Genomic DNA, 113,930 nt, shown 5'->3' with positions numbered 1-113,930 from the left:
GGCGGTTTGCCGGTGCCGGTCATCGCGTTCGCGATCTGCGCGCTGGCGCTGCATCTGTTCCTGTCGCGCACTGTGCTCGGGCGATTCATCTACGCGCACGGCGACAATGCGCAGGCGGCTCGGCTGTCCGGCATGGCGACGCGGCCGTTGACGATGCTCGAATACGCGATCTGCTCGGGGATCGGCTACGTCGGTGGCGTGATCATGGTCGGGTCGACCTCGTTGATGCATCTGCAGGTCGCGGAATCGACGATGATCTTCGACGTCATCCTGGTCGTCGTCCTCGGCGGCGTCAGCCTCGTCGGCGGTCGCGGCAACGTCGTCAGCGTGATCGCCGGGACGGTGCTGATCGGCGTGCTGCTGAACGCGATGACGATCATGAACCTCGATATCCAGACCCAGGACATGATCAAGGGCGGCGTGCTTTTGCTCGCCATCGCGCTCGACAGCTACATCCATCCCCGCGACGAGGAAACCGCCAAGCAGGGCGACTGATCGATCAACGAGTAACGAGCAACACAGATACAGGGAGGAAGACATGTCTGTCATTCGAGGTGTCGGTCTGAAGTGGATGTCCGCCGGTCTCGCGAGCGCGGCGATCGCTGCGATCGCCTTGGGCTCAATTGATACGGCCCGTGCCGCCGATCCGCGCGCCGAGCTGTTTCAGAAATTCCAGACCGCGGTGAAGGGCAAGACCGTCGCGTGGGTGCCGGTCTGGCTCGGTGTGCTCGAGTCGGAATGGACGCGGGTGATGAAAGCGCATTTCGACGATTACGGCATCAAGCTGATCGTTCGCGATCCAAACTTCAAATCGGACGTGCAGCTGCAGGCGGTGAGCTCGCTGATCAACGAAAAGCCCGACATCCTGGTGGTCCAGAACCCGACAACGACGCTGCTGGCGCGCGAATTGAAGCGCGCGATGGACAGCGGCATCAAGGTGATCCAGGTCAACATGGCCTCCAATCAGCTCACCGATGCCTATGTCGGTGCCGACGTTCCCAAGCTCGGCCGGGTGCTGGCGGAGGAGGTGGTCAAGACCTGCGGCGGCGGCAAAGGCTCCGGCAAGGTGGCGATCCTGCAGGGCGAGGCGACAGCTGCCTATTCGCTCGACATGACGAAGGCCGCGACGGAAATCTTCAACGGCGACAAGTCGATCAAGGTCGTCTCCTCGCAACCGACCAATTGGGATGCCAACAAGGCCGCCGACGTCACGACCAACGTGCTGCAACAGAACCCCGACCTCTGCGGCATCTTCAGCGTCTGGGGCCCGCAAACCGCGGGTGCGGCCCAGGTCGTCAAGAATGCCGGCAAGCAAGGGCAAGTGAAGATCTTCGTCGCGAGCGACGGGCAACCGGCCGACTGCGACATGGTGGAGCAGGGGCTCTTCACCAAGAATCTGTCGTATCGCGCCGACACCCAGGGCGAGGCCATCGTCAACGCCGTGCTGACCTTGCTGCAGGACAGCCGGCCCGCCGGAACGACGCAGCTTGCCTACTACACCACCAACTATTGGGTCTCGGGCAAGGACGATCGGCACTACTGCTTCGTGGTGCCGAAAGAATAATCGATTTCGAGAACAGGATTGGTGCGGACGCTCGCATCGAGGCGAGCGTCCGGGATTGACGAGTGAATGGCGATGAACGCGTTGCGACGTCTCTGGTATCGTTACTCGCCGCAGCTTCTGCTCGGTGAACTGCTCGAAAAGCGATGGATGGAGCCGATCGTTCCGTTCACGTTGCTGATCCTGGTCTTTGTCGTCTTCATCCTGACAATCCCGGGCTACACGTCGCTGCCGCAGTTGCAGCAGCTGATGCGCAGCTTCCCGGAGCAGGCCTTTGTCGCGATGGCAATGGCGATCTCGATCCTGTCCGGCGGTATCGACCTGTCGGTCGGTGCCGTGTTCGCGATGGCCGATTTCCTCACGCTGTATTTCCTCCAGGTGCTGGAGTGGCCCCTGCCGCTGACCATCCTCGCCGTGCTCGGCTGGGGGGCGCTGATCGGTGCCATCAACGGCGGGCTGATCGCCTACGCCAAGACGCGGCCGTTCCTGACGACGATGGTGGTTCTGATCGTCACCCGCGCGGCCTACAACAAGATCACCGGCGCGTTCGCGACCGAGCTTGCCGGGGCGTCATCCGATAGCACCGCCTGGGACTTTCTCGGGGCCGGCTTCGTGCTCGGCATTCCCGTCAACATGTTCTGCCTGATCGTGATCGGCGTCATCGCGCATCTTTATCTGACGCGGATTCGCTCCGGCGTACACATCATGGCCGTCGGCTCGAGCCGCAAGGCGGCGCGACACGCCGGCATCAATGTCAAGCGTTCGCTGTTCCTGGCCTACGTGCTGTCGGGATTGCTGGCATCGCTGGCCGGCATTCTTTACGCCGCCCGGCAGAACAGTGCCGGCACCGATACCGGCGTCGGCTGGGAAGTGAACGCGCTTGCCGCCGCCGTGCTCGGCGGCATCAGCCTTAGCGGTGGACGCGGCACCATCAGCCGCGCGCTGATGGGCGCGGCGATCATCTTCCTGTTGATCAACGGGCTGGTGCAGCTTGGTACCCACGGCAGCCTGACGACTGCCGCGATCGGCGCCATCCTGCTGGCGGCCGTCGCCTTCAACGTCAAGTTCGTCAAGAACAAGAGCAAGATCCTGCAAAAGATCTATGTCAGCCCAAGTCTTGTCGAGTTCGGCACGCCGCCGTCGATCGAGCGCGGCAGCGGCACCGCCTTCGCCGAGAACGACCGGCTCAAGAATGCGGAGGCGATTGCGCTCGATCGCATCGAGGGACCCGAGGACATCATCCTCGACCGCAACGATCATCTCTACACCGTCAACCGCAACGGTTCGATTATCCGCTTTCGTGCGCCGGACTACGAGCATCGCGAGGAATTCGCCCGGATCGGGGGCAGGCCACTCGGCATGGCGCTCGATCGCGACGAAAACATCCTGGTCTGCGTCGCCGGCATGGGCGTCTATGGCGTCAAGCCGGACCGCACGGTGTTCAAGGTCACCGACGAGACCAACCGCACCTGGTACCGCTTCAAGGACGACTCGCGGCTGTGGCTGGCCGACGATCTCGACGTCGCGCCTGACGGCAAGATCTATTTCAGCGACGCCACGACGCGATACGACCTGTCCGATTGGGCGCTGGACGGCTTCGAGGGGCGCGGCAATGGCCGGCTGGTCTGTCACGATCCGGCAACGGGAAAGACCGAGACGGTGCTGTCCAATCTCGCGTTCCCGAACGGCATTTGCGTCTCGCATGACGGCCGGGCGGTGCTGTGGGTCAGCACCTGGCTCTGCCGTATCTATCGTTACTGGATCGCCGGAGAGAAAGCCGGCACGCTCGAGTTGCTCGCGGACAACCTGCCGGGCTATCCTGATAACATCAACCGCGCCTCCGACGGCAAGTACTGGCTCGCCCTGGTCGGCCTGCGGTCGCCGGTCTACGACCTTGCGATGGCGGACCCCGCCTTCCGCAAGCGGATGGTGAAGCAGATTCCACCCGACGAATGGCTGTGCCCCGGGATCAATTTCGGCTGCGTGGTGAAGTTCGACGACAACGGCAAGGTGCAGGAGTCGCTGTGGGATCCGGGCGGAGTATCTCATGCGACCATCACGTCGATGCGCGAGCACAAGGGCTATCTCTATATCGGAGGGCTTGAGAACAATCGGATCGGCCGCATTCATCTGTCCGATGCCGACCCGAACTGGACCGGTTGGGATTCGTACTGGGCCAAGGACAGGAGGGCGCGCGCCAAGCCGCAATTGATCGTACCGAGGACGGATCATGTCGTTAGCGCGTGACATCGTCGACCGCATCTTCTTCCCCGATCGCGACGTCCATGCGATCCCCGTGCTCGATGGCGGATTCTCGCCGAACGAACTGCTCGACCGGGCGCGCCAGATCGGGGAGGGGTTCGAAGCGCCGGACGACATGGTGCTCGATGACCGCGGCACGCTATTTGTCTCTTCCGGGACGACCGTGTTCGCCTGCACCGGCAACGGCTTCGACAGCCGCACGCCGTTTGTCGGCTTCGGCACGAATCCCGGCGCGCTGGCGTGGTCGGTGCACACGGGCCTCCTGGTTGGCGTATCCGGCCGCGGCGTCTGTGCGGTAGATGCTTCCGGCAAGGTGACAGGGTGGCTGCTCACCGTCGACGGCGTGCCGCTGCGTTGCCCGACCGCCATTGCGGTCACAGGCGATGGTGCGGTCTTCATCACCGACGGGTCGCGCCACAACACGCCCGAGCAATGGCTCGCTGATTTGATGCAGAAGCGCACGCCGTCGGGGCGGCTGATCGCCTGCGATGCGGCACTGGCCAACGCGAAGGTGATCGCCGATGGCCTCGACTGGCCCTCCGGGGTCGCAGTGGCGCATCGCGAACGCAGCGTGCTGGTGAGCGAGGCTTGGCCGCATCGGTTGAGTGCGTATGATGTTTCGGGAGGCAGCCGCCGGGTGCTGGTGAAGAATTTCGCCGGCTATCCCGCGCGGATCATCCGGGGCGCGAACGATGATTACTGGATCGCGTTCTTCGCGTTGCGGACCCAGCTGACCGAATTCGTGCTGCGCGAACATGCGTTCCGAACCCGGATGATGGCCAACGTGCCGCCGCATCTTTGGGTGGGTCCTTCGCTCGGCGGCACGTTCGACTGCCGTGAGCCGACCCAGATCGGCCGCATCAAGAAGCTCGGTATCCAGAAGCCATGGGCTCCGCCACGTTCCTACGGTCTGGTGGCGCGGCTCGACGCCGACGGCAATGCGATCGAGAGCTTTCACAGCCGCACCTCCGGGAAACTGCACGGCGTGACGTCGGTTTTGGTCGATCGCGGCCGCGTCCTCGTTGCTTCCAAGGGACATGGCAAGATCGCGGAGATAGCGACGGACCCGACTGCCGGGAGATTGACATGATTGGTGCCGAAACCGGATCGCTGCTGCGCATCGTCGCAGGCAGCAAGGTGTATGGCGGCATCCATGCGATCGACAATGTCGATTTTGAGCTGCGCGCCGGCGAGGTTCACGCCGTGCTCGGCGAGAACGGCGCGGGCAAGTCGACGCTGTGCAAGGCGATCGCCGGTGCGATCGAATTGTCCTCCGGCGACTATTTGCTCGGCGGCCGCAAGGTCTCGTTCGCGACACCGGGCGAGGCGCTCAGACATGGCGTCGCGATGGTCTACCAAGAGACCAGCCTCGTCCCTTCGATGACGGTGGCGCAGAATCTCGAACTCGGAATGGAGAAGTTCTTCACGGTTTACCGGAAGATCAACATCGCCGCCCAGCAGTCGCAGCAGGCGCTGAACTTCAATGTGGATCCGCTTGCGCTGGTCGAGACGCTCGGCACCGCGAAGCGGCAGATGGTGGAGATCGCGCGTGCGGTGCGGCACAACGCGCGGGTCATCATCTTTGACGAGCCGACCGCGAGCCTCACGCCAGAAGAGATCCAGCATCTGTTTCACCTGCTGAACAGCCTGCGCGCCAAGGGCGTCGGGATCATCTTCATCTCGCACGCGCTGGAGGAGGCGCTGAAGATCGCCGACCGCATCACCGTGCTGCGCGACGGCAAGCTGATCCACACCGGTCCTGCGGGCGAGCTGGACCGGCCTGCGATCGTGCGGATGATGGTCGGTCGCGACGTCGCGGCCAGCAGATATGGCGCGGTGGAGACCGGCGCCGCGCCCTCTGCTGCCGCGGCCGGTCAACCGCGCGAGAAGCGGCGGGTGCTGTCGGTCGAGAACGTGACGATGGGCAGCGTCGTCAAGAACATGTCGTTCTCGGTCTATGAGGGCGAGGTGGTCGGCATTGCCGGACTGGTCGGATCGGGCCGCACCGAAATTGCCCATATCATCTGCGGCGCGCGGAAGCGGAATTTCCTGCGCGGCGGACTGATCTATCTCCGGGGCAAGCCGATACGCTACCGGGTGCCGCGGCAAGCCGTGCGCGACGGCATCGTCTACATCACCGAGGACCGCAAGCTCGATGGCTTCTTCGAGACCATGACCGTCGACGACAACGTCTATCTCGGCTACCTGGCCTCGCCGAAGCGGCGCCGGCTGCTCTATTCCTTCAAGGAGCGGAAGGCGATCGCCGACCGCTGGATCAAGGCGTTGTCGGTCTCGGCGCTCAAGCGCAGCCTGAAGATCATCGAGTATTCCGGCGGCAACCAGCAGAAGGTGGTGGTGGCAAAATCGCTGGCGCAGGAACCGTCGCTGATCATTTTCGACGAGCCGACCCGCGGCGTCGATGTTGGCGCGATCCCGCAAATCCACGCCTCGATCCGGGCGCTCGCCGCCGAGGGCAAGGCAGTCATCGTGATTTCCTCCTACCTGCCCGAGATTCTCACGGTCTCCGACCGCATCCTGGTGGCACGGGGAGGGCGAATCGTGGAGGAGCTACCGACGGCGCAGGCGACCGAAGAGAAGATCATGTACGCTGCGATCCACTGAATTCGCGGCAGCAGGCAGGGACCCGACGATGCTCTATCCGGAATCCGACGAGGTGAAGGCGCTCAAGCACCGCCTGGAATCGTTCATGGACCGCTGCGTCTATCCGAACGAAGAGCGCTTCTACCGGGAAGCCGAAGAGCTCGGGCCTTGGAAGGTTTATCCTGTGGTCGAGGAGCTCAAGCCGAAGGCGAGGGCCGAGGGGCTCTGGAACCTGTTCCTTCCGGAAAGCGAGCACGGCGCCGGACTGACCAACCTCGAATATGCGCCGCTGTGCGAGGTCATGGGCCGATCGCATTTGGCTCCCGAACTGTTCAACTGCTCGGCGCCGGACACCGGCAACATGGAGGTACTGGCGCGCTACGGCACCGCCGCACAACAGGAGCGTTGGCTGAAGCCGCTGCTCGCCGGCGAAATCCGCTCCTGCTTTGCGATGACCGAGCCCGCGGTGGCGTCCAGCGACGCCACCAACATTGATAGCCGGATCGTGCGCGACGGTGATCATTACGTCATCAATGGCCGCAAGTGGTACACCACCAACGCCACAGATCCGCGCTGCAAGATCTGCATCTTCATGGGCAAGACCGACCCGGACAGTCCGGACCGACACCGCCAGCAGTCGATGATCCTGGTGCCGATGGATACGCCGGGTGTAGAGGTGCTGCGGCCGCTCCCGGTGTTCGGCTTCTACGGCGTGCCCGATCGTGCCTCCGAGGTGGTGTTCCGGGATGTCCGGGTGCCCGCCAGCAACATGCTGCTGGGGGAAGGGCGCGGCTTCGAGATCGCCCAGGGCCGTCTCGGTCCCGGCCGTATCCACCACTGCATGCGGCTGATCGGGCTTGCCGAACGCACGCTCGAGAAAATGTGCCGGCGCACCGCAAGCCGTGTCGCTTTCGGCAAGCCGGTCTCCGAGCAGACCGTGACACAGGAGCGCATCGCGGAGGCCCGCATCATGATCGAGCAGGCGCGGCTGCTGACGTTGAATGCCGCGAACGCCATGGACACGGTTGGCAACAAGGTCGCCAAGAGCGAGATCGCCATGATCAAGGTCGCGGTGCCGAACATGGCCTGTCAGGTGATCGACTGGGCGATCCAGGCGCATGGTGGCGGCGGCACCAGCAACGATTTCGGACTCGCTGCGGCCTACGCCACCGCGCGGCTGCTCCGGCTTGCCGACGGGCCCGACGAAGTCCATCGCAACCAGATCGCGCGGCTTGAGCTGCGCAAATACACCAACTGAGCGCAGTTGAGCCGGGACGCGCCCGTTCTATCGCAGAAGGCGCGCCGCGAAATCGCAACGAATTGGGTGAAACGACCGTGAGCAACACGTGGCTCAAAGACCTGCCACGGCAAGACAAATCAACACCTTAGAAGACAATCACTGCGTTCCGGACGCAGGGTTCGCAGGACTATCCCGACCTCCGCCCATTTCCACAAACAATGTTCGTCTTTGCGTTTCGTTTCTCATATTGCCCACGGATCGGCCGACCGATCCGCTCGCTCAGGCCGCTGCCTCAAACAGCAATTTGAGTGGTTGCAGGTCTCCCCCCGCAGAGGGCTGGGCTCTCACGGCTCATCCAGCGAAAACGACCACCATCACCGATCCCCACGTCGTCAGCAGAATGTTCGAGATCGGATAGGCGGGCGTATAGCCGAGCACCACCACAGAGCTACCCGAGCGCTCCTGAATGGCAGCCATCGCCGCCGTGACCGTCTGCGCGCCAGTCAGTGCGCCGAGCAGGAGGATCGGGTTCATGCGCAAGATGAAATGGCCAAAGCAGAAGCCGACGATCTGGGGCAGCAGGGTTACGATCATGCCGCCGAGAAGCAGGCCGATGCCCGACTCCCGTATGGCGGAAAGGAAGATCGGTCCGGCATGAATCCCGGTAAGGCCGACAAAGGCCGCCAGTCCGAGCGACGTCATCAGGCTGATCGCGCCGTCGGGGATCCGGCCGAAAGTTGGCAGACGGGTGCGGAGATAGCCGACCAGAAGTCCGGCGAGCAAGGTGCCGACGCTGGTGCTCAGCGAGATCGTGACACCGCCAACCGAAAAGCTCAGGAGAACGCCAACAAGGCCGCCGAAAAAAATCGCGAGCCCCAGCACGACGAAATCGATGCTCGTGCTTGGCGCAACGATGACGCCGATGTTCTTCGCCGCATTCTGCACGACAGTTTCGGGACCAACGATACGAAGCAGATCGCCGCGCTGCAGGACGATACCGGCGGCGATGGGAAGTGCCTCTCCACCCCGGCTCAACGCGCGCAAATAGAGGCCGCGTGCCCAGCTCTGTTCCGACGCCTGCTGGAGACTGCTGCCCGCGAGCTTCGGGTTGATCAGGAACACGTCGGCCGAGATCAGAGGGATATCGAGCAGCTCCTGGTCTTCGACCTCCTCGCCGTGCGGTTCGACCAGCTCCACGATGATCTGGCGCGGAGCGGACAGCGCGACGACATCGCCCGCCGCGAGCATCATTCCAGGCTCCGCCTCGAGGATGCGCTCTCCGCGGCGAATGCGGTGGATGAACACGCGCTGCCCGGGCACGCGAGCTTCGGCGGCGGCAACGGTCAGTCCGGCGATCGCCGCGTCGTCATCCAGCCGGTAGGCGCGCAGCTCGAACTTGCGCCAGGCGGACACCAGGCCGGGCCTGGTGCGCGTGATGCCCAGGGTTTGCTCCAGCTTGAGCGCTTCCGTCTTCAGATCGATCTTCAGCAGCGCCGGAACAATGATCGTGCAGAATGTGATCACGCCGGCATAGCCGAAGATGTAGCAGACCGCATCGGCCACCGCGATGTGCGAGACGAACAATGCGCGTTGTGCTTCAGACACGGGCAGCGAATTGACTGCGTCGGTCGCCGTACCCATTGCAGCGCTCTGGCTGAGCGCACCAGACAGGAGTCCGGCCGCGAGGCCGGGGTCAAGTTTCAGCACGCGCCCCACAACGATTGCCGCCGCAAGACCGGTGAGGCTGACGACAATGGCCATCAGCATCGGCTTGAGCCCTTCACGCTTCATCGCCAGCACGAATTGCGGACCGACCGAATAGCCCACCCCGAACAGGAACAGCAGGAACAGGAACGATTTGGTCATGCTGGAGACGGGCACATGCGCGAAATCGCCGACCGCGAGGCCGGCGAAGAGCGAGCCCGTCACCGGGCCAAGGCTGAAAGCGCCGATCCTGAAGCTTCCGATCCAGTAGCCCGCCGCGATCACCAGGAACAGTGCGAGTTCCGGATAACGGACGAGAAACTGCTGCAGCCAGATCAACATCGTCGCTCGCCGCGGCTATGTCATCATCATCACCAGCACCATGCCCCAGATCGTCAGCAGCGTGTTTCCGACCGCGTAGGTGACGGTATAGCCAAGGCCGGGAATCTGGCTCTTCGCGCGATCATTGATCATGCCCAGCGAGGCGGTGGTCGTACGTGCGCCGGAGCAGCATCCGAGCAGGATCGCGTCGTGGAAACGGAACACGTACTTGCCGACGAACATCGCCAGGATCAGCGGCACCGTGGTCACGACGACGCCCCAGAGGAACAGGCTGAAGCCGAGCTTTTGCAATCCGGCGACAAATCCCGGTCCCGAGGAGATGCCGACCACCGCAATGAAGACGTTCAGGCCGACCGAGTTCATGAACCACACGGTGGGTGACGGGATCCGCCCGAACGTCGGGTGCACGGATCGGAGCCAGCCAAAAAACAGACCGGAGATCAGCGCGCCGCCGGAGGTGGACAAAGTGAGCGGCACGCTTCCGATCTTGTAGACGAAGGCGCCGACAAGGGCGCCGATCGCAATGGCTGCGCCGATGAATGCGACGTCGGCAATGTCGGTCGCGCGATCCGGCCGGCCCAGCATGGTCGTCGCGGCGGCGACATCGCGTGTGCGGCCCACCAGGGTGAGGATGTCGCCCCGGTTGATCTTCGTGTTCGGCAGAATCGGGATCTCGGTCGCGATCGCGCCCCGGCTGATCTTGCGCAGGAATACGCCGCGAGCGCCCGGCGCTTTCGCCAGTTGCTCCAGCGTCTTGCCATCGACGTCCTTGCTGGTCACGTAGACATCGACGCCCTCGATCGGCACCGCAAGCAGCTCGCGATCGTCAACTTCCTCCGCCTGCTCGCCGATCAGCTGCACGAGCACATCGCGGCGGCCGGCTACGGCGACGACATCGCCGGCGTGAATCACGGTGTCGGAGGTTGCCTCCACGATCTGTCCACCTTGCCGTAGCCGGAGGACGAAGATGCGCTGATCGGGAATCAGCGCTTCTGCCTGCTCGACCGTCTTGCCGACGACCGGCCCGCGCTCGCGAACGCGGTAGGCGCGCAAGTCGAACTGGTGCCAGGCCGTCCCCGGGCCGCCCAGCTGCTTCTTGCCGCCGTGCTCTTCCTCATATTTCTTGCATGCGGTCTCGAGATCGATGCCGAGCAGCGCAGGCCCGAGCAGGGCCAGCACGATCGCCGATCCAACCGTGCCGAAAATATAGGTCACGGCATAGGCGACCGGCATGGCATCCAGCAGCTTTTTGGCTTCGTCTGCGGGCAGGCCAAGGCGATTGACGGCGTCGGTTGCAAGCCCCATCGACGCGGAGATCGTCTGTGAGCCGGCATAGAGCCCGATAGCCGATCCGACGTCATAGCCGGCGATCTTCGCGCCGAAATACGCAGAGAGAAGACAGAACACACAGACCACGGCCGCGAAAATCGCCTGCGGAACGCCGTCCTGCGCGATGCCGCGCACGAATTGCGGTCCGACGCCATAACCGATGGCGAACAGGAACATCAGGAAGAAGAACGGCTTGAGCGGACCCGAAATGGTGATTCCGATCTGGCCGATGATGACCGCGGCGACCAGCGTCGCGGTGACGGCGCCGAGACCGAGGCCCTTATAGGTGAAGGATCCGAAATAGTAGCCCAGGGCCAACGAGAGGAAGATCGCGATTTCGGGATAGGTGCGGAGCGTCTGGAAGAACCAATCGATCATGATGTCACCCGTTCATGCTGTCCTGGGGCTTCGGCATGCGCTTGCTTCGATCTCGCGCAGCGGGCCGAAAAGGGCGAGCAACTGTACCGATCGACATCAGGCGGCAGCTGGTGAGAAGGATGTTGATCTATGTCAATCGCAACTGCGAGAGCGCTGCGATTTCATCGCCTTGCCGACACTACCGCGTGGTGCGCAGATTGCATCGTGACGCGGCTATCCGTCGCTGCGGTCGCGGCGCCTGCGCAAAGGATCGTTGACATAGATCAAGGTTCGTCACCGGCCGCCGATCATGCTTGGCGCTATCGTGCAGGCAAGGAGCCTGTCCGCCTCCATTCAACAGCTCGCATCCCCCGGGAGTGTCCAATGGCCGATCTTCTGACCTTAAAGAAATTTGAGGCGTTGAGCCCCTTCGAGATCAAGGACGAATTGATCAATCTCGCGAAGAGCGCTTCGAAGCAAAGTCAGATGGCCTTTTTGAACGCCGGGCGGGGCAACCCCAACTGGGTCGCCACCACGCCACGCGAGGGCTTCTTCCTGCTCGGACAATTCGCCATCACCGAGAGCAAGCGGGTGATTGAGCACCCGGCGGGCATCGGCGGCATGCCGCAGGCAAAGGGCATTGCCGGGCGGTTCGAGGCCTGGCTCGCCCAGCACAAGGACATGCCGGGCGCGAGCTTCCTGACCGAGATGCTGCCCTTTGCGGTCAAGAAGTTCGGCTTCGATCCCGACGCCTTCGTCCACGAACTGGTCGATTCGATCATCGGCGACAACTACCCGGTGCCGGACCGCATGTTGGTGCACAACGAAAAGATCGTGCACGAATATCTGATGTGGGCCGTCTGCGGCGAGCCCCGGCCGGCCGGAAAATTCGACATCTATGCGGTCGAGGGCGGCACGGCGGCGATGTGCTATCTCTTCAAGTCGTTGAAGGCCAATCGGCTGCTCGTGCCTGGTGATACGATTGCGCTGGCGACGCCAATTTTCACGCCCTACATCGAGATGACGCACCTGGAAGACTACGATCTGAAGGTCGTTCAGATCAGGGCTCCGCAGGAAAACAAATTCCAGTTCACCGACGAGGAAATCAAAAAGCTGGAAGATCCGAAGGTTAAGGCCTTCTTCGTCGTCAATCCGTCCAATCCTCCGGGGATGGCGTTGAGCAAGGAGACGATTGCCAAGTTGGCCAATTTGGTCAAGACCAAGCGCCCCGACCTGATGATCCTCACCGACGACGTCTACGGAACGTTCGTGCACAACTTCCGTTCGCTGCTCGGCGAGCTTCCGCACAACACCATCGGCGTGTACTCCTATTCGAAGTATTTCGGCTGCACGGGATGGCGGTTAGGGGCCATCGCCATCCACGAAGACAATATCTTCGACAAGATGATCGCCAAGCTACCGGACGCCGCCGTGAAAGCGCTCGACAAGCGCTACGGGCCGCTGACGCTGGAGCCGCGCAAGCTCAAGCTGATCGACCGCATCGTGGCCGACAGCCGCGACGTGGCGCTCAATCACACCGCGGGACTGTCGTTGCCGCAGCAGGTGATGATGAGCCTGTTCTCGCTCTCGGAGATGCTGGACGTGAAAAAGGCCTATCAGGCGGCCTGCATGGAAATCGTCAACAAACGCCTGTGGTCGCTGCTCGACGGGCTCGGGCTTGCTGACAAGCTAACCCCCAACCCGAATTACGATGCCTATTACGGCCTTATCGATTTCGAGTTCTGGGCTCGAAAGAACATCGGCGACGATGCCGTTGAACACCTGAAGAAGAATGTCCACCCGTTGGATCTCGCGTTCAGGCTGGCCGAAGCTCACGGAATCGTGCTGCTGAACGGAGGCGGCTTCGATGCACCGGAATGGTCGCTTCGGGTATCGCTCGCGAACCTCCCTGACGATGTCTACGACGATATCGGACGAGGTGTCCGGGCCATCGCCAGAGGCTATCGCGATGCCTACGAAGCCGCGACAGGGAACAAGGGAGGCGCAAAGCGCTGAGCTTTCCACACGGTTGGAACTTTGATCTCCGGCGCGCGAGCTGTCGCCGACAAGGCTGCCAGGTCATTCGCCATTCAGGGCGCCGCGCGGTCAACCGGGCTATTATAGTCCGATTGGGTGAGCCAGCTTGTCGCACGCAATTCCAATTGTCTGGCACAAGCTGCACTGGTCACTCGATTTCTCCGTGATCTACCATGACCATCATGGGGAAAGGCAGCGACATGTTTCGGCGAGCGTTTCATCGCTGGCTTGAAGCGATCGACGGCGACTTTGCCTTCAGGTTGACGGTCATGACGGCCGGGATGCTGTCGACTGTCGCGTTTGCCTTTGGATTGCTGTCGCTCTGAGCGAGCCTCTCATCTCGAGCTTCTCTTCTGAAAGCTCAGCGAACCGATGTCGGTGATGAGTTCGGCGCCTGCGACCGGAGACACCAGTCCGGGGCCATGAATGCGCGTCAAAATAGTTGCAAATTCGACCGGACGTCGAGGCCAACTGGCAGCAAGGTTCGGAATCGGGCTCCCGGCAACGATTGTCCTGTTCTGTTCTGCACAACAAACGGTCGCGCTGCCGCTAACGTCCTTCCGTTATGACGCCCAGGCCCAGCGGCATTGTCCTGGCGATACCGTGGTCTGGCTCGATTTCCGCCGCGGCCGCTATTATCTCAAAGGCCAGAGCCGTTATGGCAGGGGCCTTGACGGCAGTTTCGTGTGCAGGAACGAAGCGCGCGATAGCGGCTATCGACGTTCGTTGCTCGGCCTCCGGTGACGTGACTGAAGGCGAGCTAGGCGCCCAACGGCCGACCTACCAACCGTAATAGCGCGGCTGGGCGTAGTAGGCCGGCGAATAGCCGTAACCTCCGCCAGGCGGGCAATAGCCGTATCCGGCGCCGTAGCCGGAGCCATAACCATATCCGCCGCCGTAGTAGGGATACCCGCCATAGGCCGAGCTTGCGATGGCTCCGCCAACAATCGCGCCGGCAGCGGCAGCGCCCCATCCGCGATAACCCCAGCCGCCGTAGCCTCTTCTCCAACCGCGATAGCCCCAGCCACCGCGCCAGCCGCCGCCCCAGCCGCCCCAACGGACCTGAACGGCGCTGTTGTCGACCGCACCTTTCATGACAGCGATGTTGGTCGGTAGCGGGGCCGCCTGGCTCACGCCAACGCCAATCGTGCTCGCAAGCAGGGTCAAAGCCAGCAAGGTTTTGGCGTCCTTCATGACGTCCTCCACATCGGGGTGACACGCGCAGCCGTGATCGAAACGGCGGGCAAGTTCATGGCAAATTCCGGATCATGCGGAGACAAGCCTGCCAGCCGGCAGCAGCCGACGCTTGATCTGGATCAAGCGATGCGTGCCAAGGCGATGGCACCGCTTCCTGCGTGCCTATTGACGCTCAATCGAGAGCACGTTCTTGAAAACCCTTCGCCAGCTCGTGGCCGGAGACGAGTTCATCCAGTTCGCAATTCGCCTCGGATTGCTGGCGCTGCTGATCTACTGGTCGTTCGTCCTGGTCCGCCCGTTCGTGCCGATCCTGGCCTGGAGCATCGTGCTCGCGGTCGCGCTCTATCCGGTTTTCAACTGGCTCACAGGGATGCTCGGCGGCCATGCGGGCATCGCCGCCCTTGTCCTGACCTCGATCGCATTGGCCGTCGTCATCGGACCGGCGGCCTGGCTCGGGATCGGGGCGGTGGAGGGGATGAGGGAGCTCGCCGAACAACTGAGCGCCGGCAACGTCGTCGTGCCATCGCCGATGCCGGAGATCAAGGATTGGCCGCTGATCGGCGGCCCGCTCTACGAGCTCTGGGACCGGGCGTCGACCAATCTGCGCGCCGTGCTGCGCGAGGCCGTGCCGCATCTGAAGCCCCTGGCCGGCACCTTGTTTGCGTTCGCCGGCAATGCCGGGGTCGGGATGCTGAAGTTTCTGCTGGCGGTCGTCGTGGCAGGGTTTCTGTTTCCGCACGGGCGGCAGCTTGCCGCGGCATGCAGGGGCTTCCTGTCCCGCATCGTGCCGGAGCAGAGCGAGCACTTCCTCGACCTTGCAGGCGCAACAATCCGGGCAGTCTCACAAGGTGTGATCGGCGTCGCTGTCCTGCAATCACTGCTGGCCGGCATCGGCTTCAAGCTGGCAGGGATTCCGAGCGCGGGGCTGCTGGCGTTTGTGGTCATGCTGTTGACGATCGTGCAGATCGGGGCGGCGATCGTGCTGTTTCCCGTCATCATCTGGCTCTGGTTGGCCAAGGACTTCCCGACGGCGCTGGCCCTGACGTTGTTCTTCCTGGTCGTCGGCGTCCTCGACAATGTGCTGAAGCCGCTGGTCATGGGGCGAGGCCTGACCACGCCGGCGCTCGTCATCTTCGTCGGCGTGATCGGAGGCACGCTTGCCCACGGCATCGTGGGCCTGTTCATCGGCCCAATCATTCTCGCGGTCGCCTGGGAGTTGATCACAGCGTGGATTCGGGACGATCGCGCCCGGCTGGCGGGTGAGCGATGATATTGTTGCAGCTCATCGTTGGATCGGCGGTCAGCGCGATCAACATCGTGCTCCACTCATTATTCACCGTCTTGGTGATCGGACTGATGCGGAACGTGGCCCTGAGTGCCGCGGGTCGGTTTGGGTTGCAGCTCAGCGGCGTGATGGTGACGACCGCGCTGATCCTTATGGTGGCTCACACCTTGGAGATCATGGTGTGGTCACTGGCCTATCTTGTGATCGGTGCGGCGCCGGCCGGCAGCAATCTGCTCGATTTCGCCTTTGTGAACTACACCACGCTCGGATATGGCGACGTGATCCCGGTCAAGGAGTGGCGGCTGGTCGGACCGATGGCCGCCATGAACGGTATTCTGATGTTCGGCTGGTCGACTGCGGTCCTGTTCGAGGTGCTGCAAAAGACCATCGAACGCCAGGGGACGCTCACGAGATCCTCATAGCGTCCCGGTCAGTTGTCCAGCCTGGACAGCTGGTCGCGGTCAACCAGCATGATTTCGCGCTGGTTCGAGCCGAGGAAGTCAAGGGCTCCGTAGGCGTGCAGCTTGGATAGCGCACGCGATACGGTCTCGAGGGTCAGCCCGAGATAGTCGGCGATATCGCGCCGGCACATCGGCAGGGCGACGACGCCGACGCCGGTCAGCCGGCGATCCATTTCGAGCAGAAACGCGGCGACCCGCTCCAACGCGGTCTTGCGGCCGAGCAGCAGCATGTGGTCTTCGGCATGCTGCAGGTTGCTCGTGGTCATGATCAGCAGGTTGCGAGCCAGGGCGGAATCGGAATGCGCCACCCGTTCGAGGCTCATACGCTTGATCAGGCGCACGTCCGTGTCGACGACGGCTTCGGCTGTGAAGCGATGAGTTTCGGCGTTCTCAAGGCCGAAAATGTCCCCGACGAGGTGAAAAGCACCGATCTGACGCCGTCCGTCGGAGAGGAGCTTGTAGCTGCGGACGGCCCCGGAAACGACCTGGTAGACGTACTCCGCGGGCTCCGCCTCGCCGTAGATCTCGGCGCCCCTTCTGTAGTGGAATTCGCTGGTGATGAAGTTGGCGTGCGGGGCGGTCAGCCCACCGAGGACACTCGGTACATTGGCCGGTCTGACATTGACGCGAGCGAACATGGACCAACCCTCTTCACTATGACCTTGCGGCGTCCGTAGCGGTTCGAAAATGCTTGTCCGCGTGCAATGACTACGACACGGCCCGACCAGGCTCTATTGGTCTTGAGGCCATTGTCCCAAAGGACAGGGGCGCGGAATGCGGCAATTTGTTCGCAATTGGTACGCGAGTGTTGGATTACTTTTCAGCATTTACGACGATAACCGTGCTAGTTTTTCTTGAACCCGTTGGTCTTCGGCTCCGAGCGCTATGGGCAAGGCAATTCGGCTCTCTGGACTGATCATCCTGCTGGCTAGCTTGCTGTCGCCGGCTGGTCTCCGGGCGCAAGAGATGCGCCCGCATTCCATGCTGGTGCTGGACCAGTCCGATCGACGTGGTCCGTTCTACTATCAGGTCTTTGTTGGATTGCGGGATGCCGTGAGCGCGCACGGTCACGCTCCGACGACGATCTACACGGAAAGCCTCGATCTCAATCGCTTCGGCGGTGAGGCCTATCAGGAGGGCTTTCGGCGGTTTCTCGAGACGAAATATCGCGATCGACCGATCGGTGTCGTGGTTGCCGTTGGAGCGGCTGCGCTCGAGCTTGTGCTCCGCTGGCGCCCGCAACTCTGGCCCGACGCGCCAATCGTGTTTGCGCTGGTCGAAGAGAATGATTTCAAGCGATTGCGGCCGCCTGACTATGTCACCGGCGGCATCGTGGCCTTGAAGTTCAAGGATGCCGTCTCGGTCGCTCGCGCCGTGGTACCAGACCTCAAAACCATTGTGCTTGTTGGTGCGGAATGGGAACGGCAAGTTCTGTTTCGCAACTGGAAAGATCAGGCTGCGGCCGGCATTCCGGGCCTCGACATTATCGAGATCATCGGACGTCCGATGCCGGACATCATTGCGCAGGTCGCCGCGCTTCCCGACCGCAGCGCGATCATCTACACGGGCCTCTATAGCGACGGCAAGGGCAACTACTATCCGCCCTCGGACGCTCTTGCATTTGTCGCAGCGAAGGCAAATCGTCCCATCGTAATCGCGGCGGAGACATTCCTCGAGCCGGGCGGCATAGGCGGTTTCGCTCTTGTCCCGTCCTTGATCGGTGCCGACGCAGCACAAAGGGCGCTGCGAATCCTCGATGGCGAAGCGCCGGAAAACCTGCCGCCGTCGGTCGTCAATGCCGTGAAGCCGATCTTCAATTGGCGGCAGATGCAGCGCTGGAATGTCAGCGAAGCCAGCCTGCCGCAAGGCAGCGAAATCCGCTTCCAGGAGCCGACTTTCCTGGAAACATATCGCTGGCGGGCGGTTGCGCTCGCTGCGGCGTTGCTGGTGCAGACCATGCTGATCGCGTTCCTGCTGCACGAGCGGTACATGCGACGAAAGGCCGAGGTCGAGGCTCGCAATCGCCTGTCCCAGCTTGCTCACAGCAATCGGCAGGCGACCGCCGGCGAACTGTCGTCCTCGATCGCCCATGAGCTCAACCAGCCGCTTGGGTCGATCCTGACCAATGCCGAGACGGCGGAGTTGATCCTCGGTTCGCCGACGCCCGACCTTCAGGAGGTGCGGGAGATCATTTCCGACATCAAGCGTGATGATCTGCGTGCGAGCGAGGTGATACGCCGGATGCGCAGCCTGCTGAAGCGTGCGCCATTTGAGAAAAAGGAGATCGACCTCAACCAGACCATGCGGGAGGCATTCGATTTCCTCAAGCTGCAGGCCTCGACCCGCAACGTCGCGATCTACCTGCAGACGTCGCCGCAGACCCTGCTGGTGGAAGGTGATCCGGTTCAGTTGCAGCAGGTCATTCTCAACCTCGTGGTCAACAGCATGGACGCGATGGCCAGGATGCCCTACGGACGCACGATCATCGGCCGTACCGAAGTCAACGGAGGGGCGTCGGCCGTGATTTCGATCTGCGATTCCGGTCCGGGAATTCCCCAGGACAGGCTGAACGAGATTTTCGATCCGTTCTTCACCACAAAGGAGCAGGGAATGGGCATTGGCCTGTCAATCGCGCGGACGATCGTTCTGGCGCATAGCGGTCAGATCTGGGCCGAGAACCAGTCCGGGGGCGGAGCGGTTTTCCATCTTTCATTGCCGCTGGCGGCATAGCGCGTTTGGGTCTTACTTTGGCAGGAGGCAGTGCTAACTTAACGAACGCAGTATTTGCGTCGGTCGTGGAGGAGAGAGAGAGTAATGCACGCTTACGTGCATATTGTCGACGACGACGCCTCGTTTCGCACAGCACTTGAGCGCAGGCTCAAGCTCGCCGGCTACCGTGTGGCGACGTATGCATCGGCCCGGCAACTGCTCGATCAATTGCCAGGCGACGAAGAAGCCGGCTGTATCCTGCTGGACGTACGCATTCCCGGAATGAGTGGTCCGGAGCTGCAGATCCGTCTCAACGAGCTGGAGTCGACGCTTCCGATTGTATTCCTTACCGGACATGCCGACACGGCGACGACTGTGCAGGCGATCAAGGCCGGAGCCGAGGATTTCCTGACCAAGCCGATCGCATCTGAGCAGCTGATCGAGGCAATCAATCGCGCCGTTGCGCGGCACGAATTGGCCCGCAGCCAGCGGACCAGGCTCGACTCACTCCGCGCGCTGCTGGCGAAGTTGACCCCACGCGAGCGGCAGGTGTTCGATCTGATTGTACGCGGTCGGATCAACAAGCAGGTCGGCTATGAACTCGGCACGACGGAACGCACGATCAAGGCGCACCGTCACCAGGTCATGGAGAAGATGCAGGTGCAGTCACTTGCCGAGCTCGTCTCGATCGCGGAGCGGCTCGGCATGCGCGAGCTTGACAGCGAAGTTAAGGGTTAATCCGCCGCGGCAGCTGCGGCCTCCTGTCCCATGGTACAATATGAAAGCTGTGTGACGGCGCGTATCTCCGATATTGGCCGCGGCGATGTCGCGCGCCGGTGAGATTTCAATGTGTCCTTCGTCCAGGCACGGACGTTGGGCAGCCAGTCGAGGTTCTGCTTCAACGATAGGGTAGAGGCCCGCAGGATTTGCCGACCGCGAAACTAGTATTCGTCGTGGATGATAACCCCTCCATGCTCCGTGGTATCGGACGGCTGCTGCGGGAATATGGATTTGCATCCAGATTATTCGAGACCGGAAATGCCTTGCTGAGAGATGGCAGCTTCGACGGCGCGCTGTGTCTGATCCTGGACATCAATCTCAGCGATGGTTCAGGGATCGAACTGCGGCACCGCCTGGCGGATCGGGGCATCGACGTCCCGGTCATCTACATCACCGGAAATGACAACCCGGCGACACGGATGGCCGCAATGGCATCGGGCTGCGTGGCCTATCTGACCAAGCCGTTCACGGCAAAATCGCTGATGCAGCCGATCGAACAATTGTTGGCGGGCGCAGTCTAGCGATCGCCGGTCTCAATCATTCGTCAATGGCTTGATCGAGGGTCAGCGCGGGTGCTCCCTTGCGGACGGTCGCAAAGCGGTCGAGCGGCACCGACGTCGTCACCGTCAAAATGCTGGTGTCGACGACGTCGACCGAGAGCGCCTTTCCGCCATCCATTTCCTCGAGCAGCTTGGGGTCGGCAACATCGGCTGCGATGCACATGTTGGTCACGCACCAGGTATAGGGCAGGCGATGGACCTTCTGTTGGTCGACCGACAGCTTGACGCCGGCTTGCAGGTACATCCCGACCGGCAGGAATAGCTGGAGGCGGGCGGTCCCGTCCTCGCGCTCGATCAGATCGATGCGAACGGCCGTCTGGCCGGTCCCGAGGGTGCCGGTGATCGTCGTCCGGCATAATGTCTTGGCGCCGGCAGCGGTGAAACAGAGCTTTCGCCATTCGCCATACTTGACGTCCCGCGCCACGCGTGCCCCTCGCGTGGCTACCTCGGCGCCATCCTTGACCGCAGCGGGCGGCGAAGGCGTCTGTTGGCCGTGCGAAGCACCGATGCTGACCGCAAACAGCACCAACGTCGCCAAAGGACCATACAAGGGACCATATCGGACCATGGATACTCCTCCAGCGAGATTGCGCCTAGCGAACCTTGTCCAGAAATCGTTCGATCAATGGCGACCAGGTGGGAATGGAATCGGGCGAGCCGATCAGGAAATGTCCTTCGTCGCCGAACGGCGGCAGTAGATGGTACTCGGCCCTGCCGCCGGCGTGCGTGAAAGCCTCGTGCATCCGCTTCGACAGGGCCGGGCCGAAGAATGTGTCGTTCTCGATGTAGAGCCACAGCATGGGAACCCGCGACGTGTGGCCGAACACGCCGGTCGCTTCGACCAGTTTGTCGGGACCACAATTGTTGTTGGGCTTGCCATCGACACGGCCGCCGCGGCCCGCCGCGAAGGTGATGATGGCCTTGACCTGCGGTGGGTTGAGGCTCGACAGGGCGATTGCAGCCCAGCCGCCGGCCGACTGCCCGACGACGATGACGCCGTCCGGCAGGGTGCGCTTTTCGGCGGCCATGTAGTCAATGATCCAGAGATCGACCTGCGCGACGGCGAGACCCGGGTCGAGGAAATTGGGATTGGTGCATTTCCCGATCTTGGAGAAGAACGGGCCATAAAGTCCGCGCTCGGGAATATCGATGGCTGCCGCGCCATAGCCGGTACCGACGGGCGCCACCACGAGATAACCGCGCCGTGCAAACCACATTGCGGCGTCGCGAAATTCGACCAGCGGGAAGAAGCTGCGATCCCTGGCGTTCAGCGACACGCCGTGGTTCATGATGACCAGCGGGAAGGGGCCGTCGCCGAGCGGTCGAACCAGATAGGCGAACATGGGTAGCGGCAGCGGCAAGGCCCAGATCTCTTCCTGGATGCGCTGGGATGCGCTGTTGTCGTCGGCGCGTGCCGGGGTGGCCAGACCAAGCAGGAGAAGCGTTACAGTTGCGAGGGCTCGCAAGCCGTGCTGACGCATGTCATGCCCTCCGGCAATCCGCGGATAAATGTGCAGGTTACGGCAATCCTAGTGCTGATCTGCGAGGGCGACGCTTGATCTGAATCAACGTGGATCGGTCCGCCCCGGCGCAACCACATGCGTCCAATGCGGCTTGATACGGCGGGCTTGATGTCAATCCAGAGCGAGACGAGTTGGGTCCGACGGTTTCCGCCGGCGAGCTGGCTTGCCGACTATCGCGCATCCTGGCTTGGCGCGGACGCCATCGCCGGGGTCACGCTGGCGGCCTACGCGATCCCGGTGTCGCTGGCCTATGCCGGGCTCGCCGGCCTGCCGCCGCAGGTCGGCGTCTACGGTTACCTGCTCGGCGGCGTGGGTTACGCCTTGCTCGGCTCGTCGCGGCAACTCGCGGTGGGACCGACCTCGGCGATCTCGCTGATGATCGCCAGCGCCGTCGGCGTGCTGGCCGGCGGCGACGCCACACGTTACGGGCAGATCGTCAGCCTCGTTGCCTTCAGCGTGGCACTGCTCTGCCTGATTGCGTGGCTGTTCAGGCTCAGCCTGCTGGTGCGGTTGATCAGCGACAGCATTCTGGTGGGCTTCAAGGCCGGGGCAGGGCTCACCATCATCATGAGCCAGCTGCCAAGCCTGTTCGGCGTGGCAGGCGGCGGCCACAATTTTTTCGACCGTGCGATCAAGCTTGCTGGCCAGTTGGGCGATACCAGGCCGCTGGTGCTCGGCATTGGCGTGGCTGCGACCGTGCTGCTCCTGCTCGGCGAGCGCAGGCTGCCCGGAAAGCCTGTTGGCCTCGCCGTGGTCGCGCTGTCGATCCTCACGGTCTCCGTCCTTGGGCTTGCGGAAATGGGATTGCCGGTGACCGGAAAGATCCCGACCGGATTGCCGACCCTTTCGCTACCGACATTCGGCCTGCTCGAATTTGACGATCTCTTTCCGATCGCCGCCGGGTGTCTCGTGCTGGCTTACGTGGAAGGCGTGTCGGCAGCGCGAAGCTTCGCGGCAAAGCACGGCTATGCACTGGATGTCCGGCAGGAGTTTCTCGGGCTCGGCGCGGCCAATCTTGCCGCAGCCTTCGGGCATGGCTATCCCGTCGCCGGCGGGCTGTCGCAGTCGGCCGTGAATGACGCGGCCGGTGCGCGTACGCCGCTCGCGCTTGTGTTCTGCTCTGCGACCCTCGCACTCTGCCTGCTGTTTTTCACGGGTCTCTTGACCAATCTGCCGAAGACCGTGCTTGCCGCGATCGTTTTTTCGGCTGTCTACAAATTGGTCGATATTCCGGCGCTTGCCCGAATGTGGCGGATCAGCCGGATCGATTTCTACGCGGCCGTCATCGCGCTGGTCTCCGTGCTGTTCCTCGGGATCCTGCAGGGCGTATTGCTGGCGGCCGCCGCCTCGATCTTCCTGCTGCTGTTGCGTGCGTCCCAGCCCAATGTCGCATTTCTTGGCCGTCTTCCTGGCAGCGGCCGCTATTCCGACCGGGCGCGCCATGACGACGTGGAACCGTTGACCGGGATCATCGCCTTCCGCCCGGAAACCTCGCTGCTTTATGTCAATGCCGAGACGATTTTCGAAACTGTGCTGGCCGCACTGCAGACGTCCCCCGACGTCAAGCTGGTGGCCTGCGACCTGTCGGCCTCGCCGTTCATCGACCTGGCGGGGTCGCGCATGCTGCACGATCTGCACCAGGAACTCGCCTCGCGCGGCATCACGTTCTGCATCGTCGGCGCGCACGCGCAGTTGCGCGATCTGCTTCAGGCGGATGGTCTTGCCGACAAGACCGACAGCGGCGACTGGATGCGTACGCTCGACAGCGTATTGAGCAGCAGGAAGCCACAGGCAAACGACTGACGTGCGCTGTCCCGCGGACCGTTCCCTAACATTCGAGCCTTGTTGCATCGCAAGACGTTGCGATCGCTCGGTGGCGACAAGGTTTGTCTCAACCGCTGCGGATTGACTTGGATCAAAGGGAGCGGTGTGCGCGGTTCGTACGCTTGGACGGGGAACACCGTCAAGATCGGAACACCGCCAAGATCGGGAGACATTCATGGCCAACGACGCGAAGCAGGCCCAGCAGCGTATCGACCAGTTCTTCTCGGGACCCGGCGGACGCGCCGACAATTGGCGCGATCTGGTCGAGGCGGCAAAGGCGTGGAGCCGGGGCGGTGACCGGGCGGCGTACGACAAGGCGCTGTCGACGCTTGCGGTCACCGAGGAGTTTCACGGCTACCCGGGCCTTCGTTTGATGGCGGCGCTGAAGGAAGCCGCGGCGGCGGGCGATGCCGCCACCTCGCATATGCTTTCGACGCGGATCGTGCAGGCACTTCAGACAAAATCCTTCCGCCAGCATGCCAGTGACTGGAGCGCGCAGGACGAGGGCAATGGCGACGTTCCCGATCTGCTCCCGCCAACGCTCGGACAATCGGCGGCGCGCCGTCCCTACTTCGAGACCCTGATCGTGACCGGGGTGCCAGCCAGCAATTGGCCGGGACTCCTGGCGGAATGGCGCAGGCTGCGGCGTCCGGTCGACGCCTTCGTCTATGAGCCCGTGTTGGTGGGCAGTCTTGAGGACGCCTTCTGTGCGGCAATGCTGAACCCCAACATTGCGGCGGTGGTGATCAATGAAGGCTTTGGGTTGCGCTCGCGCCACGATGCGCCCGTGCTTCGTGCCATGACTGGCGCCATGGGGCTCAACGAAGAGTCCGATGCGTCCGCGCTACGGCTGGCCCATATCCTGAAGCGGATTCGTCCCGAGCTTGATCTCTACCTGATGTCCAATCGCGACGTCGAGGAGTTGGCCGGCAATCCGGAGGCCGACGTGGTGCGCCGAGTGTTCTACTCGATCGAGGATATCCTCGAATTGCACCTTTCAATTCTGGAAGGCGTGCAGGATCGCTTCGACACGCCGTTCTTCGACAATCTGAAGAAATACGCGCAGCGGCCGATCGGGACCTTCCACGCGCTGCCGATCGCGCGCGGCAAGTCCGTGTTCAAGTCGGACTGGATCCGCGACATGGGCGAATTCTACGGGCTGAACCTGTTCCTTGCCGAGAGCAGCGCCACCACCGGCGGCCTCGACAGCATGCTGGAACCGACCGGCAACATCAAGAAGGCGCAGGAGAAGGCCGCGCGCGCACTCGGTGCCGACCGCGTCTACTTCGTGACCAACGGCACCTCGACCTCCAACAAGATGGCGGTGCAGGCGCTGCTGGGTCCCGGCGACATCGCGATCGTCGATCGCAACTGCCACAAGTCGCACCATTACGGCATGGTGCTGGCGGGTGCGCAGCCGCTCTACGTCGAGGCATTCCCGATGACGGAATACTCGATGTACGGCGCGGTGCCGCTGAAGACGATCAAGCAGGCGCTTCTGAACGCGAAGGCCGATGGCCGGCTCGACCGGGTCAAGATGATCGACCTGACCAATTGTACCTTCGATGGTCACATCTACAACACGCGGCGGGTGATGGAGGAATGCCTCGCGATCAAGCCTGACCTGATCTTCCTTTGGGACGAGGCCTGGTTCGGCTTCGCGCGGTTCTCGCCGTTCCTGAGGCGACGAACCGCGATGGGCGCGGCGAACGAGATCGAAGCCTGGATGCGCGATCCCAAATCGGTTGCGGCCTACGAGAAGCAGCAGGCCGAACTCGGCAAGAAGCCGTCGGACGAGGTGCTGCTCAAGACCCGGCTCATCCCCGATCCGCGACAGATCCGGTTGCGGGTCTACCAGACCAACTCGACGCACAAGTCGATGTCGGCAATCCGGCAGGGCTCGATGCTGTCTGTCAAGGACATCGAATTTCACACGGTCGAAGCGCAGTTCAAGGAGGCCGTATTCACGCACGCTTCAACCAGTCCGAACCAGCAGCTGATCGCAAGCCTCGACGTCTCGCGCCGCCAGATGGAGCTCGAGGGCTATGGACTGGTGGCCAATGCAATGGAGATTGCGTTCGCCATCCGCAATGCGGTCAACACCAATCCGCTGATTTCCCGGTATTTCCGCGTCCTGGGTGCCGATGCGATGGTCCCCAAGGAATATCGCCAGAGCGGCTTCACCGACTATCTGGCGGCCGGCACCAACTGGGCGAGCGCCCTAAAGAGCCTGAACGACGACGAGTTCTGCCTCGATCCGACCCGCATGACGCTGGTCTGCGGCACGGCCGGGTACGACGGAACGCAGTTCAAGGGTCTGCTCGCCAACCGCTACAACATCCAGGTCAACAAGACGTCGCGCAACTCGGTCCTGATCCAGTCCAACATCAACAATACGCGGAGCGACGTCGCGCATCTCGTCCGGGTGTTGGCCGAAATCTCCGGTGAAATCGATCAGGCCCTGGCCAAAGGCGGAGCGAACGCCAAGGTCGCCTTCGACGTGCGGGTCAACAGCCTGATGAAGGACGTGCCCGACCTGCCGAACTTCTCGCATTTCCATGAGACCTATCGCGGCGATGCCGGCACCAAGACGAACGAAGGCGACATCCGCAGCGGATTCTATTCAGCCTATGATGCCGCTGGATGCGAATATCTTCGCCTGAACGATCCCGAGATCGACAGGCGCCTGAAGAACGGGCCCGCTCTCGTCTCCGCGAACTTCGTGATCCCGTATCCGCCGGGCTTCCCGATCATGGTCCCTGGCCAGGTCATCACGCAGGAGACGATCGACTTCATGCGCAAGCTCGATGTGAAGGAGATCCATGGCTACGACGCGGCCGAGGGCCTGAAGCTCGTGACGACCGAGGCTCTCGCCAGGATGGGCAAGCCGAAGGCGTCAGCGCCGAAGCTCAAGGCAGCATCATAGATCCGTTAGCGCAACCGATCCCTGGAGGGACATCATGAGGAAAGTGGATTTGCTTGGAGTCGTTGCCGCGCTGGCAATCGGATTGGCTGGCTTCGGCACGCCGTCGCTGGCCGAGACCGGCGCGGTCGCCGTCATCTTCACCAAGGGTGGCTTCATCGTTGGTGTCGGAGGCGGCGAGGGCGTATTGACCCTGCGGGGCAAGCATTATCCGTTCACCGTGTCGGGCATGAGCGTTGGCTTCACGATCGGCGCCTCGACCACCAAGTTTGTCGGGCGCGCGATCAACCTGAGGGGGCCCGGCTCAATCGAAGGTTCCTACAGCGCCGCAGGCGCTGGAGGTGCGATCGCGGCGGGCGCCGGAGGCGTGCAGCTGCAGAACGCCAATGGCGTGATCCTGCAGCTCAGCGGTCCGAAGGTCGGCGCCGAAGTCTCGGCTGCCGTGGGCGGCGTCACGATCCGCCTGAAATAGACCGGAAGGGCCCAGGCCGCGCATCCGGCGCGGCCTGGCTTTTCAGTAGCGTTCCTCGACGAAGTTCATTCCCCGCAGACCGACCTGATCGTTGTAGCGCCCTTTGTCGGAGCGCCTGGGCAATTTCACCTTGTCGCGCTTCACCCGTCCGTAGGGGATCGTCTTCAGGAGGTGCGAAATGCAATTCAATCGCGCCCGGCGCTTGTCGTCGGAGCGGATGACGTGCCAGGGCGCGTGCTTCGAGCTCGTCGCCTTGAACATCAGGTCGCGTGCCCGGGAGTAGTCGTACCAGCGCCGGTACGACGCCGTGTCCATCGGGCTCAGTTTCCACTGTCGCAGCGGATCGTCGATCCGGGCCCGGAAGCGGCGTTCCTGCTCGTCCATCCCGACCTCGAGCCACAACTTGATCAGGATGATGCCGCCCTCGATAATGTATTGCTCCATCTGCGGACAGAGTGAGAGGAACCGCGTGTGTTCCGCCGGCGTGCAGAATCCCATCACATATTCGACGCCTGCGCGATTGTACCAGCTGCGATCGAAGATGACGATTTCGCCGCCGGCCGGAAATTGCTGCATGTAGCGTTGGATGAAGAGCTGGGACTTCTCTCGATCGGATGGCGCGGGCAGGGCGACCACCCGAAACACCCGCGGGCTGACCTTCTCGGTCAGGGCCTTGATGGTTCCGCCCTTGCCGGCTGCATCGCGCCCCTCGAACAGGATGATGACCCTGAGCTTGTTCGCTACCACCCAGTCCTGGAGATGGCAGAGCTGAATCTGCAGCTTGTGCAGCTCTTCTTCATACTGCTTGCGCTTCATCTTTCCGGTGGAATTGTCCTTCGCCATGGATCCCCGTCCATCGTTTGAGCTGTCAGCCCCAGGCAATGACGATGCCGATGTCGCCGGGCATGCCGCCGGGGTATTCAACGACCTGGTAGCGGATCCGGTAGCCGCGCGGTTGCAGGTAGTCCGCCCAGAGCTGGTATATTTCCTTGGGTATACCTGTCAGCGTTTTTTCCCAGCCCGCCTCCATCTGATTGATGGCCCGCCCCTTGTCGGTGCACAGCGTGTTGGGGAAGCGATAGACCTGCACTTCGGTCAGCCCGTTGCGCGCCGCGCGCTGAATCACTGTCGAGGCCAGCTTGACTTTCTCGTCCTCGCTGAGACCGGACGGCTTGCTCAACCGCTCGATCAAGGCGCGCTTCTCGGCTTCCGCAGCCGCCGCACGCTTGGCATGTTCCTCGGCCTTCTCCGCTTCCTTGAACGCGGCCTGCTTCTGGATTTCATGCGCCTTCGGGATCAGGTCATCGATTTTGTCTCGCATGGCTGGGACTCCTGGGCCGAGCTTCGACCGTGCCCTCGAACGGTAGGATCGAGCCGACTGGATTCTTTGATCCAGATCAAGCAAGCTGCACGGCCGAAAGGCACGGTGCGCGCCACGGCTGCGAAGCGCCAGGCGCCCGGAAGGGAGATGAAATTTGAGCGAACAGATGCATCCGGCAGCCCCCCATCATCTGCCGTTCTTCATTCCCGGCGCCGACGGGGCGGACACCCTGATGGTGGTGATGGGCATTTTCCTTGTAGCTACAGTCTTCTGGGTTGGCACCCTCTACTGGAAGCTGCATAGCCTGCCGGAGCGCATGGCGCACAAGTCGCAGAAGCTGCAGTTTGAGATCGTCGCCGTCCTTGGCCTGATATCGCTTTTCACCCACATGCATATCTTCTGGGTCGCCGGCCTGCTGCTGGCACTCATCGACCTGCCGGATTTCGGCACGCCGATGCGCAGCATTGCCGATTCCGTCGAGCGCATAGCCGACGCCAAGCCGGGCGCGCCCGCCGCCGAACCCGAGGCCGTATCTGGCGGCAGTCCCGACGTCCGGACGCCCGCGAAGCAAGAGGTGCACAACCATGCTTGAGCTGATGATCTGCTCGCTGGTGACGATCCTGCCGGACTACCTCTACCGCCGCTATCGGCAGGGCAAGCGGTTCGGCAAGGAGATCACGTTCTTCTCCGTCTGGTACGAACTGAGGTGGGGTATCACCGGCTGCCTGATGCTCACGATCTCGCTGATCACGATGATCTTCTATTTTCATCCCTCGACAACCTCCGCGGCGATCTACTTCAGGACCGTGCCGATCCTGCCCGAGGGCTCCGGCCGCGTCGTCGAGGTCAATGTCGGCTTCACCGCGCCGGTGAAGAAGGGGGACGTGCTGTTCCGGCTCGATAGTTCGAGGCAGGAAGCTGCGCTCGAGACCGCCAGGCGAAAGATCGCCGAGGTGGATGCGTCGCTGATCTCGGCGCAGGCCGATGTGATCAAGGCGGACGCTCAGACCGGGGAGGCGAAAGCCTCCTTGCAGCAAGCCAAGGACGAGCTGGATGTGAAGAGCGAATTGCAACGCCGCAATCCCGGCATTGTGCCGCAACGCGATATCGAGAAGCTGCAAGTGCTGGTTGATCAGCGGCAGTCCGGCGTCGATGCCGCTAGCGCCGTCAAGCAATCGGCGACGTTGCGCGTCACTACGCTCCTGCCGGCCGAGAAGGCAAGTGCCGAGGCCGCGCAGGCGCAGGCGCAAGTGGATCTCGACAAGACTTTCATCCGTGCCGGCGTCGATGGCCGCGTCGAGCAATTCCTCGTTCGCCCCGGGGACCTCGTCGCCCAGATCATGCGGCCGGCCGGAATCCTGATACCGGACGAAGCGGGCCGAAACAGCTTGCAGGCGGGATTCGGGCAGATCGAGGCCCAGGTCATGAAGCCCGGCATGGTCGCGGAAGCCACGTGCATCTCGAAACCCTGGGTGATCATTCCGCTGGTCGTCACCAGCGTGCAAGATTTCATCGCTGCCGGCCAGTTTCGGGCCACCGAGCTGTTGATCGACCCGCAGAGCCTGCAAAAGCCAGGTTCGATCCTGGTGTTCCTTGAGCCGCTCTACAAGGGCGGCCTTGACGGCGTGACACCGGGCAGCAGTTGCATCGTCAACGCCTACACCAGCAACCATGACGTGATTGCCGATCCGAAAACCGGCGCGTTGAAGGGTTTTGCCCTGCACGTCGTCGACGCGACCGCGCTCGTTCATGCATTGCTGCTTCGGATCCAGGCTCTGCTGCTGCCGATCCAGACGCTGGTCTTGAGTGGTCACTGACGGGCGCGAAGAGGGAGACGGCAGATGAAACCGGACGGCAAGCTTCGCGCACTCGTGGTAGCGGGCATGATCCTCGTATTGCCGGACCCCGCGCACGCGTTCGATCTTGCCGGCGCCTGGGCCACGAGCGCGGGCCAATGCGGCAAGGTGTTCGCGCGCAAGGGCAGGGCGAACCAGGTCACGTTCACGAATTTCTCCGGAATCTATGGCGGCGGGTTCATCGCAGAGGCCGATCGCCTCAGGGGCAAGTTCGAGAACTGCAAGATCAAGTCGCGCAAGGATGATGGCAAGGACCTCAATATCATTGTGAGTTGCGCTTCGGGGATCATGGTGTCCAACGTGCAGTTCTTCCTCAAGGTGGTCGACGACGATACCATCACGCGCGAGTTTCCGGGCGTCGAGGGGATGCAAATCTCCTATCACCGCTGCAAACTCTAGCGGAATGCAGCCTTTGACCAATTTCCGCGGCCCGATATATTGAGCGTTGTGAAGCAGAATCCGGTCAATGCCGGATTGACCGAGTGACGCTCCGTGGATCCTAGCAGTTTACCGAGGTCGTTGCGCATCGCCCTGGTGGCCGGGCTCGTTCTGATGCTCGGGGGTGCCAGCTTGTTGGCCTATCGCTGGTATCTTCGGCCGACAACGCTCACCGTCGCCGTCGGTTCGCTCGATGGCGAAGCGAACAAGCTCATTTCGGCGATCGCCGGCAAGCTCACGGAGTCGAAGGCCACGGTCCGGCTGCGCCTGGTCCAGACCACGGGGCCGCTCGAGTCCGCGGCGGCGTTCGCGTCCGGAAAGGTCGATCTCGCGGTGGTGCGTGGCGATGTCGGCGACCTGTCGCAGGCCCAGGCCGTGATCGTGCTGGCCCACGCCGTCGCACTGATCATTGCTCCGCCCGGTACTTCGATCTCTGACGTGACGGAGCTGAAGCGCTCCACTCTCGGCGTGATCGGGTTCGAGGCCAATCAGAAGCTGATCAAGGTATTGTCGGACGAATACGATCTCCCGCGCGCGGGCGTGACGTTCAAGCCGCTGTTGCCCTCGGACGCGCGCCGGGCCCTGGAGGCCAAGGAGGTCCGCGCCATCCTGGTCGTGATGCCTCTGACCGAGAAATATCTGTCCCTGCTGCGAGGCGTTCTCCCGCAAACTTCGCGAACCGGGCCCGTGATGATTGCCATCGAGTCGGCCGGCGCGATCGCCGAAAAGGAGCGGGCCTACGAAAGCTTCGACGTGCCCAAGGGAACATTGCGGGGTTCGCCGCCAATTCCCCCCGACGACCTGACGACGCTGCGGACCTCATTCTACCTGGTGGCGCAGAAGAAGCTTGGCAACGACCTGATTGGCGACTTGACCCAGTCGATCATGACCGCACGCCACAATTTGCTCGCTGAATTGCCGGGACTGGCGCAGATCGCGACGCCCGACACTGATGCAGATGCCTACATCCCCGTGCATCCGGGCGCCGCCGCATTCTACGAAGGGACCCGGGAGAGCTTTCTCGATCAATGGGGAAATGCGATTTTCCTGGCGCCGATGATCGCGGGCGGCCTTGCATCGGTGCTCGCCGCGGCCTGGAAGTTTCTCCGGCCGGTCGAGACACCGAGCCGACAGGAGGCACTCGACATGCTTTATGCGCTGGGGCCTCGGATCCGGGCGGCCGAGCAGATGCCGGAGCTCGACGAGATCGAGCGCGAAATCGACCAGGTGCTGCGGACGCAGCGCAAGCAGCCGGTCGGGGACGACCAGGCCGAGCGTGCCGTCACCGCGGTGAACGTTGCGGCCCATCGGCTCGAGAACCTGATCCATGATCGCCGTGCCCATCTTGCATCGCAGCAGCCGGGACCGGCCGGAAGCTGAGCGGCGCTTTCCTTGATCTCGATCAAAGGAGGGACGCGGCCGTGGCCGATGCTGTCGACCGTCGGTGTCGATGGAGGTCGCGATGTTCCGTTGGGGCAAGACTCTGGTTGCGATTGCGCTGGTATCGGCTATCCCCGTCGCTGCGGTGGCGCAAACCGCCGACAAGCCGCCTGCGCAGAGTAGTCAGCCACAGGCAGCCGCGCCGACAGCGCAGCCGGCTGACAAATTGTTGAAGCCCGAGCAGCTCGAAGCGTTGGTCGCGCCGATTGCGCTCTATCCCGACGAGCTGCTGGCCAACGTGCTGGCGGCGTCGACATACCCGCTGGAAGTTGTGCAGGCCGATCGCTGGCTGAAGGAGCGCAAGAATCTAAAAGGCGATGCGTTGAAGACGGAGGTCGAGAAGCAGGCCTGGGACGACAGTGTGAAGGCGCTTGCGAGCACGCCCGACGTCATTTCGATGATGAGCGAAAAGATCGATTGGACCAAAAATCTGGGCGATGCGGTGCTCGCGCAACAACCGGATGTGATGGATGCGATTCAGCGGTTGCGGTCGAAGGCCTATGACAACAAGAAACTGGTGACGACCAAGCAGCAGAAGGTCAGCGTTCAAACACAAGAGAACAAGCAGGTGGTCGTGATCGAGTCGGCAGATCCGAATACGATGTACGTGCCCTATTATGAACCGGCCACAGTCTATGGCACCTGGCCATACGCGGAATATCCGCCTGACTACTTCGGGTATCCGTCCTATATCGGCGCGGGCGTCATCGCGACCGGCCTGGCGTTCGGCGCGGGATGGGCAATTGGCCGTTGGGGCAATTACTGGGGCGGCGGGTTTAACTGGGGCAACCGCAACGTCTACGTCAACCACTACAACCGGGTGAACAACATCGGCAACAGCTGGCAGCACAACCCAGCGCATCGCCAGGGCGTCCGCTATAGTAACACCAACGTCCAGCAGCGGTTCGGCGGCAATAATGTGAAGGCCGGCGTCTCGGACCGGATGGATTTCCGCGGCCGTGACGGACAGCAAGTGCTGCGTCCGGACCAGGGCGCCGGAGATCGGGCGGGCGACCGAGCGGGAGATCGTGCGGGTGATCGTGGTGGTGACCGCGGCGGAGATCGTGCCGGCACGCGTGACCGGCCTGGTGGCGGCGATCGCGCAGGTGCCTCAGATCGTGCAAAGGGCGGCGGCGATCGAGCTGGTGCAAAGGGCGGCGGCGATCGAGCCGGCGCAAAGGGGGGTGGCGATCGCGCAAAGGCCGCCAACCGCGGCAGCGCCGGTAACCGCGCAGCTGCGGCCAATCGCGGCGGCGGCGGCAATCGCGGCGGCGCCATGAACGTGTCGTCCGGACGGGCAGCTGCGGCGGCATCGGCGCGCGGACGATCGAGCATGGCCAGCATGCCGCGCGGTGGCGGCGGCGGAGCAAGCTTCGCCGGTCGTGGCGGCGGTGGATTCCAGGGCGGCGGCGGAGGCGGCTTCCGCGGTGGTGGAGGAGGCGGCGGCTTTCGCGGCGGCGGTGGTGGCGGACGGCGTTCCGACATCGCGCTCAAGCACAATATCGAACTGCTTGGGTATCTCTCCAACGGCCTCGGCTACTACCGCTTCAGCTATCTCGGCAGCAGCAAATCCTATGTCGGCGTGATGGCGCAGGAAGTCGAGCGCGTCATGCCAGCGGCTGTGACGCGCGGTGCCGACGGCTATCTCAGGGTCTATTACGACAAGCTGGGTCTCAAGCTTCGCAGCTACGACGAATGGCATGCCACTGGTGCGAAGATTCCATCTCGGTCGGAGGCGTCACGATGACAGGCTTTTCGTCCCTGCGATTGAATGGCATTGCTTCCGTCAGCATCGCCGCGGCAGCAGCACTCGCTCTGCTGCTGTCTCCGGCTCGCGCCCAGCAGGGCTTCCCCAATCCCGAAGACGCAGCGACCGCTTTGGCAACCGCCGTCAAGGCCGGCACCAGCCGGGCCATGCTGAAGGTGCTGGGCCGCGATGCCGCCGATATCATTGAGTCGGGCGACGATGTCGCCGACGCCAATGCGCGACAGCGCTTCCTTTCGGCCTACGACGCCAAGCATTCGATCAGGGCCGACGACAACAAGAAGGCCACCCTGATTCTGGGGCCCGACGACTTCCCGTTCCCGATTCCCCTCGTCAACAACCATGACGGCTGGAGTTTTGACGCGGCTGCGGGACGTCGCGAAATCCTCTACCGCAGGATTGGCAATAACGAGCTTGCTGCGATCCAGACCTGTCTCGCCTATGTCGACGCTCAGAATGAATATGCCGAGAAGGATCGCGGCGAGGGTGTGGGCGCCTATGCCCAGCGCATCGTCAGCAGGCCGAGCAAGACCGATGGATTGTTCTGGCGCGACGACAAGGACCCGAGTCCGCTCGGTGAGCTGGCGGCCCAGGCCGCGGCGGAAGGCTACAAGGTCGGCGAGCAGAGCGCGCCGTACCACGGATACTACTATCGGATCCTGAAAGCACAGGGCTCTGACGCCCCGGGCGGCGCGCTGAACTATGTCGTGAGGGGCAAGATGATCGGTGGATTTGCACTGGTCGCCTATCCCGCCGAATATGCCAATTCCGGCGTCATGACGTTCCTGGTCAACCACGCAGGCACTGTCTATCAAAAGGATCTCGGCTCACGCACCGATTTTCTTGCCAAGCGCATGATCGTTTTCGATCCGGATCACACCTGGAAGAAAGTCGAGCTTACAAATCCCTGAGCTCAGAGGGGGCTGCAGCGATGCGATGCATGATCCGTTCCGTCATACTGGCGGTTGCGGCGATGATCCTGTCGGTCACGCCATGCTCCGCACAGGCGACCGGCCATGTCCAGGTCAAGTTCGCGAAGGCGGCTCTCGTCGTGGGTGGTGGCGGCGGGAGCGGCACGCTCACCTACCGTGGGCGGCACTATCGGTTCATCGTGTCTGGCTTCAGCCTCGGCTTAAGCGCGGGCGCGTCGGTCACCTGGCTGGAAGGCACCGCCTCTGGCATCAGGGAGGTCAACGATTTCGCCGGCAGCTATACGCTGGTCGGAGGAGGCGGCGCATGGGCTGCCGGCGTGGGCGGCGTGAGTATGCGAAATGAACGCGGTGTTCTGCTTACGCTCAAAGGGCCGAAGGCAGGACTGGAATTTGCCGCAAACCTCGGCGGGCTCACGATCTCGCTGCGGTGAACTCGATCTGTATTCGGCCTATCGCTGACGATAGGCTTGGAAAAGCGAAAACACTCCGGCGCGTCGCCCTACTAACTCGGGCGAGCCACGATTGGTTTGAAACCGCCGCTGCATTGTTCTCCACTGTTTCCGATCGTCCGAATCCGAGCGCGGAGGGGAAATCCGTTCCCCGCAGCATCGGCATCCCTGCCGACGAGCCGGCCTCACAGGCGTCGGGGAGTGGCGTTAGCTCGCAAACACGTATATGAAATGCTCTTCCACATACACGGATCGACGTCCTGGAGGTTGCGATGGCGGATGCCGCGATCAAGTCGGCACGGCGCGTGTTCGAGATCATGGAATTCTTCGATCGCGCGCGTCGCCCGCTCGGCCTCAAGGCGATCTGCGACGAACTCCGCTACCCCGTCTCGAGCGGCGCGGCGATGCTGAAGAGCCTCGTGACGCTGGGCTATCTGGAGTACGACCGCAAGACGCAGACCTATCTGCCGACCATGCGGATCGCGGTATTGGGGCGATGGGTGTCGGAGCAGCTGTTCGGCGAAATCAGGATGCTGCCGCTGATGGAGGAATTGCGCGACCGCACCCGCGAAACGGTGATTGTGGGGACCCAGAGCGACATCAGCGCCCAATATGTGCACGTGCTCCGCTCGAACCAGGCGCTCGCCTATTCGGCCGAGCCGGGATCGCTGCGCCCGCTGGCACGCTGCGGTGTTGGTTTGACATTGCTCAGCAGCAAGTCGGATGAGGAGATCGACACGCTTGTCTACCGCAGCAATCATGCGGAGCCGACGCGCAGCCACCGCGTGGCGCTGAAAGACGTGATGGCGAACATCGAGCGCATCCGCAAGCAGGGCTACTTCTTCTCCCGCGGCATCTACAGTGAAGGCATCGGCGTGATCGCGATGCCGCTGCCGCAAGCGCCGTTCACCCGCAGCTTCGTCATAGCGCTTGGCGGGCCGGTGTACCGCCTCGAGCGGCATCTCGATCAGAACGTCGCCGCGCTGCACGGCGCGATCCGTCGATTCCTGCCAAGGAGTGCCAAAAGCTGATCGCCTTTCCATTTCCATGGATATGGAAGTGCAAGGCATATCTCTGTAACGGATTGCGAGGCGCGACCTCCCCGATCTAACTTGCCGGCGAATGACGAGCCGGCTTGCAGATCGCCCGGCACAATCGGCACGGGAGGTTAGGCGTGGACTTTGCGCGGGGAGAAGGCGACGAGATCATCGCCGGGACGATCGGGCGATTCGCGGCTGACGAACTGCGTCCCCGTCTTCGCGAGTTCGAAAGCGCGCGGACGGTCAGCGAAAGCGTGCGGGAGCGCTTCGCCGCGCTGGGCTTCGAGACGCTGGATCTCGCCGAGGAAGCCGGCGGTGCTGGCCTCGGTCTGCTCGCTCGTGTCAGGACCAACCGTTTGCTCGCTGAAGCCGACGCCGGCGCCGCGCTTGCGCTGGACCGGTTCGCGCCGGCGATCTACGTGATCGAGGCTTTCGGTGGGGTTGAAGCGCTGAAGTCGCGCCAGCTGAACCTCGGGCAGTCCGACCTCCGCTTCGCCCTGGTGATGGATCCTGGCGCCGGGGATGTTGCCGGTGCGCGCGTTGCAGGCCAGGTGGCCTGGATACCTGCCGCAGGAGCGGATGTGCTCGTCGGTCTTGGCCCGCAGGGCGCGTGGCTGTTGAAGCAAGGTTTTGCGTTTGAGCCCGTCGGGGGCTCGGCCCTGCACGCCGCAGGCGCAAGCAGCGTGAAGTTTGACGGCACGCCCATTCTGGCGTGGCATGATCCGGTGCGTGCGGCGCAAGCGCTGGCCAGGATCAGGGTCTATTACGCGTCGCTGATCTGGGGTGTGCTCTCCGATGCTGCCGGGTTTTCGCGCAGCTACGCGCTCGACCGCGTCGCGTTCGGCAAGCCGATTGCCCATCATCAGGCGCTCGCATTCCTGATCGTCGATATGTACGTTGCCGTCGAGCGGTTGGGGCTTCTGATCGAAGATGCGGCGGTGGCGATCGATGCCGGCGAAGGACGCGCCGTCGGTGCGGCGGCGGCGGCTTTCGTCGATGCCATTGAGGCGAGCCGCTTCGTCGGTCCGAATGGCGTTCAGATCCTCGGCGGGCACGGCTTCATGCGTGACTTCCCTGTCGAGAAGGCGATGCGGGACTGTCGCGCGCTCGGCCTGCTGGCTGGCGGATGCGATGCCGCGCGCGAGCAGGCCGGCGCGGCGCTTGCGGCTACAATCTCGGAGAGGATCGCCGCGTGAACAATTTCAGCGCCGCGCTCAATGCGTATATCGAACAGGTTCGGGAATGGGGGCAGCGCGAGGTACGGCGCGCCGGACTCGAGGCCGATCGCAACGGCGCGCCGTTGCCGCCTGATCATCCCTATTTTGCCGCGTATGTCGATTTCCGGAGGAGGCATCCCGTGCCGGCCGACGACGGCGCGGTGCCTGAAGGTCCCGCGGTCCGAATGGCCGCAATCAATGAGGAGAATGCCTATTGGGATCGCGGCATGGGCGTCGCAGCGCCAGGACCGGGACTGCCGGCGCCGATCGTCACCGCTGCCGGCACGCCGGAGCAGCGCGAGCGCTTCCTTGGGCCATTCCGCGGCACTGACATTCCGCGCTGGGGCAGCTTTGCGCTGACGGAACCGAGCGGAGGCTCCGACACGGCGGCGTTCCGCACCCGCGCGACGCGCACCGATCGCGGCTATCTGCTCAATGGCGCCAAGTGCTTCATCGGCAATGCCGCTCGCGCCGACTGGGTGCTGGTGCAGGCCAATCTCGATCCCGAAAAGGGCCGGGCCGGGCAGCGGTCGTTTTTCGTCGAGCGTGGCAACCGCGGCATGACCGGGATCAAGATCGAGAAGAAGATGGGGCTCCGCGCCTATGAGTCGGTCTCGTTCATCCTCGAGGATTGCGAGGTCCCGCACGACAACATCCTGGGCGGCGAGCGGCCCGAACGGACGTCGAAGTCGAGCGCCTACGGCGCAACCATGGGGACGCTCAACACCACGCGCGTCGGCGTCGCGGCGAGCGCCGTTGGCTTGGCGCGCTCCGCCTATGACGAGGCATTGAATTTCGCGACGCAGTCGGGCGCGTTCAAGTCGATACGGGTGCGCGACCGGCTGGAGGTGATGTACCGGCAGCTTCGCGCGGCCTGGCTCATGACACTGCGCGCGGCCTGGAAGGCCGACAACAGGATTCCCAACATCGTGGACGCCTCGATGGCCAAGGTGTTTGCCGCCGAGACCGCCCAGGATCTCGCCAGTGCGGGCATGGAGATCGTCGGGCTCGAGGCGGGTGCCGGTCATCACCTCGTCGAGAAGCTGTTTCGCGATGCGAAGGCGCTCAACATCGTCGAGGGCACCGGGCAAATCCAGCGCATCATCATGGCGAGAAATCTCGTCGGACTGCCGCGCTGACGTGATCCGAAACATTTGCATGGATGGTCCCTTGAACAAAATCCTCCGCCCATCGGACGCGGCGTCGATCGCCGCCTTTCTGGTACCCCGCTCGATCGCCGTCATCGGCGCCGCGCCCGCCGAACAGCGCTCGATCCGCGGCATGTTGCTGCGGGTGCTGCGCCGCGCCGGATTCACCGGACCGATTGCACCGGTCAATCCGAGCTACCGCGAGGTCAACGGCTTGCCCTGCTATCCCGCCATTGCCGCGGTCGAGTTCCCGATCGACCTCGCCATCATCGCCCTTCCGGCGGAGCTGGTCTGCGACGTCGTTGAGCAATGCGCCGCGGCCGGCGTTCGTGCGGCGATCATTATTTCGTCGGGATTTGCCGAAGAAAGCGTTGCGAAGGCCGAGCGCCAGTCGCGGTTGTCGGAGATCGCGCGACGCACCGGGATTCGTATCTGCGGCCCGAACTGCGAGGGATTCTATAATGTCGGCGGACGCGTCGCGGCGACATTCAGCGCGGCGGCGGAGCCTTTGCATCCGGGCGCGACGCAAAGCGCGACGGCCGATCGCCTGGCGATCGTGGCGCAGAGCGGGGGCCTCGGCTTCTCGTTGTTCAGTCGCGGGCGCGCCGCCGGCCTTGAGATCGGCCATGTCGTCACGACGGGCAATGAGTGCGATCTCACCGCGGTCGACTTCATCGCGCATTTTGCAGGCGATCCCGACTGCGCGGCCATCATCGCCTACCTTGAGGAGGTTCGTGACTTCGAACGGTTCGCTGTCGCGGCGGGTAAGGCGCGTGCGGCGGGCAAGCCGGTGATCGTGATCAAGATCGGCCGATCCGAAGCTGGCCGTCGCGCGGCTGTCGCACACACCGCAAGCGATACCGGCGTGGCTGCGGATTTTGATGCGATGTTCGCGGCCACCGGCGTGATCGCGGTCGCTGATCCCGACGATGCGGTTGCGGCAGCGCTTGGACGCTTGACCAGCCCGGTTGCCGCGGGTCGACGCGTCGGCATTGTCACGACAGCGGGAGGCGCCGGAACTGTCCTGAGCGAATGCCTCACGGAAGCAGGGTTCAGCGTTCCCGTATTGGATCGGAAGCTGCAGGCGCGGCTTCGGCCGACGTTCCCTTCCTATGGCTCCGCCGCGAACCCGATTGACGTCACCGCGCAGGGCATCTTCACGGGTGGCGTTCTTCAGTCGCTCGAAGTGCTGCTCGACGGCGAGGAGGTCGATTCCGTCGTGCTGGCCCTGTCCCTGTCGAACGAGCGCAGCATCTCGCTGGACGTGGAGGCGCTCAGCGCACTCCGCGCGCGCCGATCCAAGCCCGTTCTGATCTACAGCTACACCCTGCTGTCGCCCTTCGCGCGAGAGGCGCTCTCGGGTGCGGGATTCGCGGTGTTCGAGCGGGCTCGGGACCTTGTCGTCGCCATGCGGGCACTGAGCACGGTCGGCCGCGACGACCATGCACGCGCATTCGGCAGCGGAGCCGTGGCGTCATGATCAGCTTTGATGTCACTGACGAACAGCGCCAGATTCGCGATATGCTCCTCGCGTTCGCGAACAACGAACTGGCGCCGCGGGCACGGCAGGCCGACGAAGCGTGCGCCGCGCCGGCCGACGTGCTCGACGAAGCGTGGTCCCTGGGGCTGGCCTCACTTGCGATTTCGGAGGCCTATGGCGGCGGCGGTGCGCCGCGCTCGGCCCTGACCGGCGCGTTGATGCTGGAAGCGATGGGCTCCGGATGCGCCGGGCTCGGCGGCACCGCCGTTGCGTCGTCGCTGTTTGTCAACCCGCTGATTGACCTCGGGACGGAAGAGCAGAAGAAGCGTGACCTGCCGAAATTCTGCGGGACCTCACGCCGCGTGGCGACGCTTGCGCTGCACGAGGACTCGCTTGCGTTCGATCCGTCGCGGATCGTCACCCGCGCCGAACCGGATCACGACGGTTGGCGGATCACCGGCGTCAAGCGGCTGGTCCCTCTGGGCGAGCAGGCCGAGGACATGCTCGTGCTCGCGCGGGCATCCGACGCGCCGGGGATCGACGGGATCAAGGCCTTCATCGTCCCTCCGCGCGCCCCGGGCGTCACGATCGCCCGCGAGAGCGGCACCATCGGCCTGACGCCGATGGGATTTGCCCGGGTTGAGCTTGCCGGCGTGCCGCTTCCGGCTGACGCGATCCTCGGTGAAGGCGGTGGCGCGGATATCCGTCCCCTGCTGGCCAGCCTGCGTATTGGCGGTGCGGCGCTCGCCGTGGGGCTGGCGTGCGCGGTGACCGATTTCGCGATTCCATACGCCAGGGAACGTATCGCATTCGGTGAGCCGATCGCGAAGAAGCAGTCGATCGCCTTCATGCTCGCCGACATGCATATCGAGTGCGACGCCATGCGCTGGCTGGTCTGGAAGGCGGCTGCCGCGTTCGATCGGGGAGTCGATGTTTCGAAAATGGCCGTCCTTGCGCAGAACTACGTGAACCGCCGCGCGATCAGGATCGCCGATGACGGGCTGCAGATATTCGGCGGCCACGGCTATATCCGCGACCTTCCGCTCGAGATGTGGCTGCGCAACGCGCGGATGCTGACCATCCACGGCGCGCTTGCGGCGGCGTGAAGGAGCAGAGCATGGTGGATTTCACGCTTTCCGACACCGATCGGGAAATTCTTTCGGGAGTAGCCGAAGAGGCAACGGCCAGCGAGAAATACGCGCGGCACTACGACGCGCACGAGGACGAAATCCTGCCCAAGGCGTTCGCCGAGGCCGCGGCGTTCCCCTCGCTGCTCGAACGGATGCGGCGTCGGCCGAGCGACGACACGCCATCCGTGATCATGCAGATGCTGATCAAGATCGAGCGCGAGGCACACAACGGCGTGCCGTTGCGCCAGGCGCCATCGGCGCTGGGCAATGCAGCGCTGGGCGCGGCCGGCACGCCCGCGCAGCAGAAGCGGTGGGGGCATCTGATGCTGGCGATGTCGATCACCGAGCCGGGTGCCGGATCCGATACCAAGGCGATCCAGACGACCGCCGTGCTCGATGGTGACGAGTGGGTGCTGAATGGCGACAAGATCTTCGTCACCAATGGCGTGCGGTGCCACGGCACGATCGTCTGGGCGACCGTCAGCAAGGCGGCCGGTCGCGGCGGCATCAAATCGTTCCTGGTGCTGAAGGGTACGGCCGGGTTCGAACTGGTCCGCAAGGAAAAGAAGCTCGGAATTCGCAGCAGCGATACCGCAGCCTACGCGTTTCGCGATTGCCGCATCCCGCGTGACCATCTGATCGGTGGCGACGAGCGCGTGCCGCAAAGCGCGGACGAGGGCTCCGCCTCCTACAAAGGGGTCCTCAAGACGTTCAACATCACCCGTCCGACCGTTGCCGCGGGCGGCATCGGAAAGGCGCTCGGCGCTTTCCGGTATGCGCGGGATCACCTGGCCGAGGAAGGGATCGCGGTCGACTGGGACAAGGGGCCGCACGACCGGACCGCCACGGAGCAGACGCTGCTGGAGCTCGAGGCCGACATCGAGGCCGCGACGCTCACCGTGCTGCGCGCAGCCTGGCTCGCGGCGCGCGGCGAACCCAACAATCTTGAGGCATCGGTCGCAAAGGCGAAGGGCGGCGAGCTCTGCCGCAGCGGTCCGCAGCGCGCGATGGAGTTGCTGGGGGCAATGAGCCTCAGCCACGATCATCCGGTCGAGCAATTCCTGCGCGATGGCCGCATCACCGACATTTATGAGGGGACCGGCCAGATCCAGCGGCTCGTCATTGCCCGCGCCATCCTCGGATATTCGTCGGCCGAGCTCAGTTGAACGCAGGACACAGGCCAAAGCCCAGGGCGGTTGATCGACGGCAAGTTCCCGACAGGAGAAGTTTTGATGCGCGAAGCTGTGATCGTTTCGACGGCGCGGACGCCGATCGGCAAGGCCTATCGGGGCGCGTTCAACAACACGACGGCGCCGACGCTGGGCGGCCACGTCATTCGCGCGGTCGTCGAGCGCGCCGGGCTCGATCCGGCCGAGGTCGACGACGTGGTGATGGGCGCCGCCCAGCAACAGGGGACCTCGGGCAACAACGTAGCTCGTCACGCCGCGCTGCGCGCCGGACTTCCCGACAGCGTCGCCGCGATGTCGATCGATCGCAAATGCTCGTCCGGTCTGATGGCGATCGCGACCGCCGCGAAGTACATCATCAATGACGGTGCACCGGTCGCGATCGGCGGCGGCCTGGAATCGATCAGCCTGGTGCAGAACGACAAGGTCAATCGTTACCGAGCGTGGGACGATTGGATTCTCCGCCATGCGACGGGTCTCACGAGCTCGATGATCGAGACGGCCGAGCTCGTCGCGGAGCGTTACGACATCAGTCGCGAAGCGCAGGACGAGTATGCCCTGCGATCGCAGCAACGGACGGCGCTAGCGCAGGCCGAAGGCCGCTTCGACCGGGAAATCGCGCCGCTCAAGACCGAGATGGCGGTCACAGATCACGCCAGCGGCGAAACCACCGTCAGGGAGGTGACGCTGACGCGGGACGAGGGCAATCGTCCGCAAACCACCCTCGAGGATCTCGCGAACCTCAAGCCCGTGTTCGCAGGCGGGCGCTTTGTCAAGCAAGGACGATTTGTCACCGCTGGAAACGCCTCGCAACTGTCTGACGGTGCCGCGGCGGTGCTCCTGATGGAGGCCGCGGAGGCGGAGCGGCGTGGTCTCGAGCCGCTCGGCGCCTATCGCGGCATGGCGGTTGCCGGTTGTGCGCCGGAGGAGATGGGCATCGGTCCGGTTTTCGCGGTGCCCAAGCTGCTCGAGCGCAACGGACTGCGGATCGACGATATCGACCTCTGGGAGCTGAATGAGGCGTTCGCGTCGCAGCTGCTGTATTGCCGCGACCGGCTCGGCATTCCCGACGAGCGGCTCAACGTCTCGGGCGGCGCGATCGCGATCGGTCATCCCTATGGCATGACGGGCGCGCGCTGCGTCGGACATCTGATGCAGGAGGGGAGGCGCCGCAAGGTCCGCTACGGCGTGGTGACGATGTGCTGCGCAGGCGGCATCGGTGCCGCCGGCCTGTTCGAGATTTTTCATGGAGGGACTGCATGAGCAAGCGCGAGGCCGATCTGCCGGAGGTGCAGCAGCACATCCTCGCCGCCGAACGCGGTGCGGCGAGGATCGATGGTGTGAGTGCCGATACGCCGCGGATCCCGATCGAACGCGTCGGCATCCTCGGTGCCGGTACGATGGGGGGCGGCATCGCCATGAACTTCCTGTCGATCGGCATTCCCGTGACGATCGTCGAGCGTGACCGGGCTCCGCTGGAGCGGGGCATCGCCACGATCCGCCGAAACTACGAGCGCGCCGTAAGCCGCGGCCGCCTCGCCGCGGAAGACGTCGAGCGCGCGCTGGCATTGCTGACGCCGGGCCTCGTCATCGACGACCTTGCCGAAAGCGATCTCATCATCGAGGCCGTGTTCGAGAACATGGCGGTCAAGAAGGATGTGTTTCGCAAGCTCGATGCGATCGCGAAGCCGGGCGCGATCCTGGCGTCGAACACCAGCCGGCTCGACATCGACGTGATTGCGGCGGAGACACGCCGGCCCGAGGCGGTGATCGGCCTGCACTTCTTCTCACCGGCGAACGTCATGCGCTTGCTCGAGATCGTGCGCGGGGCGAAGACCGGGCCGTCGCAGCTTGCGACGGCCATGGACCTCGCCGCGCGGATCGGCAAGATCGCCGTCGTCTCGGGCGTCTGCCCGGGCTTCATCGGCAACCGCATGCTGGGCCGGCGACAGGCGCAGGCGCAAAGGCTGATCCTCGAAGGAGCAAGACCCTGGGATGTCGATCGCGTGCTGACCGAATTCGGGTTCCCGATGGGGCCGTTCCAGATGAGCGATCTGGCGGGCCTCGATCTCGGCTGGCGGCGCGAGACCTCGAAGGGCGAAAGCATTCGCGATCTGTTGTGTGAACGTGACCGCCGCGGACCGAAGACGTCGAAAGGCTACTACGACTACGACGCCGAGCGTGTCCCCACGTCCTCGCCGGAAGTCGAGGCGCTCATTGCCGAGTTTGCAAGGAGCCGCGGCTATCGTTCGCGTCAGGTCACGGACGATGAGATCCTGGAGCGGCTGCTCTGTCCGATGATCGACGAGGGCATCAAGATCCTCGATGAGGGTATCGCGCAGCGCGCCTCTGACATCGATGTGGTCTGGCTCAATGGCTACGGTTGGCCTGCGCGCACGGGAGGCCCGATGTTCTGGGCGGAGGGCGTCGGGCTCGGCCGCATCGCCACGCGTCTTCAGTTCCATGCCGGCAAGCTCGGCTCGGATGGCGCGCTGTCGCAGCGGCTCGCACGCATCGCGGCGTCGGGTGGGCAAGCGAACTGATCCCGGAGCATCGTCGTGGCCGGGTGAAGCCCAGCGGATTGCCATGTTGAATGACAGTTACAAGGCCCGCGCAAAGGCTCACATCGGCGAAGCGCTTCGCTGGAATCCGGAGACCGAGATCGAATTCGGTGAGGGTATCGTTGCCGGTCTCGGCTTCGTCGGACCGATCATACTCGCGGCCATTCTCGGAAACCTGTCGCTTGGTCTTGCCGCCTCCGCCGGCAGCCTGCCGATCGCACCGCAGGCGGCCGGACGCGGTGCGGGCGAACAGGCCCGCGCCATTGCGCTCGCGCTGTTGCCAACGATCGGTGCGGCGGGCCTTGCCGTCGCCCTGGCCGACGCAGGCTGGGCAGGACGGATCCTGGTGGTTTTGCTGGCGGGTGGCGCGGCGCTGGTCGGCGGTTACAGCCGCACCGCCGCCATCGTCACCACGCGCTTCACCCTGTTTCTCATCATCACGCTGAGCCTTGCCGCAACGATGTCCCACCGCCTGCTCCTGATGCTGCTGCTCACCGGTGGCGCGGTCTGGACGGCGCTGCTCTGGCTGCTGTTCGGTATGTTCGCGCGGACGATGCGGGGCAGTCAGGTGGTGGAGGAAGTCCGGCCGTCTTCGACAAGGGCGGAGAAGTTCGCGCGCTGGTCGGCGTCGATCCGGCGATTCTCCGGTCTGCAATATGCGTTGAAGCTTGCGTTCTGTCTCGCGGCGGCCGCGCTGTTCGATATCGCCTATCCCGGCCATCACCTGCACTGGATTTCGTTGACCGTCGTCCTTCTTGCGCAGCGGCGCACCGATCTCATGCCGATCAAGATCACCCAGCGCGCGCTGGGCGCCGCGCTCGGAGGGATCGTCGCCGGCCTCGGCGTCGCGGCCCATCCTCCCGTGGGGCTCCTGATTGCCGGCATTGGATTGATCGCCGGCACACGCCCGCTGCTGAAGATGCGCCACTATCTCTCCTATTCGGCGATGATGACGACCCTGATAGTGCTGATGATGGATTTCGAGCAGCCGCTCGAAGCTTTGGTGCTGGTGGACCGGACGATCGCGACGCTGATCGGCGGTGGCCTCGTCATTGTTGCAAACCTTGCCGGCGAGCGGATCGCGACACGGCTCGCACGGCAGCAACCTTGACCGGACTGCGCAAGATCTCCGGGCCGACGGGTATTTCCATATCCATGGAAGTGCGCGTACGTCCCGCGCAGATGAGGCGGTTCGCGATCAGTGACGATAGGATCGATGCAATGGCCGGCATTGGTCACCTGGTTTGTGGTGCCTGATCGCAATGAGCCCGTCGCAACAACCGCGCGTGACCGTAGCAGTCACGCTACAGGGAAACGCACCGGATGTCTGAAGATGTTATCGCCGTATCGCGACCTGCCACGACCGCGAGCTCTGGCTCTCGCGCCCTGACGCTCAGCGCGTGGTCCTGGATCGGCTACGAGGCGACGCGGATCCCGTATCTGGTTCTGCTCAAGATCTACATCTTTGCGCCCTATGTCAGCAAAGTCATGATCGGCGATGCCGTGCTCGGGCAGACGCTGTTTGCCCGATACGGCTTTGTTGCAGGTCTGGTCGGAGCCGTGACAGTGCCGTTTCTCGGCGCCTCGCTCGACCGGATGGGCCCGCGAAAGCCGTGGATCACCGCCTGCATCCTGATCTCGCTGCCGCTGCTGGTCAGCCTGTGGTGGGCGAAGCCGGACCGCAGCGCACTGTCGGTCCATGCCGTGCTGGTGATCGTGATGGCGCTCAATCTGCTGTTCGTCTATTCCGAGATCCTGCATAACGCGATGCTCGGACCGGCGGTCGGGATGTCGCGGGTTGGCCGCTACTCTGGTGTCAGCCTGGGTGTCGCAAATCTCGTGTCCGTCGCCATCATGACGTTCCTGTTGTGGGGATTTGCCCTTCCCGGGCAGTTGCATTGGTTCGGGGTCCCCGACGAACCGCTGTTTGGCTTCTCGCAGGCAAGCCACGAGATGGAGCGATTGATCGGGCCTCTGATCGCAGCGCTCGCCTGCGCCGGTCTATTCATGCTGCTTCGCTTCACCATCGACGCGCCGGCGTCGGGCGAGACCTTTTCGAGGGCCGTGCGCCTCGGCTCGAGGGACGTGTTCGCCTTGATCGCCGGTCTGCGAAAGCAGCCGGATCTGCTGAAATTCCTGATCGCCCGGACCCTCTATGCCGACGGCTTTCACACACTCATCATCTTCGAAGGTATCTATGCCTCGGGTGTGATGGGATGGCACGGCTTCAAGCTGCTGAGTTTTGCCGTCGTCAAGATCGCATTCGCCGCTCTCGGTGGCTTGCTGGCGGCAAGCCTGAACGCGCGACTTGGCACGCGCCGCGCCATCATCCTTCAGATATCGATTACGGTCGTTCTGTTGGTCATGGTCCTCGGCACAACGCCGGACCGGATGATCTTTTTCTGGCCCCATGACCCGGCCGCACAGCCATTGTGGAATGGCCCGGTGTTTCGAACCCTGCCCGAGGTCGCCTTCATGCTGCTGTCAGGATCGATGACGGCGTTTGCGGTGGCCTCGATCGCGTCGGGGCGCGCCATGATCATTCAGATCGTGCCACCGATGCGCGTCGGCTCCTATTTCGGGCTGTTCGGCCTGACCGCCAGCACAACGGTCTGGATCGCCCCGATGCTGGTCGGTATCCTGACGGCGCGCTTTCAGTCCCAGGCCGTCGGTCTCGCTCCGATCGCCGTGCTGTTGACCCTCGGCGCGATCGGCATGCTCTTCGTCAAGGGTGGCGACCGGCTTGAGGAGTGAATGTGGCGCGGGTGGTCGGGTGAGCAACTGGATCAAGCACGCCGTCTGGTGGCATGTGTATCCGCTCGGCTTCGTTGGCGCCGAACGCGAGGCCGGCGCGTGTGCCGGGGTCGTGCATCGCCTCGACCACCTTGTCCGGTGGCTCGATTACGCCGTGGAGCTCGGTGCATCCGGTATCCTGCTGGGCCCGATCTTTGCCTCGTCGACCCATGGATACGATACGATCGATCACCTCCTGATCGACAGGCGGCTTGGGGACGACGCGGACTTCGATGCATTGGTCGCAGCAGCCCGCCGCCGCGGCCTGCGCATCATCCTGGATGGTGTTTTCAACCATGTCGGCCGCGAATCGCCGCGCTTCCGGCGCTCGGTCGCCGGCGGTCCGCTATCGCCGGATGCGTCGTGGTTTCGTCTGACCTGGCCGGCGGACGGAAAGGAGCCTGATTGCGCGACCTTCGAAGGTCACCACCAGCTTGTGACGCTCAACCATGATGAACCCGCGGTCGTCGACCATGTCATACGCGTGATGAATCACTGGCTTGATCGCGGTGCCGATGGTTGGCGCCTCGACGCGGCCTATGCTGTCCCGCGGCAATTCTGGAGGCACGTCTTGCCCGCGGTTCGCGCGCGGCATGCCGACGCCTATATCTTCGGCGAGGTGATCCACGGTGACTACGCCGGCTTCGTCGACGAGACCGGTGTCGATTCGGTCACGCAATACGAGCTTTGGAAGGCGATCTGGAGCGCCCTGAACGATCGCAACTTCCATGAGCTCGCATGGGCGCTCGCGCGACACAATGCGATGATCGACCGGTTCGTGCCGCAGACGTTCATCGGCAATCACGATGTCACGCGGATCGCGAGCCAGGTTCTGGACGAACGGCACATCGCGCACGCGCTGGTCATTCTCATGACCTGTGGCGGCACGCCCTCGATCTACGCCGGTGACGAACAGGCGTTCCGCGGGATCAAGGAGCACCGTGCCGGAGGCGACGACGCGATCCGCCCAAGCTTTCCGGCGGCGTCAGCTGAACTGGCGCCATTCGGCTGGCCTACATACCGGCTGCATCAGGAGCTGATTGGACTGCGGCGGAAGCATCCATGGCTCCATCGGGCAAGAACCCGTATGGTCGATCTCCGCAACACGGACATTGTCTTCGAAGCATTCGATGAAGGCAATCGGCTATGGGTTGCTCTGAACCTGGCCGACGCAGCGGTCGGACGTACCGTCGATTCCGGCGTCGACAGGCTCGCAGGATCAGGCGCGGTGCGCAGGACGGGCGTCAGGACCGAGCTTACGCTGCCACCGCATGGGTGGGCTATCCTGGGTTAGCGACAGCTGTACCTTGGATCGTGCGCTTCGTTGCTCAAACCTCAGATCATGGAGTTGAGCAGCTCGCAGCCGCCTCCGCCGCCACTTCATCCGCATTCGGGTCGGCCGCCGCCGTCGCCCAGGCGAGTTCGACGAGGGTCACGGTGCGCCGGCCGGCGCCGTCGAGCTGGCAGACGATCAGGCCCTGTTCCTCGATATAGGTCAAAAGATGCCGCGCGCGGCGCAGCGAGTGGGTGCCGTAGGCGCGGGCGATCGCGGCATCGCTTGGGCAGGGCCAGCCCTCCTTCGCGGCGCGGGCGATCATCATGAAGACGCCCTGCATGTCCTCGGGCAGCAGCGCGGCGCGCTGCGAGACATCCTGCCACGCGTCGTCTTCGGCCATCTCGGTGCCGAGCCCGGCGCGGGCGCGCGTTAGCATGCGGCGGAAATCGGCCAGCTCCGGCACGACAGCGCCGAGCCCTTCGATGCGGCAGCGGACCACGAACTCCTGATAGAGCACGCCGATGGCGCGGAAGCCGGCGTCGGGTTCGGCGAGGATGGCGCGCAGGATGCGGTCCAGCCGTTCCCGCCGCTCGGCCAATTGCTCGGCGCTGAGCGGCGGCTCCGCGGCTTCGGGATTTGGCTCCGGCGCCGGCTGCTTGGCGGCCATCAGCTGGCTGAGCAAGTCCGGCGACGGCGCCCGGCGCGGCGGACGCACGGTCTCGGGCGGCGGCGCTGCCAGGATGATGGCGCGCGCGTCCTCAAGTGCTGCTTCCGGCAGCGGCATCAGCCGCGGCGCCGCGTTGCGCGGCTGCGTGTCGGTTGGACCGATGCGCAAGCCCAGTGGGCGGCGCGAGAGCGCAGGCCCGAGCGCCATGAATTGTCCGCGCTCGAGGTCGCGGAAGGCCTCCGCCTGCCGCCGCTCCATGCCGAGCAGATCGGCGGCGCGCGCCATGTCGATATCGAGGAAGGTGCGGCCCATCAGGAAGTTGGACGCCTCGGCCGCCACATTCTTGGCGAGCTTGGCGAGCCGCTGGGTTGCGATGATCCCGGCAAGCCCGCGCTTGCGGCCGCGGCACATCAGGTTGGTCATCGCGCCGAGCGAGAGCTTGCGCGCCTCGTCGGTCACTTCGCCCGCAACCGCCGGCGCGAACAGCTGCGCCTCGTCCACCACCACCAGCATCGGATACCAGTGATCGCGGAGGACCTCGAACATTCCGCCGAGGAAGGCCGCCGCCCGCCGCATCTGGTTCTCGGCGTCGAGCCCTTCGAGATTGAGCACGGTGGAGACGCGGTGGATGCGCACGCGCTCGCCGGCGACCTGCAGGCTGCGCTCGGTATGGTCCTCGGCGTCGATGACGAGGTGGCCGAAGCGCTCGGCCAGCGTCACGAAGTCGCCCTCGGGGTCGATGATGGTCTGCTGCACCCAGGGCGCGCTCTGTTCCAGCAGCCGGCGCAGCAGATGGGATTTGCCGGAACCCGAATTGCCCTGCACCAGGAGGCGCGTGGCCAGCAGCTCCTCGAGGTCGATGGCCGCCGAAGCGCCGGCCGTCGTCTGTCCCATCTCGATCGCTACGGTCATCTGCCCCGACTCAAATCATCCTTGCGGAGAGGGAGCTTAACAAGCCGATCGCGCCCCGTCGAGCGAACCGCGACATCATCCCCAGCCACGGTCGGGAGGCGGACAATCCGGAAGCCATTCACTGCGAGGGGTGCCGAGTCGCTGGGCCCGGCGCGCAGGATTGATCGTACGCAGTCGCCCCGACCTATTCCGCCGGCTTGACGGCGGCCGGCGCTTTCGCTGGCGCCTTGTCGACCTTCTTTGACCACGAGCGGTAGTAGGCCAGCCCGGTCATCAGCGCGATGCCGACAATGCTGACCGCAATCTGCATCCAGATGCTGCCGGAGACCTCGACCAGCAGAACATGCGCGATGACGGCGAGGAAGACGCCGCAGCAGAACACCTCGAGCGACTGCTGGCCGCATTTGAGCAACGGCTGGAAGATCGGCCATTCGTATCCGGGCCATTCGCGCGGCAGGAAGCGCGTGACGAAGAAGGCGAGCACGATGAAGTGCAGCACGCGATATGGCGCGAGGTTGGTCTTGTCGTTCGGGTTGAACGCGTCATAGAGCCAGGCCGGCAGCGCCTGTCCGAGTTCCGGGAAGCGTCCCGCCAATGTCATCACCAGCGCGAACAGCAGATAGGCGCCGCCGAGCCAAAGGAAGGCGCGCGAACGGATGAACGAGATCGATTCGCTGGCGCCGCCGAGCGCAAACCATCCGCCGAACACGAACAGGAACTGCCAGCAGAACGGGTTGAAGTACCATGTACCGGACGGGTAGGCCGGCAGGTTCCAGCCGAAATGCCGTGCGGCGAGATAGAGCAGGAACGAGGCCAGCAGCGTCAGATTGAGCTTGCGCAGCATCGCCCACAGCACCAGCGGATAGCAAACCATCAGCGCGATATAGAGCGGCAGCACGTCCATGTTGACGGGCTTGAACGCCAGCAGCAGGCCCTGATAGAGCGTCTCGGCCGGGTTGTGCATGAAGCCCGCGACGTTGAATTCGTTCTCCAGGTTGGGGTCGTGGTAGCGCTGGGCGAGATAGCCGATCTCGGCGATATAGATCACGAACAAGAGGACGTGGGCGACGTAGATCTGCCAGGCCCGCTTGATCAGGCGGGTGGCGCCGATCACGGTGCCGCGCTCGAGCATCATTCGCGCGTAGACGAATGACGCGGTGTAGCCGGAGATGAACACGAACAGATCAGCGGCGTCGCTGAAGCCGAAATTCTTCTGCGTGATCCAGTTCACCGCATTGTTCGGGATATGATCGAGATAGATCGCCCAGTTGGCGAAGCCACGCAAGAGATCCAGGCGATAGTCGCGGCCACGCGGCGGCAGGACAGCCTTGACGTCCATCGGTTCGCTCCCATCCCCAACCCTGCGCATTCCGCAAAGCGCGCGCACACGGCATCATACTAGAGCAGGATGAGCAATATTGTGTAACGGTTTTGAAGGATCATGCTCGGATGAGAACCGCCATGCTGCGGCGAAACGGCTAACGCCGAACGAACCCGTTGTGCAGCGTGGTGAACAGCGCCTTGCCCTTCTTCACCAGATCGTATTTGCGGCCGTAGAGCAGCCAGACCGCGGTGAGGTGGCACATCCCGCCCATCATCAGCGACATCGCGGTGTAGGGGTCGAGATTCCTGCGATAGGTGCCGGCGCGGCTCGCCTGCTTGAGCAGCTGCACATAGAGCAGCGCGTATTTGTCGACCGCCTTCTTCACCCGCGGCTCGGCGGCAAGCACGCTCGGCCATATCTCCAGGAAGAACACGCGGCCCCAGCCCGGGTTGTCCTTGATGTACTGGAAGTTGGTCAGGAAGATGATGCGGAGCTGCTCGACGGGGTCGCCGCCCTTCACCAGCAGCGGTTCGGTTTTCTGATACAGCGCCTCGAAATTGCCCGCGGGCACATCGAGCACCAGCGCGCGCTTGTCCTCGAAATAGTCATAGAGGCTGGAGAGCGGCACCTTGGCCGCCGCGGCGATGTCGGTGAGCGAGGTGCCGTCGATGCCTCTCTCGCCAAACAGCTTGGTCGCTGCTGAGAGGATCTGCTCGCGTCGGTCGCGGCTGCGTTGTTGCTTGAGCTTGAGCGTCGTCCCCGAAGCCACTGCCGTCTCCTTGCGTCCCGCAAAAACAGTAAGGCAGCGGCATCGGAACACAAGCGCTATTGCGACGAGACACAGCGTAAGATTGTGATCAGATCGGCTTGTTCCGCCGTTGATGGGTCCGGAGTGCATGACGGGCGATGATCTGGCGCATGATCTCGGATGTGCCATCCAGAATCCGCACCACCCGTGTTTCCCGCCAGATACGTTCGATCGGCAGCTCCCTGGAATAACCGGCACCACCGAACAGCTGCATGGTCGTGTCGGCGACGCGCTGCACCATGTCGGCGCCGGTATATTTGGAAAGCGCCGCCGCGGCGGTGCGCGCGGCCGCGTCGCCCTGGTCGTAACGCCAGGCCGCCTCATAGGCGACGAGGCGCGCGGCGTGCAGCGAACTCGCCATGTCTGCGATCTGCCACTCGATGCCCTGATGGTCGCGCAGTTTGCGTCCGAATGTTTCCCGCTCGGAGACATGATCGAGCGCATAGTCCAGCAGCTGGCTCGCCGCGCCGACGCAATAGGCGCCCCAATGCGTGCGCCCGGCATCCAGGCAGCGCATCGCGATGGCAAATCCTTCACTCTCCTGGCCCAGCAGATTCTCGCGCGGCACGCGGCAGCCCTCGAAGATCACCTCGGCATGATCAGAGCCGCGTCCGGCGGCCATCTCGACCAGGCGGCCGATGCGCAGGCCCGGGGTCTTTGCATCGACAACAAAGGCCGCGATGCCCTTCGCGCCGGCGGACGGGTCGAGCGTAGCGAATACGGTGAAGACGCCGGCGACCGGCGCATTGGTGATGTAGGTCTTGCTTCCGTCGAGCACGTAATGATCGCCGTCCCGCCGCGCCCGGGTCTGGATGCGGGCGGCGTCGGATCCGGCGTTCGGCTCGGTCAGCGCGAAGGCGCCGATCACGCGTCCGCTGGCAAGCTCGGGCAACCATCGGTCGCGAACGGCGGGCTGTGCGTAGAACTCGATCGCCTTCGAGCCGATATGAACGTTCACCCCGCTCAGATAGTAGAAGGCGGTGTGGGCCTTCGCGAGCTCCTCGATCGCGATGCAGCTGCCCAGCATCGAGAGGCCGAGGCCGCCGAATTGTTTTGGCGTGTTGGTGCCGAACAATCCCATCCTGCGCAGGCCGGCCATGGCGCTCTCCGGCACTTTGCCGGTCGCCTCGATCGCGGCATCGTGGGGCTGCAACTCGCCGCGCACGAATTCGCGCAGGCGGCTCTGCAGAACGCGGAGATCGTCGGGAAGCTCGAAATGCATGGCCTGACCAAAATTCGAATAATCTTCGAAAAATGTGCGCCGCCGTCCGGGAGATGTCAAGATTTTGCGGGAGTGGCGGAGAAGCATAAGGAGAGCGGGATTTCGTCCACGACATTTTCCGCCGCAACTTCGTCGATTTGTTGCGGGATAAACCACGAGTTGTGGGCAGGAAAACTGTCACTGGGGAAAGAAAATGATGCTGCACTCGGTTCAATCAAGCTATTCCGCGCGATGGATCGCCGGCCTTGCCGCCGCCCTTGTCATCGGGCTTGCGTCGCCGGCGGCCGCTCAAAGGGCCTCCGACACCACGCTTGCCCGGGTGCTCGTGCTCGGCACCGGCGGCACCATCGCGGGCCAGGCCAGTGCACGCGCCGGCAATGCCTATGACTCGGGCAAGGTCAGCTCGGCGAATCTGGTCGCGGCGATTCCGGGCATCGAGAATCTCGCCCAGATCTCGGCCGAGCAGATTTCGTCGATCGGCTCGCAGGACATGAACGACAAGGTCTGGTTCGATCTCGTCAAGCGGATCCGCGCCGCGATCGACAACAAGGAGGTCGACGGCGTCGTCATCACCCATGGCACCGACACGATGGAGGAGACGGCGTTCTTCCTGCAGAACGTGCTGGACACCGACATGCCGGTGGTGCTGGTCGGGTCGATGCGGCCCTCGACCGCGATCGGCGCCGACGGTCCGGCCAATCTCTATGAGGCGATGCGGGTCGCCTCGGCGCCGGAATCCCGCGGCCGCGGCGTGCTCGTGGTGCTCAACGACACCATCCATGCGGCGCGCTGGGTGCAGAAGACCAACACGACCAGCGTCGAGACGTTCCGCTCGCCCGATGCCGGGCCGGTCGGCTATGTCGACACCGGCTCGCTGCGCTTCCTGCAGCCGGCCATTCCAGCCAAGGGTGCCAGGCTGAAGCTGCCGGATGCGCCGCCGCTGCCGCGGGTCGACATCATCTATTCGCACGCCAACATGGATGCCGCTGAGATCGAGGACGCGGTCAAGCGCGGCGCCAAGGGCATCGTGCTGGCCGGCGTCGGCGACGGCAATTCATCGAAGGGCGCGATCGATGCGTTGGCGGCTGCGGCGAAGCAGGGGGTCGTGGTCGTGCGCTCGAGCCGCGTCGGCTCGGGCTTCGTGAACCGCAACGTCGAGGTCGAGGACGACAAGCTCGGCTTTGCGGTCTCGCTCGATCTCAATCCGCAGAAGGCGCGGGTGCTGCTTCAGCTCCTGATCGCCAACGGCATCACGGAGTCCTCGGCGGTTCAACAGGCATTCGCGCGGTAGACCGTCAGTTTTGACGCGCCGCCCGCGGGTCTCGCCTCCGGCGCTGCCTTTGCGGCGCGGCGCGCCGCGAGCAGCCGCGCGCGGGCCTCTGCGAGGCGCGACATCACGGTGGTCACCGGAACGCCGGTGACCTCGGCGATCTCCTTGTAGGAGAGATCAATAACTTCGCGCAGCGCGATGACTTCGCCGAGCGGCGCGGGCAACTCGTCGATGAGTTGTTGGATGGTCGGGGTGCCACGCGGGGCGGGAGTTCCATTCGTGCCGGCAGCATCCGCCGGCGTGCCGCGGCGGCCGGGCTTCTCGCCGAGCTTCTCCTGACAGACAGCTTTGAGGATCGCGAGCAACCAAGGCCGTACGGCCGGTCCGCGAAAGCCGTCGAACTGGCGCAGTGCGCGCTGATAGCATTCCTGCACGGCCTGTTCGGCGTCGGCCGGGGTTCGCATCAGGACCTGGGCGAACGCATAGGCATCGTCGAGGCACGGCAGTGCCGCGTCACGAAACTGCTGCGCGGTTTTATTCCCGGCTTCCGCATTTCGCATCATAGGGTTGCATCTCGTGAATAGCTTTACCAGCAATCGGCGGAGTGGTATCAGGCTCCCCGCCGGAGTCGTGGACCGTCGCGCCAAGCGTAGGGACAGGAACGACAAGCGCACACGACATGCGCATATCTGGCAGAACGCGATCGTTCATCGCCTCGTTTCGATCGATCGCGCTTTCGGAGCACGGATCATGTCCGAGACGCAGGTGCCCAACCGGTTCTCGATTTTCCATCACGGGCTGGCCAGGGGGCCAGCCTATGAGGCGTGGCGCGAAGGCATTTGCCGCGGCTTCTGCCGGCTCGATGTCGCACCGACCGACGACAATCGCATCGATTGCCACAACGAGTTCACGCTGCTGCATACGGTCGCGATCGCGACGCCGCGCGGCGGCTCGGCCCGCTTTGCCCGCACCCGCGCCCTGCTGAACGACGGCTGCGACGACCTCGTCCTGATTTTCGCGACGCGCGGCAAGGTGCAGGTCACTCAGGGCAGCAAGGCGATCGAGCTGGCGCGCGGCCAGATGTGCCTGACCGAAATGAATATCGTGGGCACCGCCGATCTCACCCAGTCCGGCAGCTTTATGACGACGCGGTTTCCGCGTCGCCTGCTGCTCCAGGTGACGCCGTCGGTCGAGACGCAGCTGGCGCGCGCGCTCGGGCGCGACCCGGCCTTGAGCGCGATGATCGAGCGCTATTCAGCGCTGTGTACCGATCTCGCCGGCGATCTGGACGTGCCGGGCCAACAGGCGGCGGCGCATCATCTGGCGGATCTGGTCGGTCTGGTGCTCGGCAGCAGCGCCGAGCAGAAGGAACTGGCCGCAGGCGACGGAGTGGCGAAGACGCGGCTCGATCTGATGAAGGCCGACGTCCTGAAAAGCCTCGACAACGGCAACCTCACGATCGAGGCTGTCGCGCGGGCGAATGCGCTGAGCACGCGCCAGGCGCAGCGCCTGTTTGCCTCCGCCGGGACCACGTTTTCGGAATTCGTGCTCGAGCAGCGCCTGCTGCTGGCGCGCCGGCTGCTGCTGCATGAGCAGGGCGCCGGCCGCAAGGTCAGCGACATCGCCTATACGGCCGGCTTCAACGACCTGTCCTATTTCCATCGCGCGTTCCGCCGGAAGTTCGGCATAGCTCCAGCGGAGCTGCAGATGGAACTGGGGCGCCGGCATTGAACGCCTCGCGCTGCTGACGTAGAGCGGGGACCGGCTTCATTCCAACGCGTGGCTTCTCCCAATGCCTATCTGGACCTGCGAACAATGCGGCGCGCAATTTCCTGAAACCGCGGCGCCGCCGCCGTCCTGCCCGATCTGCGAGGACGAGCGGCAATATGTGAACTGGAAAGGGCAGGCGTGGCTGACGCGCGAGGAGCTCGCCGGGCGGCATCGGCTGGTCTGGCGTGATGATCTCGGTCTGGTCGGGATCGCGCTCGAGCCGGCATTTGCGATCGGGCAGCGCGCGCTCCTGGTGCCGGATAGCGGCGGCTGCGTGATGTGGGACTGCGTGCCGCTGGCAACGGAGGAGGCGATCTCACATATCAGGTCGCTCGGCGGGCTGAAGGCGATCGCGATCTCGCATCCGCATTATTATGGCGCGGTCGCCGACTGGAGCGCGGCGTTCGACAACGCGCCGGTCTACCTGCATGGCGACGACGCGCAATGGGTGACGCGGCCGCATCCGTCGATCGTGCCGTGGCAGGGCGACAGCCGCCGCATCTCCGACGACATCCTCTTGCTGCGGGCGGGCGGCCATTTTGCCGGCGCAACCATGTTGCATTGGCGCAAGGGCGCCGACGGGCGCGGTGCGCTGCTGACCGGCGACATCGCGATGGTGGCGATGGACCGCCGCTCGGTCAGCTTCATGTACTCCTATCCGAACTACATTCCGCTCAATGCAGCAGCCGTCCGCCGCGTCGCGCAGGCGGTCGCGCCACTGGCCTTTGAGCGGATCTACGGCGCCTGGTGGGGCAAGAACATCGCTTCCGACGCCAAAGCGGCGTTCGACCGTTCGGTCGAGCGCTATCTCGCGGCGATCTCGGACTGACGGTTCCCCCCGCCTGGCTTGCCACACGGCGCGATCACGCTATATCAGGGCTTTCCCGCCACCTGCGATTGTCCGAGTTTCCGCATGACCACGACTGCCGCCGCCGAATCCCAGCCGTTCCAGGCCGAGGTTGCCGAATTGCTGCACCTGATGGTGCATTCGGTCTATTCCGAGACCGATATCTTCCTGCGCGAATTGATCTCGAACGCATCTGATGCCTGCGACAAGCTGCGCTACGAGGCGATCGCCAATCCTGGCCTGATCACCGACGGCACGCCGCCGGAGATCAGAATCATCCCGAACAAGGCGGCCGATACGCTCGCCGTGGTCGATACCGGCATCGGCATGGAGCGTGCGGAGCTGATCGACAATCTCGGCACCATCGCGCGCTCCGGCACCAAATCGTTCCTGTCGAAGCTGACCGAGGCCAAGGACGGCGCCAATCTGATCGGCCAGTTCGGCGTCGGCTTTTATGCCGCCTTCATGGTCGCCGACAAGATCGTCGTCACCAGCCGCCGCGCCGGCTCGGACGAGGTCTGGGTGTGGTCGTCGGAAGGCGGCAGCGGCTTCGAGATCGCGCCGGCGAGCGAAGAGGCCGCAAAGCGCGTCGCGCGCGGCACCGAGATCGTGCTGCACCTGAAAAAGGACGCCGCCAAATATCTCGAGGCTTATGAGATCGAGCGCATCGTCCGCGAATATTCCGACAACATCCAGTTTCCGATCCTTTTGGTGCCGGAGGAGGGCGAGCCGCGCCAGATCAACTCGGCGAGCGCGCTGTGGCAGCGCTCGAAGTCGGAGCTTTCGCCGGAAGACTATGCGCAGGCCTACAAGCAGATCGCGGGCGCCTTCGACGAGCCGGCGATGACGCTGCATTACCGTGCCGAGGGCCGGCAGTCCTACGCCGTGCTGCTGTTCGCGCCGTCGACCAAGCCGTTCGACCTGTTCCAGGTCGAGCGCAAAGGTAAGGTCAAGCTCTATGTCCGCCGCGTCTTCATCGCCGACGACGCCGAGCTGTTGCCGGCTTATCTCCGCTTCATCCGCGGCGTGATCGACAGCGAGGACCTGCCGCTCAACATCTCGCGCGAGATGCTGCAGAACAATCCGCAGCTCGCGCAAATCCGCAAGGCCGTCACCAGCCGCGTCGTCAGCGAACTGGAAACGCTCGGCGAGAAGGAGCCGGAGACGTTTGCAAAAATCTGGGACGCGTTCGGCCCGGTCATCAAGGAGGGCCTGTACGAGGATTTCGAGCGCCGTGAAAAATTGCTGGCGCTGGCCCGCTTCACCACGACATCGGGCGAGAACCGCTCGCTGAAGCAAGTTGTCGACGATCTCAAGCCGAACCAGACCGAAATCTATTATCTGGTCGGCGACAGCGTCGAGCGGCTGAAGTCGAACCCGAAGCTGGAATCGGCGCGCGCCCGCGGCATCGAGGTGCTGCTGCTGACCGATCCGGTCGATGCGTTCTGGACCTCGGCGCCGCTCGATTTCGGCGGTAAGCCGCTGAAGTCGCTGAGCCAGGGCGATGTCGATTTCGGCCTGATCCCGCTGGCCGACGACAAGGACGACAACAAGGACGCGCCTGTCGCCGATGCCGCGACCACGATCGCGGTGATCAAGGATGCGCTCGGCGAGCGCGTCTCCGACGTGCGCGCCTCGCAGCGGCTGACCGCAAGCGCGTCGTGTCTCGTCGCCGGCGGTGACGCGCGCGACCGCGCGCTGGAGCGGCTGCTCGCCCAGCAGAACCGCGGCGCGGTCACCAAACCGATCCTCGAGATCAATCTGCGTCACCCATTGGTCGCAGCGCTCGCGACCGACACCGCGCAGGCCAAGGACCTGTCGCTGTTGCTGTTCGAGCAGGCGCAGATCCTCGACGGCGAGATGCCCGACGATCCCGCCGCCTTCGCCAGCCGCATGAACCAGCTCGTGCTGCGCGGCGTGGCGAAGTAGGCGGTACGCGTAGCTCGGATGGAGCGAAGCGCAATCCGGGGACTCCTCCGCGGACAAGGTGACCCGGATTTCGCTGCGCGGCTACGGTGCAAAACCCATCCCAAACTGCTTCGTATCTGCTAGAGAGTCCTACAGTGGCGAACAACGGCGCGGCGTTGCGATGGTGGGCGGCAGCGAGATCTTTTACGGCAGCATTCCGGTGTTTCGCGGCTTCGCGCGCCTGATGGATCCGGCGCTGTATGCGCGGCTGCCTGATGACTGGACGGTCGGCGTCGCCGATATCGTCGAGTCGACCAGGGCGATCGCGGCGCAGCGTTACAAGGCGGTCAACATGGCCGGCGCCGCGGTGGTTGCCTCCGTCACCAATGCGCTCGATGGCCGCGAATTCCCCTTCGTGTTCGGCGGCGACGGCGCGAGCTTCGCGGTCTCCCCCGCCGATCTCGACAAGGCGCGCGAGGCGCTGGCCGCGACCGCCCGCTGGGTCCAGGACGACCTCGATCTGGTGCTGCGGGTGGCGCTGGTGCCGATGACGGCGATCCGCGCCGCGCGCGTCGATGTCCGCGTCGCGCGCTTCGGGCCGTCGGCCAATCTGTCCTATGCGATGTTCTCCGGCGGCGGGCTGGCTTACGCCGATGCCGCGATGAAGCGCGGCGAGTTCGCGGTCGATCCGGCGCCGCCGGGCACACAGCCCGATCTGTCCGGCCTGTCCTGCCGCTTCGAGGTGATGCCCTCAGTGCGTGGCGTCATCCTCTCGGTGCTGGTGCTGCCGGCGAAGAACGCCGATCCGGCAGCCTTCCGCAAGGTGATCGAGGACATCGTCGTGCGGGTCGAGAAGAGCCCGGAGGCCGGACGGCCGGTGCCTGCAAGCGGCCCGCCGCTGCGCTGGCCGCCGCAGGGGATTGAATACGAGGCGCGCGCGCGGCGCGGCGGCTCGCTCGCGCTGCGGCGTGCCGCGGTGCTCGCGTTCACGCTGTGGGCCTACACGCTGATGCGGTTCAATATCCCGGTCGGCAAGTTCGTGCCGAAAGACTATGTGCGGCAGGTGGTCGAGAATTCCGACTTCCGCAAGTTCGACGACGGCCTGCGCATGATCCTGGATTGCACCCCGGAACTCGCCGCCGAGCTCGAACAGCGCCTGGTCGCCGCGGCCGCGCAGGGCGTCGTGCGCTACGGCCTGCACGAACAGGACGCCGCGATGATGACCTGCTTCACGCCGTCGGTGATGCGCGCCGACCACGTCCACTTCATCGACGGCGCCCGCGGCGGTTATGCCTCGGCGGCCGCCGTGCTGAAGACGCGCGCGGCGTAGGCGTTTTCTAACCTCTCTCCGCAAGAGCGGGGAGAGGGAGCGCAGTCCCGTCGTGGCCGCTGCTCGGCTACAAATTACCGTCCCACCCGGGTCCAGGTCTCGCCGCCGCACAGAGCGCCGACGCAGCCTTCGACGCGCAGCGTGCTTTCGCCGATCACCGTGATGCTGCTCGCATAGGTGCCGCCGTCGTCGGCATTGTAGATCTGGCCCGACCATTTGCCCGCCGCGACCGGATGCATGCCGGCGAACAGCGGCAGTCCGATGATCGGCCGGTTGGCCAGCGACGGATTGGGATTCTTGTTGTCGACCTGCGGCTTGCCGGTCATCGGATCGATCGGGTCGCGCAGGCTCACCACCACGCCGCAGATGCCGCCGCCGCATTTGCTGATCTTGACGCGGGCATCGCCCGCCTGGGTCTGCCAGACGCCGGCCGGCTCAGGCGCGCCTTGCGCATGCGCGGCAGGCACGGCAAGCGCCGTCGCGACGATTGCGATCACGAATCCGAATCTGCAGGCCATGGTCGATCCCCCAGAAGGCCGGCCTGCATAACAAGTCGAAAGATTTCTGCAATGTCATATTTGCGCGATCAGGCGCGCGCCGTCTGGAAATTTTTGTTGCCTGTTTCCGCGGCGGTCATGCTCAGGCAAGGCTCGGCTGCGTCGTGGCTTATCCCCAGCGGGTGACCTTGATCGAGATGATAGTGGCGAGGCCGAACGCCACCATGGCGCCACCGACCAGCGCGAACAGCGTCCAGGCCGGGGCGCTCACGGTAGCGAGCCACCAGCCGCCGATACCGACCAGCAGCAGGCGGATGGTCCCGGCCAGCACCGGGCCGCCGACCTTGGCCGCGCCTTGCGAGGAGAAATAAAGGCAGACGCCGACGCCGAAGAAGCCGAAGGCCGGGCCGGCCAGCGCGAAATAGGACGAGGCCGCCGCGGTCACGCCGGGATCGCTGGTGAACAGCGCAATCCACAGCGTCGGTTTGACTGCGACCACAAGCCCGACCAGCCCGACGGCGAGACCGGCGACGGTGCCGGCGGTCCACGCCACCTTGCGCGCCCGTGTCACGAGGCCCGCGCCGATCGCCATGCCGACCATCGGCACCGAGGCGACGCCGACTGCGAACGCGATCGGGATCAGCAAGAACTCCAGCCGCGATCCCATGCCGTAGCCGGCCAGCGTCTCGGTGCCGAAGCCCGCCAGGATTTTTGTGAAGATCAGGATGGTCAGCACGCTCTGCAGCGGCGACAGGCAGGAGATCGCGCCGACCTTGAGGATGTCGAGGAACATCGCGCGCTGAAAGCTGAACGCGGCAAAGTCGAGCTTCAGCCGGCTGCGGCCGCTGGCGAGATACCAGGCAAGGAAGATCGCCCCACACGTGAAGGCCGTGAGCTGGCCCGCGGCGACGCCGCGCATGCCGAGACCGGGCATGCCGAACAGGCCGAGGCCGAGCACGCCGCCGACCGCGATCTGGATGATCGAGACGGTGATCAGCGTCATCGAGGGGACGCGCATGTCGCCGGTGCCGCGCACCACGGAGGCCAGCGTGTTGACCAGCCAGATCGAGATCGCGCCGGAGAACAGCACCTGAGAGTAATGCAAGGATTGCTCGAGCACGCCGCCGCGTCCGCCGAGCAGCGCGTAGAAGTTTTGGCCGAAGCCCAGCATCATCACGGTAAAGAACAATCCGGCGCAGGCGCCGATGATCGCCGCATGCAGCGCCAGATCGGCGGCGCGGTCGCGGTCGCCGGCGCCGAGCGCGCGGCTGATCGCCGACGAGACGCCGCCGCCCATCGCGCCCGCCGACATCATCTGCGTCAGCATCGCGAACGGAAACACCAGCGCGATGCCCGCCAGCGGCTCGGTGCCGAGCCGGCCGATATAGGAGGTCTCGGCAACCGCGACCAGGGTCGAGCCGAACATCGCGATGGTGTTGGGGACCGCGAGCTTCAGCAGCGTCGGCAGGATCGGCGCCGTCAGCAAATGATCGACCGGTACCGCGGGCGCGACGGCGGCGGACCTGGCGTCGTCGATCGAGGCATCGATGGTCATGCGCTGTCGCTCACGTGCGTTTGAGCTCTGTCCACGAGCCTGCTTTGCCTCTCCCGCTTGCGGGCAGGGGAATCGCATATGGATTTTTCTTGTGTTGAGGCTGAATAGGGATTCTTGAGGGAGGCAGTTTTTCGAAGGAGAAACGGCCATCTGCCTGGAAACCTGTTTTGGATCGGTTCCCGACCCCCGAGCCGGAAACGCGACGCATCGGTTGGGCGACCTGATCGTGATGATGGTCGCCGCGAGCCTGTGCGGGGCCGCGACAGCAACCGAATTTGCGTTGTTCGCGGAGACCCGCAGGGCTGTGCTGTCTCGCCTGATCGATTACGACGTGGCCCCCAGCCACGATACTTTCTCGCGGCTTTTGCGGCTGCTGGATCCGCGGGCGTTCGAGCAGGCTTTTGCGTCGTTTGCCGCGGGTTTTGCCCGGGCGCTCGGCGAATCCAGCGGCACGACTGTGGCCACGCCAGACGAGGTGGTCGCGCTCGACGGCAAGGCCTTGCGGCGCGCCTATGAACAAGGCCAGCAGGCCTATCCGCCGCTGACGGTCTCGGCCTTCGCCACGCAAACCCGGCTTTGCCTTGCGGCCGCGTCGCCGACGGCGGCCGAGAACGAGATTGAGGCCGCCCTGAAGGTGATCGCGCTGATTGATCTGACTGACAAGATCGTCACGGCCGACGCGCTGCATTGCCATCGCCGGATGGCCGAGGCGGTCGTCGAACAGAATGCGGACTATGTGCTGGCGCTGAAAGGCAACCGTGGTCACTGGCACAAGGAAGCCGAGAGCCTGCTGGCACGAGCGCCCTCGCCACCGGTTGTCGAGCAGACGGAACGCGGTCATGGCCGCGACGAATGGCGGAAAGCTGAGGTGGTGCCGGTCGAGACCGCGCTGATGCCCGGCCATGCCGCCATCATCCGGATCACTTCCCGGCGTGATCGGTCCGAGCCGCTGACGCGCTTGTTCATGACCTCGCGCGTGTTCTCGCCGCAGCAGGCCCTCGACATCACGCGAGCCCATTGGCAGGTCGAGAACGGCCTGCACTGGATGCTTGATGTTCATCTCGCCGAGGATATGAACCGAGCTCGCAAGGACCACGCACCTGCCAACATCGCCATCCTCAAGCGAATCGCAAAAAATATCCTGCAGATGACCGACCCGCCGAAGGTCCCTATCAGCCACCGCATCAAAAAATGCGCATGGAACGACGACTACCTCCTCAAAGCCCTGGCCCATATGCGATAGCCCTGCGCTTGCGGGGGAGGCCGACACGCGCGCAGCGCGGGGCGGGTGGGGGCTCTCTCCGCGGTATGACTCGCGTGTTCAACCGGCATGATTCCCGACATTTTGGACCGGCATGATCCCCGACAGTTTGGGTTAAGCGGTCTGTTCGCCCGGTTCGCGCAGCCCCTCACGAGGCGGAGCGAACCGGGTGAACAGGCCGCGGCGGTCGATGAGACCGACGTCGAGGTCGCAGAAGCGGACGACGTGGTCACCGGTATCGAGTTCGGCGATGCCGACAAGTTCGTTCACCAGCGCCTGACCGATAAAGACGAACTTGCCTTTCCATTTAATCTCCCCATTGCCGCGAACACGGCGGGCCTGGTGATCGGCGTCATACCAGGGGTCTTGCTCGCGATCCGGCATGGTGCGTTGAGATGCTCGATAGGCGTCCTCCGGCGGCCGTTGGCCCAGCGCTTCGTGAGGACGTTCCTTATTGTAATGCTCTCGGAAGGCGTCAAAGCGGGCCTGTTGCTCGGACGCATTATCTGCCGGTGGGCTCGATGTTTGCGCCTTCAAGGTGCGATGCATGCGCTCATGGCGACCGTTCTCCTGCGGCGAGGCCGGACGGATGAAGTGCGGCGTAATGCCGAGCTTCAGCCACCAGACCGACAATGTGGTGAGACCGCCGGCGCCGCGCGAGCCGAACGGCGAACCATTGTCGCAGCGGATTGCCCGCGGCAGGCCATGCTCGCGGAAAGCCCTCTCGAAGCGGGGGCGGACGCCCTCGGTCGTCGGTGCGACGATCTGCAGTTCGATCAGGAAGCGACTGTGGCTGTCAGCCACCGTCAACGGATCAATCCGGCACTGGTCGCGGGTGCGGAACCAACCCTTGAAGTCCACGCTCCACTCGTCGTTCGGCTCCTGCACCGGCGTGCAGGGACGCCGCTGGTCGAGCGGACGGCGGCGGCGCTTCACCGGCGAGATCAGCCCCGCGCGCTTGAGAATGCTCCCAATCGTCGACGCCGCCGGCCAATCGATCTCCGGCGCCTGGCGGTCAAGCAGGGCGAGCAGCTTGCGCGGTCCCAGATAGGGAAAGCGCTGCCGAGCCGCGATCACCTTCTCTGCAATCGCCGCATCGGTCGTTTGTCGGCATTGCTGCGGCGCGTGCGAACGGTCCCTGAACCACTCCGGATCGCCGCTCTGCTTCCGCTGGCGCCATGCGTAAAACGTGTCGCGGCAGATACCGTGACGGCGGCACAACTCCGACACGCTCCAGTTCCCGCTCTCGTACTCCATAAGCATCCGGATACGCTCTTCCATCCGACTGGTCTCTCTGAACGGCATCGTCGGGCCCTCCCGCCGATGCTTCTAGAAACCTGTCGGCAATCATGCCGGTCTAAACTGTCGGGTATCTATCCGGTCTGTACCGCGGAGAGAGCCCCCACCCCAACCCTCCCCCGCAAGCGGGAGAGGGGGCGCACTGCCGATGCGGCTGGAATTTCAGCGCCAAATGATCAGGCTCGCGGCAATAAATGATGCTCGACATTTTACGGGCGGTGAGATGCGCTCGCCACCACCGTGCGCGCAGGGGTCACCACGGCAGGCCGCATAGGTCGATCTTGCCCTGGCGCGGGGCGCGGACGATGTCGTTGACGAACGGCGCCATCGCCTCGAAGCGGCTCTGCCCCGACGGCTGGTCGCAACTGACCTCGCCGCTGAAGGGATGCCAGCCGCGCGCCTGATAGAATGCGAAATTGTGCGGCTCGCAGAATAAGATTGCAAATTTCACCGCATCATTGGCACGAATGGTGTGCACGGCGGCGTCAAGCGCGAGCGACGCATAGCCGCGCCGCCGGCAGTCCTCGCGGGTCGAGACCCCGCCGATGCCGCCGACATGCACCTTGTGGCCGTTCCAGGTGATGGTCCGGAAGTAGATACCGACATGGCAGGCCAGCCCGCTGTCGTCGGGCGCATCGAGCAGCACGCGCAAATCCGCGTGAGCCCATTTGATGTTGGCCCAGGGTTGCTTCCCGACGATATCCGGGCTCCAGACCGACCGGAGCAGCGGCTCGGCGCGCCGCCATGACGCATCTCCGTTGAGAATGTCGATTTCGATGCTCATCGCGGCGGGTCCTGGGCCTTGGCTGCTCGGCTGTGCCGATCTGTCATACACGATCCGAAAATGCGGTGTTTCTCCGCGATGGAACCTTCTATAAGGGGGACCCGTTAAGTGTAGTCTCCCACCCTCTGTTGGACATTACCCCATGACCTTCACGCTACCCGATCTGCCCTACGCCCACGACGCCCTTGCGCCCTACATGTCCAAGGAAACGCTGGAGTTTCACCACGACAAGCATCACCAGGCCTACGTTACCAACGGCAACAACGCGATCAAGGGGACCGAATTCGAAGGCAAGTCCCTCGAGGAGATCGTGAAGGGCTCGTTCGGCAAGAACGCGGCCGTCTTCAACAATGCCGGCCAGCACTACAACCACATCCACTTCTGGAAGTGGATGAAGCCGAATGGCGGCGGCAGCAAGCTGCCCGGCCGGCTCGAGAAGAAGATCAACGAGGATCTCGGCGGCTTCGAGAAGTTCAAGACCGATTTCGCCGCCGCCGGCGTCGGCCAGTTCGGCTCCGGCTGGGCCTGGCTGCAGGTCAAGGGCGGCAAGCTCGAGATCGCCAAGACCCCGAACGGCGAGAACCCGCTGGTCCACGGCGCGGTGCCGATCCTCGGCGTCGACGTCTGGGAGCACTCCTACTACATCGACTACCGCAACCGCCGTCCGGACTATCTGAAGGCGTTCGTCGACAGCCTGGTCAACTGGGACTACGTCGACGAACTGTTCGGCAAGGCCGGCTAATCGTCGCGCTGTCATTCCGGGGCGATGCGGAGCATCGAACCCTCAGGGGCGCAATTGCGCCCCGAGAATCTCGAGATTCCGGGTCCGGTCCTGCGGACCGCCCTCAGGTGCGCAATTGCGCACCGGGGAATGACGATGTGAGAGTTTTGAACAAGGGCGGTAGCTTCGGCTGCCGCCCTTTTCGATTTGCGGTCCTTGCGACAATCGTGGCCTTGCGGCAAAAAGCGCGCATGGGGCAACTCGGAAGCTATCTCCTGGTCTTCTTCGGTGGCGGTCTCGGCGCAACCTTGCGCCAGCTGATCAACGTCACCTGCGCGCGCTGCATCGGCACCGCGTTTCCCTACGGCACCTTCATCATCAACATCACAGGCTCGACCGTGATGGGTCTGATCGCCGGCTACCTCGCGTTCAAGGGCGAGGCCTCGCAGCCCTGGCGGCTGTTCCTGATGACCGGCATCCTCGGCGGCTACACCACCTTCTCGGCCTTCTCGCTCGACACCGCGGTGCTCTATGAGCGCGGCGAGCTCGGCCTTGCGGCGCTGTATGTCGCGGGCCCGGTCGTGTTGTCGATCGCGGGCCTGTTCGCCGGGCTAGCGATCGTGCGGCATTTGAGCTGACGGCAGAGCTTTTCTCCTTCGTCATTCCGGGGCGAGCGAAGCGAGAGCCCGGAATCCATTTCGCCGCAACGTTTGTGGATGAATGGATTCCGGGCTCAGCCCTTCGGGCTGCCCCGGAATGACGAGTGGATTGGCGCCCGCCCCCAATCACTGAGTTGCCCGACGGCGCAAGCCCCTCGCGCAAAAATATTTCGGTTTATCGGAACGGCAACTCGGTGTATGGTTCGCCCGTCTCACCCGATCGAGGGGCGCTTCGCGGTCGTCACGAACGCGGTGTGGGATGCGGTGGACGGTGATTGCGCAGTCGACGAATGCGCATGAAGCGGACGGTGAAGTCGTGTGGTCCTGACGCCCTAGCGGCCGGTGTCCTCTTGTGAGACGCAATTGCGTCTTGCGAAGGCGGTGACAAGCAAGCCCAGTCTCGCCGGGGAGAGCACGAAGTAAGCCGTAACCCATCGCGCAGGGAAAGCCGGAGTGTTTCCGGTTACACCTGTGGTCCTACCCCCGTGCTTTCTACCCTTTGCACGGGGCCCATGGGTGCGATCGGCACCCGGCTTTCCCTGCGCCCTCTGCGAGAGGAGGGCGGAACGAAGAGCAAAGCTCGGGCAAAACATGTCGCGAGAACGCGAAGCTGCGTCCCAACCCAAACTGTCATCGCCCGGCTCGACCGGGCGATCCAGTACGCCGCGGCATCTCGGCTCAAGCACTGGCGTCTCTGGAATACTGGATCACCCGCATGCGCGGGTGATGACACCGCGTAGTGTGACGACTTGAATCGAAAGCCATCCTCAGTGTCGTCCCGGCCTAGGAGCTTGTCTGGATAGTCGCTGTTCAAATCTGGTCGGGTCTGATTCAACATTGGGCGATGAGCAAGTATTTTCGGCCTTGGAACATCGATCAGACGCTGCTTCTGCCGCCGAATGTGCAGGACTTCGTGCCGAAAGGCCATGTCTCGCGGTTTATGGTTGATCTGGTGCGGGAGAGCCTCGATCTCAGGGAGATCATGGGCAGCTATGTGAGCGGGCTTGGGCAGCCGCCGTTTGATCCGCGGATGATGGTGGCGCTGCTGCTGCATAGCTATGCGAGTGGGCTGTATTCGTCGCGTCGGATTGCCAAGGCCTGCCGGGAGCGGAACGATTTTGTGATGATCGTGGCGCTGGATGCGCCGGATTTTCGGACGATCAGCGACTTTCGCAAGCGACATTTGAAGGCGCTCGGCGCGCTATTCGTGCAGGTTCTGAAGTTGTGCGAGACGGCCGGGCTGGTCAAGCTCGGTCATGTCGCGCTGGATGGTACGAAGATCAAGGCGAACGCGTCGAAACACAAGGCGATGAGTTATGAGCGCATGAAGAAGCGCGAGGCGGAATTGAAGGCCGAGGTCGCTCGCATGCTGGCGGCCGCCGAGGCGGCGGATGCCTCGGAGGATGAGACTTTCGGCAACAGCGACGAACTGCCGGACTGGACCGTCGACAAGCAGAAACGGCTGGCGAAGATCCAGCAAGCGATGGCGGCGCTGGAAGCGGACGCCAAACTGGCGGCGGAGGAAGAGCGCCGCATCGAGGCCGAAAAGGAACAGCAGCGCCAGGCCGAAGGCCGCAAGAAGCCGGGCAAACCGGCGGCGCTGCCATCGGAGGAACCCAATCCCAAGGCGCAACGCAACTTCACCGATCCGGAAAGCCGCATCATGAAGTCGAAGGATGGCTTCGTTCAGGCCTATAATGCCCAGGCGGCCGTCGATGCACATGCCCAGATCATTGTCGCGCAAGAACTGACCCAGCACGGCAGCGATCAGGGCCAGTTGGTGCCCCTGATCGAGGCCATCGAGAGCAATCTTGGCCGCAAGCCGCGGCAGGCCTCAGCGGATTCCGGCTACTGCAGCGAAGCCAATCTCGAAGCGCTCGACACACGCAGCATCGATGGCTATGTCGCGCCCGGACGCGCCAAACACCCGACAGTAGCGAACGGAAAAGTCGGCGGCCCGCTGACACAGGCCATGCGAAAGAAGATCGACGATGGCGGCTTCGAAACACCCTACCGATTGCGAAAGCAAGTGGTGGAGCCGGTGTTCGGGCAGATCAAACAGGCAAGAGGCTTCCGCCAGTTCCTGTTGCGGGGCATCGAGAAAGTGCGCGCCGAGTGGACAATGATCTGCACCGTCCATAACCTCCTCAAGCTGTTCAACCTCGCAAACGCAGCCTGAGCCTGCTACTCTACAACAAATGCCCGTCACGAAAACATATCTGGACGGGCTCCTAGTGCGCAATTGCGTACGGGGCCGGGACGACATGGGAAGGCGTCCCCCCTCCATCCGGCGGAAACCGTTCATCCCGGGAACCCGCCAACTCCCTCCTCCGGCGGCATTTCCCGCCTCCAAATTTCCCTTTGGTAACCTCGCCTTAACCATGATTAGCGTTTGGTTAGGGTCGGAATGCCGCGCGAAAAGCCCTCGTTTTGACATGTTGGCAGGGGAAGCAGGGCCCGGCTTTTGGACGGGCCCCCCATGCGACAGATGTAAGAGGCTCTCGCGCAGTTTTGCCGCGCCTGATACGCGGCCGTGGAACCGGTGCCGATTGGCGGCCCGCCTGATAGGGACACTTGCGTTGAGAGGATATTGCCGATGAATCCCGCCGACGTGGCTCAGTCGACGTTGCCACTGGCATCGAGCGATGTGTCGCTGATCGCATTGTTTTGGCAGGCCCATTGGGTCGTCAAATGCGTGATGTTGGGACTTCTGTCCTGCTCGGTGTGGGTCTGGGCGATCGCCATCGACAAGATCCTGCTCTATGCCCGCACCAAGCGGGCGATGGACAAGTTCGAGCAGGCGTTCTGGTCCGGCCAGTCGATCGAGGAACTCTACCGGGCGCTCTCGGCCAAGCCGACCCAGTCGATGGCGGCCTGTTTCGTGGCGGCGATGCGGGAGTGGAAGCGCTCCTTCGAGAGCCAGTCGCGGTCCTTTGCCGGCCTGCAGGCCCGGATCGACAAGGTCATGAACGTCTCGATCGCCCGGGAGGTAGAGCGGCTGGAACGGCGGCTTTTGGTGCTCGCCACCGTGGGCTCGGCCGGCCCCTTTGTCGGCCTGTTCGGCACCGTCTGGGGCATCATGTCGAGCTTCCAGTCGATCGCGGCCTCGAAAAACACCTCGCTCGCGGTGGTGGCGCCGGGCATCGCGGAGGCGCTATTTGCGACCGCAATCGGCCTGATTGCCGCAATTCCGGCGACTATTTTCTACAATAAGTTCACTTCGGAGGTGAACCGGCAGGCCCAGCGCCTGGAGGGGTTCGCCGACGAGTTCTCCGCCATCCTGTCGCGTCAGATCGACGAGCGGGGCTGAGACAGATGATAGTCACTTTGGCGAGTGTGCGATCATGGCGATGAGCATGGCAGGGTCCGGCGGCGGCGGGCGTCGCCGCGGCGGACGAAAGCCGGTGATGGCCGAGATCAACGTCACGCCGATGGTCGACGTGATGCTGGTGCTCTTGATCATCTTCATGGTGGCGGCGCCGCTGATGACCTCGAATATCGACATCGACCTGCCGGTCGCCAGCGGCGGCAAGTCGATCTCGTCAAACCAGCCGCCCTTGACGCTGTCGGTCAAGCGCACCGGCGGCGGCTGCAACTCGAACGTTGAGCTCTATCTGGGCGATGCCCCGATCACGGCCGCCGATTTTCCGGCCAAGATCAAGGCTATTGGGGAAGCCCGGTCGGATGCTGAAAGAGTGGTCTATCTGCGTGGCGACAAGGACGTCTGTTACACGGATATGATGAAATTGCTCGGAGAGGTCCGGGCCGCGGGTTTCAAGGCGAATATCGTGATTATCCCGGAGGGGGGATAAGCAACCATGTGCGGCAAGCGGCACGAGGAAGCTTGAATTGAAGGTCAAGGTCGACAAGACTCTGGCGGCATCGATTGCCCTGCACGTCCTCGTGATCGGGTGGGGTCTCGTGACGTGGTCGACCAAGGCGTACGTGATGCCGGAAGAAGAGTCCGTCGCCGTCGACGTGATCTCGCCGGACCAATTGTCCCATGTCATGGCTGGCCAGAAGGACGGCAAGAAGGACAATCCGAAGCCGCTGGTCGAGAAGGTCGCCGAGGCCAAGCCGATGGATGACGCCGTCGGCAAGATCGACGACAAGAAGCCGCCGGTCGTGACCGATACGGCCCCACCGCCGACGCCGAAGGTGGAGAAGCCGGAAGAGAAGAAGCCGGATCCGCCGAAGAAGGTCGAGAACAGGCCGAAGGAAGAGCCGAAGCCGGTCGAGAAGAAGCCCGATCCGGTGAAGCCCGACCCGATCGCGGAAGCGATCAAGAAGGAAGAGAAGAAGCCGCAGAAGCCGGTTGAGCAGGCCGCTAAGCCGCCGCCGGAGCAGAAGCCGAAGGAGCGCACCTTCGACCAGAGCAAGATCGCTGCATTGCTCGACAAGCGCGACCCGACGCGAGCGTCGATGACTGGCGATACGCTCAACGCCAACGCCGCGCTCGGCACGGCAAAGGGCAAGGCCGCCGACAATTCCGCGACCTGGGGCGCGATGTTCAAGCAGCAGGTCGAACGCTGCTGGAAGAAGCCCTATGGCGGCATCGAGGCGCAGCAGACCGAGGCCGTGTTCGCGATCAAACTGAAGCGCGATGGCTCGCTCGAGGGCATGCCGGTGCCGGAAGGCACGCCGGCGACGCCCTATTTGCGCGTCTACCAGGAGAGCGCGCTGCGGGCGATCATCGAATGCCAGCCGTACAATCTGCCGGCGGCCTTCTTCGACGAATGGAAGTATTTCGCGCCGGTGTTCACAGAGCGAAAGACCTGAGGGCGACCGTGTCGCTTGGCTAATAGCAAACAAAGTCTACGGACAATGACCGATAAAAATGATTTGCGTGCAATGACGTTTCGCCTCGACCGCCGACAGATGATCTCCGGAATGGCCGCGCTCGGCGCGCTCGCCGGAAGCCGCGGCGCATGGGCGCAGGCGCCGAAGAAGGTGATTATTCCAGAAGGCGATTTCGCACCGTTGCCGATCGCGATCCCGAATTTTTCGGCCGGTACGCCCGGCGATACCGAAGTCGGCGTTGGCGTCTCGCAGGTCATCACCAACAATCTGAAACGCAGCGGATTGTTCGCGCCGATCGACCAGGCGGCTTTTCTCGAGAAGCAGGTCAACATCGACGCGCCGCCGAACCTGAATAACTGGACCAGCATCAAGGCGCAGGCGCTGGTGGTGGGGCGTATGACGCGTCAGGCCAACGGGCGCGTGAAAGCGGAATTCCGGCTCTGGGACGTCAATACCGGCCAACAACTCGCCGGCCAGTCATATGACACCTCGGCTGAATATTGGCGGCGCATCGCCCACATCATCTCCGACCAGATCTACGAGCGGCTGACCGGCGAGAAGGGCTATTTCGATACCCGCGTCGTGTTCGTCGACGAGAGCGGCTCGGCGGATCGCCGCGTCAAGCGGCTGGCGCTGATGGACCAGGACGGCGCCAATGTGCGCTATCTGACCCGCGGCACGGATCTCGTGCTGACGCCGCGCTTCTCGCCGTCGACCCAGGAAATCACCTATATGGAGTTCGGGCAGGGCGACCCGCGCGTTTATTTGCTCAACATCGAGACCGGCCAGCGCGAGATCGTCGGCAACTTCCCGGGCATGTCGTTCTCGCCGCGCTTCTCACCGGACGGCCAGCGCGTCATCATGAGCCTGCAGCAGGGCGGCAACTCCAACCTGTTCGTGATGGATCTGCGCTCGAAGTCGATGACGCGGCTGACCGACACGCCGGCGATCGACACTTCTCCATCTTATGCACCAGATGGCACGCGGCTCTGCTTCGAATCCGATCGCGGCGGTAAGCCGCAGATCTATGTGATGCCGGCGACCGGCGGTGCAGCGCAGCGCATCTCGTTCGGCGACGGCACCTATTCGACGCCGGTGTGGTCGCCGCGCGGCGACTACATCGCCTTCACCAAGCAGGGCGGCGGGCAGTTCGCGATCGGCATCATGAAGCCGGACGGCTCGGGCGAGCGCATCCTGACCTCGGGCTTCCACAATGAAGGCCCGACCTTTGCGCCGAACGGGCGCGTCGTGATGTTCTTCCGCGATCCCGGCGGCAACAGCGGGCCGTCGCTGTACACCATCGACGTCTCCGGCCGCAACGAGCTGCGGGTGCCGACGCCCGGATTTGCCTCCGATCCCGCCTGGTCGCCGCTGTTGTCGTGAGCTGGCGCAGACCTGCTCCGCGGAACCCCGGGGCCGGTCGGCACTTCTTACCTAGCGCACTGAATCTTATGCCGAATTTCGATCGTCAATGGTGCGCGGCAAGGACTTGCTAACGATATTCCCTCAGAAAGACTTCACCTGCGATCAGTAAGAGTGCGAGCTGAAAAGGACGCGCGCTCTCACAATGCAGTTTGCAAGTCAGACGGGAGAACCGGACCGATCGATGTCGCCGACGATCTCCGCGGCGCTGGTCGATTCCCTGTTCATGAACCCCGCGCCCATGATCTTCGGCGCCTTCGGCCCCGCCATTGCGGGCGCCGTGATCGCGTTCGTCACCGGCAATCTCTTGTCCTGGCTGTGCGTGCCGCTGTTCATCGTGGTCGGTCTGGCGCGCGCGTGGCAGATGTACCGCTACCAGCAGCGCAATTCCCGGCTCACGGTCGAAGAGTCCGAGGCGTGGGAGAAGCGCTACCGGATCGGCAGCCTCGCCTACGGCATTGCGCTCGGCCTGTGGGGCGCCGCCGTGCTGCTCACGACCAACGATGCTGCCGCCCACATGCTGTGCGTGACCACGGTGGTCGCCTACACCTCGGCGGGGGTGGGGCGGACCTTCGGCCGGCCGCAGATCTTCCACCTGCATCTATTGATGTCGATCGGTCCCCTGATCGCGGCGCTGATGTATGTCGGAGGTCCCTATCACATCGCGCTTGCGCTGCTCAGCCTGGTGTTTTTCAGCGCCATCCGCCACCTCACCACCAGCCTGCAGCGGATCTACGTCAACGCCTGGATCGCCAAGGAGCGCGAGGCTGCGCTGGCGGGCCAGTTCGATACCGCGCTGAACAACATGCCGCACGGCCTGTGCATGTTCAGCGCCGACGGCCGCCTTGCGGTGATGAACCACCGCTTCATCGAGATGATGCAGCTGTCGGACGACTTCGTGCAGCGCGGCGCCAGCGCAACCGACATCTGCAACGCCTGCGTCCTGTCCGGCTCGATCTCCGCCGCGGCCGCGCAGCAGATCCTGTACGAGATCGAGAGTTCGCAGCGCGGCGATATCGTCACCAGCGACCCCGATCCCGCCAAGAACCGCTCGCTGGACTGGACCTTCCAGCCGATGGCCGGCGGCGGCACCGTCGTGCTGGTCGAGGACATCACCGAGCGCAAGGACGCCGAGGCCAGGATCAGCCACCTCGCGCGCTACGACGAGCTGACCGCGCTGCCCAACCGCGTCAATTTCCGCGACGAGATCGGCCGGCTGCTCACCATGCAGCACGGCGACCACCGCTCCGCGCTGCTGTTCGTCGACCTCGACCAGTTCAAGCAGGTCAACGATACGCTCGGCCATCCCTGCGGCGACCAGCTGCTCTGCGCGGTCGCCGAGCGGCTGCGCGAGATGCTGCGGCCGGAGGACTTCGTGGCGCGGTTCGGCGGCGACGAGTTCGTGGTGTTCCAGCAGAACATCCACTCGCACGAGGACGCCGCTGCATTGGCGCGGCGCATCGTCGACCGCCTCAGCGAGCGCTACAAGATCGACAACCACCTGGTCGAGATCGGCGCCAGCGTCGGCATCGCGATGACGGCCCCCGGTGTCGGCGCCGACACGCTGCTGAAGAACGCCGACATGGCGCTCTACCGCGCCAAGGCCGACGGCCGCGGCACCTTCTGCTTCTTTCGCGACGAGATGGCGCAAATCGTCGAGGCCCGCCGCATCCTCGAGCTCGATCTGCGCAAGGCGCTCGCCAACGAGGAATTCGAGCTGTTCTACCAGCCGCTGATCAACCTCAAATCTGGCAAGGTCTCGACCTGCGAGGCGCTGCTGCGCTGGAACCATCCGGCGCGCGGCACGGTCTCGCCGGTCGACATCATCCCGGTGGCCGAGGACATGGGCCTGATCGTCGATCTCGGCCGCTGGATCCTGCGCAAGGCCTGCATGGAGTGCATGAAGTGGCCCGAGGCGGTCAGCGTCGCGGTCAATTTCTCGCCGCAGCAGTTCCATCAGCGCGACGTGCTGAGCGAGGTGCGCTACGCGCTCGAGGTCTCCGGCCTGCCGGCGCACCGTCTCGAGATCGAGATCACCGAATCTTCGCTGCTGCACAACACCGAGCTGACCCACGACGTGCTGTCGCAGCTGCGTTCGCTCGGCGTGCGGATCTCGCTGGATGATTTCGGCACCGGCTACTCGTCGCTCAGCTACCTGCACAATTTCCCGCTGCAGAAAGTCAAGATCGACCGCTCCTTCCTCGAAGGCATCGACAGCGATCGCCCGCTGACCTTGCTGCGCGGCGTGGCGCGGCTGTCGGCGGATCTCGGCATGTCGGTCGTGGTCGAGGGCATCGAGACCAACGAGCAGCTCGAACTGATCAGCGCCGACGGCGCGGTGACCGAGGCACAGGGCTACCTGTTCAGCCGGCCGGTTCCCGCGGTGCGCATCCGCCAGCTGCTCAACGCTTCGCACGGCCGCCGCCCCGACGAGCAGTTGCACGTGGTTCCGTCGCGCTCGATCGCTTGATCCGGCGTAATACCCTCAATCGATAGTTGTAACAGACTTCAACTGCACGATTCGAAGTGCACCCTTGCGGTCAGGGGTTAACTGTATTGCCTCGATTGCTTTGACGAAAATTAAGAAGCTGTTAATCTTTTGGCTCGCGTTGAAGTTGTTGGGTTGTTCAGGGGAGTACTAAATGAGGTCCGCGGCCGAAGCCATCAAGCCCGCGACAGGAAGGCTTGCGGACCCTCTGGATCAAGTCGACTATCGTCTCGCTCAGACCCCCGAACAGAAAGACGAGATCTACCGGCTTCGCTACCGCGCTTATCTGCGCGAAGGCGCGATCCGGCCGTCGGCGGACGAGCGCGTCGTCGATCAGTTCGATGAGGCACCGAACGCCTGGGTGTTCGGCGTCTATCTGCACGGCGAACTCTGCAGCTCGATTCGTATCACGGTGGTAACGCCGGAATGGCGCTCTTCGCCAACGCTCGACGTCTTCGGCGACATATTGCAACCGAAGCTCGATCAGGGTCTGGTCTTCATCGATTCGACGCGCTTCGTTGCCGATCCCGAGAAGGCGCGGAACAATCCGGAACTGCCATATGTCACGGTGCGCCTCGGCTCGACCGCCGGCGTGCATTTCAATGCCGATTTCGGCCTGGCGCCGGTCCGGCCCGAGCACATGGCGTTCTACCGCCGGGTGTTCCTGCACGAAACCTGGTCGGAGGCGCGGCTCTATCCGGGACTCGTCAAGCCGGTCGGCTTGATGGCCTCGCATCTCCCGTCGGTACGGGAGCGTGTGCTCGCCCGCTATCCGTTCCTGCGCTCCAGCGCGTTCGAGCGGCGGATGCTGTTCGACCGGGAAGGCCAGTTGCAGCCCGACGGTATCGTCCGGCCGTTCGAGCGCGCCTCGATCGTGCCGAATCCCTGAGCAAACCGGCATTCTCATCGATCTAACGTCGATCGGCTGTTGCGCGCAGGCCAAATTGTCCTGCAAAAGCGGCCGGTTCCCGCGAACCTTGCCTTCCCTTCACCATCGCGCCACATTTGCCACCCATTAACCATCGGGGGCGCTTTTCGGCATTGCGCGGCATTTGATGGGGTCCAGCAAGGTCTCGTCAAGGTTGACGGAACGTTCGCTTAACCATCGCCCTGTAGACCCAATGGACCAGTACGAAGAGCGTGAGCGTGGAGGCTCCGGAATGAAATATCAGATGCGTATCCTCCAGGGTATGAAGCTGGCCGCGGTTCTGGCGGTGGCGCTGTCGATGGGTGCCTGCGCCAACAAGAACCCGCTGGACGCCAATGGCGCAATTGGGGGCGCCGCGACCCCGGGCAGCCAGCAGGATTTCGTGGTCAATGTCGGCGACCGCGTGTTTTTCGAGAGCGATCAGACCGATCTGAGCCCGCAGGCGACCGCAACCCTCGACAAGCAGGCGCAGTGGCTGCAGACCTATAACCGCTATTCCTTCACCATCGAAGGTCACGCCGACGAGCGCGGCACGCGCGAATACAACATCGCGCTCGGTGCCCGCCGGGCCCAATCGGTCCGCTCCTATCTCGCTTCGCGCGGCATCGATCCGAGCCGCATGCGCACCATCTCCTACGGCAAGGAGCGTCCGGTCGCGGTCTGCAACGACATCTCCTGCTGGTCGCAGAATCGCCGCGCCGTCACCGTGCTGAACGCCAGCTCCTGACGCGAGCCTGAATGAATTCTTCCAAGCCGGCGCCTTCGGGCGCCGGTTTTGTTTTGGCCGCATGAACGACCGAGGCGCCGTCATCTTGATGAACGAAGCTGCGCGCAATTGGCCGCTTGCTTGTTCCGGCGTCCGTACTAAACCGGTGTCCGCGGCGCTGTCCCGGATTTGAAGTGCCAGTCACAATTCTGGCGTACTCCGTCCCTCAATGTCGCTCGCTTTTCACGTCGATCTCGTCGTCAGGGCAAAATGTCATCCAGGCTTCATTTCCTTTCCACCGCCGCGGCGATCGCGGCGCTGTTCGCCGTTTCCTCACCAGTGTTTGCCCAATCCGACGATTCCGATGCTGAAATGCGGATCGAGCGGCTCGAGAATCAGCTGCGGCAGCTGACCGGGCAGAACGAGGAGCTGCAGTACCGCAACCGCCAGCTCGAGGAGCGGCTGCGCCAGCTCGGCGGCCAGCCACCCGGCCCGGGCGGACAGTCTCCGGCGGCCCAGCCCGGCGTCGCGGCGGTGCCGCCGGCGCAGCAGCCGCAGGCCTATCCGCAAGCCCAGCCCGGCTACGCCCAGCCGCAGCAGGGATATGGCCAGCCACAGCCAGGCTATGGCAGGCAGCCGCAGGGCGCCTACGACCAGCAGCAGATCGCGGCACCCGCGCCGATCGTGCAGGAGGCTGCGCCGTCGGCGGCGCCCGGCCGCCGCGGTCGCGGTGACGCCTTTGATCCAAACCAGAACCCGAACGCCCCGGGCGCCCCGCGCGCGCTTGGCGGTGGTCAGATGCCGATGCAAGGCGAAGCGGCGGTCGGTGCTCCCGGCGGCCGCGGGGCGGGCGAGCCACTCGATCTCGGCAACACCAGCTCGCCGCGTGCGCCCGGCGCGAGCGCGGCCTTGACCACATTGCCGCCGTCGGCCACGTCGAAGGACGAGTTCGACCTCGGCATCGGCTACATGCAGCGCAAGGACTATGCGCTCGCCGAAGAGACGATGAAGAACTTCGCCACGAAGTATCCGAGTGATCCCCTGGTGGCGGACTCGCAATACTGGCTCGGCGAAAGCTATTTCCAGCGCCAGCAATATCGCGACGCTGCCGAAACCTTCCTCGGCGTGACCACCAAGTTCGACAAGTCCGCGAAGGCGCCCGATGCCCTGTTGCGGCTCGGCCAGTCGCTGGCGGCGCTGAAAGAAAAGGAAGCCGCCTGCGCCGCGTTCGGCGAGATCACGCGAAAGTACCCGCGCGCGTCCGGCGGGGTCAAAGCCGCGGTTGACCGCGAGCAGAAGCGCGTGAAGTGCTAAACCAGATGCGGGAGGCCACATCCGGCCTCCTCGTGACATGCTGGTTTTGCGATGCCCGACGATCAATCCGCCATCCTGGCAAGGGACGCCAAGCGCCTGTTCGCAGGCCTTTCGTCCGCGCCGGCGATCGTGCTCGCGGTGTCCGGCGGTCCCGATTCAATTGCGCTGATGTGGCTGGCCGCGCGCTGGCGCCGCGCGCTCGCGCGGGGACCGCGGCTGGTGGCGGTCACTGTCGATCACGGCCTGCGTCCTGAAGCGGCGCGCGAAGCGCGCGACGTCAAGCGGCTGGCGCGTAGCCTCGACCTGCCGCATCACACGCTGCGCTGGAGCGGGCCCAAACCCGGGACCGGCCTGCCGGCGGCCGCGCGCGAGGCGCGCTACCGCCTGCTGGCGCAAGCCGCGCGCAAGCATGGCGCCACCCACATCCTGACCGCGCATACCCGTGACGATCAGGCCGAGACGCTGTTGATGCGGCTGCTGCGTGGTAGCGGCATCGCGGGCCTCTCGGCGATGGCGCGCGAGACCGCACGCGACGGCGTTTGGCTGACGCGTCCACTGCTCGAAATCTCCAAGGCAGACCTGATCGCAACGCTGAAGAAGGCGCGCATCGGCTTTGCCGACGATCCGACCAACCGCGATCCCGCTTTCACGCGTCCGCGGCTGCGCGCGCTGATGCCGATGCTGGCGGAGGAGGGCGGCGATGCGCGGAACCTGGCGCGGCTTGCCGCGCGGATCGCGCGCGCCAACGCCGCCCTGGAGGTGCTGGTCGACGGCGCCGAGCACTATCTTGCATTGAAAAGCGAGGATAACCCGCGCAATGGCTTCGACGCGGCGCCGTTCGCGGCGATGCCTGAGGAAATCCGGCTTCGCCTCCTCAAACGCGTGATCGACCGCACCGGACATGAGGGTCCGGCCGAACTCGGCAAGGTCGAAACCCTGCTCGCTGCCGTCGATGAGGCCCTCGGGAAGCGCGAACCGAAGCTGAAACAGACGCTTGCTGGAGCCGTTATCAGCGTCGGCGGCGGTCGTATCAGGATCGGGCCGGCGCCGCCGCGCCGGGCGCGTTCCCGCTGAGCCGGGTTCGATTGTTTCAATCGCTGTCATAATCCGGCAAAGAGGCTTAACCACCCCCGGAAAACACGGGATTTAGCGCCATTTTTTGACCGGGAATCGCGCTAGGATGCGGTAAATAGTCATGCGTGGTTCCCTTGGCATCGACCCCAGCGGCACCTAGATTGTATGCCATCGACGGGATGGATTCCCTGGGGATTCCAACAGAGCCTGCCCAAGGATAGAGAGAGGCCGCGATCCGCGCGACCACGAAGGAAGACCATGAACGCCAATCTGCGGAATTTCGCCCTCTGGGTCATCATTGTCCTGCTGTTGCTGGCGTTGTTCACGCTTTTCCAGAATCCTGGCCAGCGCTCGTCGTCCTCGGACATCTCGTTCTCGCAACTTCTGACTGAAGTCGATCAGGGCCATGTCCGTGATGTCGTGATCCAGGGGCCCGACATTCACGGCACCTTCAACAATGGTACGAGCTTCCAGACCTACGCGCCGAGCGATCCGACGCTCGTGAAGCGCCTCTATGACGCCAAGGTGCAGATCACCGCGAAGGCGCCCGGCGACAACGTGCCGTGGTTCGTTTCTCTGCTCGTCTCCTGGTTGCCGTTCATCGCGCTGATCGGCGTCTGGATCTTCCTGTCGCGGCAGATGCAGGGCGGCGCCGGCAAGGCGATGGGCTTTGGCAAGTCGCGCGCCAAGATGCTGACCGAGGCGCATGGCCGCGTCACCTTCGAGGACGTCGCGGGTGTCGACGAGGCCAAGCAGGACCTGCAGGAGATCGTCGAATTCCTCCGCGACCCCGGCAAATTCCAGCGGCTCGGCGGACGCATTCCGCGCGGCGTGCTCTTGGTCGGCCCTCCCGGCACCGGCAAGACGTTGATCGCGCGCGCGGTCGCGGGCGAAGCCAATGTGCCGTTCTTCACCATCTCCGGTTCTGACTTCGTCGAAATGTTCGTCGGCGTCGGCGCGAGCCGTGTCCGCGACATGTTCGAGCAGGCCAAGAAGAACGCGCCCTGCATCATCTTCATCGACGAAATCGACGCGGTCGGCCGTCATCGCGGCGCCGGTCTCGGCGGCGGCAACGACGAGCGTGAGCAGACGCTGAACCAGTTGCTGGTCGAGATGGACGGCTTCGAGGCCAACGAGGGCGTGATCCTGATCGCGGCGACCAACCGTCCCGACGTGCTCGATCCCGCGCTGCTGCGTCCCGGCCGCTTCGACCGCCAGGTCGTGGTGCCGAATCCGGACGTCGTCGGCCGCGAGCAGATCCTCAAGGTCCACGTCCGCAAGGTGCCGCTGGCGCCGGATATCAACCTCAAGACCATCGCGCGCGGCACCCCGGGCTTCTCGGGCGCTGACCTGATGAACCTCGTCAACGAGGCTGCGCTGACCGCCGCCCGCCGCAACAAGCGGATGGTGACGCAGGCCGAGTTCGAAGAGGCCAAGGACAAGGTGATGATGGGTGCCGAGCGCAAGTCGCTCGTCATGACCGAGGAAGAGAAGTTGCTGACGGCCTATCACGAGGGCGGCCATGCCATCGTCGGCCTCAACGTCGTCGCGACCGATCCGATCCACAAGGCGACCATCATTCCGCGCGGCCGTGCGCTCGGCATGGTGATGCAGCTGCCCGAGCGCGACAAGCTGTCGATGTCGCTGGAGCAGATGACGTCGCGCCTTGCCATCATGATGGGTGGCCGCGTCGCGGAAGAGCTGATCTTCGGCCGTGAGAAGGTGACCTCGGGCGCCGCCTCCGACATCGAGCAGGCGACCCGCCTGGCCCGCATGATGGTGACGCGCTGGGGCCTGTCGGAAGAGCTCGGCACCGTCTCCTACGGCGAGAACCAGGACGAGGTGTTCCTGGGCATGTCGGTCTCGCGCACCCAGAATGCGTCCGAGGCGACCGTCCAGAAGATCGACTCCGAGATCAGGCGTCTGGTCGAGGAAGGCTACAACGAGGCGACCAAGATCCTCACCGAGAAGCGCGAAGATCTCGAGGCGCTCGCCAAGGGCCTGCTCGAGTTCGAGACGCTGACCGGCGATGAAATCATCGACCTGCTGAAGGGCAAGAAGCCCAACCGCGAGTCGGTGCTGGAGCCCTCGACGCCGCGCGCCTCGGCCGTGCCGCCGGCCGGCAAGCCGCGCCCGCGTCCCGATCCGGACACCGGCATGGAGCCGCAGCCGCAGGCGTAAGCCTTAGCCTGCCATGGCCGGCAGTTCCGGCAAACCGATTGTGCAAAAGCTCGGCCTCAAGCCGGGCTTTTGTATTTTTATCGACGGGCTGTCTGTTCCCTATCCTGACATCGTCGGCGAACTGCCTGCCGATGTGCGGATCGCGAAGACCGCGCGGGCGCCGCTCGATGCCGTGCATCAGTTCGCCGTCGAGGCCAAGGGGCTCGCTGCCAAGCTGCGGCGCTACCGCGAGGCGATCGCACCTCGCGGCATGATCTGGGTGTCGTGGCCGAAGAAGACGTCCGGCGTCGCGACAGACCTCAACGATACGGTCGTACGCGAGGCCGGGCTCGCGTCCGGCCTGGTCGACGTCAAGGTCTGCGCCGTCGATGCGGTTTGGTCGGGGCTGAAATTCGTGATCCCTCTCAAGGAGCGCGGCAAGCGCTGAGATCGTCGCGGCGAATATGCTTGGCCTGCGTCTGGGCGCCGTGGCATCCTCGCGCCAAGCCGTCCAACGGCACGACCGCGTCCCCCAAGACGCGCGGCAAGAAAATGGGGAGGGGAGGCCGATGCGCAAGGCATTCGGCGCGCTTGGCGCCATTTCGTTCCTGCTGCTGCCCACAGTTTCCTTCGCCGCCGAGATGCGCGGCGTCACATCGACCGAAATCAGGATCGGCCAGACCATGCCCTATAGCGGGCCGGTGTCGGCGTTCGGCGCGCTCGGCAAGGGCGAAGCCGGCTATTTCAGGATGCTGAACGAGCGCGGCGGCATCAACGGCCGCAAGATCAACTTCATCTCGCTCGACGATTCCTACGCGCCGCCGAAGACGGTGGAGCAGACCCGCCGCCTCGTCGAGAGCGACGAGGTCGCGCTGATCTTCTCCTCGATCGGCACCGCGCACAACACCGCGATCGCAAAGTACCTGCAGCGCAAGAACATCCCGCAACTGTTCCTGGCCTCCGGCGCCTCGAAATTCGGCGACATCACGCAATTCCCGCAGGCGACGATGGGCGTGCAGGCGCCGTTCCGCTACGAGGCGCGGCTCTACGCGCGCTATGCGCTGGCGAAGAATCCGAACGCGAGATTTGCGGTGATCTCGCAGAACGACGATTACGGCGGCGACTATCTCGCCGGCCTGAAGGACGTGCTCGGCGAGAAATATGATTCCGTCGTCACCGTTGCGAAATACGAAATCACTGAGCCAACCATCGACTCGCAGATCGTTCAGCTGAAGGCGACGAACGCCGATGTCTTCGTGATCGCCGCGACGCCGAAATTCGCGGCGCAGTCGATCCGCAAGGCCTATGAGATCGGCTGGCGGCCGATGACCTTTCTCTCCAACACCGCGGTGTGGATTTCGACCGTGATGCAGCCGGCCGGCGTCGAAGCCGGCACCGGCATTATCTCGACGGCCTATGTGAAGGATCCGGACGATCCGGCCTGGAAGGACGATCCCGGCATGAAAGGCTGGCGCGAATTCATGACCAAGTACGTGCCCGATGGCGATCAGCACGACACCAACTACGTCAACGCCTACAACAGCGCGATGGTGCTGGAGGCGGTGCTGAAGGCCTGCGGCGACGATCTCTCGACCGAGAACATTTTGCGGCAGGCATTTGCGATCAAGGACCTCGAATTGCCGATGCTGCTGCCGGGCATCAAGGTCAACACGTCGCCGTCCGACCACGTGCCGGTCGACCAGATGCAGTTGATGCGCTTCAACGGCAAGACCTGGGATCGCTTCGGCGAGCTTCAGACGGGGAATTGAGGCTGAGGTCGATCACACTTGTGCTCGGCGCTTTGCACTACGACCCGTCATCCTGAGGTGCGAGCGGAGCGAGCCTCGAAGGATGCACGGCCCCGATCTCGCAGCCGGGCCGTTCATCCTTCGAGGCTCGCCGAAGTGGCTCGCACCTCAGGATGACGGGATAGGCGGCTCTGCGATTCAGGACTACGCTACAGAGTAGGTTAGTTAGTTCGAGCTCTCGCCTGCCGGGACCGCGCCGGCCCTCATCTCGTCCGATCGCACATGGATGACGGCGATGTCGTCCTTGTACAGCCGCTTCCAGCCCTTCAGATGGTCCAGCGCGTTTCCGGCGGGAGAGTCCGAGCTCAATAGCGTGGTGTCGATCCGGTATTTGTCGAGCAGGCCGAGCAGCTGGCCGACGTCGCGGGCATCCAGCGCGTCGTAATAGTCGAGCACGAATTGCTCGCCATAAAGCTCGGCGCGGCCGTCGATGAACACCTTCATGTCGCGGCTCACCATGTAGCCGCCGAACGGCGCGGTGCTGAAGACGCGCTGCGCCTTGTGCTGCTGCAGAACATCGACCGCGGCCACGGGCGAGAACTGCGGCAGGAACTTGAACTGATGCTGCGCGACGAACATCGTCGTCGTCACCCATGCTCCGATCACCATCGCGATCGCAGCCAGGATCGTGACGACGGGGATCGCGCGGGTTTCCTCGAAGCGGGTGGCGGCAGCGCCTGCCGTTCCCCATTGTTCGGCGATCGGTTTTGCGAGCACCAATGGGGCGATGAACGCGAACACCTCGATGTTGCGGACATGGCTCAGCGCCATCCAGATCAGGCCGAGCAGCAGCAGGATCCGCGGCACCGACAAGGTCAGCCTGCGATAGCAGATCAGGCCGATCAGGCCGAGCAGCGTGGCTTCGAAGAAACTGGGCTTGCTGAAATCCGCGGGCTTCCACTCCCCGATCAGCGTCAGCAGCTTGCCGAGGCTGAGGATCTTCGTCGCACCCAAGAGGCTATTCCAGCCGTAGGGCGTCACGCAGCTCGCGGCCAGCGCGGCGAGGCCGAACAGTCCCCATCGCACGATGAGCAGACGGCGGCGGCTGGGCTCCACGTTCCAGATGGCCTCCAGCCCGATCGGTCCGATCAGCGCCAGTCCGAGAACGAAGCCGCCATGCAGATTGGCCCACAGCGCCATCAGCGGCAGCAGCCACCATGACGGTGAGGTGCGGCGATCGGCGGCCGCCATCAGGCCGCCGATGAACGCCAGCAGTACCGGCAGCGCCAGCACGTGGGGCCGCGCGAAGAAGTGGATCGTCGACAGCAGCAGCGCCAGTGCCGTGATCAGGACTGCACGTGCCGGATCGAAATACGGGCTCAGGAGATTGAGAAAGATCGCAACCGTCGCGCTGATCGCAATCGACGTCAGGATCACCGGTCCGGCCCAATCTCCGCCATACACCAGCGCAAACACCACTTGCGACAGCCACGAACTCGAGATCCAGGCCTCGCCATAGCGGGTGAACGAGAACACGTCCGTGGTGGGCATCGCGCCGTGTTCGAGGATCCACTGCCCGATCCTGATCTGCCACATCGTGTCGGAATCGCGCAGCAGGATCTCGCCGGCCGAGAGATAAAACAGATAGGCGCCCACGGCGGCGCACAGCGGCACCAATCCTCGCGCCGCATTGCGGCTGATCACGCTGCTGGTGATGGAGAGTGACATGCGCCTTCTGGTTTCGGCCTGATGCATCGAGAGACAACGCCACGGGTGGCGCTTAAGCGCACTCGACCACGGCTACCGATAAATTCGGGTAAATGCGGCCGCGACATCGTTGACCAGCGTGAGATAGACGTCTCGATTTCGAGCGATCATGTTAGCGCGCGATTTACCATCTCGATCATGCTCCGACGTGATCGCAAGCTGCCAACCGCGGGCAGCGGATCACCACATCCCGTGGCCGACGCTGGCCTGCCGGCCGACGCTGGCCTGCCGGCCGCCGCGCCGCCGGCACAATCAGAGGTGGCATCGGCGGTTGTAAAAAATCCCTACAATTCCAGCTTGTCAACCAGTCTGAATAGTTGTTCACTTCTTCAGGCGATTGCGGGATCAATCGTTCAAAACATTGAAGACGCGTGTGTTCTGCCGGTGGGCGCCGGCCGGGGCGCACGGTGGGGGACGGAACGCCATGGTCTACCGGCGAACTCATCAGGTCGTGAAACGGCTGGCCGCCCGGCGCAGCGCCATCCTGTCGGCGGCGCGGGACGCGGCGGCGGCGGGCGGCATGGCGGCGGTCCAGATCGCACCCGTTGCGGTGCGGGCCAATGTCGCGGCCGGGACGGTCTATCGCTATTTCCCGTCGAAGGCCGAGCTGATCTCGGAATTGATCACGGAAGTCTCGCGCGACGAATTGTCCGCGATCCGGCGCGCCGCTGATGCCGCGCCCGGACCGTCATCGGCGCTGGCCACCGCGGTGACGACGATTGCGGTCCACGTGCTGTCGCAGCGCAAGCTCGCCTGGGGCATCCTGGCCGAGCCTGTCGATGTCGACGTCACCGCCTCGCGCCTCGCCAGCCGCCGCGATATTTCCGGCGAGCTTGCCATGCGCATCGACGCCGCCGTGCGTGCCGGGCATCTGCCGGCGCAGGATACGGCGCTGGCCGCCACGGCCTTGCTCGGCGCGTTGCACGAAGCGCTGCTCGGCCCGCTGGCGCCGGCCAATCTCGACGATCCGATCAAGCTGCGCGATGCGGTGCAAACCGTGACGCTGCTCGCGCTGCGCGCGGTCGGCGTCATGGATGCGCGCGCCCGCGGCCTCGTGGTGCAGGCGACGACCCCGGCAAAGGCGCTGGTCGGCGCCTGACGCGGCGAACGCTTCTGTCGCATTGGCGTTGTAGTTTCGGGGCTGGGCACAACCACCTCACGGAGCAACGCATGACGACGACCCACGGCTCGGCCAAATGGCAGGACGGCATCAAGGACGGCAAGGGCGCGATCTCGACCAAGAGCGGCGCGCTCTCGGATTATCCCTATGGCTTCGCCAGCCGTTTCGAGGGCAAACCCGGTTCGAACCCCGAGGAACTGATCGGCGCGGCGCACGCCGCCTGCTTCACGATGGCGCTGTCGCTGATCCTGGGCGAAGCCAAGCTCACGGCCGAGCACATGGAGACCAGGGCCGACGTGACGCTGGAGAAGGTCGGCGACGGCTTTGCCATCACCGCGGTGCACCTGACGCTGTCGGCGAAGATTCCGGGTGCCGACAACGCGGCGTTCCAGGAGTTGGCCGGCAAGGCGAAGGCCGGATGTCCGGTGTCGAAACTGCTCAACACCAAGATCACGCTCGACGCGTCGTTGCAGGGCTGATCGCCACGCCCCAAGCGCCGCGGAGCACGCTAGAGCGTTTTCGAGCGAAGTGGACACCGGTTCGCGTGAAGAAAACGCGTCAAAACAAGAATCTAGAGCTTCGGTTCTGATCCAATCAGAACCGAAAATGCTCTAGAGCTGCGCGTCGCCGTTCGGGCCGACCGAGGCGATGCGCAGCATGTTGGTGGTGCCGGGCGCACGCAGCGGCACGCCGGCGACAATGATGACGCGCTGGCCGGCCTTGGCAAAGCCGTCGCGGAACGCAATCGAGCCGGCGCGGTCGACCATGTCGTCGAGATCATGGGCGTCCTCGGCGACCACGCAATGCACGCCCCACACCACGGCCAGCTTTCGGCCGGTGATGAGGTTCGGCGTGATCGCGACCACCGGGACCTTCGGGCGCTCGCGCGCGACGCGGATCGCGGTCGAACCCGAAGAGGTCCAGCAGATGATCGCCGACAGATCGAGCGTCTCGGCGATCTGCCGCGCGGCGTCGGCAATGGCGTCGCCCACCGTTGGCTCCGGATCGACGCGCTGCGCGTTGAGCACGCTGCGATAGGTCGGGTCGCGCTCCACTTCTTCGCCGATGCGGTTCATGGTCGAGACCGCCTCGACCGGGAACTTGCCGGCGGCCGATTCCGCCGACAGCATGATGGCGTCGGCGCCTTCGTAGACGGCGGTGGCGACGTCGGAGACCTCGGCGCGCGTCGGCACCGGCGCCTGGATCATCGATTCCAGCATCTGGGTCGCGACCACCACCGGCCGGCCGGCGCGCCGCGCCATCCGGATCATCTGCTTCTGCAGGCTCGGCACCCGCTCCAGCGGCAGCTCGACACCGAGATCGCCGCGCGCCACCATCAGCGCGTCCGCCGCATCGATGATGTCGGCGAGGCGGTCGATCGCCTGCGGCTTCTCGATCTTGGCCATCACAGCGGCGCGGCCGCGGATCATCTTCTTGGCCTCGATCACGTCCTCGGCACGCTGCACGAAGGACAGCGCGACCCAGTCGATCCCTTCCGGCAGCGCGGCCTCCAGATCGGCGCGGTCCTTTGCGGTCATCGCCGAGACGGGCAGGTCGGTATCAGGCAGGCTGACGCCCTTGCGGTCCGACATCTTGCCGCCGATCACGACACGCGTCACCGCGCGGTCGGGCGAGGTTTCCTCGGCGATCAGCCGCACCTTGCCGTCGTCGAGCAGCAGCGCATGTCCGGGCCGGAGCGCGGCGAGGATTTCCGGATGCGGGAGCTGGACGCGGCTGTTGTCGCCGGGCGTCTTGTCGGAATCCAGAATGAAGCTCTGGCCGTTCTTCAACTGGGTCGATCCTTCCGCGAACGCGCCGACCCGCAGCTTCGGCCCCTGCAGGTCGACCAGGATGCCGATCGGCCGGCCGTAGCTCGATTCGACATTGCGGATGGTCTTGACCAGCTCCCGCATCTTGTCATGCGGCGTGTGGCTCATGTTGATGCGGAAGACGTCGGCGCCCGCCTCGAACAGCTTGCGGATCATCGCGCTGTCTGAAGAGGCTGGGCCGAGCGTTGCGAGGATCTTGATTCGACGCAGTCGTCTCATTGCTTGCTTCCGGGTGGGGCGGCTGGCGGCAGACCAGACGCGCCCGGAGGCGCTGCGCCCGGCGGCGGGTTCGGCAGGCCCGGCATCGCTCCGGGGCTTCCTGGGCCCACGCCGCCCGGCATTCCCGGTACTTTCTGCGGCTGTTGTTCGTTGGCTTCGGTCAGTTGGACGGTCCATGCACGCTGCTCGCCGGTGTCGACCTCGAAGAAGCCGGTGCGGTCAAAGCCGCGCGCTAGGCAATTCTCGGTACCCTTGATGGTGAATTCCTTGTCGCGCGAGCACATGAAGGCCTGGCCGGACCATTCGCCGCCGCGATCATAGTCGAGAGCGTAGATGTAGTAGTAGCGCGCCACAAGGTTGCCGCGCAGCAAGGTCTCGCAGGTCCGCGACGACACGTTCCACCAGCCTTCGGTGGTCCAGCCCTCGGCGTCCTTGTAGCCGAGCGCGATCCCGACCCGGCTCGAGGTGTTGTTGCAGAGCCGGAAATCGGCGGCCGCCGGGCTCGTCCACAGGCAGGCCGCGACAAGCGCCAGCACCGGCAGGATGCCGGCCAGGGTCAGGCGGATGGTGCGGGGAGCTGAGGCGGGAGAATCTATTGGGCTCATGCGGCGAAGCTATATCAAATCATTATCGATTTCGCGTGCCCGGCAGGCGCTGTCAACGGGCGAGCGCCATCTGCCATGCTGCGGGACCAGGGCAAATTTGGCCGGACAGGTCCGTTTTGCGCGCCGATATGGCAAAATCTGTGACAATTCCCACTTGATATCAATATGGTGAGCGCGACACACCGGGATCACGAAGATGAGCATTGACGACAAAACCAGAACAGAACTCGAGGCCGCGGTCTTCCGGCGCCTCGTCGATCATCTGCGCAACCGGACCGATGTCCAGAACATCGACCTGATGAACCTGGCCGGCTTCTGCCGCAACTGCCTGTCCAACTGGATGAAGGAAGAGGCCGACGCCAAGGGCCTTGCCGTGAGCAAGGACGAGAGCCGCGAAGCGGTCTACGGCATGCCCTACGAGGAATGGAAGGCGAAGTATCAGGGCAGCGCGACGCCGGAGCAACTCGCGGCGATGAAGAAGGCCCAAAGCGGGCATTAAATCTCAGCCTGTGTGACGTCAGTTCCGTGGCCGCCTGCATCTCCTGTGGGCGCGCTGTGGATGAGCGCGATGTTTCCTTGACGGAACGTGCGCCAAAATCGAGGGTCGCCCGCAGCAAGCGGTGCGCGTGGCGCGTATTCGCGCGACATTTCATTGCCATTTCAGGAGTACGCGATGGCCACCACGTCTGCCGCCGTTCAGGATGAGCCCGCAACGCGATTTGCCAAGGACCAGCTGAAGTCCATCATCGAGCGCATCGAGCGGCTGGAAGAAGAAAAGAAGACGATCTCGGACGACATCCGTGACGTCTATGCCGAGGCCAAGGGCAACGGCTTCGACGTCAAGGCGCTGCGCACCATCGTGCGCCTGCGCAAGCAGGACGCCAACGAGCGCCAGGAGCAGGAGACCATCCTGGAGACCTACATGCAGGCGCTCGGGATGCTCTGAGGCGGCCGGCGTTCTCGGCCGGCAAGCGCGCCGGGCGGCCTTTCGGGCGCCCGAGGCGCGTTCAGCGAACAAGGCTTGGGTGAAATCCCGTGAACTGCTAGACTGCCCGGCGAGGTAACCGGGCAGATCGTTCAAATGGACGTGCCAGGACCAGAGCGCCGGCTCGCTGCGGTGCTCGCCGCCGATATGGTCGGCTTTAGTCGGCTCATGGAGGCTGACGAGACGGGCACCCTTGCGCGCCTCAAGACCCATCGGATCGAACTGATCGATCCCGCCATCACCAAGAATCGCGGCCGCATCATCAAGACCACCGGCGACGGCCTGCTGGTCGAGTTCCACAGCGTCGTCGATGCGGTGCTGTGCGCGGCCGAGGTCCAGCGCCGGATGGCCAAACGCAACACCGACGTCGCGCCGGCACGGTGGATGCAGTTTCGTATCGGCATCAATCTCGGCGATGTGATCGTTGACGGCGCCGACATCTTCGGCGACGGCGTCAATGTCGCGTCGCGCCTCGAGGTGCTGGCCGAGCCCGGCGGCATCTGCATTTCCGGCGCGGTCCGCGATCAGGTCGGCGATCGCCTGGAAGATCTGAGCTTCGAGGATCTCGGCGATCAGACCGTCAAGAACATCGCACGCCCGATCCGGGTTTTCCGCGTCCATCTCTCGTCGGATGCCAGGGCCGTTGCCGAGCACCCGAAGGGGGCGGCGGCGGCGCCCGTCGTCGCCAGGAAGCCGTCGATTGCGGTGCTGCCGCTGGTCAACATGAGCGGCGATCCGGAGCAGGAATTCTTCGCCGACGGGCTCACCGAGGACATCATCACCGAGCTGTCGCGCTTCCACGATCTGCTGGTGATCTCGCGCAACTCGACCTTTGTGTACAAGGGCAAGGCCGTGAAGGTGCAGGACGTCGCGAAGGAATTCGCGGTCGACTATGTGCTGGAGGGCAGCGTGCGCAAGGCCGGCGGTCGGATCCGCGTCACGGTGCAGCTGATCGATGCCGAGGCGGACCGGCACGTCTGGGCCGAGCGCTACGACCGCGAGCTGGCCGATATCTTCGCCATCCAGGACGAGATGACGCGCGCGATCGTGTCGACGCTGCCGGGGCGCGTCGAGGCCGCCACGCATGACCGCGTCAAGCGCAAGCCGACCGACAACATGGCAGCCTATGAGTGCGTGCTGGCTGCCAAGGTGCTGCATCATCGCTCGGCGCGCGACGACAATGCGGAGGCGCAGCGCCTGCTCGAGCGGGCCATCGTGCTCGACCCCAACTATGCACATGCGCACGCCTGGCGGGCCTGCGTGCTCGGGCAGACCTGGGTCTACAATTGGTGCGAGGATCGCGACGCGACCTTCGCCCAGGTGGCCGCAGAGCTCGAGATCGCCCTCAAGCTCGACGACAACGACAGCGACGTGCACCGGATCCTCGCCGCGCTGAACCTCAACCGCGACGACCATGACAAGGCAGCCTTCCATCAGGAGCGCGCGCTCGCGCTCAACCCGAACTATGACCTCGTCGTGGTGCAGCAGGGCGAGCTGCTGACCTGGCTCGGGCGGCCGGAGGAGGGCATTGACTGGATCAAGCGGGCGATGCGCCTCAATCCGTTCCATCCGGAGCGCTTCTGGAGCCATCTCGGCCGCGCCTGCTATTGTGCCGAGAAATACGCCGATGCGGCCGAGGCGTTCTCGCGGATCACGCGGGCCGACCACACCCATCATGCCTTCCTCGCGGCGACCCTGGCGCAGATGGGCAACCCGGTGGCGGCCTCCGCGCACGCCGCCGAGGTGATGAAGCGCGAGCCGGCCTTCTCGGTCGCCGCCCATCTGACGACCCAGCACTACAAGCGCGAACCCGACCGGGCGCGCTACGAGGCCGGCCTGCTCAAGGCAGGACTGCCGGCCTGACCGGCTCGATGAAGGATGTTGTGGGAAGAGCTTACCGCAGCGAGGCGGTGCGCAGCACGAACGACTGGGTCGTCAGGAGACTTGTCGCCGAGCCCGAGAAGCGGTCGCAGGTCATGCCCATCATCGGATCTTCCGAGAAGGTCATGGCGACGGCGGCCTGCGGCTTCACGAAGTGCGCCCGCATCAGGCTCATGTCGGTGTCGCCCAGCACCGTGGTCAGCATGCCGGTGCTCGCGCTCGGCGCCAGCATCACCACGCGCATCCAGACGTCGTTGCCTTTGGCAGCAGAGATCCGCGCCGACGTGGTGATCACGCCCTGGCCGGGCGCGCCCTTCGCAACGACGGTGTTGATTTCGGTGGCCGGCGCAGCCGCATTGCGGGTCGGCCGTACATTGCGCGGGATCGGCGCCGTCGCCGCGACGATGTTGGCGCGATCGACCGGCGAGCTGGCCGGAACGTAGGCGAGTGCCTTGTTGAAGTTCTCGGTCGCGCTGGCGGTGGTCTGCGGGTCGGCGGCGCCGACGGCTTCACGGGCCTTCAGCGCGGCGATCTGCGCCGCCGATGCCTGCTTCGGCGCCGCTGAATCGTCACCCCAGAAGCCGCGGGCATTGATGATGTCAGCGGGCGATTGCGGCGCGGTGCTCTCGGCCGTCTGCACCACTTGCACCGCGGGCTTGGCCTTCGGCATCGGGACGAGCTGCGCGTCGGCGGCGGCAAGCTGGATGGCGGCGGCGAACTGCTGCGGCTTGGCGCGCGGCATCGGAACGGGATCGGCGGCTTTGGCGGGCGCTGCGGCTGCGACCACGGTATTGGCCGCGGGCTTGTCGTTCACAGCAGACGAACCTTCGTCCTCGTCGTCGCCCGACTTGCCGGCGCCGAACAGTTTCGCGAACAGGTTCGGCTTGCTGATAACAGCTGCATTGTCACCATCGCCGCGGCGTTCGATGTCGGCCCTGGCGAGCTCATAGCCCTTCAGCGGCGTGCCGTCGGTCGGGACATGGACGGTGCGGCCGTCGGGGAACACCCTGACCAGCTGATCGCGGGTCATGCGGGGCCAGTGGCGAATGCTGCCGGTGTCGAGATGGACGAACGGCGAGCCCGAGGTCGGATAGAAGCCGACGCCGCCGCGTTGCAGGCGGAGGCCGGCGAAGCGAATCTGCTCCAGCGGTACGCCCGGGATGAAGAAGTCCATCGCATGGCCCAGCATGTGCTGGCTGTGGCGCGCAACGCCCGAGGAGCGGCGGCGGAGCATGGCGTTGGTGGCGGGGGCGCGATAGGCGGAGATGATCTGGATCGGCTGCTTGCCGCCGACGTCGCTATAGACTTCCCAGAGGATGTCGAACAAGTGACGGTCCATCACCGTCTCATCCTGGGAGCGCCAGTCGCGCAGGAAGTGATTGAGCTGCTTCAGCGCGGCTTCGTCGTAGCGGCCATCACGCTTGAAGGTGACGGTGAGGTCTTCGCCGGAATGGGTGTGGTGGAAGGAGAGGGTGCGGGTCTGGTTCAGCGCCGTCGCGTCGTGCACAGATCCCGCGCCCGCCAATAGCAACAGCGCGCTCAGGCCGACTTGGTACCCGGCCTTAGGCAGCGACAGCAGATTGCAGCGGCGTGCGAAGACAGCCAGCACTAATGAGCCCACCCAAGTCGACGAGCGTTCGGTCGGCACCTTTCGCAGACCCCCCGCGAAAGACGGTGAACGCTTTCTTAAAGCGGGACGGTTAACCGAGGTTTACCGACCCGCCCCCAAGTTAGGCTTAACTAACTGGGCGACTGTGGCAAAAGATAGCCCAGTTCCGCGGCAGAGGTGGGTAATGGTTAACATAAACGATCCCGCTTTTTGAGCGAGATCGTTGATTTTACTTGAAAATTTATCTCAATCTGGCCGGAGAAACAGCTTAGCGGGTGATCACCCGGCGCTGCTGCTGGGCTTGGCCGCGACGGACCGGCTGCGGCTCCGCCTGTCCGAATCCTCCGAACAGGCGCTCGAAGAAGTTCGGTCCGGAGGAATTAAAGCCGCTGTTGTCGCCGGCGACGTTGACGCCCGGGGGCAGGCTGCTGCTCGGTGGACGCGAATAGCTCGGCTGCGAATGTGCCACCACGGTCTCGAGATCCTTGCTGCGGCTGTTCTTGAGCAGCGACAGCATGGTGGCGTCGCGGCCGTAGACGTCCCGGCGGATTTGCAGCTTGCCGGCGTCGTCCACGAACGCGGTCTGGTAGGTGATGTTGACCGGGATCGGCGTCGCGAATTTCAGGTCGATCTCGCTCGAGCCGTACATGCTGCGGATCTTCTCCGGCGTGTAATGGTCGTTCGGCATCGCGATGTTGAGCAGCACCGAAGCGTACTGATCCGGGTTCTGCACGCGCATGCAGCCGTGGCTGAAGGCGCGCTCGTCCCTGGCGAACAGGTTCTTGTCCGGCGTGTCGTGCTGATAGACCAGGAACTTGTTCGGGAAGTTGAAGCGGATGCGGCCGAGCGCGTTGGCTTCACCCGGCGGCTGCGAGATGTGGATCGAGCCGTCGCGGTTGCGCTCGAGCCTCAGCCCCATGCGCTGCAGCACCGTCGGGTCCTGCTGCAGGGCCGGCAGATACTCGTTGTAGATGATCGACGGCGGCACGTTCCAGGTCGGGTTGACCGTGATGTACTTCATCGTCTCGGTCAAAAGCGGCGTGGCGTGCTGGCCGGGCTTGCCGGTCACCACGCGCGTGGTCCAGACCTGCGCGCCGTTCTGCATCACCTTCAGCGTGTAGTCGGGGATGTTGAGGATCACATAGGCGTTGCCGACATTGGCGGCGCCAAGCTGGCGCGGCAGCCAGCGCCAGCGCTCCATGTTGACGATCACGGCGTCGATCTGGCGGTCGCGCTTCGGACTGTTCAGCGCCTTGACCGTGCGCTCATCGAGCACGCCTGATGGCTTGAGGTCGACGCTGTTCTGGAATTTCTCCACGGCACGCGCCAACGTCGCGTCATACTTGGTGCTGTCGGCATTCTCGGTGACGCCGAGCTTGCTGCGCAGGTCCGGCACGCGCGGATCGTCCATCTCGACCGCGGCCTGCTTCTTGCGCGCCGGCACGTATTTGAGCGCGGGGCCGTCGGCGATCGTGATGACCGGGCCGTCGCCCTGGCCGCGCAGCTCGGCGAGCTTCTGCTTCAGCTCCTTGTAGAGCTTCTGCGGCGGGTTGTAGCTGTCGAGCGCGGCGGAGGCGTCCTTGGCGGAGGTCACATGCGCGAAGACTTCCGCCGCATCGATCGGATGCTCCGGATAAAGGATGTCGGCCGACACCTGCGACCAGTGCATGCGGCCGCTTTGGGCCTGGCGTGCATAGTCCAGCATGCTGGCCGCGAGCTTCAGCTCGGCGTCGGCCAGCGCATCTGATGTCGTGGCCGCGGCGAAATCCGGCACCGGATAGTCTGAAACATCGAGGCCGTCGGCGGCCGCGTCCTTCAGGCGGGCGATCACGCCCTTGCCGGCTTCGGTCAACTTGCCGGCCTTGGTGAAGACCGGCGCGTAGTCGCGGGCCGAATAGAATTTCTCGGCCGCCGCGCGCTCATTCTTGCGATCGAAGGTGCGCAGCGACTTGCCGGCGAGCTGTTCGCGCAGTCTGTCGGCAACCGGCAGATCCTCGGCGGCAACGTTGCTCGCAGCCTTCGCGGGTTCGGCAGCCGGAGCTGCGGCCGTCGCCGGCGCGGGGCTTGCCGAAGGCGCTGTGGCAGTTGCAGCGGCGGGTGATGCCGGAGGCGGCACGACCGCGGGATCTGTCTTCGCAGTATCCGTCTTGGCGGTATCTGCCTTGGGCGCATCGGCGGGCGTCGTTGCCGGCGTCGTGGCGACATCGGCGGGCTTCGGCTCGGCGGCCTTGGCCGTGCTGGGCTCTGCCGGTTTGGCGTCAACCGGCTTCGCATCAGCAGGTTTGGCCTCGGTGGCCTGCACGCCGGCCGGCTTCACATCTGCCGGCTTGGCTGCGTCGGGGAGCGCGGCGGTGGTGTCGGCCTTGAAATCGCCTGCGGTCGGCGGCGGCACATTGGCCGGTTCGGGGCGCGGGATCGCGGCGTCGATCGCGAGTTCCGAGGCGCTGGAGCGAGGCGTGTCCTGCGCGAAGGCTGAGGTCGCGGACACCGTGAGGAAGGTCGCCGCGACGGCCATCAAGACGCGGTCAAATCCTCGACGATGGTTCGAACAGTCACGCATTATCGCACCCCCTGGGTGGAACTGCCCCTCGCTCTCTGGAACAGTTCAAGTCAGTATTTGGTTTCATAGCTTGCGCGAAAGCGCCGGCTCTTCGATCGACTCGCACGCCTGCACGCAATTGACGCAGACGATACATTTGCCGCTCTTATGCAGCCAGCGCCATACGGGGCAACTCACGACAAACTGACCTCGAAGCAGCTGATTTCGCTCGGGCCGTGCGTTTTTGCCACGCGGCACAGCCTTTGTCTGTCACCGCCACGACACGGTTCAAAAGGTTCCCTGGTATGGTCTTGCCGGCGCCTGCGCCTAGCTGGCGTCGCTTGTGCGCGTGCCGGCCGCAGCTTCGTCGAGCTTGCGGTAGAGGGTCGAGCGGCCGATCTTGAGCCGGCGCGCGACCTCCGACATCTGTCCGCGATAATGCGAAATCGCGAAGCGGATGATCTCGTTCTCGAGATCTTCCAGGGGGCGCACCTCGCCCGCAGCATTGAGCATCGGGAGGCCGCCCGCGGTGGGGAGGGGGGCTGCAACCGGTATATCATTACCGGAAATCATGGCAGGTGCCGTGGACGGCGACACCACCAGCGGCTCGCCCTGCAAGGATTTGCCCTCCGGCGCCGGATGCGCCGACCCCTGCGGGAAATCGGCCAGCCCGAGCTGGTCGCCATCGCTCATCACCACGGCGCGGTACACCGTGTTCTCGAGCTGGCGGATGTTGCCCGGCCAATCGAGCTGGGCGAGATGCGCCATCGCCTCGCCGGTGATGCCGGTGATGTTGCGGTTTTCCTCGGCGCAGAACCGCGCCAGGAAATGCCGCAGCAGATGCGGAATGTCTTCGCGCCGCTGCCGCAGCGCCGGAATGGTCAGCAGCAGCACGTGCAGCCGATAGAACAGGTCCTCGCGGAACTGGCCGCCCTTCACGAGATCGAGCAGCTTGCGGTTGGTCGCCGAGATGATGCGGACATCGACCTTGACCGGCTTGCGGCCGCCGACCGCCTCGACGGTGCCTTCCTGCAGCGCGCGCAGCAGTTTCACCTGCGTGGCCAGCGGCAATTCGCCGACCTCGTCGAGGAACAGCGTGCCGCCATGGGCCTCGACGAACTTGCCCTGATGGCGCTCGGTAGCGCCGGTAAAGGCGCCCTTCTCATGGCCGAACAGGATCGATTCGACGAGATTGTCCGGGATCGCACCGCAGTTCACTGCGACGAACGGCCTCGCCTTGCGCTCGCTGCTGCCGTGGATGGCGCGCGCGAACAGTTCCTTGCCGACGCCGGACTCGCCCTCGATCAGCACCGGGATCGTCGAGGAGGCGGCCTTCTGCGCGGTGCGCAGCACCCCGGCCATGGCCTCGCTGCGGGTGATGATGTCGGAGAAGGTCAGCCGGCCCTCGCGGCTGTGCCGGATGCGCTGCAATTCGCCCTTGAGGGCGGAGGCGTTGAGCGCGTTGCGCAGGGACACCTGCAGCCGTTCGAAGCCGACCGGCTTGACGACGAAATCCTGGGCGCCGGCGCGCATCGCCGACACCACATTGTCGATCCCGCCATGCGCGGTCTGCACAATGACCGGGACGTTCAAACCAGCTTCACGAATTTTTGCGAGGACTCCGAGACCGTCGAGGCCCGGCATCACGAGGTCGAGCACGACGGCGTCGATCGCCTGCGTCTCGGATGCGGTCAGTGCCGCTATCGCCGCGTCGCCACTGTCCACGACGAGGGGCTCATAGCCGCACTTCTGCACCATGTTTTCTACCAAACGACGCTGTACTGCGTCATCATCGGCGATCAAAATGGTGGCAGCCATGGTTTTCCCCGCACGCTACGTTTATTTGTCTCGAATCGGGGCACTGTCGCCGATGCCGATTAACGCACTCTTAAACGTTGCAAACCCGCTTTCATTCCGCCGCCGCCGACATCTTTCCGACTGAACTAAGGTTTCGAACAAGATGACCTCGCGCTCCAAATCTGCTCCGAACAAGTCTGCTCTCAGCAAGGCAGCCCTCCGCAAGGAATCCGCGTTACGCAAGACGGTCGCGCAACGCAAGCCGGCCGCAGCCGGACCGGCGGCGAAAAAGCCGGCCGGCAAGACCGGCAAGCTGCCGGAATGGAATCTGGCGGATCTCTACTCCGGTATCGACGCGCCAGAAGTCGCCCGTGACCTACAGAAAATGGATGCAGATTGCGTCGCGTTTGAGACCGATTACAAGGGCAAGCTGGCCGAAAATACCGCCAAAGAGGGCGGCGGGAGGTGGCTTGCCGAGGCGGTCAGGCGCTACGAGGCGATCGACGACCTGGCCGGCCGTCTCGGCTCCTATGCCGGCCTCGTCCATGCCGGCGACAGCGTCGATCCCGCGATTTCGAAATTCTATGGCGATGTGTCCGAGCGGCTGACGGCGGCGTCGGTGCATCTCTTGTTCTTCGCGCTGGAGCTCAATCGCGTTGACGATGACGTGATCGAGCGCGCGATGGCCGAACCCGCGCTCGGTCATTACCGGCCGTGGATCGAGGATCTGCGCAAGGACAAGCCGTACCAGCTCGAGGATCGCGTCGAGCAGCTGTTCCACGAAAAGGCGCAGAGCGGCTACGCCGCCTGGAACCGGCTGTTCGACCAGACCATCTCCGGCCTGCGCTTCAAGGTCTCAGGCAAGGAGCTCGCGATCGAGCCGACGCTGAACCTGTTGCAGGACAAGGCGGGGGACAAGCGCAAGTCCGCCGCGCAGGCGCTCGCCAAGACCTTCAAGGACAATGAGCGCACCTTCGCGCTGATCACCAACACGCTCGCCAAGGACAAGGAAATCTCCGACCGCTGGCGCGGCTTCCAGGATGTCGCGGACTCCCGCCATCTCAACAACCGCGTCGAGCGCGAGGTGGTCGATGCGCTGGTCGCCTCGGTGCGCGCGGCCTATCCGAAACTGTCGTACCGCTATTACGCGTTGAAGGCCGGCTGGTTCAAAAAGAAGAAGCTGCCGCATTGGGACCGCAACGCGCCGCTGCCGTTTGCCGCGACCGGCACCATCGCCTGGCCCGAGGCGCGCAACATGGTGCTGTCGGCCTATAACGGCTTCTCGCCCCGGATGGCCGAGATCGCGGAGCGCTTCTTCGCCGATCGCTGGATCGATGCGCCGGTCCGTCCCGGCAAGGCGCCCGGCGCGTTCTCGCATCCGACCACGCCGTCGGCGCATCCCTATGTGCTGATGAATTATCAGGGCAAGCCGCGCGACGTGATGACGCTGGCGCATGAGCTCGGCCATGGCGTCCATCAGGTGCTGGCGGCGAAGAACGGCGCGCTGATGGCGCCGACGCCGCTGACGCTGGCGGAAACCGCGAGCGTGTTCGGCGAGATGCTGACCTTCAGGCGGCTGTTGTCCCAGACCAAAAACGCAAAGCAGCGCCAGGCGCTGCTCGCGGGCAAGGTCGAGGACATGATCAACACAGTGGTGCGGCAGATCGCGTTCTATTCATTCGAGCGCGCGGTTCACACCGAGCGCAAGAACGGCGAGCTCACCGCCGAGCGGATCGGCCAGATCTGGCTCAGCGTGCAGGCCGAGAGCTTGGGGCCCGCGATCGAGATCAAGCCGGGCTATGAGACGTTCTGGATGTACATCCCGCATTTCATCCACTCGCCGTTCTACGTCTATGCCTACGCGTTCGGCGATTGCCTGGTGAACTCGCTCTATGCGGTCTACGAGCATGCGTCCGACGGTTTCGCCGAGCGCTATCTCGACATGCTCGCGGCCGGCGGCACCAAGCATTATTCCGAGCTGCTGCGACCGTTCGGGCTCGACGCCAAGGACCCCAAATTCTGGGACGGCGGCCTGTCCGTCATCGCCGGCATGATCGACGAGCTGGAGGCGATGGGTTGAGGCCAAACGGCCCTCCGCTGCACGGTTGGCCGGGCCGGTGTTCGGGCAGGGTCATTCGGCGTTTTTGCGCCTGACGGCATGATCCTTCCATGACGCTCGCGTTTGGGAGATCAATCCTGCCCCCGCGGCGGCCGCTGGCCGTCGCTCGACCGTCTGGGCCGGGGACGATTTGCGCTTCAAATCGCCCGATCGGGACCGCGCCGTTGCCCTGCCAACCCGTTTGCGGTAATGGCTCGCAGAACGCGAATTTCTGACTGGGGACAGCGATGGCAGACCATAGCGAAGTGGCCTACACGACCGCCGACGGCAACGACTACGTGGCGCATGAGCAGACCTACGAGGGGTTTCTCATCCTGGTCAAATACGGCAGCATCACCGTCGCCATCATTCTCGCCCTGATGGCTTATTTCCTGGTCTGATCCCTGATCGGCTACCGGCATCGCCGTCCCGCGGCGGTGCCAGAATTCCTGATCGAACCCGGGTGTAAAAACCGGGTATCCAATCTGGCGAAAATAACGCTAGTTTGAAGACGCGTGCGCGGCTCGCGCCGCCGGAGGGCCCATGAAGATTGCCGTTGCCAAGGAAATTGATCCGTCCGAGCCGCGGGTTGCGGTCTCGCCCGACACCATCAAGAAGTTCAAGGCGATCGGCGCCGAGGTCGCGGTCGAGCCGGGCGCGGGCATCAAGTCCGGCCTGCCCGATTCGGAGTTCACCGCGGTTGGCGCCACCGTCAGCGCCGACGCGCTCAAGGACGCCGACATCATCATCAAGGTGAAGCGGCCCGAGGCCTCCGAACTCTCGAAGTACAGGCGCGGTGCGCTGGTCATCGCGATCATGGATCCCTACGGCAATGATGCCGCGCTGAAGGCGATGGCCGATGCCGGCATTGCCGCCTTCGCGATGGAATTGATGCCGCGCATCACCCGCGCCCAGGTGATGGACGTGTTGTCCTCGCAGGCCAACCTGGCCGGCTACCGCGCCGTGATCGAAGGCGCCGAGGCCTTCGGCCGCGCCTTCCCGATGATGATGACCGCCGCCGGTACCATTCCGGCCGCGAAAGTGTTCGTGATGGGCGTCGGCGTCGCCGGCCTGCAGGCGATCGCGACCGCGCGGCGGCTCGGGGCCGTGGTCACCGCGACCGACGTGCGCCCCGCCACCAAGGAGCAGGTGGAATCGCTTGGCGCGAAATTCCTCGCCGTCGAGGACGAGGAGTTCAAGAACGCGCAGACCGCCGGCGGCTACGCCAAGGAAATGTCCAAGGAGTACCAGGCCAAGCAGGCCGCGCTCACCGCCGAGCACATCAAGAAGCAGGACATCGTCATCACGACCGCGCTGATCCCGGGCCGCCCGGCGCCGAAGCTGGTCACCGGCGAGATGGTGAAATCGATGAAGCCCGGCTCGGTGCTGGTCGATCTCGCGGTCGAGCGCGGCGGCAATGTCGAGGGCGCCAGGCCCGGCGAGGTCGTCGAGACAGATGGCATCAAGATCGTCGGCTACACCAATGTCGCCGGCCGCGTCGCCGCTTCGGCCTCGAGCCTGTATGCGCGCAATCTGTTCTCGTTCATCGAGACGATGGTCGACAAGGCCAACAAGGCGCTCGCGGTCAACTGGGACGACGAGCTGGTGAAGGCCACCGCGCTGACCAAAGACGGCGCCGTCATCCATCCCAACTTCCAGCCGAAGTAAGGAGAGAAGCCATGGAGCATCTCGCGCAGGCCGTCGATCCGTTCGTGTTCCGGCTGTCGATTTTCGTTCTCGCCGTGTTCGTCGGCTATTTCGTGGTGTGGTCGGTGACGCCTGCGCTGCACACGCCGCTGATGAGCGTGACCAACGCGATCTCGTCGGTGATCGTGGTCGGTGCGCTGCTCGCAGTCGGCGTCGGCATGGTCTCGAGCGGCTCGGGCTGGGCCCGCGGCTTCGGCTTCGTCGCGCTGATCTTCGCCTGCGTGAACATCTTCGGTGGCTTCCTTGTCACCCAGCGCATGCTGGCGATGTACAAGAAGAAAGCAAAGTGAGCGGCGTGCACCTCGGGGTGACGAAGACAAAGGGGGACCTGAGATGAACGCCAATCTGGCTGCTGCTCTGTATCTCGTGGCGGGGGTGCTGTTCATCCTGTCGCTGCGCGGCCTGTCGAGCCCGGCGTCGTCGCGCCAGGGCAACATGTTCGGCATGATCGGCATGGCGATCGCCGTCGCCACCACGCTGGCCAGCCATCCGCCGGCCGACGGCGTGGCCTGGCTGCTGGTCATCGTCGCGATCGCGATCGGCGGCGGCATCGGCGCGGTGATCGCGCGCCGGGTGCCGATGACCTCGATGCCCGAGCTCGTCGCCGCGTTCCACTCGCTGGTCGGCATGGCCGCGGTGCTGGTCGCCGCCGGTGCGTTCTATGCGCCCGAGGCGTTCGACATCGGCACGCCCGGCAACATCCATCCGCAGAGCCTGGTCGAGATGTCGCTCGGCGTCGCGATCGGCGCGCTGACCTTCACCGGCTCGGTGATCGCGTTCCTCAAGCTGTCGGCCCGGATGAGCGGCGCGCCCATCATCCTGCCGTTCCGCCACGTCATCAACATCGTGCTGGCGCTGGCGCTGGTGTTCTTCATCGTCGGCCTCGTGCTGTCGGGCAGCGCGCTCGACTTCTGGCTGATCACCATCATCGCGCTGGCGCTCGGCGTGCTGATGATCATCCCGATCGGCGGCGCCGACATGCCGGTCGTGATCTCGATGCTGAATTCCTACTCCGGCTGGGCCGCGGCCGGCATCGGCTTCACGCTCGGCAACTCGGCGCTGATCATCACCGGCGCGCTGGTCGGCTCCTCCGGCGCGATCCTGTCCTACATCATGTGCCATGCGATGAACCGCTCGTTCATCTCGGTGATCCTCGGCGGCTTCGGCGGCGAGACCGCGGCCGCCGGTGGCGGCTCGGGCGAGCAGAAGCCCGCCAAGCTTGGCTCGGCGGATGATGCCGCCTTCATCATGAAGAACGCATCCAAGGTCATCATCGTGCCCGGCTACGGCATGGCGGTGGCGCAGGCCCAGCACGCGCTGCGCGAGATGGGCGACATCCTGAAGAAGGAAGGCGTCGAGGTGAAATACGCCATTCACCCGGTGGCGGGGCGCATGCCCGGCCACATGAACGTGCTGCTGGCCGAGGCCAACGTGCCCTATGACGAGGTGTTCGAGCTCGAGGACATCAACTCCGAGTTCGCCCAGGCCGACATCGCCTTCGTGATCGGCGCCAACGACGTCACCAACCCGGCGGCGGAAGAGGACAAGACCTCGCCGATCTACGGCATGCCGGTGCTGCAGGTCTGGAAGGCCGGCACCGTGATGTTCATCAAGCGCTCGCTGGCGTCGGGCTATGCCGGCATCGACAACCCGCTATTCTACCGCGACAACACCATGATGCTGCTCGGCGACGCCAAGAAGGTCACCGAAAACATCGTCAAGGCGATGTAGGGCGGCGGCAATGGTCCTGAATCGGGAGTGGCATCGAACCCATCGCATGCCGCCCCGGGCCACGCGCGAGCAGCGCATCAAGTGGCATGTCGCGCATGCAAAGGCGTGCGCCTGCCGGCCAATCCCCGACAGCATCAAGTCCGACGTCGAGAAGCTGCGCAAGCTCCGCGGCAAGACATAGAAGCGGCCACCGGTGATGGCGCTGGCACTCGCAATCTTGAAATGGCTCGTGATCGCAGCGGTCGTCGTCTATCTCGGCGGGCTCGCGGTGCTGTTCGTCAAGCAGCGCGAATTGCTGTTTCCGATCCCGCCGGTCGGGCGCACCGCGCCGGCCGCCGCCGGCTTTCCCGAAGCCGAGGAGCATGTCCTGACCACCGCCGACGGCGAGAAGGTCATCGTCTGGCATGTGCCGGCGAAGCCGGGCCGGCCCGTGGTGCTGTTCTTTCATGGCAATGGCGATTTCCTTGCCGGCCGCGTCGCGCGCTTCAAGGCCATCACGGCCGACGGCACCGGGCTGGTGGCGCTGTCGTTTCGCGGCTACGCCGGGTCGAGCGGATCTCCGAGCGAGCAGGGGCTGCTGCAGGACGCCGCGGCGGCCTACGCGTTCACCACCGCGCGCTACCGCGCCGAGCAGATCGTGGCCTGGGGATTCTCGCTCGGCACCGGCGTCGCGGTTGCGCTCGCTGCCGAACATCCGGTCGGCAGACTGATCCTGGAGGCGCCCTACACATCGACCGCCGACGTCGCCGGCGCGCACTTCTGGTATGTGCCGGTCAGCCTGTTGATGCGGGATCAATTCCACTCCGACCGGCGAATCACCGGCGTTACCGTGACGCTCCTGATCATGCACGGCACGAACGACCCGGTGATCCCGATCCGCTTCGGCGAGCGCCTGTTCGGCCTCGCCCGTGAGCCCAAGCAGTTCGTGCGTTTGCCCGGCGGCGGGCACGACAATCTCGACGATTTCGGTGCGATGGAGACGGCGAGGCGGTTTATCGACGCCGCAAAAGGCTGACGGCGGCGATCGTCTGTCGCATAATCGGGCCGGTCGAATTGAGGGGGCTGACGACATGAGCGCGCACGCACCGATGCCACGGTCGTCCTGGCTGTATCCCGTTCTGGCGATGCTGTTGTTCGTCGCCGTCACGGCGTCGGGCTACGCCTTCGCACCGTCCGCCGCTGGCTGGCTGTTCGCGGCCGTGCTGCTCGTGATCCTGTTCGGCACGGTTTTTGCGGCCGTCCACCATGCCGAGATGATTGCCGAGCGGATCGGCGAGCCGTTCGGTACGTTGCTGCTGACGCTGGCGGTGACGATCATCGAGGTGGCGCTGATCTCGACCATCATGCTGGGCGACACGCCGGCCCCGACCCTGGCGCGCGACACGGTGTTCGCGGTCGTGATGATCGTCTGCAACGGCCTGGTCGGGCTTTGCATCTTCATCGGTGGCTTGCGCTACCGCGAGCAGGATTTCCAGATCACCGGCGCCAACCTTTACCTCAGCGTGCTGTTCGTGCTCGCCACCATCACGCTCGACATGCCGAACTTTACGCTCACTGCGCCGGGGCCGGTCTATTCCACGGCCCAGCTCGCCGTCATCAGCGTGGTGACCCTGCTGCTTTATGCGGTGTTCCTCTACACCCAGACCATTCGCCACCGCGACTATTTCGTCAGCGGCGCCAACGAGGCGGCGGCGCATGGCGAGGTGATGTCGGACCGGATGACGGCGATCAGCGTTGCCCTGCTGCTGGCTTCGCTGCTGGCGGTGGTGCTGCTGGCCAAGAAATTCTCGCTGGTGGTCGATGTCGTGACCGTCAAGATCGGGGCGCCGCCGGCCTTCGCTGGCCTGGTGGTGGCGGCCCTGATCCTGTTACCGGAAAGCGTTGCCGCGGTGGCGGCGGCGCGCAAGAACGACCTGCAGAAGAGCATCAACCTCGCGCTCGGCTCGTCGATCGCCACCATCGGGCTCACGGTTCCCGCGGTGGCCGTTGCCGCCTATGCGCTCGACAAGCAGCTGGTGCTCGGGCTCAGCAACCAGCATATGCTGATCCTGCTGCTCACCTTCATGGTCAGCATGCTCACCTTCGGAACCGGCCGCACCAACATCCTGTTCGGGCTCGTTCACATGGTGGTCTTCGCCGTGTTCGTGTTCATGGTATTCGTGCCGTAATGGGAGAGAATGACGATGTTGAGCGCCAAATCGGACGTGCAGGTGGATGCGGCGGAGGTCCGCGTGACCGAGTGGCGGCTCGCGCCGGGCAGCGCCACTGGCCACCACACCCATGAGATGGACTACGTCATCGTTCCGATCACGGCGGGCGAGATGACGATCGTGGCGCCGAACGGCGAGCGCTCGAAGGCGCAGCTCGCCGTCGGCAAGTCCTACTTCCGCAAGGCCGGGGTCCAGCACGACGTGCTCAACGAGACGGCCAGCGAGATCGTGTTCCTTGAGGTCGAACTCAAGCCCTGACGCGGCGCCTTAACCCTGCGCGCGCCGAATGGCAGGTCCGAGCCTGCGCGGCTGTGGAAATTCATAACCCGTTAACGGCTGCACGATGATCTAGCAGGTGGATGCGGCCTGCGCAGGGGGCGCCTCCGGCTGAAACCAAGATGACACCAAAGGTGACGGCGGAACGGGGGTTTGCCACCGATCCGTCGCAGTTGATCCCTGAATGTGCCTCAAAGTTCCAGCATGAAATACCAGGGCGGGGAGTGGCAGGTCATGCTGAGTTACCTGAAGAAATTCGTGATGGACATCTTACCCTCGGTGGCAGCGACCATCATCGGGGCGTACATCGTTAATCACTACATCGTGGCCAGGCCGGAAGCGCCGGCGGCCGCAGCCGTGACCGCCGCCGTGGATCCCAAAGCCGATCCGAAGGCCGCCGCCAAGCCCGCCGAAAAGTCCACCGTGGTCAGCAGCCTCCCCGAAGCCGGCGTGAAGGCCAAGGGCATGTCCGAGCGCACGCTGATCGAGCGCTCCGCGTCCGAGAAGGCTACCGTCACCGAGAAGCCCGCCGAGCCCAAATCTACCGACCCCAAGGCTGCCGACTCGAAGCCTGATGCGCCCGCCGATACCGCCAGCATCCTCGCCGACTCGCGCCATCGTCCGGTGGCGCCGAAGGCGGTCGCGAAGGCCGCGCCAGCTGCCGCGCCGCAGCTTTCCGCTCCTGCGACGTCAGCCGCGCCGGCCGAGGCCGCGGTCACGCCTGAGGAAAATCGCGACGCCAACGATCTTGCCCGCGCCGCCATCGAGCGGTTGCGCAAGGAGCGTCCGCAGGATGCTGCGCGCTCCCAGGATGCGGCGCGTACCGATCTTGCCCGCCTGCCTGACCAGCAGCGTCCGGCCGCCGCGTCGGCGATCCGCCCCTTGCCGCCGCCGATCATGGTGTCGAACCCATCCGGCGAGAATGCCGATCAATCCTCGCAGTCGCGTCCGCCCTACGCCGCCAGCGCTCAGGATTCGAACCGGCTGACGCCGCCGGCCGATATTCCGGTTCCGGTGCTGCAGGCCCCGCTCGACCTGCGCGCCGACGCCGCCATGCCGGCGCCCAAGAACGAGCGGACCAGTGAGCGCAGCTCGGTGACCGACGACGTGTTCTCCGGCATGAAGTCGATGTTCCACGCCGTCTTGCCGAAGTAAGCCGAACTCGCCGAAGTAAGCCGAACAATTATCCGCCGGTGCGCGCCAGCCCGCTGCGCGCGGTCTCGTCCCTTGGCCGCAGCGCCAGGGCGTGATTGTAGGACGCCGCCGCCTTGGCCTTGTCGCCAAGTCGCTCATAGGCCTGGCCGCGCGCGCTCCACGCCGCAACATTGTTGGGATCGGCCTGCACGGCCTCGTCGAGATCGGCGACGGCCTGCTTGGCCTTGTCGAGCGCGAGATAGCTGGTGGCGCGGCTGACCAGAGGCTCGGCCTTCTGCGGCGACAGCCCGCTGGCCGCCGTGAAATCGTCGATCGCCTGCTGATGTTGCCCACGGCCCTGATAGATCAGGCCACGGCCATACAGAGCCTGGATGTTGTAGGGATCGGTCGTCAGCGCTTGCTCAAATTCCGCCTGCGCCTCGTCGAGCTTGCCGGAATGCGCCAGCACCTGGCCGCGCGTGGCGTGATCCTTGGCGCTGTTGATGTCCTGCGGCGTGATCGTGTCGGCAGCCGGCTTGTCGGCGGTGGCAGCCGGTTTAGGCTTGTCGTCCGAGCCCCATGATCCGAGATCGAAGGAGCAGCCTCCGAGCGGCAGGCCGAGAGCCACTGCAGCGATGATGAGTTGCGATGCGCGACGGCGGTGCGCAGTCCCTGGATGTACTGGTCCTGGGGGAAGGGGGCGGAGCGCCGAAGCAGCCATTATGCAAAACGCTCCTGCCGGTAATTTTGCATTGGTACCCCGGAACGAGGCTCGCTTCAAAACGACAACGCGGGCCCGGGGCCCGCGCTGTTAGACTTCCAGATCTGCAAAACGGTTCAGCGGGGGCCGCGACCAGCGCCCGGACCACCAGGACGGCCACCGCGATCGCCACCCGGACCGGCGCCAAACACCGGCTTCGGCTTCATCGGCAGCAGGCCTTCGCGCTGCAGCTTCTTGCGCGCCAGCTTGCGTGCGCGGCGCACGGCTTCGGCCTTTTCGCGAGCCTTCTTCTCAGAGGGCTTTTCGTAGTGACCGCGGAGCTTCATCTCGCGGAAAATGCCCTCGCGCTGCATCTTCTTCTTCAGCGCCTTGAGAGCTTGGTCGACATTGTTATCGCGGACGAGAACCTGCACGCGGCATCCTCTTTTGAATTGATCGGTTCGGAATTCTGGCGAGGTGAAGGGGCGGCAAAAGGCCTGCCTCTTAACCCTAGGCGCGCGCATGTATCAGACAAACGCGCAGATGTCCACCGGTCGAGTGACTTTCGGGCCTAGTAAAGCCACGAAATGGGGCGAAAATGCCTTTGTGCGGCCCTGATTTGGGTGATTTGGCGCCGGGATCGGGGCCGTTCCCGGAGTTTTGAGAACTTCGGACATTGGAAATAGGGGAGATGCCACATGGCGATGAAGAAATACGCGGCCGAGGCCATCGGTACGTTCTGGCTCACATTTGCCGGCTGCGGCAGCGCGGTGATCGCAGCCGGCTTTCCGCAGGTCGGCATCGGCCTGGTCGGCGTGTCACTGGCGTTTGGGCTCAGCGTGGTGACCATGGCCTATGCGATCGGCCATATCTCGGGCTGCCACCTCAACCCGGCCGTCACGGTCGGGCTGGCTGCGGGTGGGCGTTTTCCGGGCGGCCAGGTGCTGCCCTACATCATCGCGCAGGTCGTGGGTGCCATCATCGCGGCCTGGCTGCTTTATGTGATCGCCAGCGGCGCGCCCGGCTTTGACGTCAGCAAGGGCTTCGCCTCCAATGGCTATGATGCGCATTCACCCGGCCAGTACAGCATGGTGGTGTGCTTCATCACCGAAGTGGTGATGACCATGATGTTCCTGTTCATCATCATGGGATCGACCCATGGCAAGGCGCCCGCCGGCTTCGCGCCGCTCGCGATCGGCCTTGCGCTGGTGATGATCCATCTGGTCAGCATTCCCGTCACCAACACCTCGGTGAACCCGGCGCGCAGCACCGGGCCGGCACTGTTCGTCGGCGGCTGGGCGGTGGCGCAGCTCTGGATGTTCTGGGTCGCGCCGCTGATCGGCGGTGCCTTGGGCGGCGTGATCTATCGCTGGCTCAGCGACGAGCCGACCGGTGTCGTTGCCGGCGTGAAGACCTGACCGGCAAAACGGGATCGTGGCAGCCACGATCCCGCTTCCATCGATCTGTCGCGAATGCCGCTGCGAAGCGTGGCGGATCAAGGCTTGCGGGGCGGCGTCACTTCGGTGACGTGCCCCATCTTGCGGCCGGGGCGCGGCGTGCCCTTGCCGTAGAGATGCACGGTGACGCCGGGGACGGTGAGCCACTGCTCGTAGCTCAGGATATCGTCGCCGATCAGGTTGGTCATGGTGACCTCGCCATGGCGCACCGGCTTGCCGAGCGGCCAGCCGGCGATCGCGCGGATGTGCTGCTCGAACTGTGAGATCGAGGCGCCGTCGAGCGTCCAGTGGCCGGAATTGTGCACGCGTGGCGCGATCTCGTTGACCAGCACCGTCGCCGCGCCATTGCCGGGCACGACAAACAGCTCCACCGCAAGCACGCCGACATAGTCGAGCGCCGTGGCGATCTTTTCGGCGATCGCCCGCGCCTGTGCGGATAGCTCCTCGGGGATCGCGGCGGGCGCGCGGGAAATTTTCAGGATGTGGTCGCGATGCTCGTTCTCGGTGACGTCGAAGCACTCGACCTCGCCGGACGCGGAGCGGGCCGCGATCACCGAGATCTCGCGCTCGAACGTCACGAAGGCCTCGAGGATCGCCGACTTGGTGCCGAGGTCCTGCCAGACCTGTTCGAGGTCGTCGCCGGCGCGGATGATCGCCTGGCCCTTGCCGTCATAGCCGAAGCGGCGGGTCTTGATCACCGCGGGCAGGCCGATCCGTTCGATCGCCGCGCGCAGCGTCGCGACCGAGGAGACGTCGGCATAATCAGCAGTGCCGATGCCGAGCTTGCTGACGAAATCCTTCTCGATCAGCCGGTCCTGCGTGGTCTCGAGGATCTTCTGCGCCGGCAGCACCGGGCGTCGCGCGGCGAGCACCATGGCGGTCGCGGCCGGGACGTTCTCGAACTCATAGGTGACGACGTCGACGTCGTTGGCGAACAGTTCGAGCGCCTCGACGTCGGCATATTCCGCGCAGGTCGCGTTCTGCACCACGTCGAAGGCCGGCGAGTCCGGGTCGGGCGAAAACACCTGGCAGCGGAGCCCGAGGCGCGCTGCGGCCATCGCCAGCATCCGGCCCAATTGTCCGCCGCCGAGGATTCCAATGGTGTCGCCCGGCTTCAGCTTCACTGCGTTTGAAGCCGTCACGCCGTACCCTCCGGATGGTCCTTGACCGCGTCGGTCTGCTGCTGTCGCCAGGCCGCAAGCCGGCCGGCCAGGGCAGCATCGTTGAGCGCGAGCACGCTTGCCGCGAGCAAGGCGGCATTGATCGCGCCGGCCTTGCCGATCGCGAGCGTTCCGACCGGGATCCCGGCTGGCATCTGCACGATCGAATAGAGCGAATCGACGCCGGACAGCGCCTTCGACTCGACGGGAACCCCGAACACCGGCAGCTCCGTCAGCGCGGCCGCCATGCCCGGCAGGTGGGCCGCACCGCCGGCGCCGGCGATGATCACCTTGTGGCCGGCAGCCTTGGCGCCCTTGGCGAAGGCATAGAGCCGATCGGGGGTGCGGTGGGCCGAAACAATGCGCGTTTCGCAGGCAATACCAAGCGCAGCCAGCGTGTCGGCGGCGTGGCGCATGGTCCCCCAGTCGGACTGACTTCCCATGATGATGGCGATCGGAGCGGTCATCTCTTCAATTCTGTGCAGGAATCCAAAAGCATAGGCCGATTATAGGGGCGGCCCGGGCGTCATCCAAGGCGTGGCAAGGGAGTTAGAATGGACTATCCTGTCTTGGTGAATCCCGGCAAGCCTTCATAAGCAGGCCTCAACAAGGATGCGCATGAAGAAGACGACGGCGGCCGCCTCGGGGGCATCGAAACGACGCAAAGGCACAACGGCCGCGCGCAAATCCGGGCCTGGCAAGGCCGGACGTAAGCAGGCCGGAAGCAAACAGGCCGGAACAAAACGGGCTGGAACCGAAGCGTCTACGCGCGGGGCGGTCGCATCCAGCGACAAATCGACGATCCGCAGGCTGCGGGCACAGCTGGCGCGGGCCCAGGCCCGGATCGAGGAGCTGCAGGCCTCGTCCGAGACCGACTTCCTGCTCGACATCCTGAACCGGCGCGGCTTCGAGCGCGAACTCGCCCGTTCGCTCTCCTTCATCAAGCGCTATCACGCCTCCGGCGCGCTGATCGTGCTCGACGTCGACCGTCTCAAGCCGATCAACGACAGCTTCGGGCATGCAGCGGGCGACGAGGTGCTGAAGGCGATCGTTGCCGCGATATCGGATCAGGTGCGCGCGTCCGACGTGGTCGGCCGTCTCGGTGGCGACGAGTTTGCCGTGCTGCTGTGGAATCTCAGCGAGACCGATGCGAGAGCCAAGGCCGCGGCGCTGGAGGAGGCGATCGACCGCCTGACCTTCATGTTCCGTGGCAACCACGTTTCCGCCGGCGCCTCCGCGGGCGTCGCGATCCTCACCGCGCATTCGGATGTCGAGCGCGTCCTCGATGAGGCCGACCGGGCGATGTATGTGCGCAAGGCGCAGCGGCGCCACGAATCCTAGACTTCGCTCGAAAACGCTCCGGGGATTAGAGCGCGCTCAGATCCTCCGGCACGTTGCCGTAGGCGCGCAACAGCTTGGCGTCGCCGAATTCGCCGATCGCAGGATCGCCGGTGCGGCTGAATGCGACCGCGCCGATGCTGCCCGGCATTCGCGACATCGTCTCCGCACGGCGCAGCGCGATCGCCGAGCTCTGGCATTCCTCGGCATTGCCGGCGACCGGCGTGCCGTCGTCGTCCTGCATGAAGGGCAACGCCACGTAGTAGGTGACATCGGTCATCGCTGGTGCCCCGGATGTTAAGCGGCGTCGCTCGCCGCCTGGCTCTGCGCCGGAACGCAGCCGGCGGTGATCGCGGCCTGTAATTCCTCGAGCTCGGCTTCCAGATATTCATTGGCCATGATGAGCGCCTTGATGGTGCTGCGCAGGTTGCCGTCGCACATCGCGATCGCCTGATCGCAGGCCTTCTCGTAGTGGCTGTGCTCGGGCTGGGAACGCGGTGCGGACATGGCGAAACTCCCTCTCATGGCTAGCGGCTGGACCAATACGTTCCTATTTTGTTCTCACAGAGTCAAGCATGCTTCCGCCGTCGCGAGTGATCGCCGGCAACGGCCCGGACAGCCGCTTTCCTAATCGCTTCTTAACGATGTAGACTTCATATGCACGATATCGTGCACACCGCCCGCACAGTTCGGAAGCACGGCGTATGGACGACTTAGAGCAACGCTGCGAGTCCTGCGATCTCACGAGGCGCTGGATCGGCGCCGAGATGCTGAACAGCGACTACGAGGCGATGGCCCTGCAGTGCCCGGAGTGCAAGTCGATCCTGCGTCTTGTGGTGCCACGGCCGAAGCGACCGCGAAACGGCCCGTCCTGATCCATCCTCATTCCCGCCGGTGCCACGAATGTGAAGCCGGCACGCGAACTGTGGATGACGGGGAAAACTGCCGTCTGATTTTGAATCGGGGCCGCCGAACCGCGCGCTGCGCGCATCAGGCGATGATGTCGGGCGTGATCTGGTCTTCGATGAAGGCGATGCGATCGCGCAATTGCAGCTTCCGCTTCTTCAAGCGTTGCAGCATCAGGAGATCCGGCG

At 64.4% G+C, this 113,930-nt stretch carries 104 protein-coding genes (2 of these 104 running past the window's edge); 74 read left to right on the top strand and 30 right to left on the bottom strand.

The annotated features are described in order from the left end of the window. The 6 genes from HAP48_RS09775 to HAP48_RS09750 all read left to right on the top strand — a co-directional run. Positions 1–495, top strand: partial view of an ABC transporter permease gene (locus HAP48_RS09775; RefSeq protein WP_224496991.1) — the 3' end only. The gene continues 510 nt to the left of window position 1, outside the view; only the last 495 of its 1,005 coding nucleotides appear in the window; its start codon lies off the left edge, out of view; its stop codon occupies positions 493–495. Between the two features lie 43 nt (positions 496–538). Continuing rightward, positions 539–1,564 (top strand): sugar ABC transporter substrate-binding protein, encoded by a 1,026-nt coding sequence (locus tag HAP48_RS09770; protein ID WP_224496990.1) that lies wholly within the window; start codon positions 539–541, stop codon positions 1,562–1,564. Positions 1,565–1,636: 72 nt separating this feature from the next. Further along, positions 1,637–3,808, top strand: coding sequence for an ABC transporter permease (locus HAP48_RS09765; protein ID WP_166213947.1), 2,172 nt, complete (start codon positions 1,637–1,639; stop codon positions 3,806–3,808). Next, positions 3,792–4,913: an SMP-30/gluconolactonase/LRE family protein gene (locus HAP48_RS09760; protein WP_166213948.1), complete on the top strand. Its 1,122-nt coding sequence runs from the start codon at positions 3,792–3,794 to the stop codon at positions 4,911–4,913. Before HAP48_RS09765 ends, HAP48_RS09760 begins: the two co-directional genes overlap by 17 nt. Next, positions 4,910–6,445 carry a sugar ABC transporter ATP-binding protein gene (locus HAP48_RS09755; protein WP_166213949.1) on the top strand — a complete coding sequence of 512 codons (1,536 nt, stop codon included), beginning with the start codon at positions 4,910–4,912 and terminating at the stop codon, positions 6,443–6,445. The genes HAP48_RS09760 and HAP48_RS09755 overlap by 4 nt, the downstream gene beginning before the upstream one ends. Before the next feature lie 28 nt (positions 6,446–6,473). Further along, a complete protein-coding gene (locus HAP48_RS09750; protein ID WP_166213950.1) occupies positions 6,474–7,682 on the top strand; it encodes an acyl-CoA dehydrogenase family protein in 1,209 nt (402 codons plus the stop codon). A 333-nt stretch (positions 7,683–8,015) separates the two neighbouring features. On the opposite strand, the gene aspT (HAP48_RS09745) is transcribed toward HAP48_RS09750, so the two are convergent. Continuing rightward, the gene (aspT, locus tag HAP48_RS09745; protein WP_166213951.1) at positions 8,016–9,710 is read right to left on the bottom strand and encodes an aspartate-alanine antiporter; all 1,695 of its coding nucleotides are present in this window, start codon (positions 9,708–9,710) and stop codon (positions 8,016–8,018) included. A gap of 15 nt (positions 9,711–9,725) precedes the next feature. Continuing rightward, the gene (aspT, locus tag HAP48_RS09740; RefSeq protein ID WP_166213952.1) at positions 9,726–11,417 is read right to left on the bottom strand and encodes an aspartate-alanine antiporter; all 1,692 of its coding nucleotides are present in this window, start codon (positions 11,415–11,417) and stop codon (positions 9,726–9,728) included. 363 nt (positions 11,418–11,780) lie between these two features. Between aspT (HAP48_RS09740) and aspD the strand changes: the two genes are divergently transcribed. The 3 genes from aspD to HAP48_RS09725 all read left to right on the top strand — a co-directional run bounded on the left by aspD (position 11,781) and on the right by HAP48_RS09725 (position 14,177). Further along, positions 11,781–13,412, top strand: a complete 1,632-nt coding sequence (aspD, locus tag HAP48_RS09735) for an aspartate 4-decarboxylase (protein WP_166213953.1) — start codon at positions 11,781–11,783, stop codon at positions 13,410–13,412. A gap of 194 nt (positions 13,413–13,606) precedes the next feature. Further along, on the top strand, positions 13,607–13,759 hold the full coding sequence (locus tag HAP48_RS09730) for a hypothetical protein (RefSeq protein ID WP_166213954.1): 153 nt from the start codon (positions 13,607–13,609) through the stop codon (positions 13,757–13,759). Between the two features lie 100 nt (positions 13,760–13,859). Beyond that, positions 13,860–14,177, top strand: coding sequence for a hypothetical protein (locus tag HAP48_RS09725; RefSeq protein ID WP_176540593.1), 318 nt, complete (start codon positions 13,860–13,862; stop codon positions 14,175–14,177). Positions 14,178–14,213: 36 nt separating this feature from the next. Here the strand turns inward: HAP48_RS09725 and HAP48_RS09720 are convergent, their stop codons facing one another. Further along, the gene (locus tag HAP48_RS09720) at positions 14,214–14,627 is read right to left on the bottom strand and encodes a hypothetical protein (RefSeq protein WP_166213955.1); all 414 of its coding nucleotides are present in this window, start codon (positions 14,625–14,627) and stop codon (positions 14,214–14,216) included. Between the two features lie 193 nt (positions 14,628–14,820). Between HAP48_RS09720 and HAP48_RS09715 the strand changes: the two genes are divergently transcribed. Further along, positions 14,821–15,900 (top strand): AI-2E family transporter, encoded by a 1,080-nt coding sequence (locus HAP48_RS09715; protein ID WP_166213956.1) that lies wholly within the window; start codon positions 14,821–14,823, stop codon positions 15,898–15,900. Next, positions 15,897–16,337, top strand: a complete 441-nt coding sequence (locus HAP48_RS09710; RefSeq protein ID WP_210292818.1) for an ion channel — start codon at positions 15,897–15,899, stop codon at positions 16,335–16,337. The genes HAP48_RS09715 and HAP48_RS09710 overlap by 4 nt, the downstream gene beginning before the upstream one ends. Positions 16,338–16,345: 8 nt before the next feature. On the opposite strand, the gene HAP48_RS09705 is transcribed toward HAP48_RS09710, so the two are convergent. Then, on the bottom strand, positions 16,346–17,014 hold the full coding sequence (locus HAP48_RS09705) for a helix-turn-helix domain-containing protein (protein WP_166213957.1): 669 nt from the start codon (positions 17,012–17,014) through the stop codon (positions 16,346–16,348). Between the two features lie 328 nt (positions 17,015–17,342). Between HAP48_RS09705 and HAP48_RS09700 the strand changes: the two genes are divergently transcribed. The 3 genes from HAP48_RS09700 (at position 17,343) to HAP48_RS09690 (ending at position 20,386) form a co-directional block, all read left to right on the top strand. Beyond that, on the top strand, positions 17,343–19,106 hold the full coding sequence (locus HAP48_RS09700) for a sensor histidine kinase (protein ID WP_224496989.1): 1,764 nt from the start codon (positions 17,343–17,345) through the stop codon (positions 19,104–19,106). A gap of 84 nt (positions 19,107–19,190) precedes the next feature. Next, a complete protein-coding gene (locus HAP48_RS09695) occupies positions 19,191–19,823 on the top strand; it encodes a response regulator transcription factor (RefSeq protein WP_166213958.1) in 633 nt (210 codons plus the stop codon). A gap of 215 nt (positions 19,824–20,038) precedes the next feature. Continuing rightward, the gene (locus HAP48_RS09690; protein WP_338028987.1) at positions 20,039–20,386 is read left to right on the top strand and encodes a response regulator transcription factor; all 348 of its coding nucleotides are present in this window, start codon (positions 20,039–20,041) and stop codon (positions 20,384–20,386) included. Positions 20,387–20,402: 16 nt separating this feature from the next. Here the strand turns inward: HAP48_RS09690 and HAP48_RS09685 are convergent, their stop codons facing one another. Next, the gene (locus HAP48_RS09685; RefSeq protein ID WP_166213960.1) at positions 20,403–20,993 is read right to left on the bottom strand and encodes an invasion associated locus B family protein; all 591 of its coding nucleotides are present in this window, start codon (positions 20,991–20,993) and stop codon (positions 20,403–20,405) included. A gap of 25 nt (positions 20,994–21,018) precedes the next feature. After that, positions 21,019–21,906, bottom strand: a complete 888-nt coding sequence (locus tag HAP48_RS09680; RefSeq protein ID WP_166213961.1) for an alpha/beta hydrolase family protein — start codon at positions 21,904–21,906, stop codon at positions 21,019–21,021. Between the two features lie 150 nt (positions 21,907–22,056). On the opposite strand from HAP48_RS09680, the gene HAP48_RS09675 reads away from it, so the two are divergent. The 3 genes from HAP48_RS09675 (at position 22,057) to HAP48_RS09665 (ending at position 27,167) form a co-directional block, all read left to right on the top strand. Further along, complete coding sequence (locus tag HAP48_RS09675; protein ID WP_166213962.1) at positions 22,057–23,751, top strand: SulP family inorganic anion transporter; 1,695 nt, start codon at positions 22,057–22,059, stop codon at positions 23,749–23,751. Positions 23,752–23,947: 196 nt separating this feature from the next. Next, positions 23,948–26,698, top strand: coding sequence for a decarboxylase (locus HAP48_RS09670; RefSeq protein WP_166213963.1), 2,751 nt, complete (start codon positions 23,948–23,950; stop codon positions 26,696–26,698). 34 nt (positions 26,699–26,732) lie between these two features. Further along, positions 26,733–27,167, top strand: coding sequence for a hypothetical protein (locus tag HAP48_RS09665; RefSeq protein ID WP_166213964.1), 435 nt, complete (start codon positions 26,733–26,735; stop codon positions 27,165–27,167). 42 nt (positions 27,168–27,209) lie between these two features. On the opposite strand, the gene ppk2 is transcribed toward HAP48_RS09665, so the two are convergent. Further along, positions 27,210–28,010, bottom strand: coding sequence for a polyphosphate kinase 2 (gene ppk2 / locus HAP48_RS09660; RefSeq protein ID WP_166213965.1), 801 nt, complete (start codon positions 28,008–28,010; stop codon positions 27,210–27,212). A 25-nt stretch (positions 28,011–28,035) separates the two neighbouring features. After that, a complete protein-coding gene (locus HAP48_RS09655; RefSeq protein ID WP_166213966.1) occupies positions 28,036–28,488 on the bottom strand; it encodes a hypothetical protein in 453 nt (150 codons plus the stop codon). Between the two features lie 154 nt (positions 28,489–28,642). Between HAP48_RS09655 and HAP48_RS09650 the strand changes: the two genes are divergently transcribed. The 18 genes from HAP48_RS09650 (at position 28,643) to HAP48_RS09565 (ending at position 49,218) form a co-directional block, all read left to right on the top strand. After that, positions 28,643–29,080, top strand: a complete 438-nt coding sequence (locus tag HAP48_RS09650) for a hypothetical protein (RefSeq protein WP_175612343.1) — start codon at positions 28,643–28,645, stop codon at positions 29,078–29,080. After that, positions 29,073–30,305: an HlyD family secretion protein gene (locus HAP48_RS09645; RefSeq protein ID WP_166213967.1), complete on the top strand. Its 1,233-nt coding sequence runs from the start codon at positions 29,073–29,075 to the stop codon at positions 30,303–30,305. The genes HAP48_RS09650 and HAP48_RS09645 overlap by 8 nt, the downstream gene beginning before the upstream one ends. Positions 30,306–30,329: 24 nt before the next feature. Continuing rightward, positions 30,330–30,743, top strand: a complete 414-nt coding sequence (locus HAP48_RS09640) for a hypothetical protein (RefSeq protein ID WP_224496988.1) — start codon at positions 30,330–30,332, stop codon at positions 30,741–30,743. A 153-nt stretch (positions 30,744–30,896) separates the two neighbouring features. Next, on the top strand, positions 30,897–32,162 hold the full coding sequence (locus HAP48_RS09635; protein WP_210293235.1) for a TAXI family TRAP transporter solute-binding subunit: 1,266 nt from the start codon (positions 30,897–30,899) through the stop codon (positions 32,160–32,162). A gap of 82 nt (positions 32,163–32,244) precedes the next feature. Beyond that, a complete protein-coding gene (locus tag HAP48_RS09630; RefSeq protein ID WP_166213969.1) occupies positions 32,245–33,969 on the top strand; it encodes a DUF3300 domain-containing protein in 1,725 nt (574 codons plus the stop codon). Further along, on the top strand, positions 33,966–34,898 hold the full coding sequence (locus HAP48_RS09625; RefSeq protein ID WP_224496987.1) for a DUF2950 domain-containing protein: 933 nt from the start codon (positions 33,966–33,968) through the stop codon (positions 34,896–34,898). The genes HAP48_RS09630 and HAP48_RS09625 overlap by 4 nt, the downstream gene beginning before the upstream one ends. A 29-nt stretch (positions 34,899–34,927) precedes the next feature. After that, the gene (locus tag HAP48_RS09620) at positions 34,928–35,350 is read left to right on the top strand and encodes a hypothetical protein (RefSeq protein WP_224496986.1); all 423 of its coding nucleotides are present in this window, start codon (positions 34,928–34,930) and stop codon (positions 35,348–35,350) included. Between the two features lie 290 nt (positions 35,351–35,640). Next, positions 35,641–36,399, top strand: a complete 759-nt coding sequence (locus tag HAP48_RS09615; RefSeq protein ID WP_166213970.1) for an IclR family transcriptional regulator — start codon at positions 35,641–35,643, stop codon at positions 36,397–36,399. Positions 36,400–36,503: 104 nt separating this feature from the next. Continuing rightward, entirely contained in the window at positions 36,504–37,604 is a 1,101-nt protein-coding gene (locus tag HAP48_RS09610; RefSeq protein WP_166213971.1) for an acyl-CoA dehydrogenase family protein, read from the top strand. Further along, on the top strand, positions 37,601–38,764 hold the full coding sequence (locus HAP48_RS09605; protein ID WP_210292816.1) for an acyl-CoA dehydrogenase family protein: 1,164 nt from the start codon (positions 37,601–37,603) through the stop codon (positions 38,762–38,764). The genes HAP48_RS09610 and HAP48_RS09605 overlap by 4 nt, the downstream gene beginning before the upstream one ends. A 31-nt stretch (positions 38,765–38,795) precedes the next feature. Further along, positions 38,796–40,253: a CoA-binding protein gene (locus HAP48_RS09600; RefSeq protein ID WP_166213973.1), complete on the top strand. Its 1,458-nt coding sequence runs from the start codon at positions 38,796–38,798 to the stop codon at positions 40,251–40,253. Beyond that, positions 40,250–41,359, top strand: coding sequence for an acyl-CoA dehydrogenase family protein (locus tag HAP48_RS09595; protein WP_166213974.1), 1,110 nt, complete (start codon positions 40,250–40,252; stop codon positions 41,357–41,359). Before HAP48_RS09600 ends, HAP48_RS09595 begins: the two co-directional genes overlap by 4 nt. Before the next feature lie 11 nt (positions 41,360–41,370). Further along, positions 41,371–42,549, top strand: a complete 1,179-nt coding sequence (locus HAP48_RS09590; RefSeq protein WP_166213975.1) for an acyl-CoA dehydrogenase family protein — start codon at positions 41,371–41,373, stop codon at positions 42,547–42,549. A gap of 66 nt (positions 42,550–42,615) precedes the next feature. Continuing rightward, positions 42,616–43,833, top strand: a complete 1,218-nt coding sequence (locus HAP48_RS09585) for an acetyl-CoA C-acyltransferase (RefSeq protein ID WP_166213976.1) — start codon at positions 42,616–42,618, stop codon at positions 43,831–43,833. Beyond that, the gene (locus tag HAP48_RS09580; protein WP_166213977.1) at positions 43,830–45,113 is read left to right on the top strand and encodes a 3-hydroxyacyl-CoA dehydrogenase; all 1,284 of its coding nucleotides are present in this window, start codon (positions 43,830–43,832) and stop codon (positions 45,111–45,113) included. Before HAP48_RS09585 ends, HAP48_RS09580 begins: the two co-directional genes overlap by 4 nt. 43 nt (positions 45,114–45,156) lie before the next feature. Next, entirely contained in the window at positions 45,157–46,242 is a 1,086-nt protein-coding gene (locus HAP48_RS09575) for an FUSC family protein (RefSeq protein ID WP_166213978.1), read from the top strand. Between the two features lie 212 nt (positions 46,243–46,454). After that, positions 46,455–47,885, top strand: coding sequence for an MFS transporter (locus HAP48_RS09570; protein WP_166213979.1), 1,431 nt, complete (start codon positions 46,455–46,457; stop codon positions 47,883–47,885). A gap of 19 nt (positions 47,886–47,904) precedes the next feature. Next, positions 47,905–49,218 carry an alpha-amylase family glycosyl hydrolase gene (locus HAP48_RS09565; protein WP_166213980.1) on the top strand — a complete coding sequence of 438 codons (1,314 nt, stop codon included), beginning with the start codon at positions 47,905–47,907 and terminating at the stop codon, positions 49,216–49,218. 46 nt (positions 49,219–49,264) lie between these two features. Here HAP48_RS09565 and HAP48_RS09560 read toward each other — a convergent pair whose 3' ends face one another. The 4 genes from HAP48_RS09560 to HAP48_RS09545 all read right to left on the bottom strand — a co-directional run bounded on the left by HAP48_RS09560 (position 49,265) and on the right by HAP48_RS09545 (position 54,133). Continuing rightward, positions 49,265–50,779, bottom strand: a complete 1,515-nt coding sequence (locus HAP48_RS09560; RefSeq protein ID WP_166213981.1) for an ATP-binding protein — start codon at positions 50,777–50,779, stop codon at positions 49,265–49,267. Between the two features lie 184 nt (positions 50,780–50,963). Next, positions 50,964–52,118 (bottom strand): OpgC domain-containing protein, encoded by a 1,155-nt coding sequence (locus HAP48_RS09555; RefSeq protein ID WP_166213982.1) that lies wholly within the window; start codon positions 52,116–52,118, stop codon positions 50,964–50,966. A gap of 139 nt (positions 52,119–52,257) precedes the next feature. After that, positions 52,258–52,872, bottom strand: coding sequence for a TetR/AcrR family transcriptional regulator (locus tag HAP48_RS09550; RefSeq protein ID WP_166213983.1), 615 nt, complete (start codon positions 52,870–52,872; stop codon positions 52,258–52,260). An 88-nt stretch (positions 52,873–52,960) separates the two neighbouring features. Next, positions 52,961–54,133, bottom strand: coding sequence for an acyl-CoA dehydrogenase family protein (locus HAP48_RS09545; RefSeq protein WP_166213984.1), 1,173 nt, complete (start codon positions 54,131–54,133; stop codon positions 52,961–52,963). A gap of 196 nt (positions 54,134–54,329) precedes the next feature. On the opposite strand from HAP48_RS09545, the gene HAP48_RS09540 reads away from it, so the two are divergent. After that, positions 54,330–55,424 carry an asparaginase gene (locus tag HAP48_RS09540; RefSeq protein WP_224496985.1) on the top strand — a complete coding sequence of 365 codons (1,095 nt, stop codon included), beginning with the start codon at positions 54,330–54,332 and terminating at the stop codon, positions 55,422–55,424. On the opposite strand, the gene HAP48_RS09535 is transcribed toward HAP48_RS09540, so the two are convergent. Next, positions 55,403–55,966 carry a sigma factor-like helix-turn-helix DNA-binding protein gene (locus HAP48_RS09535; RefSeq protein ID WP_166213986.1) on the bottom strand — a complete coding sequence of 188 codons (564 nt, stop codon included), beginning with the start codon at positions 55,964–55,966 and terminating at the stop codon, positions 55,403–55,405. The genes HAP48_RS09540 and HAP48_RS09535 overlap by 22 nt on opposite strands. Positions 55,967–56,153: 187 nt before the next feature. Here HAP48_RS09535 and HAP48_RS09530 point away from each other — a divergent pair, with 187 nt between their 5' ends. The 4 genes from HAP48_RS09530 to HAP48_RS09515 all read left to right on the top strand — a co-directional run bounded on the left by HAP48_RS09530 (position 56,154) and on the right by HAP48_RS09515 (position 61,258). Then, positions 56,154–57,134 carry an AraC family transcriptional regulator gene (locus HAP48_RS09530; protein WP_224496984.1) on the top strand — a complete coding sequence of 327 codons (981 nt, stop codon included), beginning with the start codon at positions 56,154–56,156 and terminating at the stop codon, positions 57,132–57,134. Positions 57,135–57,195: 61 nt separating this feature from the next. Beyond that, positions 57,196–58,002, top strand: a complete 807-nt coding sequence (locus HAP48_RS09525; RefSeq protein ID WP_166213987.1) for an MBL fold metallo-hydrolase — start codon at positions 57,196–57,198, stop codon at positions 58,000–58,002. Positions 58,003–58,086: 84 nt separating this feature from the next. After that, positions 58,087–59,949 (top strand): molecular chaperone HtpG, encoded by a 1,863-nt coding sequence (gene htpG, locus HAP48_RS09520; protein WP_166213988.1) that lies wholly within the window; start codon positions 58,087–58,089, stop codon positions 59,947–59,949. Between the two features lie 160 nt (positions 59,950–60,109). Next, positions 60,110–61,258: a DUF3095 domain-containing protein gene (locus HAP48_RS09515; protein WP_166216662.1), complete on the top strand. Its 1,149-nt coding sequence runs from the start codon at positions 60,110–60,112 to the stop codon at positions 61,256–61,258. Positions 61,259–61,332: 74 nt separating this feature from the next. Here HAP48_RS09515 and HAP48_RS09510 read toward each other — a convergent pair whose 3' ends face one another. Both HAP48_RS09510 and HAP48_RS09505 read right to left on the bottom strand, forming a co-directional pair. After that, entirely contained in the window at positions 61,333–61,776 is a 444-nt protein-coding gene (locus HAP48_RS09510; protein WP_166213989.1) for a DUF2147 domain-containing protein, read from the bottom strand. Between the two features lie 148 nt (positions 61,777–61,924). After that, positions 61,925–63,310, bottom strand: coding sequence for an MATE family efflux transporter (locus tag HAP48_RS09505; protein WP_166213990.1), 1,386 nt, complete (start codon positions 63,308–63,310; stop codon positions 61,925–61,927). A gap of 148 nt (positions 63,311–63,458) precedes the next feature. Here HAP48_RS09505 and HAP48_RS09500 point away from each other — a divergent pair, with 148 nt between their 5' ends. Continuing rightward, complete coding sequence (locus tag HAP48_RS09500) at positions 63,459–64,553, top strand: ISAs1 family transposase (protein ID WP_166216142.1); 1,095 nt, start codon at positions 63,459–63,461, stop codon at positions 64,551–64,553. 132 nt (positions 64,554–64,685) lie between these two features. Here the strand turns inward: HAP48_RS09500 and HAP48_RS09495 are convergent, their stop codons facing one another. Together HAP48_RS09495 and HAP48_RS09490 are read right to left on the bottom strand one after the other, a co-directional pair. Then, a complete protein-coding gene (locus tag HAP48_RS09495; protein WP_224496526.1) occupies positions 64,686–65,852 on the bottom strand; it encodes an integrase core domain-containing protein in 1,167 nt (388 codons plus the stop codon). Positions 65,853–66,123: 271 nt separating this feature from the next. Next, on the bottom strand, positions 66,124–66,654 hold the full coding sequence (locus HAP48_RS09490) for a GNAT family N-acetyltransferase (RefSeq protein ID WP_166213991.1): 531 nt from the start codon (positions 66,652–66,654) through the stop codon (positions 66,124–66,126). A 142-nt stretch (positions 66,655–66,796) separates the two neighbouring features. On the opposite strand from HAP48_RS09490, the gene HAP48_RS09485 reads away from it, so the two are divergent. The 15 genes from HAP48_RS09485 to HAP48_RS09415 all read left to right on the top strand — a co-directional run bounded on the left by HAP48_RS09485 (position 66,797) and on the right by HAP48_RS09415 (position 84,695). Continuing rightward, entirely contained in the window at positions 66,797–67,396 is a 600-nt protein-coding gene (locus HAP48_RS09485) for a superoxide dismutase (RefSeq protein ID WP_021078629.1), read from the top strand. Positions 67,397–67,626: 230 nt separating this feature from the next. Beyond that, positions 67,627–68,013, top strand: coding sequence for a fluoride efflux transporter CrcB (crcB, locus tag HAP48_RS09480; protein ID WP_166213992.1), 387 nt, complete (start codon positions 67,627–67,629; stop codon positions 68,011–68,013). Between the two features lie 865 nt (positions 68,014–68,878). After that, the gene (locus HAP48_RS09475) at positions 68,879–70,213 is read left to right on the top strand and encodes an IS1182 family transposase (protein ID WP_166202952.1); all 1,335 of its coding nucleotides are present in this window, start codon (positions 68,879–68,881) and stop codon (positions 70,211–70,213) included. Positions 70,214–70,630: 417 nt separating this feature from the next. After that, positions 70,631–71,344 carry a protein TolQ gene (gene tolQ / locus HAP48_RS09470; RefSeq protein WP_029085484.1) on the top strand — a complete coding sequence of 238 codons (714 nt, stop codon included), beginning with the start codon at positions 70,631–70,633 and terminating at the stop codon, positions 71,342–71,344. A 34-nt stretch (positions 71,345–71,378) separates the two neighbouring features. Next, positions 71,379–71,846: a biopolymer transporter ExbD gene (locus HAP48_RS09465; RefSeq protein ID WP_166213993.1), complete on the top strand. Its 468-nt coding sequence runs from the start codon at positions 71,379–71,381 to the stop codon at positions 71,844–71,846. Between the two features lie 37 nt (positions 71,847–71,883). Then, the gene (locus HAP48_RS09460) at positions 71,884–72,813 is read left to right on the top strand and encodes a protein TolA (RefSeq protein ID WP_166213994.1); all 930 of its coding nucleotides are present in this window, start codon (positions 71,884–71,886) and stop codon (positions 72,811–72,813) included. Between the two features lie 72 nt (positions 72,814–72,885). Continuing rightward, on the top strand, positions 72,886–74,217 hold the full coding sequence (tolB, locus tag HAP48_RS09455; protein WP_166213995.1) for a Tol-Pal system beta propeller repeat protein TolB: 1,332 nt from the start codon (positions 72,886–72,888) through the stop codon (positions 74,215–74,217). A 184-nt stretch (positions 74,218–74,401) separates the two neighbouring features. Continuing rightward, positions 74,402–76,726 carry an EAL domain-containing protein gene (locus HAP48_RS09450; protein ID WP_166213996.1) on the top strand — a complete coding sequence of 775 codons (2,325 nt, stop codon included), beginning with the start codon at positions 74,402–74,404 and terminating at the stop codon, positions 76,724–76,726. Positions 76,727–76,898: 172 nt separating this feature from the next. Then, positions 76,899–77,633, top strand: a complete 735-nt coding sequence (locus HAP48_RS09445; protein WP_166213997.1) for an N-acyl amino acid synthase FeeM domain-containing protein — start codon at positions 76,899–76,901, stop codon at positions 77,631–77,633. Positions 77,634–77,904: 271 nt separating this feature from the next. Continuing rightward, positions 77,905–78,399: a peptidoglycan-associated lipoprotein Pal gene (gene pal, locus HAP48_RS09440; protein WP_029085490.1), complete on the top strand. Its 495-nt coding sequence runs from the start codon at positions 77,905–77,907 to the stop codon at positions 78,397–78,399. A gap of 249 nt (positions 78,400–78,648) precedes the next feature. After that, positions 78,649–79,692, top strand: coding sequence for a tol-pal system protein YbgF (gene ybgF / locus HAP48_RS09435; RefSeq protein WP_166213998.1), 1,044 nt, complete (start codon positions 78,649–78,651; stop codon positions 79,690–79,692). A gap of 51 nt (positions 79,693–79,743) precedes the next feature. After that, entirely contained in the window at positions 79,744–80,766 is a 1,023-nt protein-coding gene (tilS, locus tag HAP48_RS09430) for a tRNA lysidine(34) synthetase TilS (protein WP_166213999.1), read from the top strand. Positions 80,767–81,024: 258 nt separating this feature from the next. After that, entirely contained in the window at positions 81,025–82,947 is a 1,923-nt protein-coding gene (gene ftsH / locus HAP48_RS09425) for an ATP-dependent zinc metalloprotease FtsH (protein WP_166214000.1), read from the top strand. Positions 82,948–82,960: 13 nt separating this feature from the next. Beyond that, positions 82,961–83,374: a DUF3052 domain-containing protein gene (locus tag HAP48_RS09420; protein WP_166214001.1), complete on the top strand. Its 414-nt coding sequence runs from the start codon at positions 82,961–82,963 to the stop codon at positions 83,372–83,374. Positions 83,375–83,495: 121 nt separating this feature from the next. Then, the gene (locus HAP48_RS09415) at positions 83,496–84,695 is read left to right on the top strand and encodes an ABC transporter substrate-binding protein (RefSeq protein ID WP_166214002.1); all 1,200 of its coding nucleotides are present in this window, start codon (positions 83,496–83,498) and stop codon (positions 84,693–84,695) included. Between the two features lie 204 nt (positions 84,696–84,899). Here HAP48_RS09415 and HAP48_RS09410 read toward each other — a convergent pair whose 3' ends face one another. Next, complete coding sequence (locus HAP48_RS09410; protein WP_166214003.1) at positions 84,900–86,402, bottom strand: hypothetical protein; 1,503 nt, start codon at positions 86,400–86,402, stop codon at positions 84,900–84,902. A gap of 463 nt (positions 86,403–86,865) precedes the next feature. Here HAP48_RS09410 and HAP48_RS09405 point away from each other — a divergent pair, with 463 nt between their 5' ends. Together HAP48_RS09405 and HAP48_RS09400 are read left to right on the top strand one after the other, a co-directional pair. Further along, positions 86,866–87,540 (top strand): TetR/AcrR family transcriptional regulator, encoded by a 675-nt coding sequence (locus tag HAP48_RS09405; protein WP_029085497.1) that lies wholly within the window; start codon positions 86,866–86,868, stop codon positions 87,538–87,540. A 71-nt stretch (positions 87,541–87,611) separates the two neighbouring features. Further along, positions 87,612–88,040: an OsmC family protein gene (locus HAP48_RS09400; RefSeq protein ID WP_166214004.1), complete on the top strand. Its 429-nt coding sequence runs from the start codon at positions 87,612–87,614 to the stop codon at positions 88,038–88,040. 132 nt (positions 88,041–88,172) lie between these two features. Here HAP48_RS09400 and pyk read toward each other — a convergent pair whose 3' ends face one another. Continuing rightward, positions 88,173–89,609, bottom strand: a complete 1,437-nt coding sequence (gene pyk, locus HAP48_RS09395) for a pyruvate kinase (protein WP_166214005.1) — start codon at positions 89,607–89,609, stop codon at positions 88,173–88,175. Further along, positions 89,606–90,214, bottom strand: coding sequence for a DUF1036 domain-containing protein (locus HAP48_RS09390; protein WP_166214006.1), 609 nt, complete (start codon positions 90,212–90,214; stop codon positions 89,606–89,608). Before HAP48_RS09390 ends, pyk begins: the two co-directional genes overlap by 4 nt. A gap of 196 nt (positions 90,215–90,410) precedes the next feature. Between HAP48_RS09390 and HAP48_RS09385 the strand changes: the two genes are divergently transcribed. The 3 genes from HAP48_RS09385 to HAP48_RS09375 all read left to right on the top strand — a co-directional run bounded on the left by HAP48_RS09385 (position 90,411) and on the right by HAP48_RS09375 (position 93,062). Continuing rightward, positions 90,411–90,713, top strand: a complete 303-nt coding sequence (locus tag HAP48_RS09385; protein WP_076862154.1) for a DUF1244 domain-containing protein — start codon at positions 90,411–90,413, stop codon at positions 90,711–90,713. A gap of 174 nt (positions 90,714–90,887) precedes the next feature. After that, a complete protein-coding gene (locus HAP48_RS09380) occupies positions 90,888–91,160 on the top strand; it encodes a DUF2312 domain-containing protein (RefSeq protein WP_029085502.1) in 273 nt (90 codons plus the stop codon). 135 nt (positions 91,161–91,295) lie between these two features. Next, the gene (locus tag HAP48_RS09375) at positions 91,296–93,062 is read left to right on the top strand and encodes an adenylate/guanylate cyclase domain-containing protein (protein WP_166214007.1); all 1,767 of its coding nucleotides are present in this window, start codon (positions 91,296–91,298) and stop codon (positions 93,060–93,062) included. 31 nt (positions 93,063–93,093) lie between these two features. Here the strand turns inward: HAP48_RS09375 and HAP48_RS09370 are convergent, their stop codons facing one another. The 3 genes from HAP48_RS09370 to HAP48_RS09360 all read right to left on the bottom strand — a co-directional run bounded on the left by HAP48_RS09370 (position 93,094) and on the right by HAP48_RS09360 (position 99,046). Then, positions 93,094–94,689, bottom strand: coding sequence for a peptidoglycan L,D-endopeptidase MepK (locus HAP48_RS09370; protein WP_224496983.1), 1,596 nt, complete (start codon positions 94,687–94,689; stop codon positions 93,094–93,096). 268 nt (positions 94,690–94,957) lie between these two features. Beyond that, a complete protein-coding gene (locus HAP48_RS09365) occupies positions 94,958–97,249 on the bottom strand; it encodes a L,D-transpeptidase family protein (RefSeq protein WP_166214009.1) in 2,292 nt (763 codons plus the stop codon). A 306-nt stretch (positions 97,250–97,555) separates the two neighbouring features. Next, the gene (locus HAP48_RS09360) at positions 97,556–99,046 is read right to left on the bottom strand and encodes a sigma-54-dependent transcriptional regulator (protein WP_166214010.1); all 1,491 of its coding nucleotides are present in this window, start codon (positions 99,044–99,046) and stop codon (positions 97,556–97,558) included. 142 nt (positions 99,047–99,188) lie between these two features. Here HAP48_RS09360 and HAP48_RS09355 point away from each other — a divergent pair, with 142 nt between their 5' ends. From HAP48_RS09355 to HAP48_RS09315, 10 genes are all read left to right on the top strand, one after another. Continuing rightward, on the top strand, positions 99,189–101,105 hold the full coding sequence (locus tag HAP48_RS09355) for a M3 family oligoendopeptidase (RefSeq protein ID WP_166214011.1): 1,917 nt from the start codon (positions 99,189–99,191) through the stop codon (positions 101,103–101,105). 266 nt (positions 101,106–101,371) lie between these two features. Next, positions 101,372–101,524, top strand: a complete 153-nt coding sequence (locus HAP48_RS09350) for an aa3-type cytochrome c oxidase subunit IV (RefSeq protein WP_029085508.1) — start codon at positions 101,372–101,374, stop codon at positions 101,522–101,524. A 142-nt stretch (positions 101,525–101,666) separates the two neighbouring features. Then, on the top strand, positions 101,667–102,791 hold the full coding sequence (locus HAP48_RS09345) for a Re/Si-specific NAD(P)(+) transhydrogenase subunit alpha (protein ID WP_029085509.1): 1,125 nt from the start codon (positions 101,667–101,669) through the stop codon (positions 102,789–102,791). 11 nt (positions 102,792–102,802) lie between these two features. Next, positions 102,803–103,120, top strand: a complete 318-nt coding sequence (locus HAP48_RS09340; protein ID WP_016841609.1) for a proton-translocating transhydrogenase family protein — start codon at positions 102,803–102,805, stop codon at positions 103,118–103,120. Between the two features lie 43 nt (positions 103,121–103,163). Next, the gene (locus HAP48_RS09335; RefSeq protein WP_166214012.1) at positions 103,164–104,561 is read left to right on the top strand and encodes an NAD(P)(+) transhydrogenase (Re/Si-specific) subunit beta; all 1,398 of its coding nucleotides are present in this window, start codon (positions 103,164–103,166) and stop codon (positions 104,559–104,561) included. 46 nt (positions 104,562–104,607) lie between these two features. Further along, the gene (locus tag HAP48_RS49970) at positions 104,608–104,742 is read left to right on the top strand and encodes a hypothetical protein (protein WP_275949036.1); all 135 of its coding nucleotides are present in this window, start codon (positions 104,608–104,610) and stop codon (positions 104,740–104,742) included. A 15-nt stretch (positions 104,743–104,757) separates the two neighbouring features. Continuing rightward, the gene (locus HAP48_RS09330; protein WP_166216665.1) at positions 104,758–105,576 is read left to right on the top strand and encodes an alpha/beta hydrolase; all 819 of its coding nucleotides are present in this window, start codon (positions 104,758–104,760) and stop codon (positions 105,574–105,576) included. Positions 105,577–105,631: 55 nt separating this feature from the next. Further along, entirely contained in the window at positions 105,632–106,729 is a 1,098-nt protein-coding gene (locus tag HAP48_RS09325) for a calcium:cation antiporter (protein WP_029085512.1), read from the top strand. A gap of 15 nt (positions 106,730–106,744) precedes the next feature. Next, a complete protein-coding gene (locus tag HAP48_RS09320) occupies positions 106,745–107,029 on the top strand; it encodes a cupin domain-containing protein (protein WP_166216668.1) in 285 nt (94 codons plus the stop codon). 252 nt (positions 107,030–107,281) lie between these two features. Next, positions 107,282–108,202, top strand: coding sequence for a hypothetical protein (locus HAP48_RS09315; RefSeq protein WP_166214013.1), 921 nt, complete (start codon positions 107,282–107,284; stop codon positions 108,200–108,202). Between the two features lie 28 nt (positions 108,203–108,230). Here the strand turns inward: HAP48_RS09315 and HAP48_RS09310 are convergent, their stop codons facing one another. Together HAP48_RS09310 and rpsU are read right to left on the bottom strand one after the other, a co-directional pair. Then, on the bottom strand, positions 108,231–108,809 hold the full coding sequence (locus tag HAP48_RS09310) for a tetratricopeptide repeat protein (RefSeq protein WP_224496982.1): 579 nt from the start codon (positions 108,807–108,809) through the stop codon (positions 108,231–108,233). A 209-nt stretch (positions 108,810–109,018) separates the two neighbouring features. After that, complete coding sequence (gene rpsU / locus HAP48_RS09305) at positions 109,019–109,315, bottom strand: 30S ribosomal protein S21 (protein ID WP_029085516.1); 297 nt, start codon at positions 109,313–109,315, stop codon at positions 109,019–109,021. A gap of 264 nt (positions 109,316–109,579) precedes the next feature. Here rpsU and aqpZ point away from each other — a divergent pair, with 264 nt between their 5' ends. Further along, the gene (gene aqpZ, locus HAP48_RS09300; protein ID WP_166214015.1) at positions 109,580–110,299 is read left to right on the top strand and encodes an aquaporin Z; all 720 of its coding nucleotides are present in this window, start codon (positions 109,580–109,582) and stop codon (positions 110,297–110,299) included. A 77-nt stretch (positions 110,300–110,376) separates the two neighbouring features. Here aqpZ and HAP48_RS09295 read toward each other — a convergent pair whose 3' ends face one another. Together HAP48_RS09295 and purE are read right to left on the bottom strand one after the other, a co-directional pair. Next, positions 110,377–111,480, bottom strand: a complete 1,104-nt coding sequence (locus tag HAP48_RS09295) for a 5-(carboxyamino)imidazole ribonucleotide synthase (RefSeq protein ID WP_166214016.1) — start codon at positions 111,478–111,480, stop codon at positions 110,377–110,379. Further along, positions 111,477–111,965, bottom strand: coding sequence for a 5-(carboxyamino)imidazole ribonucleotide mutase (gene purE, locus HAP48_RS09290; RefSeq protein WP_166214017.1), 489 nt, complete (start codon positions 111,963–111,965; stop codon positions 111,477–111,479). The genes HAP48_RS09295 and purE overlap by 4 nt, the downstream gene beginning before the upstream one ends. Positions 111,966–112,110: 145 nt before the next feature. Between purE and HAP48_RS09285 the strand changes: the two genes are divergently transcribed. Next, positions 112,111–112,839: a GGDEF domain-containing protein gene (locus HAP48_RS09285; RefSeq protein WP_166214018.1), complete on the top strand. Its 729-nt coding sequence runs from the start codon at positions 112,111–112,113 to the stop codon at positions 112,837–112,839. Positions 112,840–112,864: 25 nt separating this feature from the next. Here HAP48_RS09285 and HAP48_RS09280 read toward each other — a convergent pair whose 3' ends face one another. Beyond that, the gene (locus tag HAP48_RS09280; protein ID WP_166214019.1) at positions 112,865–113,116 is read right to left on the bottom strand and encodes a hypothetical protein; all 252 of its coding nucleotides are present in this window, start codon (positions 113,114–113,116) and stop codon (positions 112,865–112,867) included. Between the two features lie 17 nt (positions 113,117–113,133). Further along, on the bottom strand, positions 113,134–113,343 hold the full coding sequence (locus HAP48_RS09275) for a hypothetical protein (protein ID WP_166214020.1): 210 nt from the start codon (positions 113,341–113,343) through the stop codon (positions 113,134–113,136). Between the two features lie 197 nt (positions 113,344–113,540). Between HAP48_RS09275 and HAP48_RS09270 the strand changes: the two genes are divergently transcribed. After that, on the top strand, positions 113,541–113,711 hold the full coding sequence (locus tag HAP48_RS09270; protein ID WP_166214021.1) for a hypothetical protein: 171 nt from the start codon (positions 113,541–113,543) through the stop codon (positions 113,709–113,711). Positions 113,712–113,826: 115 nt separating this feature from the next. Here the strand turns inward: HAP48_RS09270 and HAP48_RS09265 are convergent, their stop codons facing one another. Then, a protein-coding gene (locus HAP48_RS09265) for a YdcH family protein (protein WP_029085523.1) crosses the window boundary here: on the bottom strand, positions 113,827–113,930 show its 3' portion. Its footprint extends 103 nt past the window's final position; the window shows 104 of its 207 coding nt (coding positions 104–207); the start codon falls outside the window, past its right edge; it ends in the stop codon at positions 113,827–113,829.

Source organism: Bradyrhizobium septentrionale (assembly GCF_011516645.4).
Taxonomy (GTDB): domain Bacteria; phylum Pseudomonadota; class Alphaproteobacteria; order Rhizobiales; family Xanthobacteraceae; genus Bradyrhizobium; species Bradyrhizobium septentrionale.
The sequence above is the reverse complement of the archived record's forward strand: the minus strand, read 5'-3'. Positions and strand labels throughout refer to the sequence as shown.

Bases quoted from the DNA above. Each gene is read 5' to 3' on its own strand.
- HAP48_RS09390 (WP_166214006.1), bottom strand. From the start codon at position 90,214: ATGAGCCCAATAGATTCTCCCGCCTCAGCTCCCCGCACCATCCGCCTG.
- crcB (WP_166213992.1), top strand. From the start codon at position 67,627: ATGGGGCAACTCGGAAGCTATCTCCTGGTCTTCTTCGGTGGCGGTCTC.
- HAP48_RS09540 (WP_224496985.1), top strand. From the start codon at position 54,330: ATGCTGCACTCGGTTCAATCAAGCTATTCCGCGCGATGGATCGCCGGC.
- HAP48_RS09400 (WP_166214004.1), top strand. From the start codon at position 87,612: ATGACGACGACCCACGGCTCGGCCAAATGGCAGGACGGCATCAAGGAC.
- HAP48_RS09570 (WP_166213979.1), top strand. From the start codon at position 46,455: ATGTCTGAAGATGTTATCGCCGTATCGCGACCTGCCACGACCGCGAGC.
- HAP48_RS49970 (WP_275949036.1), top strand. From the start codon at position 104,608: ATGCCGCCCCGGGCCACGCGCGAGCAGCGCATCAAGTGGCATGTCGCG.
- HAP48_RS09410 (WP_166214003.1), bottom strand. From the start codon at position 86,402: ATGTCACTCTCCATCACCAGCAGCGTGATCAGCCGCAATGCGGCGCGA.
- HAP48_RS09635 (WP_210293235.1), top strand. From the start codon at position 30,897: ATGCTCGGGGGTGCCAGCTTGTTGGCCTATCGCTGGTATCTTCGGCCG.
- aqpZ (WP_166214015.1), top strand. From the start codon at position 109,580: ATGGCGATGAAGAAATACGCGGCCGAGGCCATCGGTACGTTCTGGCTC.
- HAP48_RS09320 (WP_166216668.1), top strand. From the start codon at position 106,745: ATGTTGAGCGCCAAATCGGACGTGCAGGTGGATGCGGCGGAGGTCCGC.
- HAP48_RS09365 (WP_166214009.1), bottom strand. From the start codon at position 97,249: ATGCGTGACTGTTCGAACCATCGTCGAGGATTTGACCGCGTCTTGATG.
- HAP48_RS09420 (WP_166214001.1), top strand. From the start codon at position 82,961: ATGGCCGGCAGTTCCGGCAAACCGATTGTGCAAAAGCTCGGCCTCAAG.
- tolQ (WP_029085484.1), top strand. From the start codon at position 70,631: ATGAATCCCGCCGACGTGGCTCAGTCGACGTTGCCACTGGCATCGAGC.
- HAP48_RS09615 (WP_166213970.1), top strand. From the start codon at position 35,641: ATGGCGGATGCCGCGATCAAGTCGGCACGGCGCGTGTTCGAGATCATG.
- HAP48_RS09490 (WP_166213991.1), bottom strand. From the start codon at position 66,654: ATGAGCATCGAAATCGACATTCTCAACGGAGATGCGTCATGGCGGCGC.
- HAP48_RS09355 (WP_166214011.1), top strand. From the start codon at position 99,189: ATGACCTCGCGCTCCAAATCTGCTCCGAACAAGTCTGCTCTCAGCAAG.
- HAP48_RS09725 (WP_176540593.1), top strand. From the start codon at position 13,860: ATGCGCGTCAAAATAGTTGCAAATTCGACCGGACGTCGAGGCCAACTG.
- ybgF (WP_166213998.1), top strand. From the start codon at position 78,649: ATGTCATCCAGGCTTCATTTCCTTTCCACCGCCGCGGCGATCGCGGCG.
- HAP48_RS09325 (WP_029085512.1), top strand. From the start codon at position 105,632: ATGAGCGCGCACGCACCGATGCCACGGTCGTCCTGGCTGTATCCCGTT.
- HAP48_RS09545 (WP_166213984.1), bottom strand. From the start codon at position 54,133: ATGCATTTCGAGCTTCCCGACGATCTCCGCGTTCTGCAGAGCCGCCTG.
- HAP48_RS09270 (WP_166214021.1), top strand. From the start codon at position 113,541: ATGGACGACTTAGAGCAACGCTGCGAGTCCTGCGATCTCACGAGGCGC.
- HAP48_RS09475 (WP_166202952.1), top strand. From the start codon at position 68,879: ATGAGCAAGTATTTTCGGCCTTGGAACATCGATCAGACGCTGCTTCTG.
- HAP48_RS09640 (WP_224496988.1), top strand. From the start codon at position 30,330: ATGAAACCGGACGGCAAGCTTCGCGCACTCGTGGTAGCGGGCATGATC.
- HAP48_RS09560 (WP_166213981.1), bottom strand. From the start codon at position 50,779: ATGACCGTAGCGATCGAGATGGGACAGACGACGGCCGGCGCTTCGGCG.
- HAP48_RS09315 (WP_166214013.1), top strand. From the start codon at position 107,282: ATGCTGAGTTACCTGAAGAAATTCGTGATGGACATCTTACCCTCGGTG.
- HAP48_RS09465 (WP_166213993.1), top strand. From the start codon at position 71,379: ATGGCGATGAGCATGGCAGGGTCCGGCGGCGGCGGGCGTCGCCGCGGC.
- HAP48_RS09665 (WP_166213964.1), top strand. From the start codon at position 26,733: ATGAGGAAAGTGGATTTGCTTGGAGTCGTTGCCGCGCTGGCAATCGGA.
- HAP48_RS09595 (WP_166213974.1), top strand. From the start codon at position 40,250: ATGATCAGCTTTGATGTCACTGACGAACAGCGCCAGATTCGCGATATG.
- HAP48_RS09765 (WP_166213947.1), top strand. From the start codon at position 1,637: ATGAACGCGTTGCGACGTCTCTGGTATCGTTACTCGCCGCAGCTTCTG.
- HAP48_RS09575 (WP_166213978.1), top strand. From the start codon at position 45,157: ATGTTGAATGACAGTTACAAGGCCCGCGCAAAGGCTCACATCGGCGAA.
- HAP48_RS09670 (WP_166213963.1), top strand. From the start codon at position 23,948: ATGGCCAACGACGCGAAGCAGGCCCAGCAGCGTATCGACCAGTTCTTC.
- HAP48_RS09620 (WP_224496986.1), top strand. From the start codon at position 34,928: ATGATCCGTTCCGTCATACTGGCGGTTGCGGCGATGATCCTGTCGGTC.
- HAP48_RS09405 (WP_029085497.1), top strand. From the start codon at position 86,866: ATGGTCTACCGGCGAACTCATCAGGTCGTGAAACGGCTGGCCGCCCGG.
- ppk2 (WP_166213965.1), bottom strand. From the start codon at position 28,010: ATGGCGAAGGACAATTCCACCGGAAAGATGAAGCGCAAGCAGTATGAA.
- purE (WP_166214017.1), bottom strand. From the start codon at position 111,965: ATGACCGCTCCGATCGCCATCATCATGGGAAGTCAGTCCGACTGGGGG.
- HAP48_RS09625 (WP_224496987.1), top strand. From the start codon at position 33,966: ATGACAGGCTTTTCGTCCCTGCGATTGAATGGCATTGCTTCCGTCAGC.
- HAP48_RS09590 (WP_166213975.1), top strand. From the start codon at position 41,371: ATGGTGGATTTCACGCTTTCCGACACCGATCGGGAAATTCTTTCGGGA.
- tolB (WP_166213995.1), top strand. From the start codon at position 72,886: ATGACGTTTCGCCTCGACCGCCGACAGATGATCTCCGGAATGGCCGCG.
- HAP48_RS09340 (WP_016841609.1), top strand. From the start codon at position 102,803: ATGGAGCATCTCGCGCAGGCCGTCGATCCGTTCGTGTTCCGGCTGTCG.
- HAP48_RS09275 (WP_166214020.1), bottom strand. From the start codon at position 113,343: ATGTCCGCACCGCGTTCCCAGCCCGAGCACAGCCACTACGAGAAGGCC.
- HAP48_RS09375 (WP_166214007.1), top strand. From the start codon at position 91,296: ATGGACGTGCCAGGACCAGAGCGCCGGCTCGCTGCGGTGCTCGCCGCC.
- HAP48_RS09700 (WP_224496989.1), top strand. From the start codon at position 17,343: ATGCGCCCGCATTCCATGCTGGTGCTGGACCAGTCCGATCGACGTGGT.
- HAP48_RS09585 (WP_166213976.1), top strand. From the start codon at position 42,616: ATGCGCGAAGCTGTGATCGTTTCGACGGCGCGGACGCCGATCGGCAAG.
- HAP48_RS09630 (WP_166213969.1), top strand. From the start codon at position 32,245: ATGTTCCGTTGGGGCAAGACTCTGGTTGCGATTGCGCTGGTATCGGCT.
- HAP48_RS09755 (WP_166213949.1), top strand. From the start codon at position 4,910: ATGATTGGTGCCGAAACCGGATCGCTGCTGCGCATCGTCGCAGGCAGC.
- ftsH (WP_166214000.1), top strand. From the start codon at position 81,025: ATGAACGCCAATCTGCGGAATTTCGCCCTCTGGGTCATCATTGTCCTG.
- HAP48_RS09505 (WP_166213990.1), bottom strand. From the start codon at position 63,310: ATGACCATCGATGCCTCGATCGACGACGCCAGGTCCGCCGCCGTCGCG.
- tilS (WP_166213999.1), top strand. From the start codon at position 79,744: ATGCCCGACGATCAATCCGCCATCCTGGCAAGGGACGCCAAGCGCCTG.
- pyk (WP_166214005.1), bottom strand. From the start codon at position 89,609: ATGAGACGACTGCGTCGAATCAAGATCCTCGCAACGCTCGGCCCAGCC.
- aspT (WP_166213951.1), bottom strand. From the start codon at position 9,710: ATGTTGATCTGGCTGCAGCAGTTTCTCGTCCGTTATCCGGAACTCGCA.
- aspT (WP_166213952.1), bottom strand. From the start codon at position 11,417: ATGATCGATTGGTTCTTCCAGACGCTCCGCACCTATCCCGAAATCGCG.
- HAP48_RS09680 (WP_166213961.1), bottom strand. From the start codon at position 21,906: ATGCGTCAGCACGGCTTGCGAGCCCTCGCAACTGTAACGCTTCTCCTG.
- HAP48_RS09655 (WP_166213966.1), bottom strand. From the start codon at position 28,488: ATGCGAGACAAAATCGATGACCTGATCCCGAAGGCGCATGAAATCCAG.
- HAP48_RS09705 (WP_166213957.1), bottom strand. From the start codon at position 17,014: ATGTTCGCTCGCGTCAATGTCAGACCGGCCAATGTACCGAGTGTCCTC.
- HAP48_RS09750 (WP_166213950.1), top strand. From the start codon at position 6,474: ATGCTCTATCCGGAATCCGACGAGGTGAAGGCGCTCAAGCACCGCCTG.
- HAP48_RS09495 (WP_224496526.1), bottom strand. From the start codon at position 65,852: ATGGAAGAGCGTATCCGGATGCTTATGGAGTACGAGAGCGGGAACTGG.
- HAP48_RS09515 (WP_166216662.1), top strand. From the start codon at position 60,110: ATGGTGGGCGGCAGCGAGATCTTTTACGGCAGCATTCCGGTGTTTCGC.
- HAP48_RS09360 (WP_166214010.1), bottom strand. From the start codon at position 99,046: ATGGCTGCCACCATTTTGATCGCCGATGATGACGCAGTACAGCGTCGT.
- HAP48_RS09760 (WP_166213948.1), top strand. From the start codon at position 3,792: ATGTCGTTAGCGCGTGACATCGTCGACCGCATCTTCTTCCCCGATCGC.
- HAP48_RS09345 (WP_029085509.1), top strand. From the start codon at position 101,667: ATGAAGATTGCCGTTGCCAAGGAAATTGATCCGTCCGAGCCGCGGGTT.
- HAP48_RS09720 (WP_166213955.1), bottom strand. From the start codon at position 14,627: ATGAAGGACGCCAAAACCTTGCTGGCTTTGACCCTGCTTGCGAGCACG.
- HAP48_RS09710 (WP_210292818.1), top strand. From the start codon at position 15,897: ATGATATTGTTGCAGCTCATCGTTGGATCGGCGGTCAGCGCGATCAAC.
- HAP48_RS09695 (WP_166213958.1), top strand. From the start codon at position 19,191: ATGCACGCTTACGTGCATATTGTCGACGACGACGCCTCGTTTCGCACA.
- HAP48_RS09380 (WP_029085502.1), top strand. From the start codon at position 90,888: ATGGCCACCACGTCTGCCGCCGTTCAGGATGAGCCCGCAACGCGATTT.
- HAP48_RS09485 (WP_021078629.1), top strand. From the start codon at position 66,797: ATGACCTTCACGCTACCCGATCTGCCCTACGCCCACGACGCCCTTGCG.
- HAP48_RS09730 (WP_166213954.1), top strand. From the start codon at position 13,607: ATGACCATCATGGGGAAAGGCAGCGACATGTTTCGGCGAGCGTTTCAT.
- HAP48_RS09450 (WP_166213996.1), top strand. From the start codon at position 74,402: ATGCAGTTTGCAAGTCAGACGGGAGAACCGGACCGATCGATGTCGCCG.
- HAP48_RS09525 (WP_166213987.1), top strand. From the start codon at position 57,196: ATGCCTATCTGGACCTGCGAACAATGCGGCGCGCAATTTCCTGAAACC.
- HAP48_RS09510 (WP_166213989.1), bottom strand. From the start codon at position 61,776: ATGGCCTGCAGATTCGGATTCGTGATCGCAATCGTCGCGACGGCGCTT.
- HAP48_RS09645 (WP_166213967.1), top strand. From the start codon at position 29,073: ATGCTTGAGCTGATGATCTGCTCGCTGGTGACGATCCTGCCGGACTAC.
- aspD (WP_166213953.1), top strand. From the start codon at position 11,781: ATGGCCGATCTTCTGACCTTAAAGAAATTTGAGGCGTTGAGCCCCTTC.
- HAP48_RS09335 (WP_166214012.1), top strand. From the start codon at position 103,164: ATGAACGCCAATCTGGCTGCTGCTCTGTATCTCGTGGCGGGGGTGCTG.
- HAP48_RS09415 (WP_166214002.1), top strand. From the start codon at position 83,496: ATGCGCAAGGCATTCGGCGCGCTTGGCGCCATTTCGTTCCTGCTGCTG.
- HAP48_RS09675 (WP_166213962.1), top strand. From the start codon at position 22,057: ATGTCAATCCAGAGCGAGACGAGTTGGGTCCGACGGTTTCCGCCGGCG.
- pal (WP_029085490.1), top strand. From the start codon at position 77,905: ATGAAATATCAGATGCGTATCCTCCAGGGTATGAAGCTGGCCGCGGTT.
- HAP48_RS09330 (WP_166216665.1), top strand. From the start codon at position 104,758: ATGGCGCTGGCACTCGCAATCTTGAAATGGCTCGTGATCGCAGCGGTC.
- HAP48_RS09385 (WP_076862154.1), top strand. From the start codon at position 90,411: ATGAGCATTGACGACAAAACCAGAACAGAACTCGAGGCCGCGGTCTTC.
- HAP48_RS09685 (WP_166213960.1), bottom strand. From the start codon at position 20,993: ATGGTCCGATATGGTCCCTTGTATGGTCCTTTGGCGACGTTGGTGCTG.
- HAP48_RS09555 (WP_166213982.1), bottom strand. From the start codon at position 52,118: ATGGACGTCAAGGCTGTCCTGCCGCCGCGTGGCCGCGACTATCGCCTG.
- HAP48_RS09350 (WP_029085508.1), top strand. From the start codon at position 101,372: ATGGCAGACCATAGCGAAGTGGCCTACACGACCGCCGACGGCAACGAC.
- htpG (WP_166213988.1), top strand. From the start codon at position 58,087: ATGACCACGACTGCCGCCGCCGAATCCCAGCCGTTCCAGGCCGAGGTT.
- HAP48_RS09530 (WP_224496984.1), top strand. From the start codon at position 56,154: ATGTCCGAGACGCAGGTGCCCAACCGGTTCTCGATTTTCCATCACGGG.
- HAP48_RS09280 (WP_166214019.1), bottom strand. From the start codon at position 113,116: ATGACCGATGTCACCTACTACGTGGCGTTGCCCTTCATGCAGGACGAC.
- HAP48_RS09445 (WP_166213997.1), top strand. From the start codon at position 76,899: ATGAGGTCCGCGGCCGAAGCCATCAAGCCCGCGACAGGAAGGCTTGCG.
- HAP48_RS09580 (WP_166213977.1), top strand. From the start codon at position 43,830: ATGAGCAAGCGCGAGGCCGATCTGCCGGAGGTGCAGCAGCACATCCTC.
- HAP48_RS09770 (WP_224496990.1), top strand. From the start codon at position 539: ATGTCTGTCATTCGAGGTGTCGGTCTGAAGTGGATGTCCGCCGGTCTC.
- HAP48_RS09535 (WP_166213986.1), bottom strand. From the start codon at position 55,966: ATGATGCGAAATGCGGAAGCCGGGAATAAAACCGCGCAGCAGTTTCGT.
- HAP48_RS09285 (WP_166214018.1), top strand. From the start codon at position 112,111: ATGCGCATGAAGAAGACGACGGCGGCCGCCTCGGGGGCATCGAAACGA.